The organism is Serratia sp. PL17, assembly GCF_017832355.1.
In the GTDB taxonomy this organism is placed as follows: Bacteria; Pseudomonadota; Gammaproteobacteria; order Enterobacterales; family Enterobacteriaceae; genus Serratia.
Genome location: NZ_JAFIBY010000003.1, coordinates 1 through 115,343, shown reverse-complemented (window position 1 = coordinate 115,343; position 115,343 = coordinate 1). Strand labels below are relative to the sequence as shown.

Genomic DNA, 115,343 nt, shown 5'->3' with positions numbered 1-115,343 from the left:
TGGCGGTACCGCAGGATGAACGTTGGCAGAAGCAACCCTTCTATGGTGTACATCAGGCCGGTATTCTCACCCCGCAGCAGGCGGCAATGATGCTGGTGGCGTTCGACGTACTGGCAAGCAACAAGCAGGATTTGGAGCGGCTATTTCGGCTGCTGACCACCCGCATTGCCTTTTTGACCACGGGCGGTAAGGCCCCGGAGGTTGATCCCAAGCTGCCACCGCTCGATTCGGGCATTATGGGGCCGGAGATTTATCCCGATAACCTGACCATCACCGTGTCGGTTGGGACCTCGTTGTTCGACGAGCGTTTCGGTCTGCAGGCGCACAAACCGCTGCGATTGCAGAAAATGACGCGTTTCCCCAACGATTCATTAGATGCCAGCCTGTGCCACGGCGATTTGTTGTTGCAGATTTGCGCGAATACCAATGAGACGGTGATCCATGCATTGCGTGACATTATCAAGCATTCGCCGGATCTGCTCAGCGTGCGCTGGAAACGCGAAGGATTTATATCCGCTCATGCTGCCCGCAGCAAAGGCAAAGAAACGCCGATCAACCTGTTGGGCTTTAAGGACGGTACCGCCAACCCGAAAACCGACGACAAACCGCTGATGGACCAGGTGGTGTGGGTGGCTGACAACGCCGGGGAACCTGCGTGGGCGGTAGGGGGCAGCTATCAGGCTGCGCGTATTATCCGCTTCCACGTCGAGTTCTGGGACCGCACACCCTTGCAGGAACAGCAAACCATCTTTGGGCGCGAGAAGCACAGTGGTGCGCCGCTTGGCATGAAGCATGAACATGACGAGCCGAACTACGCCCAAGATCCCGAGGGCAAAATGATCCCGATGGATGCGCACATCCGTCTGGCGAACCCGCGTACGCCACAAACGCAGAGCAATTTGCTGTTGCGCCGTGGTTACAGCTATTCGATCGGCGTATCCAATTCCGGCCAGTTGGAAATGGGGCTGCTGTTTGTGTGCTACCAGGCCGATCTGGAAAAAGGCTTCCTGACGGTGCAAAAACGCCTGAACGGCGAGGCACTGGAAGAGTATGTCAAACCTATCGGTGGCGGCTATTTCTTTGCGCTGCCGGGGGTAAAAGACGCCAATGATTACCTGGGTAGCGGGCTGCTAAAGGCATAAATTACATCTCATTGGGCGGGGACTTCCCCGCCTCCTTATTTCAGCTCTTCACGATGAACCTCGGTTAATTAAAATCAACAGTGGCCTTGCGCTATTGATGGACCGGGCTTTAATTAGGCTAACTATTTTCATTTTTTGTTAAAAGCATTAACATGTTGGCCATAACGTTCCAAATGGTTCATATCATTCTGTCCCTTTAACGGCATTCTCCTGATGAAAAGCACTCATAAAAACCGGTTGGCAGTTTCAGCGCTGGTTATTCCGGCTCTACTGCCTGTTTCTGCCAGCTTTGCGCAGGACAAGGATAGCGAACAGACCATGGTGGTCACTGCCAAGCGCAGCGGTCTTTCTGAACTCTCAACCCCGGCGGCCGTTAGCGTGGTCACTGGCGATCAAATCCGTGAAGCACGGCCGCAGATCAACCTGTCGGAAAGCCTGGGTAGCGTGCCTGGTCTGCAAATCCAAAATCGCCAGAACTATGCGCAAGATTTGCAGTTATCGGTGCGCGGTTTTGGCGCACGCTCAATGTATGGCGTGCGCGGGGTGCGTATTTATGTTGACGGCATTCCTGCCACCATGCCTGATGGGCAAGGGCAAACGTCGAACATAGATCTGAATTCGGTCGAAAAGGTGGAAGTGTTGCGCGGGCCATTTTCCGCACTTTACGGCAACGCGTCTGGCGGTATGGTGAACGTGGAAACCGAAACCGGCCAACAGCCCACCCGCCTTGAGACCAGTTCATACTTTGGCAGTTACGGCACCTGGCGCTATGGCGTCAAGGCGACCGGGGCAACCGGTGACGGAACCCACGCGGGTGATGTTAACTACACCATTTCAGGCACGCGTTTCACCACTCAGGGGTTCCGCGATCACAGCGGTGCGCAGAAAAATCTCGGTAATGCCAAGCTGGGCGTGCGTATCGATGATGTCAGCACGCTTACGCTGCTGTTCAACAGTGTCGATATCAATGCCAATGATCCCGGTGGCCTGACGTCAGCCGAATGGCATGATAATCCCCGGCAGGCGCCACGCGCCGATCAGTACAATACGCGTAAAAGCACGTCGCAAACCCAGGCCGGTTTGCATTACGAGCGCCAAATGGGCGTCAATGATGACTTGAGCATCATGATGTACGCCGGCGAGCGTGAAACCACGCAATATCAATCGATACCGGTTGCGGTGCAACAACGCAGCGCGCAGCATCCTGGCGGGGTGATTGACCTGACGCGTCACTATCAGGGGATTGATACTCGCTGGACGCACCGTGGCGAACTGGGCGTGCCTTATACCCTGACCGGTGGGCTGGATTATGAAACCATGACCGAACAGCGCAAAGGGTATGAAAACTTTACTCGGGTTAATGGCGTTACGGAACTGGGCACTGAGGGTGCGTTGCGTCGGAACGAGCGCAACCTGATGTGGAATGTGGACCCATACCTGCAAACGTCGTGGCAGTTGTCCCAACAACTGACGCTGGATGTGGGGATGCGTTACAGCACCGTCAATTTCGACTCCAACGATCACTACATCACCGGCAGTAACGGCGATGACAGTGGCAGCGCAAGCTATCACCAGTGGCTGCCGGCCGGCTCCCTCAACTATGCCGTGATGAGCGGTTGGAACCTGTATCTGTCAGCCGGTCGCGGCTTTGAAACACCGACCATTAATGAGCTGTCGTACCGCTCCGGCGATCAGGCTGGGCTTAACTTTGGTTTACAGCCTGCGACCAGTGACACGGTGGAGTTGGGCAGTAAAACCCGTATTGGCAATGGCTTGTTGACCGCAGCCGTTTTCCAGACCGACACACGCAATGAAATTGTGGTAGATGAAAGCAGCAACGGGCGCACCAGTTACAAAAATGCCGGGCAAACCCGCAGACGCGGGCTGGAGCTGGCACTGGATCAGCAGTTCGCTTACGACTGGCGGGTGCAGTTGGCCTGGACGTTGCTGGATGCACGCTACCGCGATGATGTCTGCGGGGACAGCCAGTGCTCGGCGGCGAACAACGTGCCCAGTGGCAACCGTATGCCGGGCATCGCACGCAACATGGGCTATGCTTCGCTGGCCTGGTCCCCACCGGAAGGCTGGTATGCCGGTGCGGAGATTCGCTATATGAGTGACATCGAGGTGAACGATGCCAACACTGAACAGGCTCCGGCCTATACAACCGTGGGCTTGAATACCGGCTACCGTTATCCGATGGGAAACTGGATGCTGAATGTTTTCGGTCGGGTGGACAATCTGTTCGATCGACAATACGTAGGTTCGGTGATCGTCAATGAAGGCAATGGACGTTACTACGAACCGGCTCCGGGGAGAAACTGGGGCGGCGGAGTGAGCGTTTCTTATACCTTTGAGTAGGCGTGACGAGACGGTACTGACGTAATCAAAGAACACCAGGGCGGGAGCTTTCCCGCCTTTTTTATTTATAAATGGGGTAAGAACGGCAGTTTTTTGTTTGTTTAAAATTTAATCAGGAAACCGAAATGTCATTTGCCGATTTTAATCATAAAATATTGATATTTAATCATTAAAAAATTTTATTGAATGACGTATTCGGCGTGATATAGTGTTCTTGCAGCGGCTGAAAACAAAAAATATTAATCTTTTTTACATTTTAGCAACGCGCGAGAGATGAATGTCATTATACTGTAATCATCTGGCGGTAGTTTTCACACGGTGCACAGCTCGAAGCTGTAAATATCACTGCGGGGATCGCTAATGGTAAAGTCCTTGGTTGGGCTAGAAAGAGAAAATAACAAACCTTTCCTGATGACTCGTTGTAACGAGGGCTCTCTCTCCGACACTCTTTTCCTGACCAAAACGCATTCCCGTCAACACAAACTCTTGTCACTTTCTACTCTACGTTTAATGTCACAACCGCGTTGTCCCGTGAAAAATCGACATGCCGAAATGCCTGCCGGGTATTCACGTTTTCTATTGGCTATCGCTGGCTCAAAAGGGAGCCAAAATCGCATCTGTATGTGAAACATAATCGCACGGCCAGGCCGTTGCGGTAGGTGAAACAAACTGTAAGGTGCCACTATGAGACAAAAAGCAGTGATCAAAGCACGTCGTGAAGCGAAACGCGTTATTCGTCGTGACGCTCGTAGTCATCGCCAGCTTGAAGAAGAGTCCGTAACCTCGCTGGTACAAATGGGTGGTGTTGAGTCTATCGGCATGGCGCGAGACAAGCGCGACAGCTCTCCCATCTTGGCACGAACCGAAGCTCAGGGTCATTACTTAATAGCCATAGATAAGAAGCAGTTGATTTTTGCCACCGGTGAAGCCGGCTGCGGCAAAACATTTATCAGCGCCGCGAAAGCGGCAGAAGCCCTTATACATAAAGAAGTGGATCGGATAATTGTTACTCGTCCGGTTCTGCAGGCGGATGAAGACCTCGGTTTCTTACCCGGGGATATTTCTGAGAAGTTCGCCCCTTATTTCCGCCCGGTGTATGACATTCTGGTGCGCCGCTTAGGATCGTCCTTTATGCAATACTGCCTGCGTCCGGAAATCGGCAAGGTAGAGATCGCGCCTTTCGCCTACATGCGCGGGCGCACCTTCGAAAATGCGGTGGTTATCCTGGATGAAGCCCAGAACGTCACTGCCAGCCAGATGAAGATGTTCCTGACCCGCTTGGGCGAAAATGTAACGGTAATCGTAAATGGTGACATAACCCAATGCGACTTGCCGCGCGGCGTGAAGTCCGGCCTCAGCGACGCGATGGAGCGCTTCGAAGAGGATGACATGATCGGTATCATCCGCTTTGATAAACAAGACTGCGTCCGCTCCGCCCTGTGCCAGCGCACGCTCAACGCCTACAGTTAACACCTGCCTGCTCACCAAAGGCCGCCTCGGCGGCCTTTTTCTTGCCTTCAATATCAGTGCTGTCTATATAAAACATGTGACGCTTGAGTTCGATAGACCAATATAGCCACTTGAAAAGCGTCTAGATGTGGACATGATATGGACTTCAAACTTACGTCGTATTTGGTACAGATGCATTTACAAAATCTGACTTTGCACAGTGGCGCACTGTGCAAAGTCATTGACTTGAATCCTTTGATTTTAAAAACGCCTCTGGCGCACCTCGGAGTCCTGTCAATAACTGTGGGGAGGTTCAGCGAGAACCTGATCCAGATATGCAGGTAGCAACGCCTGAGTATGTCACGGCGGTGATGAATTTGATTGAGGGCGGGGATGTTAGCTGGGATGACGCTGACGTTGCCAAGACGCTAAGAGACGCGATAAGGGGGCAGTCACCGAAGGCGAATCACCAAGAAATTGCCCGGAATCGGAAAAAATCCCGAAATGATGTGCCATCGGCGCGCCTGACCCCGGCGGAACGGGCAAGGATTCCGCAAATACGGCTTGAGCTGATACAACAGGGCATTACAGCCGAGAGTTGGGAGTTGAAAGCCCTAACGCGAGGGGCAGCCGTTAGTTTTGACAGTAAGCAATTCTTATATCCGGTATTGACCGAGTGGGTTGGGTTTAAACGGAAGCTTAAAAATGGGTATAAATAAGGCTATCTTTTTGATAGCCTTATAGTGATTATTTTGATTTGATTAGACTATCAAAAAGTAATTCGGAAAGTCCCTTCTCGGAACGTGCATCTATTTGCACCATTCCATTACGAAATAACTTAAGCTTTCCAATGTGTTCTTGTGAGTGAATAGAACATGTCAAGCGGTCTAATCGTAAGGTTTTACTTGATAACTCATCTATGAAATACTTTTTTAAATCGTTTGTACTGGTAATTTGCATTTTTGCCAATGCAAATTCAGCAACTTGTATTTGAGAAACGTCAAGTTGAATAATCTTTAAAGTGAGACTCTCAGCAAGTTTTGTATACCAAACGAAAGGATCCACTTCTATTTGCTCTAGGCTAAAACCTAACCCTAAGTTTTTAACGAGAGCTTGAGCAAATGGTTTTAGAGTGCGGGGGGGGTTATCGATTAAAGCAACTGGGGAAAAACGTTTATCAACAGTAAAGGAGGTTGTTCTATACTCAACTCTTTCTATAGTTGTAATATCTCCATAGAGAGTGCTGACTTTATCCTCGCTGATAACTTTCTCAACAAAACGACCATGAAAATGGGAGTCTCTAGATTTATCGAAAATAAAACCCTTTCCCTTTTCCTCTGTAAAGGGGTCAGACATAAGTTTTTCAATCGTTTCATTTAATGAGAAACGACTGTTAAGTATAATCCATTTAACCTTTCTCATGCTCATTCACCTTTTTACCAGTTACGATATTATAGGCGTTCTCTGCGGATGATTCAATTAATTCACTTATGTCTTTCTTCTCAATGTCAGTTGCAGCACGCATTGTAATATTGAAACCATTTGTGCGCTGATTATTTATCCCTTTAATTTGGTATGAGAAATCTGAGCAGTTATCGGCGTTTTTAAAAAATGCTTCTACAAGAATTCTATTGCCTATGGTGCTTTTCGGCTTTGCCGACCATGCAATGCGCCCAATGTAATAACCTTTGCTGTGTAGTTGGGCGAAGATAGCGGAACTATTAACAGCCTCACCCTTTAATACGGCCTTTTTAACAAAGCCTGTCTCAATTTCCTCTTCTTCGTCATCCTCCCCATCCCCTTTTGAACTATGTCTGTTTAATTCTACATTGGTTACATCATCGATTTCATAGCCATCGAGGCCATTCATTAGATCTTGAAAGAATTGACTCCTCAGCACAGGAGTGGGGATGGCTTCTAAAGATATTTCAAACTTTTCAACTTCTTCTGATTTTATCTTTGATAATTCATTCTGAAATAGTGTTACAACATCTTTAGCCTTTTGGTTCTGCGGCATTCTGATATCGATATTACCATCAGTTACCTTCATATCTATTTTAACATTTCGATTGTCTATTTGTCGCAATGCAGTTCTTGATAAGTCGATATCTTGATAGTTGACATCGATCGATAAAGATCCATCTTTTTTTGCTGTTATAGAAATAGTTTCGCCATTACCTGTGGCCAGCTTTTTTTTAACTTCTTCTGCTGCGGCTTTCAGTTCATTCTGAGATGACGATGTGTTAAGTTTTAGATTTGTTGTACTTTCCCTCTTGTCATAGGTTTGTACAAACTCTTTTAATGTTTCCAAATCATTAAAACCGTGAGGAAGCTTACAGACCTCATCAATCAACCTTTCTCTTGAAAAGTCTGGTGAAACAATAATCCCTTTTCTTAGAAGGGTTTCTCGCAATATTGCAGTTGTGATTCGTTTATGATGTAGAGCATCATAAATGTTTTTATCTGTTGCAAAATAGATATTCATATTCTTCATTAACGCTGCTCCATCCCAATTGCCTCAAGGCTGTATTGAATTACAACTGTTGTAACTTTATCCAAGGTTACTTTTGAGAATAATCGCTCATTTTCACCAAGTAACCAATGAGAGCTATATCTTGACTTGGCTTTTTCAAAGTGATGGATAGCATCTTGATGTGGATTAATATGACAATGTCTTACACTGATTTTCTTGGCGTCAGTTAGAATTTGATAGTTAGATAACATGTCAAAAAAGTATACAAACTCATCCACGCTATTTCCGGGCTGATTATAGTAGATGACATATCCACTATCTTTTTCATCACCCATCCAACTAAATGAGTCATGCTTCAATATCACATAAGGAGATGAAAGTAACTCTATTGTTGCGGCCGTTTTTTCAGTGACTTGATGTTTAATCCTTGTTAAGGATAAGTCAGGGTAATAATAATGAAACTTATCTGGTTGAGGTAGTTCGCCAGAGCCAATTAACACTTTTATATCAGATGATATATTTATGATGTCTGATATTTTGTATGGGTCTAAAATATGCAATTTAACATTTGGAGGGCACTTTATTGCCTCAGGTGTTATTTTTTTCATTACATTATTGTAGAAATCTTTATCATAAAGGTTGTCATGATTGTAGAGGAATAACAAACCTCGAACATTATAACCTAATGATTCATCATTTATATATCGCATGCGCCACTGAGGGCTGATGTTAGCGCATTCTGTTGCAAGGGCTAAAGAAGAGATCGCGCCCTCTACAATCCCTTTACCAATGCTACCCTGAGCATAGCTTTTGAGATCGGTATTGAGATAAACAATCTCTTCTTCATACGGGTCAGTATAATAAAACACAACATCACTTGGATGAGTTTTCTTATCATGCGCTTGTAATTCGCAATCCCAGTTCATATCTTGGCTTACAGCCCGTTGCCACTTGAACACTTTAAAAATGTCTTGTGTTATTTTATTTGCAACATGCTGTATTGCAGAGGTCTCTCCACCCATTTCCAACGTTCCTGTTTTAGTGTGTAAGTAGTCTTTAACAAAAAGTGCAATTTCCGTGAATCATAAGAATTACAACACATTTCCATAGAATGTCTAGGGTGAGTGAATGTATATGTTAAAGAAGGTGACTGCAGTACGGTTAGCTTTTCGTTCAGACAATAGGTGATACCTCGTGTGTAACCATATCAATCCGAACCATCCAAAGTGGTCTGGTGGAGTGGTTCAGCGAGAGTTAGTCACGGATAGTGCGGGTACGACATCTGAGTACTTCGCCGAGGTTCTGTGCTTAATCGAGACCGGAAATGTTATCTGGAATGACGCCGACGTTGCCAAGACGATGAGGGACGCATTAAGGCTGCAATCACGTAAGGGTAACCACCAAGAAATAGCCCGGAATCGTAAAAAATCCCGAAATGATGCACCGTCGGCACGCTTGAGCCCGGGGAACGGGCAAGGATTCCGCAAATACGGTTAGAGCTGGCACATCATGGTATCACTCTGGAGCTGTGGGAGCTGCGAGCGCTGGTACGTGGCGCGCCGGTGAATTATGACGGGCAAATATTCTCATATTTTCCGCAGGATGATTGACTGGGTTTCTGCCAATAATTGTCATCAGCCAATGAATATTTTGTTATTATGCTCATGGCGATTACACACATTAAATGCATGATAATTAGTTTATTAGAGGGATTATTTTGGAGGGATTAATTGTCTTTGTATCAATTGCCTCTGCACTGGCGTTTTTCATAGGTTTGATAAAGCCTCAATGGGTGCGCATGCCAAGCAGGATGGGGTCTAGTGTTATTTATGGCATCATTTTTATTTGCGCATCAATGTTGGGGGCGGTTTTATATCCGACAGAACAAAAAAACTCAGTAGTTGAGAGTGAGCCCAAAGTTGAAGCTCCGAAAGCCCCGGCGGTGTTTGAACACGCGGATTTAAAACTTGTTGAGTACCGCCGGAAACCGCAGGCAGACCGTCACCAAATCGTCAGCGATTACGTTAAGTTTAAGGGGATACCGGCGAGCGATGGCGATGGATTCTACGCCTGCTTAAGTGAGTACAGCATTACTAAGTCAGAGGAATTGCCGCTCGGCGAAGTTCTTGGATGGTGTGATGCCGGTTATCAAAAAGACCCTAAATCGATGGCTGAATACACCAACCTTGACGCGTTCCAGAAGAATTTCAGCTGTTGGGATGGCTCGTATCGCCCGCTTGAAAAGCTGATTAAGAAAAGTATGAATGATGATTCATCGTATAAGCATGTCGAAACAGTGTCGCATCTTGTCCTTGGGAAAGACCCTCACGCAGTGGTTAAAACCACATTCAAAGGGACAAATGCCTATGGCGGCGTTGTTACTCAGGCTGTGAGCGCGCGTGTGGATATTAAGACCGGTGATGTCGAAAAAATAATTGAAGAGTAGTACGTTATAAACTTCTGCGTCCTTTGGTGGCCCAGACCTTGCGGACGATGTTATTTATTTTATTTATAAGGAAAAAAGATGCCCATTGTAAATGTTGATGAAAATTTGACCGATGAAATTATCGAGGAAGACAAGCTGTTAGCAGAACAAGTAAAAATTGCTGACGGAGATATCGTTTTTAACGTTGCAGGTGAATATAAAGTTCCAATGCATTCATGTCGAACTCACGCGGAGGTGCTCGATTGGGTGGAGCATCTGGCGGATAAAACATGGATGAACAACAAAGTTATGCTGCGTTTTATTATGTTTGCGCGCGGTGTAATTGACGGGAAGGTTAAGTAATTTTATCTGCATGCAGGTGCATCATTGCGCATTTCATTTTCGCATAAAGATATTGAAAGCCGTGCCAGTACTGGTGCGGCTTTCATCGTTTCAGACAACTGCATTAAAACCGACTCATGAAGCGGGCAGGCGTGGCGGGGATAGCATTGCGCGCAGGCACGTATTTAATTATCAGAATTGACGGCGTCAGCGCGCCGTGATGGTGTTGGGGTTCTTTGGTTTGTTTCGCGGGTGGGTGTGCGTTTGCTCGTCGTGGTGGGCGTCAGAGGGCGTTTGCGGATGGGTGTCAAAAAGCCGCCAATCAGGCGGCCGGTTTATCATTAGTCGTCGTTTTCGAGGGTGTATTTTTTAAAGCGGATGACCTCCTCGCCGAGCCAGTCATTCACCTCAGTGATGCGCTGCTGTAGCGGTGTCAACTCGTTGCGGACAAACACCCTCGCAGCCTTCTCCACGTCACCCACTGACCCGACGTTCTCCGGCTTGCCGCCCATCAGTTGATAGGGGATGCGGTGGGCATCCAGCAGGTCGGCGGCGCTGACCTTTTTGATGTTAAAGAAATCGTCCTTCGTTGCTACCTCACTGAGCGGCACTATCTTGATGCCGTCCGGCTTTCCGTTCGGCGCGTAGAAGAACAGGTTTTTAAAATTCCCCATGCCTTTAGAGTCGCTCATCGCATCGCGCAGCGCCTCCACATCGGTATTATTCTGCGCGGCGTCGGTCACGTACATGATGTAGCCCGCGTGCGCGCCGTTTTGGTAATACTTGCGGCGGAATAGTGTGGCGGACTCGTTCAGCCATGCCGAATTGAGTGCCGACAGGTATTCCGGCATTCCGTACAGCTCTTGATTGATATCCGGCTCCAGCAGGTGGAACACGCTGTCGGGTGCGGACGGGTGCGGCTCAACGAACGATTGCACAAACCAATAAACACCGGGTTCAACGCCGCGCCGGGTATATTTGGCCGGGGAGGTCTCCAGCTTCAACAGCTTGCCGCTGACGCTCTGGCGCTTTTCTAAGAAGGCGTTGCCGAACACCAGATAATCCAGCACAAACCGGCTGAAATCCTGCTGTGATATCGCCACCGCTGACCAGTTGGCGAACCGCCGAAATAACACCATTACGAGGCTGCTTAATGAAAATGAAACTCTGCGCCGCTGTTATCAGTCTGCTTTGCCTGATGATGTTATCGGGCTGCACACCCGTCCCGACTTTGCCACCCCCGACGATTATTTACGCTGGTTGTCCGAAGGTTAGCAGTTGCCCGCTACCCGGCAGTAGCCCGAAAACCAACGGTGATTTAAGTACCGATATTTTCAATCTTGAGCGTGCGCTGGCGAGCTGTGCGCTACAGGTGGAGACCGTGAAAAAATGTCAGGAGGAACAAGATGTTAAAACCGAAAAGTTTGCGCAAAGCGCTTTATGACGCGGTGCCGAAACTCAAGGCTAACCCGGATATGCTGCGCATTTTTATTGACAGCGGTGTCATCGGCGCAACGCTGGCCGCCTCCCTGTCCTTTGAAAATCGCTACACGCTCAACGTGGTGGTCACCGACTACCCGGATGATATTGATTTGCTGCTGGTGCCGATTGGAGCATGGTTGCGGGAAAGTCAGCCCGATATCATGACCACGGACGAGGGCAGAAAAAAGGGCTTTACCTACATCGCCGATATCAACAAAGACGACAGCTATGACCTCAGTATCAGCCTGCAACTGACCGAGCGCACCATAGTGAAAGAAGGTGACCGCGAGCTGCACGTCACGCACGCGCCGGAGCCGCCCTTGCCGATTCCGATGGAAAGTCCGACGCATCTTTATGCCAATGGTGAGCTTGTGAGTGAATGGGATGAATGAGTTAAAGCCCTTTGATGACAAGTTGGCGGGGCTGATTGCAGGCTTGTCCGCGTCCAGCCGCCGCCAGATGGCCGCCGAGATAGCGAAGCGGCTGCGCGCCAGTCAGCAGGGGCGGATTAAGCGCCAGCAGGCACCGGACGGCGCGCCGTATATTGACCGTAAACGCCAGCCGATCCGCAGCAAAAAAGGGCGGGTTAAGCGCGAGATGTTCGCTAAGCTGCGCACCCATCGCTACATGAAAGCCAAAGGCACGGCTGATGAGGCGCTGGTCGAATTTACCGGGCGCGTGCAACGTATCGCCCGCGTGCATCAGGAGGGTTTACGTGACCGCCCGAACCGCCATAGCCGGGACGTGCAATATGACGCGCGGCCGTTATTGGGCTTCAGTGAAGCTGATAGACAAGTTGTAGAAGATTTTATCGTTTTTTACATTGGTAAGAAGATAATCTAGGTGTAATGTTTGGTCACTATCTAAAAAGTGTTGATTGAAATGAAAAAAAAACCGAATAAAACATATGGATTTCTACGCTCTGTAGCCAATAGAGCACTGGAGAGAGTGAAGCCGTTTAGTCTAATAAATATCTTATTTTACGTGGTGATCCTAGCTCTTGTTGGGATGAGTGTTGTTTTCTTTATTGTTTTTTTAAATAGTACTGAGGGTGAGGGATATACTCGATTTCTTATATTACTTACGGTTAGCGTGACTTTATTAACGCTTATTTATAATATTAGACGTCACATTTCAGAGGATTATTATAAGGAGGCAAAGGAACATTTAAAAAAAGCATTCGAAACATTGGAGCCAAAGGGAGAAGAAAAAATACCAAAAAATGATAGGTTTCTGTGGCTGACATGTGCGAGGTTTTTAAAAACATCAGAGCGCTTTAGTAAGAGAATAATAATGTCATCGCATAAAGACATGTATATTGAAGATCGACAGTATTGGCGAGTGAAGTTCATGGAAATAATAAGGGATTTCCCTAGTGAATATTATGCTGAAGATCCTGAGCATTTAATAATGCATAGTTCAGGTGTTCGTAGCCCCATAGCTGAATCCTCCCTATATGTTATTTATGGGTTTGTACGATGGGATGATAAGTATATTGATCCTTTAAATAATTACCGGTTTACTGATAAAGAAATTATGGATATGAGTATCCATGGGCCTAGTAGGGGGCTAGGTGATCTTTTATCAGAGCATAGGAAGTTGAAAAAACAAGGCTGATAAAATTCAGCAACCTCAGTTGTTTGGTTGCTGAGCTTACGCTATCTGATTGCCGCTGGATCCCTTCAGCGGCATCCTTTCCCTCATGAATACACTCGAATCAATTTCAGAACTCTCGCGCGCTGTGCGCAATCTCATCCGTATTGGCGTCATCGTAGACGTTGACACTGCCTGGGCGCGTTGTCGCGTTCAACTGGGCGGTAATACGTCGGACTGGTTGCAGTGGCTGACCTGTCGTGCCGGTGGCGCGCGCACATGGTGGGCGCCCACTGTCGGTGAGCAGGTGTTCAACAAGGGCAATTTTACCGTTGACGAGATAGAGCATCGGGGCGCGCCAGATACACTGACCATTCGCGCCCGTTCCGCTGATTTTCGTGGCTCGCTCAATGCCCGCCGGGAGGAGTCTTATCACGACATGTCACTCGGTGCGGTGATTGGCAAAATTGCCGAGCGTAATAAGCTGTCGGCCAGCGTAGCGAAAGGGCTGGCCGAGATTAAAGTCCCGCATATTGACCAGTCGCAGGAGTCTGACGCCAAATTCCTGACACGTCTCGCCATCCGCAATGGTGCGGAGGTGTCGATTAAAGCCGGGAGGTTGTTATTTATCAGGGCCGGGAATGGTGTGACCGCCAGCGGAAAGCCTATCCCGCAGATGACCATTGAGCGGCGTGACGGTGACCGGCATCAGTTTGCTATTGCAGACCGGGCGGCCTATACCGGCGTTACAGCTAAATGGCTGCACACCAAAGACCCGAAGCCGCAGAAACAGCAGGTGAAGCTCAAGCGCAAACCGAAGCCGCAGCACCTACGAGCGTTGCAACACCCGAAGGCTAAACCGGTTGCCTCCAAGAAAGCTGCAGCCAAGCCGAAAGAAGAGCGAGAGGGGGAGTACATGACCGGCGAGGCCGATAATGTGTTTGCCATCACCACGGTTTACGCCAGCAAGGCGCAAGCGATGCGTGCCGCACTGGCGAAATGGGATAAGTTGCAACGCGGTGTTGCCGAGTTTTCTATCAGCCTTGCTATGGGGCGTGCGAATTTATACCCGGAAACGCCGGTTGCGGTGAAAGGGTTTAAGCGCGTCATAGACGAGCAGGCGTGGACAATCACGAAGGTGACCCATTCGCTCAGTGATGGCGGCTACACGACGGCGCTAGAGCTTGAGGTTAAGCTTTTGGATGTGGAGTACGAAGAGGAAAATAAACAGGATTGAATGATTAATAATTAATTGATATTAAAGTAAAAAGACTAAAATTACCTTATCAATGTTGACGTGTCGAGGTGATAAATTATGTTTCATTGCAATATCAGCGGAACTGCTGCTCATGCCCATTCAAGCCGTTATCTCAGCGAGAATACAAAGGAGCGTTACCACCAGTGTCAGAATATCAATTGCAGTCATACATTTGTCACCATGGAAACCGTAGAACGCACAATTATGAAACCCGGCCATGTGGTGCCGGTGTTACCTCACCCGACCCATTACGGCCAGCAAAGCATGTTGATGTAGTTAAAACGCAGAAGTCCCTGATTTACGGGGCTTCTGCGAAGTGTAGTTATGCGTAGGAGAGTCCGAATAAATAAGTTCATTTAAAATTATTGTGTTTTTATTAATACCATCTCGCAACCATTGTCCACTCAATAAATAATAAACTCTTGGTTTTTTTGTTAGAAGTTAAAATCAAAGGAAAATATACTAATTTACGTAAATATTTAATTGACATGATGCGTAAAAATGCACATGCTATTATAGTCATCATGATATTATTAATATGATCACGGTAAAGATACTATTATATTTATTTTTCTAAATGATTACTTTAAATAAAAATGACTTTTAGATACTGTTGTATGGAGTATGTAAAGTTGACTTAATTAATATGTTGAATTTGTGATTTATCTTTTAAAAAAGAGTTTTTATGAAATCAATTTATCAAAGGAGCCTCGAGTGTCATGAAGGACATTAAAAATCCAATTTTATATTCTGCAATGACAACCCTTGCATTCAATATAAATAAAAAATATTACTCTGATCAGCACTATATGTGGTGTACACCTTATTTTGGTTCTGACTTTGAGTCACCACATTTTACTGTCCCACCAAGCTCCTCCCCGCTAGAAATTTACAATTTACTTAAAAAGGAGGTAGATGGCTCAGATCTACATAATACAAAGATAAATTACAATCGGTTAGGGATTAGGAAGGGGGCTTCAGCGATGCTTGAACTTGGAAAAATTACCAAGGAAGCATATGAGGAAATAGTAACCATCACTAAGCTAGCTAAAGATCAACAGTTTAGACCTTTATTGTGCGTTATTTCTCGCTTGGAGGCAGTACCTTTTTACCAAAAGGTAAACGTTAAGGACATGGCTAATCCATTATCACACGAATATATACTTTCCGGATTGCCACAGTCAGCATTTGATATAATAAGGATTGGATGAAATGAAAAACTTTAATGATATAATTAAAGGGGTTAATACCTCCGATGCTAGATCTGCATTGTATTATCTTGGTCGGTATTTAAAACAAGCAGAATATTATATTCAGTATGGAAAAGATTTCTTTGAAGATGACTATCAAAGCAAACCGACTGAAGAAGCTAAAGGTTTAACTTTAAAACTGATTGATTTCATTGAGTCTTATCAAGAAAAGAAAGCAAGTGATTTTACAGATGAGGAGTATATGTTTTGGGTTGAAAAACTGAATGAAGTTGAATCCAAGCTAGATCCTGAGCCAACAGAAGAACAGAGAAAATTGGCTGAATCTATAATTAATGAAATTTTTCAACCACCATTAACAGGTGAGAAATAATTGTCAGTGTGTCATGTCAACTTGAGAGAGTAGCGAAGCTATTTTGTGTGTAGCGGTAAGATATGACGGAAAAAGTGATTGCAAGTAGTATTTGGATTTAGAAGGGCAGGTACCTTTCTTAAGGCGTCATCTCAGTGAGAACAATAAGCAGAGCCATTATCAGTGTTAGAACAAGTATTGCAGTCATTCATTGGTCACTCTATATGCTACCGAGAGTGAAGTTGAGTCTCACCGTTAGACTGACAATGCATCCAAATCACTACGGCCAGCAATGTTTGTTTATGTAACAGAAGCATAGAAGCCCCGGAAATCCGAGGCTTTTTTTCGAAGTGTGGTCAATGTGTGGACACGCTTAGAAATAAATCCTTTTATTTCAAATGACTAATGTATCTTTGCTAGGCCGCCTCGGCGGCCTTTTTCTTGCCTTGAATATCAATGTTCCCTATATAAAACAGGTGGCACTTGAATTCAGTAGACCAATACAATCACTTGAAAAGCACCCAGATGTGGACATGAGATGGACGTCAAACTTACGTCGTATTTGGTACAGATGCATTTACAAAATCTGACTTTGCACAGTGGCGCACTGTGCAAAGTCATTGACTTGAATCCTTTGATTTTAAAAACGCCTCTGGCGCACCTCGGAGTCCTGTCAATAACTGTGGGGAGGTTCAGCGAGAACCTGATCCAGATATGCAGGTAGCAACGCCTAAGTATGTCACGGCGGTGATGAATTTGATTGAGGGCGGGGGGGTTAGCTGGAATGACGCCGACGTAGCCAAGACGATAGCGGGCAGGCGTGGCGGGGATAGCATTGCGCGCAGGCACGTATTTAATTATCAGAATTGACGGCGTCAGCGCGTCGTGATGGCGTCGGGGTTCTTTGTTTTGATTCGCGAGTGAGGGCGTGCGTGCTCGTCGTGGTGGGCGTCTGGGGCGCTTACAGGCGGGCACGAAAAAGCCGCCAATCAGGCGGCCGGTCTATCATTCGTTTTCGTTGTCGCGGGTGTATTTTTTAAAGCGGATGACCTCCTCGCCGATCCAGTCATTCACCTCGGTGATGCGCTGCTGTAACGGCGTCAGCTCATTGCGGACAAATACCCTCGCGGCCTTCTCCACGTCACCCACTGACCCGACGTTCTCCGGTTTACCGCCCATCAGTTGATAGGGGATGCGGTGGGCATCCAGCAGGTCGGCTGCGCTAACCTTTTTGATGTTAAAGAAATCATCTTTCGTCGCCACCTCGCTGAGCGACACAATCTTGATGCCGTCGGGCTTTCCGTTCGGCGCGTAGAAGAACAGGTTTTTAAAATTCCCCATGCCTTTCGAGTCGCTCATCGCATCGCGAAGCGCTTCAACATCGGTATTGTTCTGCGCGGCGTCGGTCACGTACATGATGTAGCCTGCGTGCGCGCCGTTCTGGTAATACTTACGCCGGAACAGCGTGGCGGACTCGTGCAGCCAGGCTGAATTGAGCGCCGACAGATATTCCGGCATTCCATACAGCTCTTGATTAATGTCCGGCTCCAGCAGATGGAACACGCTGTCGGGTGCGGATGGGAAGCTCAACGAAAGATAGCTCAAAGTGATAGGCATCGGGTTCCGCGCCGCTCTGGCTTTTCGCCAGCCTGGAAAAGTGATCAGGTGACTCAGTCCATTGGCCGTTGCCGGAGGATCCAGTGTAATTCAGCATGCCGCGGTGACCTTGTACGGCCTACTGCTCTCTAAACAAGAACAACCAAATTCTCCTTTTACTTGTTATTGCAATGTTCGCTCAACGGTTGATATCCAGTATAGGTATAGCGAACAACCCATCAGCGCCCAGGATTTTGCAGATAGCGGTATACGATATCGGTGATATCGGGATAGGCAGCAATAGCCCGCTCGTTTAGCTTTTGTGTAAATTATTGTGGTTTTTTGTATAGATTTTCGTTTAATTAGCGTTAATGATTAGTGGTGTTCCGGAAGGGCGACGCGGTTCATCCGCCAAAAGGAAATAACTGGGGTGTACGCTGGATTGGCGTACAGGGTGTTGGGATCTTCAATGCGGTTCAATCATGAAATACATTATTTTACTTCTATTTATTTTATGCGTTGTGTATGTGCATTACCGTGGCCGGGTGCGTTATAACTTCTGGCGGCAGCTTTCGGATCATTCCACCTTTACCGCACCGATGAATGTTTTTATGTATCTGTTTTCACGGGTGCCGACCACGCCTTATTTGAAGCCGGAGCAATTCCCAGAGCTACAGGTGCTGCGGGATAATTGGCAAACCATTCGTGATGAAGGGCAGCAGTTAATGGCGATCCAGCAGATTAAAGCCTCGGATCAATTTAACGATGCCGGTTTCAATTCATTCTTCAAAACCGGCTGGAAGCGTTTTTATCTCAAGTGGTATGAAGACAGCCATCCATCGGCGATGAGCCTGTGCCCGCAAACGACCGCGCTGCTGCGCAGCCTACCTTCGGTCAAGGCAGCAATGTTTGCCGAACTGCCGGACGGTAGCCGTTTGCCGCGGCATCGCGATCCTTACGCCGGTTCGTTGCGTTATCACCTGGGGTTGATTACGCCGAATGATGACCGCTGCTTTATTGAAGTGGACGGTGAGCGCTACAGTTGGCGTGACGGCGAGGGCGTGATGTTTGATGAAACCTATCTGCATTTTGCCGAAAACCAGAGTGGGCAGAACCGGCTGATTCTGTTTTGCGATATCGAGCGGCCAATGCGTTTTCGCTGGGCGCAAGCTATCAACCATTGGTTGGGCCGCAACCTGATGAGTGCGGCTACCGCGCCAAATGAAGAGGGCGATCGCACCGGCGGCGTCAATAAGCTGTTCAAGTACATCTATGCGGTGCGCAAAGTGGGGAAACGGTTAAAAGCGTGGAACCGTACTGGCTATTACATCATTAAATGGATTTTGTTTGGCGGTATCGCGGCGGGCGTGTTTTTCGCAATCTAGTGTAAAGACGATGGGCGCAGCACGTGCGCCCATCGGTTATTCAGGCAAAGATAGTCATCATATAAGCGGCGAACAGCGCCAGGTGCGCAGTGCCGTTCAGTACGTTGGTTCTGCCGGTCGAGAACGACAGCTGGCACAATAGCAACACCGTCAGCATCACGACGATATGCGGGGTCTGCAGGCCGAAGATCAGCGTTTGTCCGGTCAGCGTGGCGATGATGGTCACCGCGGGCACCGTCAGGGAAATGGTGGCCAGCACGGAGCCGAAGAACAGGTTCATGGCGCGTTGCACCTGGTTGTTCAAGACCGCGCGCAGTGCGCCCAAACCTTCAGGTGACAGGATCAACAGTGCGACCAGGAAGCCGGTAAACTGCGCCGGTGCATTTACCTTGGTCAGCAAACCTTCCAGCGGATTGGCGTTGAACTTGGTCACCGCGATTACCGCAATCAAATGCACCACTAACCAACCGGCATGCCAGGCGCTACTGTGCGAGGAAGGCTTACCGTGGTGCGGATCGCCATCGTCATCTTCGTGCTCGTAGACAAACAGGCTCTGGTGAGTTTTGGTTTGGATAACCAGAAACACACCGTACATAGCCGCGGAAATGACCGCGACCAGCAGCGCCTGACCGGTACTGAAGTTGCCACCCGGCAGGGCACTTGGGAACACCAATACAATCACTGCCAGCGGGAAGATGGCCATCAAATACTGCTTAATGCCGCCCAGGTTAACGTATTGGGTTGCAAATTTGCGGCCGCCAAGCAGCAGGGCAAAACCCACCAGCCCGGCACTGACAATCATAATGATGGAATAGAGCGTATCGCGCATCAGCGCCGGCGCGGCATCGCCGGTCGCCATCAACGCGGAAATCAGGCTCACTTCCAGGATGACCACGGACAGGCTGAGGATCAGCGAGCCATAGGGTTCACCCAAACGGTGAGCCAGCACGTCGGCATGGCGGACGACGCTGAAGGCGCTGCTGAGAATACCGATCAGAGCAACAATGTTAATGCCGACGATCAGCGGGAAATTGCTGGTAGTGCCCCACAGATTCAGTACCACCAGTGCGGCAATCGGGAAAAGCAGTGAGTATTCAGTGTGGCGGGATTTGGATCGGCCAGGATCGTTTTGCGACTTCATTTCGATGGTACTCCTTCTCAAACAGCGTGGTCCCGTCATCGCTGACTGCCATTAAGGACAGCTCTGCGCATCCAGAATATTTACCCGTCGCCTTGCAAGTCGCAGCTTGAAATGCAGTGGGTATATTTACATTTAATAATAATAGGATACACCCAGTGGCTCGCGCCGGGGAATGATGTGATGTTGTTAACGTAAAAAAGCCTAGGCTTGCGTTGTCCCTCTTATCCTTCAAACCGCATTTTTTTAGCTGCGTTGCGATTCGGCTCATCCGTGGCCTCACCTTGCGGGTCAACGCGTGCAGCCGCGATGCAGCAGGATTATTTTGGGGATCTGTGACTAGATTAACAAAAAAACCGCATCGGATGCGGTTTTCTTTACTTACTTTTACGCAGTGAGCTGAGTTTTACTCATTAACGGCACATAAATTGCAGTCTCTGCATCTATTGTATGGTTAATAAAGGGAAAAAATATCGTCAGGCGTCAATATTATCCATAATTTCATGCCGTTTATTATGATAACCCTCTTCATTTAGACCCTCACGCCAGTAAGGTACGGCATAAAGCTGATTACGATCACATTGGCGCTCACGGCGCAGGTAGCGGCGCAGTTCGACCACCAGCCGGTCTTCACCCGCCAGCCAGTATTGGGTGTCGGCTTGTGGCAAGGGTAAGGCGCAAAACTGCGTAACCAATTCTGCGGTTTTCTCAGTGCCACCAATAATCCAACTCAGTTCAAATCCCGCAGGTTTTTTCAGGTCGATCACGTCGGCTGCGCTATCGACACGGATAAAGGCATGGCCTTCGCTGGCTGCCGGTAAATTTTCCAACAATGCTGCCAGCGCAGGTAATGAAGACGGATCGCCAGCCAGACAGTAGAAATCAGCCTCTGGCAACATCGGTTTAGGGCCGCCGGGATTGCTGATACCAATTTTATCGCCGGCTTTAGCCTCACGGGCAAAATTAACGGCCGGGCCGCTGTGATCGTGTATCGCAAACTCGATATCGATTTCTGCCTGTTCTGGGCGTACCGCACGGATGGAATAGGTGCGGACGATCGGGCGTACTGCATCTGCCGCCCAGCGTGGGCCATTTTCGGTTAGCGTTGGCAAGTCAGGCTGCGTCTGGCCTTCAAGCGGCAGAAAAACCTTAATGTGTGCGGCGGCAGCGTTAGCCGGGTAATAACCCAGGTCGGGCGCAGTAAAGGTGATACGGCGCAGGTGTGGGGTAATATCGCGAATGGCACTGACTGCAATCAGGTAGGGCGCGCGTGAGCGTGGGGCTTCGGTAGTCACGGGGTTCTCCTTATGTTCGTTTGGCGGTGAGTATATCATGCCATTTGATAATGAGAATTGTTTGCTGATTGGCGCAGCGCTAGCCACACAAATCGGTGATTGGGTCGCTCTCGGATCTCCGGGGGTAACGAATGCAAAAAAGCGAAATCTCGACATGCTTAGATTTAGTATTTTAACTTTCGATATTATTGCTCACGAGTACAAATACTTTTTCACCTTAAACATCGTTTGAAACTTGATTGCTCACCGAGAAAAGAATAAGGTCATTATTAACGTGCGAAAGGTAATTAATTAATAAAATTCCGCACTCAATAATTAAGATTGAACAGTGGCTAGGGAGTATGAGCAATCCTATTCCCGGGAGGTTGTTAAGGTGTTAACGCGAGATTTTCTGCAAAATGCGGATTGCAAAACAGCATTCGGCACCATTGAGGAGTCGCTGTTACTGACATCAGAGCAGCGTGCGGCCTCGCTGGATTGTACGTTATCCCGTCGGCCAGATAATAGCCCCGTGTGGGTCTTCGGCTACGGTTCATTGATGTGGAATCCGGTGTTTGAATCTGAAGAGGTGCGACCGGCTACGCTGCATGGCTGGCATCGCGCTTTCTGCCTGCGGCTAACCGCCGGGCGCGGTACGCTGCATCAACCTGGGCGTATGCTGGCATTGAAAGAGGGCGGCAATACCACAGGCTTGGCGTTCCGACTGCCCGAAAGCAAACTGCGCGAAGAGTTGGAGCTGCTGTGGAAACGCGAAATGGTGACCAACTGCTATTTGCCGACCTGGTGCGATCTTCGGTTGGCCGATGGTGAAGTCGTCACCGCGTTGGTGTTTGTCATGAACTCACAGCATCCACTGTTTGAAGAAGACACCAGCCATCAGGTGATCGCCCCGTTGATCGCCAGCGCCAGCGGGCCATTAGGCACCAATGCCCAGTACCTGTTCGCACTGGATAACGAGCTGAAAAACCACGGCATGAAGGACGACTGCATTGGTGACTTGGTTAGCTATGTACAACAGTGGCTGCAACAAAATACCTCAGGCCCTATCGGCGGCGAAGCGACGGCGTGATCAACACCCTGCATTTTCGAGAGGTTCAGCATGCTGAACCTCTTTTCGTTTATCCCCTTCATATTTGGCGGTTCATCCGTCGGTCTTACCTGAGTCGTACCACTGCGATGTCAGTTGAATGATTTAGGCCATATATATCTAATACCTATAGTTAATAACTTTATTCTGTATGAATACATAATCCACAATTTAACTGTGGATATATATCTGTTTAATTTTGAAAGGATTGTTTTATTTTAGCCGAAGAAACAATGAATTCACCGCGGTGAAAAATCCACTTAGCATGAAAATGCATAACTAAAGGTTATTTCTTATTTGTCCCCCCAGGTCAGATTCCGTATCACTGTGATTAACAATATTGCTCGACAGGGGGAGTGGATGAACTTTCAACAATTAAAAATCATTCGGGAATCGGCGCGCTGCAACTATAACCTGACCGAGGTGGCCAACACGTTATTTACCTCCCAATCTGGGGTGAGCCGTCATATTCGGGAGCTGGAAGAAGAACTGGGCATTGAGATATTTATTCGTCGCGGCAAGCGTTTATTAGGCATGACAGAGCCGGGTAAAGAGCTGCTGGTCGTGGCTGAACGCATCCTGAATGACGCCAATAATATCCGCCGCTTGGCGGACGTATTCAGCAGCAACGACACTGGGCAGCTACACATTGCGACCACCCATACCCAGGCGCGCTACAGCTTACCGGGGGTGATTAAAGAGTTCCGGGCGTTGTATCCGCGGGTGCGCGTGGTACTGAATCAGGGCAGTCCTGAGGAAATCGTCGGTATGTTGGCTTCCGGTGAAGCCGATATAGGTATTGCCAGCGAGCGGTTGATGAGTGATGAATCCCTGGCGGCGTTTCCCTATTACCGCTGGCATCACACCATTCTGGTGCCGGAAGGGCATGAACTGACTCGCCAACCGCAGGTGACGCTAGAAATGCTCAGCACCTTGCCGCTGATTACTTATCGACAGGGCATTACCGGCCGCTCACGGCTGGACAGCGCGTTTAAAGCCGCCGGGTTGACGCCGGATATCGCTCTAAGTGCACAGGATTCCGACGTGATCAAAACCTATGTCGAATTGGGGCTAGGGGTTGGCGTGTTGGCAGACATGTCGTACGAGAAGGAGCGCGACCACGGGCTGGTCAGCCTTAACGCGGAACACCTGTTTGAACCCAACACCGTTTGGTTAGGTTTGAAACGCAGTCAGTTACAACGTAACTATGCATGGCGGTTTATCCAGCTATGCAACCCGACGCTGTCGCTGACGGAAATCAAAGACAAGGTATTTTCGTCACAGCTGGATACGGTGATCGACTACCAAATCTGATCCTGAAGACGATGGAAACCGGGCCAGGCGCCGTGCCCGGCGAAAGATAACGTGGATACCGCTTTCAAACCAGGCGGCGTTGATTGCGTGCTGTTAGCAGCGCGTCGCCTGCTTAATAATCAAAATCTCAGCTATAGACATAAAAAGAATATCTATAGTTGTTTAAGTACCTTCGCCTGCCGATGGCTCTCACATACACTCGCGAAATTACTATAAATTCCATCCGGTTGGAGAGATTTTGATGAAAGCGTTCGTTCCCTCTTTGGTGTTTTTGGCTGTGGCAGCCAGTTTCAGTGCCCAGGCGGCAACCCCCGCCAATACCTTGGTGATTGCCCAATCAATCGATGACGTTGTTAGCTTTGACCCGGCTCAGGGGTTTGAATTAACCACGGTGCAGTCGTTCAACAGCCTGTACCAGCGCCTGATTCAGTCAGATCCTCAAAACCCGATCGCGCTTAAGCCGACGCTGGCCAGTGAATGGCAGGCGGGCAGCGATAACCGCAGCCTGACGTTTACACTGCGCCCGGATGCGAAATTCGCGAGCGGCAACCCGTTACGCCCGGAAGACGTAATCTTCTCGCTGTCGCGCGTGGTGAAGTTGAATTTAGAGCCGTCGTTTATCCTCACTCAACTGGGTTGGAATGCGAAAAACGTCGATCAATACCTGAGCAAAGTGGATGACCAACGGGTAAAAATCAGTTGGAGTGAAAACGTCAGCCCGGCGTTTGTGCTGAGCCTGCTTTCGGCTCCGGTATCCTCAATTGTTGATGCCAAAGAAGCCTTGGCGCATCAGCAGGGTGATGATCTGGGTCACCAGTGGCTAAATAACCATTCCGCGGGCAGTGGTCCGTATAAAATCCGTACCTATGTACCGCACGAAGTGGTGGTGCTTGATGCCAATCCCACCTCGCAGGAAGGCGCACCAAACCTGAAAACCATCCTGATCAAAAACGTACCTGATCCGGCTGCCCGCCGCTTGCTGATTGAGCAGGGGGATGCGGACATTGCGCGTAACCTGGGTGCAGATCAGATGGCGGCCCTGAAAGGTAAGCCGGGTGTCAAGCCGCTGGCTATCCCATATGCGTCGCTCTATTTCTTGCAGTTCAACGCCAAGGCGTCACCGGCATTGGGTAACCCGGCCTTCTGGGAAGCGGCGCGCTGGTTGTTCGACTATAAAGGCATTGCTGACGATCTGTTGAAAGGCCAGTTCCAGACGCATCAGGCATTCCTGCCAGACGGTTACCTGGGGGCGTTAAAAGATCAGCCTTACAGTTTTAACCCGAGCAAGGCCAAAGACATTCTGGCGAAGGCCGGTCTTAAAAATGTCAGCTTTAAGCTTGAAGTCAACAATCAGCCGCCGTATCTGGATATTGCGCAGGCATTGCAGGCCAGCTTTGCGCAAGGTGGGGTAAAGGTGGATCTGGTGCCGGGCCTCAGTGCGCAAGTCTCTACCAAGGTAAAATCCCTGAACTACGATGCGACGTTGACCTCCTGGGGGCCGGACTATTTTGATCCGAACACCAATGCCGCGGCTTTCGCCTATAACCCGGAAGACGGCAGCAAGACCTTGGCCTGGCGTGCCAACTGGCAAATTCCTGCGCTAAGTAAATTGACGCTGGCGGCAACGGCGGAAAATGACACCGCCAAACGGGTGGTAGATTATCAACAGTTGCAGCAGGCCGTTCAGCAAAGCTCGCCGTTCGTGATTGGCTTGCAGGCGCGGAGCCTGATTGCGGTGCGTGACAATCTCAAAGGCTACGAGCAGGGCATTAACCCTGACATGGTGTTCTACAGCAAGGTCAGCAAGTAATGATAAGCCGTATTTCCTCCGCCGGGTTCGCCCGGCGTAGTTGGCGCTGGGGGCGCAGGCTGTTCACCGGCTTGCTGTCTTTGGCGCTAACGCTGCTTGGTCTACTGTTATTCACCTTTATGCTTTCGCATTTGGCGCCGATTGACCCTACGTTGCAGATCGCCGGCGATCACGCCAGCGAAGCTACTTATGCTCAGGTACGTCACGATCTGGGGTTGGATCAACCTTTGCCGGTGCAATTCTGGCGTTATCTGGTTCATCTGGCCCACGGGGATATGGGCATCTCGCGCATTACTTCGCAGCCGGTCTTGAGTGATTTGCTGCGCACCTTCCCGGCGACGGTGGAACTGGCGACGTGCGCCATTCTCCTCGGTGCGATCGGTGGCATTACGCTGGCGTTTCTCGCGGTGATTAAACCGGGTGGGTGGCTAGATAACGTGGCCCGTCTGCTGTCGTTGATCGGGTATTCCGTGCCCATCTTCTGGCTTAGCCTGTTGGGGCTGTTGTTGTTTTACGCCACGCTGCATTGGTCTGCAGGGCCGGGCCGGCTGGACGACATCTATCTGTACAGCATGGAACCCCGCAGCGGGTTTATCCTGATCGACAGTTGGTTATCCGGCGATCGGGAGATGTTCTATAACGCCATCAGTCATTTGTGGTTGCCGGTGGTGGCACTGGCATTACTGTCGATGGCGGGCATCACCCGCTTGCTGCGTGCGGCCATGCTGGAAGAGTGCAATAAAGAGTACGTGACCCTGGCGCGCTCCAAAGGTGCCAGCCGCACGCGCATTTTGTTGCGCCATGTGTTTCCCAACGTGCTCGGTACACTGATTACGGTATTGTCGCTGTCCTATGCCAGCCTGCTGGAAGGTGCAGTGTTGACTGAAACAGTGTTTGCCTGGCCGGGCGTTGGGCGTTATCTGACTACGGCATTGTTTGCCGCGGATACGCCAGCCATTCTTGGCGCGACCTTGTTGATCGGTACCTGTTTTGTGGTGCTTAACGCGCTGGCTGACGCGCTGACCTATTTAGTGGACCCGCGAACCCGATGAGCCAATACCTTTCTGAACATGAACCCCAGAGCGAGCCGGCTGCCGTTTACCGCTCGCGTGGCAAGTTGACCACGCTGACGTTGGGCGCCACGCTGGTGGCGATTTTGATCCTCACCGCACTGCTGGCTCCCTGGTTGGCCCCCTTTGATCCCAATCTACAGCATATAGAGATGCGGCTATTGCCGCCGTCCTCCGGTCATTGGCTGGGGACTGACGGCTTTGGCCGCGATCTGTTGTCACGGGTCATTTATGGCGCGCGGCCAACATTAATTCTGGTGTCATTGATCCTGCTGCTGACCATTCCGATTGGTTTGTTGGTGGGCATTAGCGCCGGTTACCTCGGCGGCTGGGTGGAGCGCATTCTAATGCGTGTCACCGATATTTTTCTGTCATTGCCAAGCCTGGTGATCGCGTTGGCGTTTGTCGCGGTGCTAGGCCCCGGGTTGATGAATGGCGCTCTGGCACTGGCATTGACCAGTTGGCCGTCGTTTGCCCGGCAGGCACGGGCGGAAACGCTCGCGCTGCGCCGCAGTGATTATCTGGCGGCCGCGCGTATGCAGGGCATTGGCGGTTTGCGGCTGATGGCTGGCCATATATTGCCGCTGTGCCTGCCAAGTGCGGTGGTGCGTGCTGCATTGAGCCTGGGCGGGATTATCTTGTCTGCCGCTGGTTTAGGTTTTCTCGGTATGGGTGTGGCACCGCCCACTGCGGAATGGGGATCGATGGTCGCCGAAGGCAGTAAAGTGATTTTTGATCAGTGGTGGGTGGCCGCCGCACCGGGCGGAGCAATCCTGTTTGCCAGCCTGGCCTTTAACCTGTTGGGCGATGGCCTGCGCGATAAAATGGATCCTCGTCATGGGCATTGATAACAACTTATTGACCGTTGAACGGCTGACGGTGGCATTGCCAGGGGCACAGCCGTTGGTAAAAGGGATTTCTTTCAGCATGGGCCAGGAACGGATGGCGCTGGTGGGCGAATCCGGCTCGGGCAAATCGTTGACTGCACGCGCCTTGATGGGGCTGCTGCCGCCACCGTTACAGTTGCAGGCGCAGCGTTTGACGCTAGGGGGAGACGATCTGACGCGGCTGAATGAACGTCAGTGGAACCGCCTGCGTGGTAACAAAGTGGCAATGGTGATGCAGGATCCCAAACATGCGCTGAACCCGACCCAACAAATTGGCCGTCAGGTGGAAGAGCCACTGTTACTGCATACCCGCCTTGGGCGTGCCGAACGGCGGGAGAAGGTGCTGGATATGTTGGCTGCGGTGGGGTTGCCCGATCCGGTTGCGCTACGTCAACGCTACCCACACCAGTTGTCCGGGGGCATGGGGCAACGCGTGATGTTGGCGATTGCGCTGATTAACGATCCGCAATTACTGATTGCCGATGAGCCAACGTCAGCGCTGGATCACCAGATGCGCGATCAGGTACTGCAACTGATCGAAAATCTGGTTGAGCAACGTAATATGGGCCTGATTTTGATCAGTCATGATTTACAGCAGGTGGCGCATTACTGCGAACGGGTGCTGGTGATGTACAAGGGTGAACTGCTGGATCAGTTACCTGCCGATCGCCTGGCCACGGCCACTCATCCCTATACCCGCACGCTGTGGTCATGTCGACCAAGCCGGGAAACGCACGGCAAACAGCTGCCTGTGCTGGATCGTACACTGCTGGAGTCACTGAAATGAGCCTGATTACCCTGGACAATCTCAGTGTCAGCCACCGGCAGGGCTATGAATTGCGCACGGTGGTGCATGATGTCAGCCTGCATATTGAGCAGGGTGAGTGTTTCGGCCTCGTTGGCCCTTCCGGCTGCGGTAAGTCGTCGCTGCTGTGGGTGCTGGCCGGGTTAAATGAACACTGGAGCGGGGAGTTCCACCTGTTGGGCCGTGATCTACAGCCGGGGCGGCCTTTTACCGGCACGCTGCGGCGTGAGGTACAAATGGTCTTTCAGGATCCCTACGCGTCGCTGCACCCCAAACACCGCTTGCTGCGCACATTGGCGGAGCCGCTGAAATTGCTGAAAGAGAGTGATATCGAGCAGAAAATCAGCGCCGGTTTTCGTCAGGTAGGCTTAGATCCCCGTTTGTTGGATCGCTATCCCCATCAGCTTTCCGGCGGGCAGCGTCAACGGGTGGCGATAGTGCGCGCGCTGTTGCTAAAACCCAAGCTGTTGTTACTCGATGAGCCTACCTCTGCACTGGATATGTCAGTGCAGGCGGAGATCCTCAATTTGCTCAACGAACTGAAACAGGCGGGGGATTTAACGATGATCCTGGTCAGTCACGATGCCGATGTTATCGATCACATGTGCGATCGCTCGGTGGCGATGGCGCAGGGCCGGATCCTTGCTTGAGCCTATGCCCGCCAACGCGGCGGGCATATCCATCTTGGTAATAAATAAAGCAATTTATAGTCGTTCTTCTGCTAAGCCGCTGCCCCTACACTCGAAAAATAGCGCATCCGCGTGATTTTGGAGAGTGCATCTCATGAAACGGTTCATCCCGACCTTATTATTCAGTGCCCTGGTAACCAGTTATGGTGCGCAAGCGGTCACCCCAAAAGACACGCTGGTGGTGGTCAGTTCGCTGGAAGGCATCATCAGCCTGGATCCGGCAGAGAGCTTTGAAACCGTCAGTTCGGCCAACCTGGTCAATTTGTACCAGCGGTTACTTACGCCGGACCGAACCACACCGGAAAAACTGGCCCCGGAGCTGGCCAGTGGGTGGGTGGCGGGGGCGGACGGCCACAGCCTGATTTTTACCCTGAAGGCTAACCAACGCTTTGCTTCCGGTAACCCGGTGCGGCCCGAAGACGTGATTTTCTCGCTGGTGCGTGCGGTAAAGCTGAACAAGGCACCGTCGTTTATTCTCGGTGAGTTAGGCTGGACGCCGGATAATGTTGCGAGCCAATTGACGAAGCTGAGTGACAGCCAGTTGCGCGTGAGCTGGTCGGCCAACATCGGCAGCGGACTGGCGTTGCGGTTATTGACTGCACCGGTAGCGTCCATCGTCGATGAAAAGCTGTTGAATGAGCACAGCCAACAGGGAGACTTCGGCAACCTTTGGTTGCGCTCGAATTCCGCAGGGGCCGGCCCCTATCGTGTCAGCAACTATGTCCCGCATGAGGCACTGCTGTTCAGTCGCAACGACTACGCTCAACCGCAGGCAAAACTGAAAACGGTGCTGCTGAAGAATGTTAGCGATGCCGGGACTCGACGGTTATTGTTACTCAAGGGGGACGCAGACGTGGCCTATGACCTGGGGGCCGATCAGTTCAATTCGCTGCGTAAAGAACCGGGTATCCGCATAGAACAGCAGGACTCGGCCAAGGTCTATTACCTCGGTTTCAACACCGGCAGCAAACAGGTACCGGCGTTGAGTAACCCTGCCCTGTGGCAGGCGGCGCGCTGGCTGGTGGACTACCAGGCGATTGCTGACACCCTGTTGAAGGGGCAATACCGCGTCCATCAGGCATTTCTACCGCTGGGGCTGGACGGTGCCATCGACAATCAACCGTTCAAACTCGACGTGGACAAGGCCAAACGGATTTTGCATGACGCCGGGATCGCCGAAGGGACGCGCATTGATCTGATCGTCATCAACCAACCGCCGTATATCGATATAGCCCAAGCGTTGCAGGCCAGCTTTGCCAAGGCGGGTTTGCAATTGGCTATCCATCCGGTGGTGGAGAGTGACCTGTGGGGCAAAATGCGCAGCCGTGATTTCCAGGCCATTTTCACCTATTGGGGCGCCGATTATTTGGATCCAAACACCAACGCCAGCGCCTTCGCCTACAACGTGCCGGATGGGCCGAAAACCCTGGCCTGGCGTACCCAGTGGAATATCCCGGCGTTGAGTGCAGAAACTCGTGCGGCAGCGGCGGAAGGCGATGGCGCACAACGCGCTGCACGTTATGCCACACTTCAGCGCGAAGTGCAGGCCAGTTCCCCTTACGTCGTGGCGCTACAGGGGCAAACCCTGGTGGCTCTGCGCGATAACGTCAAAGACGCCAACGTGGATATCGCCAACAGCATGCTGTACCTGGATCGCGTGAGTAAGTAGTTCCCCACGGCACGGCTTTTGCAGGATGAGGTGTATTTACCGACTCGGGGATCCTGTCATGAGCCGTAATCACGCTTTCCCTTCTCGCGCCGGCGATTTTTTGCTGGCTTCAAAACGTTGTGAAATTACCCTGTTGCAGCAGCTGTTGCAGATGGGGAAGTTGGTTGGTCGGGTCAGCCAACTGATCCATGTGCTCCAGCGGGAACGCGGTACCGTCAATATTTACCTCTGTTCGCAAGGAGCGCTGTTCAGTGAGCGGCTAGCCGGACGCGCTCAGGACGTGGAGCAGGCCGAGCTTGAAGTGCAACGACAGTTGGCGCAGTTGGACGACAATAGCGCTCCGCTGGTCAGCGCCAGCCGTCTGTTCAGCCGTATTGCCTGCGCGTTGCATAATCTTACGGCTTTGCCTGAACTTCGCCGTCAAGTACAGCAGCGGCAGATGTTGCAACCTGTGGCAATGAACACGTTCAATGACATCATTCACAGTTTGTTGGCGCTGGTATTCGAAGCGGCGGACGCCTGCGTGGATCCCAGAACGGCACGCGCTTTGATCGCTATGTTCAGCTTTATGCAGGGCAAGGAGTTGGCGGGGCAAGAGCGGGCGATCGGCTCGGCCGGTTTCGCCGCTATGCGTTTTGATAATACGGCACACCAACAACTTTTGATGCTTATTGAGGGACAGGAGCGCTGTTTTCATACCTTCAGTGAGTTTGCCGATCAATCCTCGTTAGACCAATGGCAACGTATGCAACAGCAGGATGACCGCGAATTTGAGCGCCTGCGTCGTATCGCGTGCACCCAATTGCAACTGAGCGATCGCGCTGATAGCAGCCTGCGTTGGTTCGAGATTACCAGTGCGCGTATCGATCTGATGAAGCACATTGAGGACCGGTTGGAAGAGGCACTGATGGCCAGTTGTCGCCATAGTCTGGCGCAGGCCCAGCGCGCGCTAGCGACGGATTGCGTGGGTGATGTTCCGCCGCAGGCGAAAGAAAGCTACGCAGTGTTCGTGGCCGCGCCCTTGGGGGATGCGTCGCCGCTGGTGGGGGACGGCATCAATCCACGTCTGGGACGCTCGATGCTGGAGCTGATCCAACAGCAGTCACAACGGTTACAGGTCTTGTCGGAGGAACTGGCAACGGCGCGGGCAACACTGCATGAGCGCAAAGAAATTGAGCGTGCCAAAGGGCTGCTGATGCAGCATCGGGGGCTGACGGAGGCACAGGCCCACCGGTTACTGCTCAACATGGCGATGAACCAAAATCGGCGGCTGATTGATATCGCCAACGCCATGCTGGCGGTAGCGGATATTTTGCCACCGGCAGGAGATACTCCCTAAGGAGTATATGCACACAGTCAGTGCAGTTACTGCCTTGCGACTGTGCAGAAAAAACCACAATGCAAGGCGCGGTGGCGCGTTGCGCCGGAAAATCCACGGGTTACGGAGTTGGCACGCAAGCTGCATTAAATAAAACGTAACCCGGCCAATGGCGGTCGGGTTACCAATAATATTTTGGATAAAGGCGTCCTTTCAGCATGTTCACCCCAACGGTGGAATGTGCTGATGGGACGCCTTTTTTATTTTATCGCCTGATTGAAGGACTTGCTGATGACGCACACAAAACCCCCGGGGCTTAGCTTGACGCGCCGCCGTTTTCTGGCCGGTAGCGCGGCGCTGGGCGGCAGCATGATGTTGCCCGGTCTGATGAATGCTGCCTGGGCCGCAGGCTCTGACGCACCGGAGAAAAAAGAGATCCGCGTGGGCTTTATTCCTCTCACCGACTGCGCGTCTGTGGTGATGGCTGCGGTGAAACAGTTTGATCAGAAGTACGGCATCAAAATCATCCCAAGCAAGGAAGCCAGTTGGGCAGCGGTGCGCGATAAATTGCTGTCCGGCGAGCTGGATGCGGCGCACGTGTTGTACGGCATGGTTTATGGCCTGCAGCTGGGTGCCGCAGGGCCGCAGCATGATATGGCCGTGTTGATGACACTCAACAATAACGGTCAGGCGATTACGCTTTCCAATCAGTTGAAACAAGCCGGTGTCACCGATGCGGCGACGTTGAAAAAGGCTGTCGATGCCAGCGCCAAAGGGACTTATACCTTTGCCCAAACCTTCCCAACCGGTACCCACGCCATGTGGCTGTATTACTGGCTGGCGAACGCCGGTATCCATCCGTTTGATGACGTACGTAACGTCGTGGTGCCGCCGCCGCAGATGGTGATGAACATGAAGATCGGCAACATGAGCGGCTTCTGCGTAGGTGAGCCGTGGAACCAACGTGCGATTGCCGAGAACATCGGATTTACCGCGATCACCAGTCAGGATATTTGGCCCGATCATCCGGAAAAGGTGCTGGGTACGACAGGTAACTGGGTGGCGACTCACCCCAACAGTGCGCGTGCGCTGACCGCTGCGGTATTGGATGCCGCACGCTGGATCGACAGTTCAGATGCCACTCGCCAGGAAACGGCGAACACCGTGGCAGGGCGCGCCTATATCAATACCAAACCGGAAATCATTACCGGTCGCATGCTCGGTCAGTATCAAAACGGCCTGGGCAAGTCTTGGCAAGACGCCCACGCGATGCGCTTTTTCCACGATGGGGAGGTGAGCTATCCCTATTTGTCCGACGGTATGTGGTTCCTGACACAGCATCGGCGTTGGGGCCTGCTGAATACCGAACCTGATTATCTGGGCGTTGCCCAGAAAATAAACCGTATCGAGATCTACAAACAGGCAGCCAGCGCGGTGGGTGGGGTGAGTTTGCCCGCCAGCGATATGCGCACCAGCACGTTGTTTGACGGCAAACGATGGGACGGCAGCAATCCGGCGGAATACGCCAACGGTTTCACTTTAAAGCGCTGAGGTAACCAATGAAGAATCTGGCTGAACGGAGAGATATTCCTGTGTCATCAGGTGTGGAAGTCAGTGCGCAAATTGTGCCATTGAAGCGACCGAGCCCTCCGTCGTCGCCGCGTGCTCCTCGTTGGCGTTTATACCTTCAGCGGTGTTTTCGTCGCGGGATACCTGCGCTTTTGGGGGTGATATTGACCTTGGTGGTGTGGCAAATAGCGGCGCTTAACAGCAAGGGGTTTCCTACGCCTTGGGCCACCTGGCAGGCGGCTCTGGTGCTGTTTGCCGATCCATTTTATTCCGCCGGTCCGAACGACCAGGGTATTGGCTGGAACGTGTTGGCTTCGTTGCAGCGTGTGGCGACGGGCTTTGGGCTGGCGGCGCTGGTGGGGATCCCTGCCGGCTTTCTGCTGGGGCGCTTTGCGTTTCTGGCCAACATGCTTAACCCGATCATTTCGCTGTTGCGCCCGGTGAGCCCATTGGCCTGGCTGCCGATTGGTCTGCTGCTGTTCCAACGTGCGGAACCGGCGTCAACATGGACCATTTTCATCTGTTCGATCTGGCCGATGATCCTCAATACCGCGGAAGGCGTCACGCGTATTCCGCAGGATTATCTCAACGTGGCGCGGGTGCTCAAGCTGTCGGAGTGGACGGTGATGCGCAAAATCCTTTTCCCGGCGGTGCTGCCTTACGTATTGACCGGCGTGCGCCTGTCGATAGGTATTGCCTGGCTGGTGATCGTGGCGGCAGAAATGCTGACCGGCGGCGTCGGCATCGGTTTTTGGATCTGGAATGAGTGGAACAACCTCAACGTCGAAAACATCATTATCGCCATCATTGTGATCGGCGTGGTCGGGTTGCTGCTAGAGCAGGGGCTGATGTTGTTGGCAAAACGTTTTAGCTATCAGAGTCGTTAAGGAGCACGCCATGAAACCCATTATTCAGGTCCAAAACGTCAGCCAGCGCTTTGCTACGCCACAAGGGGAATTTATCGCACTGGATAGGGTGAGTTTTGATATTCAGGCCGGAGAGACAGTCAGCCTGATCGGCCATTCCGGCTGTGGTAAATCAACCCTGCTGAACTTGATTGCCGGGCTTACGTTGCCCAGTGACGGCGTGATGTTGTGCGATAACCAGCATATTACCGGGCCTGGCCCGGACCGGGGCGTCGTGTTTCAAAACCATTCGCTGCTGCCGTGGCTGACCACCTATGAGAACGTGGCGTTGGCGGTGCATCAGGTGTTTCGCCAAGAGATGAGTCGTAGCGAAATGCGTGACTGGATAGAACACAACCTGGCGTTGGTGCACATGAGTCACGCGCTACACAAACGGCCACACGAAATTTCTGGCGGTATGAAACAACGCGTCGGCATTGCTCGCGCGCTGGCGATGAAACCCAAGGTGCTTTTGATGGACGAACCCTTTGGTGCGCTGGATGCGCTGACCCGCGCACATTTGCAAGATGCGGTGATGGAAATCCAGCAGCGTTTGCATACCACCCTGGTGCTGATTACTCATGATGTGGACGAGGCGGTGCTGCTGTCGGATCGGGTATTGATGATGACCAATGGCCCCTCGGCCACCGTCGGCGAAATTCTGCACGTGGCACTGCCACGCCCACGCTCAAGGGTTGAGCTAGCGGACTCCCCGGACTATCACCATTACCGTCAGCAGGTGCTGAAGTTCCTTTATGAGAAGCACGCGAAAGCGGCATGAGAGCCAGAAGATGGACAAATCCAAACTGGTGGTGATTGGCAACGGCATGGCCGGTATGCGGTTGGTGGAAACCCTGTGCCAGCGAGTACCTGAGCGTTATGCCATCTCGGTAATTGGTGATGAGCCACGCGGCAATTACAACCGTATTTTGCTGTCACCCGTGCTGGCAGGAGACAAGACGTTTGCCGATACCCTGCTGCATGACGATGACTGGTATCGGCAACACCGTGTGCAACTGCTGTCTGGAGAGCCTGCGTTGAGGGTCGATCGGCAGCAAAAGTGCGTAATCACGGCCCGGCATCAACTGCCTTATGACCTGCTGGTGTTCGCTACCGGTTCGCGCCCGTTACGGCCCTCGGTAGAGGGGGGGACATTAAAGGGCATTTATGGCTTTCGCACGCTGGATGACGTTGAGGCAATGCTGAGTCACTGCGGCACAGGCAGACCAGCGTTGGTGGTAGGGGGCGGGGTTTTGGGTATTGAAGCGGCGGCGGCGCTGGCGCAGCGCGGCATGGGGGTCACCGTGGTGCACCGTGGCGAGCACTTGATGGAGCGGCAGTTAGACGCACACGCAGGACGGATGCTGCAACATACCTTGCGGCAACGGGGTATCGAATGCCGGTTGCGGTGTGAGGTTAACCAATTTCATGGCAGCGATCGGGTGAGCCGCGCCACGTTGAGCAATGGGGAACAACTGGACTGTGAACTGGTGGTCATTGCCATGGGTGTACGACCTGAGATCAGCCTTGCACAGGCTGCTGGACTGGCTTGCGATCGCGGCATTGCGATCAACGATCGGATGCAAACTGACGATCCCACCGTGTTCGCCATCGGTGAATGTGCCCAGTTTGGCAGCACAACCTTCGGCCTGGTGGCGCCTTGCTGGCAGCAGGCCGGGCTGTTGGCACAACAACTGAGTGGTGAATCTGTGGCGGGTTATCGACCGACCCCACTGCATACCCGTCTGAAGGTGAGCGGGATTGAAGTATTCAGCGCTGGGGAAATGACGGCAGACGCGCAGACTGAGACTTATCACGCTGAAGATCCACAGGTGCAGCATTACCGTCGGTTGCTGGTACGTGACGGCAGATTACAGGGCGTGGTGCTGTATGGCGACGCTCAGGACAGCGCCTTTTATCTGCAACAGCTTAGCCAACCGGTTCAACAACCGGATGCCCTGTTGTTTGGCCATAGTGAACCTGAGGCGCCAATGGCGTCTGAAGAGAGGATTTCTGATATGCACAAACCCGTTCTGTTGGTTGCCGGACACGGCATGGTTGGGCATCACTTCCTGGAACAACTGGTTATTCGCGAGTTGCACCAGCAGTACCACATTGTGGTGTTTGGCGAAGAACCGGTCGCGGCATATGACCGGGTACATTTGTCCGAGTTTTTTTCCGGCCGCAGTGCAGACTCGCTGTCAATGGTGGCGGCTGGCTTCTTCGAGCAGAACGGTATAGAGCTGCGCTTGGGACAGGCAGTTTGCGCTATCGATCGCCAACGTAAATGCGTGATTGATGCCGAAGGACGTGAAACGGCCTATGACCAACTGGTACTGGCAACCGGTTCTTACCCCTTTGTTCCGCCCATTCCAGGCAACGACCGTCCGGGTTGCCTGGTTTACCGCACACTTGAGGATCTGGACGCCATTGCGGACTGCGCCAGCACTGCCCGCGTGGGGGTGGTGGTCGGCGGCGGCCTGCTCGGGTTGGAGGCCGCCAACGCGCTGCGCCAGCTTGGCTTGAACACCCACGTGGTCGAGTTTGCCCCGCGCCTGATGGGGGTACAGCTCGATGACGGTGGTGCAGCCATGCTGCGCAAAAAAATTGAAGCGTTGGGCGTCAGCGTGCATACCGGTAAACAAACGCAGGCGATTATTGACGGTTCGTTACACCGTCACTGCATGGTTTTTGCTGATGATGAACGCTTAGAGGCTGATTTAATTCTTTTTTCCGCCGGAATTCGTCCCCGTGACCAACTTGCTCGTGCTGCGGCGCTGGAGGTGGGCGCACGCGGTGGCATCGTGATCGATAGCCAGTGTCGAACCAGTGATGAGGCGATCTACGCCATCGGCGAATGTGCGTTGTGGAACGGGCAAATTTTCGGACTGGTGGCACCGGGTTATCAGATGGCGCGTACGCTGGCGGATTGCTTGGCGGGGCACGATAGCGTGTTCTGCGGCGCGGACATGAGCACCAAACTGAAACTGTTGGGTGTCGAGGTTGCCTCGATCGGCGATGCCCACGGGCATACGCCGGGCAGCCAAAGTTACAATTGGGTCGATGGCCCGGCGCAGGTGTATAAAAAAATGGTCATCGATGCCGACGGTAAACGGTTACTGGGCGCGGTATTGGTAGGTGACAGCAGCGAATACAGCACACTACAGCAAATGATGCTCAATGATATGCCGTTGCCTGCCGCACCGGAAAGCCTGATTTTACCCACCTCGTCCGGGGTGATGCCGAAAGCACTGGGGGTATCGGCGCTGCCGGCAACGGCGCAGATTTGCTCCTGCCATAACGTCAGCAAGGCCAACATCAGCGACGCAGTGGCCCAAGGGTGTGGCGATTTGGCCGCGGTGAAAGCCTGCACCAAAGCGGGGACCGGCTGTGGCGGTTGCGCTGCACTGGTTAAACACGTGATGGAACATGAACTGCAGCAGCGTGGCGTGGTGGTAAAAAAAGACGTTTGCGAGCATTTCGCTTACTCACGCCAGGAGCTGTATCACCTGGTTCGCGTTGGCCATATCCGCACCTTTGATGAGCTCTTGGCCCGGCATGGTCATGGTCACGGCTGCGAAGTATGTAAACCACTGGTGGGATCTATTCTGGCGTCGTGTTGGAATGAGTATCTGCTCAAACCTCCGCATCTGCCCCTGCAAGATACCAACGACCGCTTCTTTGCCAATATCCAAAAAGACGGGACTTACTCGGTGGTGCCTCGGGTACCGGCCGGTGAAATAACCCCGGCAGGGCTGATCGCCATCGGTCAAATCGCTTTGCGCTATCAACTCTACACCAAGATTACCGGCGGCCAGCGGGTTGACATGTTTGGCGCACGATTGGAGCAATTACCGGAGATTTGGCAGCAATTGATCGACGCCGGGTTTGAGACCGGGCATGCCTACGGCAAGTCACTGCGCACGGTAAAATCTTGCGTTGGCTCCAGTTGGTGCCGCTATGGCGTGCAGGACTCTACCGCGCTGGCTATCGAACTGGAGCACCGTTACAAGGGGTTGCGATCGCCGCACAAAATCAAGATGGCGGTTTCCGGCTGCACCCGAGAGTGTGCGGAGGCGCAGAGCAAAGACGTTGGGGTCATAGCAACCGATAAAGGCTGGAACCTGTACCTGTGCGGCAACGGCGGCATGAAACCACGCCATGCAGATTTGTTTGCCAGCGATCTTGATACCGCCACGCTGATCCGTACGGTCGACCGTTTCCTGATGTTCTACATTCGTACTGCCGATCGCCTGCAGCGCACCAGCACCTGGATGGACAATCTGGAGGGGGGGCTGGACTACCTGCGTGAAGTGGTTTTGCAGGACAGCCTGGGGATCGGTAGCGAATTGGATGCCGAAATGGAAACTGTGGTCAGCCATTACCAATGTGAATGGCAAACCACGCTCGCCAGTCCGGATCGTCTGAAGCTGTTCCGTCCGTTTGTTAACAGCGAGCAGCCCGATGAGGCAATCGTCTGGCAGCCGGAGCGCGGGCAACGCCGTCCGGCTACGGGGGAGGAGCGTGGCCAGGTGATCGAGGTGCAACCGGCGCCGAACACAAAAGAACAATGGCTGGATATCTGCGCACTGGTGGATATTCCGGACAATACGGGAATTGCGGCCCGTCTGGGGCAGCGGCAAATCGCCCTGTTTAATTTACCGGGCAGCGGTGTTTATGCGTTGGCTAACCAAGAGCCTGACAGTGACGCCAATGTGCTGGCACGTGGGTTGCTCGGCGACGTGGGGGGCGAGCCCGTCGTGATTTCCCCGCTGTACAAACAACGTTTCCGCCTGAGCGACGGCATCTGCGTGGATAATGCCGAACGCAGGGTCACCGCCTGGCCAGTAAAGGTGGAGGCAGACCGAGTGTGGGTGTGTAGCACGCCATTGGGGGTACGGAGTGCGTTGCCCGAAACGCTGGACGTAACATCATGACCGCCGTGCATTGCACCACCTGTCCTTACTGCGGGGTTGGCTGTGGGGTGACTATAGCGCAGCAGAACAACGGTGCGTTGACGATTGGCGGTGATACTGCGCACCCGGCCAATCAGGGGAGGCTCTGTGTTAAAGGCAGTGCGCTGGGTGAAACGCTGGATCTGGCGGGCCGCCTGCTTCAACCGCAGGTCGATGGCCAATCTGCCACCTGGGAGCGGGCGCTTGGGCAAGTGGCACAGCGTTTTAACCATATTATTGAACAACATGGGCCGCAGGCCGTGGCGTTTTATGCCTCAGGCCAACTGCTGACCGAAGACTATTATGTGGCGAACAAACTGATGAAGGGATTCATTGGTGCGGCCAATATCGATACCAACTCCCGGTTGTGTATGGCATCTGCCGTGGTTGGCTACAAGCGAGCATTTGGTGGCGATGCCGTGCCCTGTTGTTATGAAGATATCGAACAGGCGGATTTGGTGATATTGACCGGCTCTAACACTGCGTGGGCGCACCCGGTGGTCTATCAGCGTCTGGTGAAAGCGCGGCAGCAACGCCCGCAGATGCGGGTGGTGGTGATTGACCCACGAGAGACGGCAACCTGTGATATTGCCGACGTACATTTGCCGCTGCAGCCCGGCACTGACGCCGCGTTATTTACGGGCGCACTGCGTTGGTTGGTTGAACAGGACGGCCTGGATAGCGCCTTTTTGCAACAGCATGCCAGTGGCACAGAGGCGACATTGGCAGCGGCAGCAGAGTGGACGCCGCAGCGCGTCGCAGAGTTTTGCGGATTGCCGCTGCGGACAGTACTGACGTTTTTCCAATTGCTGACCACGTCCTACAACTGGGTGACGCTTTATTCGATGGGCATTAACCAGTCTGCAAGTGGTGCGGATAAATGCAATGCGATTATCAACCTGCACCTGGCGGGGGGACGCATTGGTCGGGCGGGCAGCGGACCGTTTTCGATAACCGGTCAACCCAATGCCATGGGCGGACGCGAAGTGGGTGGGTTAGCCAATCAACTGGCAGCGCATATGGGGTTCAGCGCCGAAGAGACCGACCGGGTACAACGTTTTTGGCAATCACCCCGCATCGCCCGCCAGCCGGGGCTGAATGCGGTGGCGTTGTTTCAGGCGATAGCGGCCGGGCAGGTGAAAGCGGTGTGGATCATGGGCACCAACCCGGCGGTCTCTCTGCCCGATGCCGATGCCGTGCGGCAGGCGCTGAAGCAATGCCCGCTGGTGGTGGTATCCGACGTAATGGCAATGACCGATACCGCCGAGTTGGCGCATATTCGCTTGCCGACGCTGGCCTGGGGGGAAAAAGAGGGCAGCGTGACTAACTCTGAACGCTGCATTTCACGCCAGCGTGCTTTTCTGTCGCCACCGGGACAAGCCCGGGCTGACTGGTGGATCCTCAGCCAGGTTGCGCAACGTATGGGTTATGGTGAGGCATTTGGTTACCAGCATCCGTCAGAGATTTTCAGCGAACATGCAGCACTGTCCGCATTTGAAAATAACGGAACGCGCGCGTTTGACATCGGCCTGTTGGCGGGATGGGATAAGCAGCAATGGTTAGGCATGACGCCGGTGCAGTGGCCGGTGAATGAACAACATCCTGCCGGTTGCCTGCGCTTGTTTGGTGATAAGCGATTTTTCCATGCTGACGGCAAGGCGCGATTACTGCCGGTGACGCCGCGCCTGCCGCAAAATGCGGTATCGCAGCGCTATCCACTGGTACTGAATACGGGGCGTATCCGCGATCAATGGCACACCATGACACGCACCGGTAAAGCGGCGCGGCTGATGCGCCATTTGAGCGAACCTTTCTGTGAAATACATCCACAGGACGCCGCCGAGTTGGGGATTGCTGACAGCAGCGTGGTACGGCTCAGCTCTCCGCATGGCTGGATGCTGGCACGAGCGCAGTGCAGCCCAGGGCAACGTCGCGGCAGCGTGTTCGTTCCTATGCACTGGAACGGCCAATTTACCGGACAGGGGCGGGTTGACAGCCTGATCCCACCCGTGGTGGATGCCGATTCCGGGCAGCCAGAAAGCAAACATGCGCCGGTGCGAGTAAGCCCGTGGCCAGTGAGTTGGCAGGCGGAGATTTTTTTGCGTGCTGAGGTAGCCGCGCCCAAGGGCATTTACTGGAGCCGGGTCGCGCAGGACGGCTTGACGCACTACATCATGGCTGGGCAGCAACCGGTTGAAGATTGGCAAGCCTGGTTACAGCAGCATTTCACGTTGGCGGGCCTGACATTGCAAACGGCACAGCTGGCACAGCGGGGTCTGCATCTGATTGGCTGGCGGCAAGGCGAGGTGCAATTGGCGTTTTATGCCCGCCAGCATGCACCCGCGCTCGATCGACCGGCGATCCTTACTGCGTTTAAACAGGCACCCGCCAGCGGACCGCAACGGCTGGCGCTGCTGGCAGGGCGTGGAGCCGCCGATCAACCTGCGGCGGGTGCGACGGTTTGTAGCTGCTTTGGCGTAGGGGAAAATCGCATCATTGCGGCGATCCAGTCAGGGTGTCATAGCGCGAAGGCGTTGGGAGCCAGCCTGCAATGCGGCACCCATTGCGGTTCTTGTCTGCCAGAACTGAAAAAACTGATTCAACAGCATGCGTCCCAACGGGTAGCTTAGCGGAGGTGTCGATATGAACGTGATTGATAAACTGCTGTGTGCCGGGGACAGGCAACAGCCGGTACGTGGCGGTGAGGTATGGCTGGTGGGGGCCGGACCAGGGGATGCCGAGCTGCTGACCTTGAAAGCGCTGCGGGTGATCCGCCAGGCGGATGTGGTGGTGTTCGATCGCCTGGTTTCCCCGGCGGTAATGGCATTGCTGCCGCTGGAGACGTTGCGAATCGACGTGGGTAAATCCATGGGGTGCCACACCCTGTCGCAAGTGGAGATCGAACACCTGCTGGTGGAACTGGCGCAGGCGGGTAATCGGGTGGTGCGGTTGAAAGGAGGGGACCCCTTTATTTTTGGCCGTGGCGGGGAAGAAATGGTGCAATTACAGCGCCATGGCGTGCCGTGTCATGTGGTACCGGGTATTACCGCTGCCAGCGGATGTGCGGCGGCGAGCGGTATTCCGCTGACCCATCGCGACTACGCGCAATCGGTGCGTTTTGTCACTGGACATTGCCGCAGCGGTGAAGTGGATCTGGATTGGCAAAGCCTGGTTACCGCAGGCCAGACGCTGGTGTTTTATATGGGGCTGACCCTGAGTGAAACCATTGCGGCACAGCTGATACGCCATGGCATGGCGGGACAGACCCCCTTGGCTATCATTGAGCGCGGTACGCAACCGCAACAGCGAGTATTAATCGGTACTTTGTCCTCACTACCGGCGTTGATCGTCAATCAGCGGCCTATGTCACCCAGCCTGCTGGTGATTGGTGAGGTGGTCAGTCTGCACCGCCCTGTGACGGTCAACGCTGTGCGGCCCCAAAAGGCGCGGGCCTTTAGCCCTCTATTGGCCGAAGCGGCCGATAATGCCCGCACCGCCCTTGGCGTGGCCCTGTAATTTTTCCAGTAGCTGTTCACGGGTTAATCCTGGGCCAAGCGCATGCGGGGGAAGATCGGTGGCGATCAGCACAAACGTGTAGTGATGCAGCCCAGAGCCAGCGGGCGGGCATGGGCCATGATAAACCGCGGTACCCGGTGAGTTTTTGCCACCGACAAAGCCTTTTCCTTGGGTGAGATCGCCTTCAGCGAATCCGTTGGTGGTGGCAGGGATGCCATAGGCGACTAAATGGCTGACGCCCAGACCGGCTTTGCCTTCTGGATCGGACAGCAACAAGGCGAAGCTTTTGGTGCCTACGGGTGGGTTGGCCCAGCTTAGCGGTGGAGAAACGTTATCGCCGGTACAGCTGGCGTTGCCAGGGGTGGCGCCGGCATATTTCTGCGCCAGCATACCGTTATCCTGAAACGCCGGTGAGCTGAGGGTAAAGGTGCTGGCGGCTTGCGCCGCAAAGGGTAACGAACCCGTAAATATCACGCTGAGCGCGAGTGCGGATAAACCACGACCGATCATACAGCCTCCTGTGTTTGCTTAAATAAAGCATAGTGGCGCAGAGGCTTGCCCGCTATAACAGCCGGATCAACAGTCGGCTATAACAGTGGCCAAAGGGGGGAGCCTGTCTGCCATTGGGGTGAAATAAGCTGAAATTAAGGAATTTCCCTTGATGAAGGGCACGATGCCCATGTCGGCCATCGATAATAGAATCCACCAACCTGAAATGGCCAGATAAAGGCCAAATGGCAGCGGGGAATGCCCGTCGGTTTTGCGCAATAAATAGGCCAAAACCGTGGTGCACAGAGCGGCGGCGGCTGCGACGGTGACCAGCACCGGTAACGCAGCCCATCCCGTCCAGGCACCCAAGGCCGCCAGCAGTTTAAAATCGCCTTGGCCGATGCCGTCAGTTTTACGTTTGCATCTATAGGCCGCATTGAGCAGCCACAGCGACAGGTAACCGGCGATTGCGCCCGTAACCGCCTCACTCAGCGGGGTAAAGTAACCCTGCTGGTTAACCCACAATCCGGCCCACAGTAACGGTTGTGTCAAACGATCTGGCAGTAAGCGGTATTGCCAGTCGATGAACGCCAGTGCGAGCAAGAGGGCGGCCGCCGACAGTAAGAGGAACCCTTGTGGTAGCGGGATACTGAAAGGCAGTGCCGCCATGCCGGCACCCAGGGCGATCCACCAGACCCACCGTATTTTCGGTGGGGATGGCGGTGGCGTAAGCCCCTGTGACAGTAAATCAATCAGCCGTATTGCTGCTGCGGCCGGAAGGAGCATCGCCAGGATAAACAAGCTGCGATACCAGAGCTCGAACGGTGGCCCACTAAACATAAAATGTCCCTGCTGAACTGAACGTAGTGTTCAAAATAGCGGCAAAACCCGGTGGGAAGGGAGTGAATGATTTGCCGTTTTTCAGTCTTGCGAGGTGGGCCGCAACGTGTTGCACTTGGCAGCGCAAACGCGCTGAGGTTTTAAATTAATATTGGTAATCAGTGTTTTGATATGATTTTGTATTTTGGTGTGCGTTTTTTTTAGGCAAAATTGAGAGTGAAATAAAGTGAATTTTACCCTTTGGGTTGGGGGGATGAAAGCCGTAGCCCGAAGACGGCAACCTCTTCTTGCCGAGTGGTGCTTTGTGTGACGGTGTCACAATGCCAAATGAGGTTTATCCGATTGTTTCTCATCAGAAACCGATTAGACTTTGGGTTTTACGATGCACTTTGGTGTCCCGGCACCCGGCAGAGAAACGCCCTCTGTTCAGCCAGTGTGTGATCCTTGGGGTGTCTGTTGCCTGGAGTGGCGGCAGCAAAAAAAGGTTTATGCGCCAAACCTTCTGGATGAGGCGGCGGCGACTGCGTAATGACAGACGTTATACAAAAAGCACGTTGTACAATGAGAGAAGCCGTTCATGTCCTCTCCCGCCTTGCTGGTTGTTCACCGGCCGCGTGGTTGTTGGGGGCGTTTGCCTGTGCGTTACCCGCCTATGCCGAGTCCCCGCCTGCGCCAGACACCGTGACCCCACAACCCACCGCGGACGATAGTCTTCCTGAGCTGGGCAGCAACCTGTCGAATGATGCCGAACGCGAGAAAGAGTGGGCCACCATGGCCAAGCAGTTGGGGGAACGTAACCTTAATAACGTTTCGGGCCAGCAGGTGCGTGCCCGTGCCGAAAACTATGCCGTGGGCCAAGCCAGTGATGTATTGCAACAACAGGCTCAGGAATTGCTCTCTCCACTGGGGACCGCCAAACTGTCGTTGGCCATGTCCGAACGCGGGGATTTTGCCGGCAGCAGCGGGCAGTTGTTCAGCCCGCTTTATGATGTCAACGGCCTGCTGACCTACAGCCAGATAGGTTTGCTGCAGCAAACGGGCGGTTCGCTCGGCAATCTTGGCGTTGGGCAGCGCTGGGTCGCTGGCGATTGGTTACTCGGGTATAACACGGTGCTCGACAGCGATTTCGAACGTCATCACAACCGCGCCAGCTTGGGAGCGGAGGCCTGGGGCGATTTCCTGCGTTTCTCAGCAAACTATTACTACCCGTTATCAGCCCTGGCGCAACAGGCCGATAACGCGGAGTTTCTTAGCCGGCCGGCGAAGGGCTATGACATTACTACGCAAGGCTACCTGCCATTTTATCGCCAGATTGGTGGCTCGCTCAGCTATGAGCAGTATTGGGGAGAGAATGTCGATCTGTTTGGCAGCGGTAAAAAGCAAAATGACCCGCGGGCTATGCAGTTGGGGGTAAATTACACCCCGGTTCCCTTGGTCACGGTGAAAGCGTTGCATAAGATGGGTGAGGGTGGCGTGAGTCAGGATCAGGTCGAGTTGGCGCTAAGTTATCGGCTTGGCGTGCCTTTGGTGAAACAGATATCGCCAGAATATGTTGCGCAGGCCAAGTCGTTACGCGGCAGCCGTTATGACAACATCGAGCGCAAAAATGTGCCGGTGATGGCGTTCCGCCAGCGCAAAACGCTACAGGTGTTCCTGGCGACACCCCCCTGGCAACTGAATCCGGGGGAAACGCTGCCGTTGGTCTTGGAAATTAAAACCACCAACAAGATCACCCACGTCAGCTGGCAGGGAGACACCCAGGCCTTGAGCTTGACGCCGTCACAAAACAGTAACGATCCGCATGGATGGAGCCTGATTGTGCCGCAATGGGATGACGCACCGGGTGCCAGCAACAGTTACCGTTTATCGGTTACGCTGGAGGATGACAAGCACCAGTTGGTAACCTCAAACTGGATCCAACTGCAGGTGACAACGCCTTTGACGCTGTCTGCCGGTAACGAGGAAGGTCTGCCACCGGCAAAAATACTGCAAACGCCGGCTATCCCGGCAGAGACTGGGCCGTTATACGGCGATAACTAACCGTTCTTGCCCTGTAATACCCATACTGCGGCCTCAACGCGCGACTTCAGCTTCATTTTTTTTAAGAGGTGCTTAACGTGCACCTTGACGGTGCTCTCAGTGATGGTCAATTTGCGTGCGATCATTTTATTCGGCAGGCCTTGAGCGATCAGCTTAAGAATGTCGCGTTCGCGCGGCGTGAGTTGCTGGATATCGCGCTCGGCGCTGGGGCGGTTCTCACGCAGGCTGGCGGCCAGAATGGGCGTTAAGGCTTCGCTGAGTACCATTTGACCGGTCGCCGCCTGATGCAAAGCTTTCAGCAACTCTTCCGGTTCCATGTCTTTAAGCAGATAGCCATCGGCGCCGCGTTTTAGCGCGCTGACGACATCATCTTCATGATTCGAGACGCTAAACACGACAATGCGCCCGGAGAGTGCGGTCATTCGCAAACGATCCAGCGTTTCCAACCCGTTGATACCCGGCATGTTGAGGTCAAGCAGGATCAGATCAGGATCGTGCTCTTCGGCCAGTGTGACGCCTTGTTCACCATTACCGGCCTCGGCGATCACCTGCAGGCGCGGATCCATGCCGATGAGCTGTTTTACGCCGTTACGCAGCATTGGGTGGTCGTCAATCAGTAAAATGGTGGCGGCAGTTTCAGTTGTCATGTTTTCTCCCATGAGAGCCGATTGGGATCGGCTCTTAGTCGATGGCGTGGTTGTCCGGTTTGAATACCACCCGGACTTCAGTGCCGCCGCCGTTGCAGGGCAGTATTTCGCAGCGGCCGTGCAGGCTTTTGGCGCGATCGCGCATAATTATCAGGCCGTAATGATCAGGGCGGGCGGTATTTTCCGGCAGCCCACGACCGTTATCACTGACACTCAGGGTCACTTCCCCTCGTTGATTGATGACCTGAATGTTCACCCGGCTAGCCTGGGCATGTTTGTGGATGTTACTTAAGGCTTCGCGGGCAATCTGCAACAGGTGGATGGCCTGATACGCAGGCACTGTACGTGGCGTTAATTGATAATCGAGGTTGATGGTGATGCCGAGCCGTTGGCTAAATTCCTGAACCGTCGACTGCAATGCCGCCAGCAGCCCCGGCTCGGTTAACCGTAGACGGAAAGTGGTCAGCAATTCGCGCAGTTGCCGATAGGCAATGTTCAGTTCTTCGCGCATTTGCTGAACCAGCGCCAAATTCGCCGGTGAGAGCTCGGCCCCTTGCATTTGCAGGCAACTGGTTTGCATCTTCAAACATGACAGCGACTGGGCAATGGAATCATGCAGTTCGCGCGCTATCGCTGCGCGTTCCTCCATCAGCATGAGCTGTTGTTGATGGTCAACCTGGCGCTCAATAGCCAGCACGCTGGTCAACTGCTCAACCAGGGTGTTGATCAACTGCTGGTGGTCGTCGTTCAGCGGCTGCTGTGACGTATGTTGCGCGATAATGACGCCGTAATCTCCCAGCTTGTCGCTCAGGCTCCAGCTCAGTAAAGGGAGGTCGGCGTGCTGTGGGCTGTCATCGCTGAGACAAGCGCTACATACCGGGTTGTTGCAGTATTCCGGTCGAAGCGGCTGGTTGCCGCTCAATTGGACAAACTGTTCTTGGCTGTTGTTTTCGTACAATCGCACCTGAATGGCACGTAATGGCGTCAGGGCTTGCAGCTTATTGAGGATGGGCGTCAGTCGGCTGCACAGCGGTTCATTGGCGTGTAATTGGCGGCTGGCACAATACAAAAAACTCAACACCTGATTTTTTTGCTGCAGGTCGGCGGTTTTTTCCGCAACGCGTTGTTCTAGCCCGTTATACATTGTGGCCAATTCGTCGGACATGGTGTTCAACGCGCCGCCCAGCGAGGCCATTTCATCCTGATGGCCGCGTTGAGCAAAGCGTCGACTAAAATCGCCACGGCCTGCTGACAGCGCCATCTCCACCAGTTGGCGCCATGGGTGCAGCAGGCGACGGCGCAGATAGCAAATGGTGCCGACCAAAAGCAGCAATGTCAGTACGATAAACACCGCCTGCACCAGGGTGACTGTCAACAGCCGGCGTTCGGTGTGATGGTCGATATCGGAAACCAGCGTATCCAGCAGTGACACGAAATGCGCAACCTGGGCGGCAGCCTCTGCAGGCCGCTGGGCATTGCGCAGCTGTGGCAACAGCGTTAATTGCCAGTAATTGTGCAGTGCCTGAAATTGTTCGGTCAGTTGCTCTTGTTGTACCGAACGCTGCAAATCAGGGCTGTTTGCGTCCTGATCCAGTTCGCGAATCAGCGCTTCGCTGTGGGCATTCAAAGGCACTTGTGCCAACAGACGGTAACTTTGCATACGTAAGGAACCGGCTTTATTGATGGCGTGCGCATTGCCTTGAATGCTTTGCGACATCCAGGCAGAAATGCTCATGCCAGCAACGCCCAATATGCCCAGAAGCAGCATTAATATAGCTACCTGGTTAACGATGGAAAGCGGAGCTAACAGGCGTTTCATAGGTTTTGGATCCCCGGCGGTAACGCAATGCAACAACTGGAAACCTGAGTGCAGGAGCAGGTGATGCCAGTGAATAGAGTAACGATTCAGCATTATTTTTCATTATCCCCGCGCATAACCCCATACCTCTAACGAAGTAACCCCTAGTTTCCTGGCTGGGCTGCGGATGCATCAGGATGACATCGGGTATTTTTTAATCTTTTGATTTGTATTGTTTTTGCGGGAAAGCGCCCCTTACTCATAAAGGGCTGGTGGGGATTTTCCGCGCGTTTGCTACCTGCATCCGGGTTGATTTACATCAACTTTGCCGGGGGGATCGCCGCCTAGGGTGGGCGGAATTATCACCCTGTGTCTGAGGTTTTTATGTCGCAATCTGCAACGTCATTATCAAAAAAAACAGGCGCGGTTATTCAGGACTGGCAGCCTGAGGATGCCGCATTCTGGCAACAGCGCGGTCAACGCGTTGCCAACCGCAACCTGTGGATTTCCATTCCCTGCCTACTGTTGGCTTTCTGCGTTTGGATGTTGTTCAGCGCGGTGGCGGTGAATCTGAACAAAGTCGGTTTCAATTTCACTACCGATCAGCTGTTTTTACTCACCGCGTTACCTTCTGTGTCGGGTGCTATTCTGCGTGTGCCTTATTCGTTTGTTATCCCGCTGTTCGGTGGGCGCCGTTGGACGGCGATCAGCACCTGTTTTCTGTTGATACCCTGCCTGTGGCTGGGGTTTGCCGTGCAAGACGCCACCACCCCTTATGGCGTGTTTGTCATCATCGCGTTGTTGTGCGGTTTTGCTGGCGCCAACTTTGCTTCCAGCATGGCCAACATCAGCTTCTTTTTCCCTAAAGCACGGCAAGGGGGCGCCCTGGGGCTCAATGGCGGTTTGGGCAATTTAGGCGTTAGCGTGATGCAGCTGGTCGCCCCACTGGTGATCTCCGTGGCCATATTCGGCGTATTTGGCGGTACTGGCCAAACACAACCGGACGGCAGTCAGCTGTGGTTGGAAAATGCGGCCTGGATTTGGGTACCGTTCTTGTTGATAGGTACATTGTTCGCATGGTTTGGCATGAACGATCTGGCGGCCTCCAAAGCGTCGCTGCGTCAGCAGTTACCGGTGCTTAAACGCGGTCATCTGTGGGTGTTGAGCCTGTTGTATCTGGCAACCTTCGGGTCCTTTATCGGTTTTTCCGCCGGCTTCGCCATGCTGTCTAAAACACAATTCCCGGACGTTGTGATTCTGCATTATGCTTTCTTCGGTCCCTTCCTTGGTGCTTTAGCTCGTCCTGTGGGCGGGGCGCTGTCCGATCGCTTTGGCGGCATTCGCGTCACGCTGATTAACTTCATATTGATGGCGGTGTTTGCCGCATTGCTGTTCCTGACCTTACCGGGTGCCGGTGATAGCGGTTCATTTATGGCGTTTTACGGCGTATTCATGTTGTTGTTCCTGACAGCCGGTTTGGGCAGCGGCTCGACTTTCCAGATGATTGCCGTGATCTTTCGGAAAATCACCGTCGAACGGGTTAAAGCTAGCGGCGGCAGCGACGAGAGTGCACAGCGTGAGGCGGTCACCGATTCTGCGGCGGCGCTGGGGTTTATCTCGGCAATAGGCGCTGCTGGCGGCTTCTTTATTCCGCAGGCATTCGGTACTTCGCTCGCGCTGACGGGCTCACCAGCAGGGGCGATGAAAGTCTTCCTGGTATTCTATGTGCTCTGTGTTGTGATCACTTGGGTGGTCTACGGTCGTAAAAAGTAATCACACGTTCGGATAATGTTGGCCACGTAGGTTTTTTTAGCGAGTTCAACGCTCTTTTCGGTCGATAAGCGCGCGAAGCACCATGAGGCTCATGCGCCTCGACCGAGCAAGGGGCCGTAAGCGTGGCCCCTTGCAACCCGCGCTCTTGCCCACTCAGACGGTTGGCTGCGCCAACGGCTCTCACTTCATCACACCGTATCACGGCCGGCTACGACAGGCGTCCCTGCCTGTCTCGCCTGAAACCGCCGTCCATGGCGGTTTCGCCTATGCGTTGTTCTTGCGTTCGACGTCTTCAGGGCGCCCAACCCCGTGCTCATCTCATCTTGTTCACTGTCTTTCATCGCGCAACGTCACACTGAGTGGCTGGGTTGCCCGATGGCTGCCGATTCGGGTGTTGACCTTGATGCGCATCACCGGCTGCCGAGCAAGACGGCGTTGTCAGGGGCAACCGGCCAGGGAAGGCCGATTGAGGCGAGACTAACAGGGACATTTGTCGTAGCCGACCCGCCCGACAACGCAGGTGCAGGAGGACAAATCTGCCGGGAGCAGATTTGAACGCTGCTTGCAGCGGCCCCGAAGGGGCGAGGCCCTGGACGGGCAGAGTAATTACCGCGCTTACGGCCCCTTGCTCGGTCGAGGCGCATGAGCCTCATGGTGCTTCGCGCGTTTATCGACCGAAAAAAACGCTGAGCTTGCTAAAAACACCTTAACCGACCCCGCATTCCGTGCTCGGGTATAATCTGTTCCTCTTCAAGAGGGGAGGGGCTGTTTCTTTCTCTCTTCCATGTGATATTTTTACGCACCGAGTGAAATTTCCTGCCTTTAGGTAATATTCTTATTATCCTGCACTGATTTTTCCTTTGTTTATAGATGCATCTCTCAGGTTCTGTTTTTTTTTGGTCAATGATGAGCTGAAATGTCATTGAAGGATATTGTTCATTTTCCTGTCTGAATCCTTACAAAGAAAATGTGCGTGTAATGAGGTTTGTCAGGATAATGAAACCTGCATTTTTTCATTATTCGAGACGTGTGTCACCAAGTTGGCAATATGCCTTTGTATTTGGTGCTATATTTAGTTCAATACAATGTGAAGGATTAAATCAGATAACTCTCATTCTGTTTTCGTAGGCTTTTTGTAGGCTATCTGACAATCAGATTAAGCGGAAAAGCAGGTGATACTTTCTGACGTTATTATGAAATTTCACAATTTCATGTAATTAACAAGCAAACAACATAATTTGCTTTCTTGTTAAAAAACATGGCATTGTGTTTGTTTTGTTGCAGATTAACATGATAAGAAACCATGTTACCAACAGGGAAATAGAGACATTCAGAGAATCTAATCCTCCGTTTGAGAGAGGAAGTAAAAAATGAAATCAGCAAATTTTTATAAAAATAAACATCTGATGAATGCAACCTGTTGAGTTTACATTTAATTTCTTGAACATTTTTTCATATTTCTATACAAAGTGTGCAGGACAGGCACGCTAAGGAAATTAAAAGTGAATCTTGATAAAAGAATAAAGATTAGGAATCTAGATGTTCTGACACCGTCCAGGGAAAAATTCCGCCTGCGTTGGAAGGAGTATCAAATCCTTTCACTTCTTGTCGCCAGATCCCCAGAATTGGTTACACGTACGGAAATTATAGAAAATATATGGAAAGGAACTTACTGTTCGGATTCAACGATAAATCAAACAATTAAATCAATCCGTCAAAAGATTGGAGATACTGAGCACACCCTTATCAGAACTATTCCACGCCTGGGATATAAGGTGGAAAACAAGGCTGCTTTTCACTTTATTTCTGAAGAGGATGAATATGTCGAAGACGAAATATGGAATATCAGTGATGAAACTGAAGATAATATTCAAGCGGATATTTCTGAAAGTACAAATAAAGATGATGGGGTTACCGCTGATGAAATAGATCAACATAAGGAAGATAGGGTAACGTCTTCCCCCGTTGAGGTTCCCGAATCGCTTAAAAATGCCGCAACAATAAGAAAAAAGCCGGTCACACCCGTAGGTTTTTTCTCCGTTCCTGCCGTCAGAGTTGTGAAATACCTGTCGGTATTCGTATCCTTGCTAATTATTTCACATTTTTCATATGTTTTGGGAAATCAAACTCGGCCACCCATTATCAATGACATTCAAAACAATACGCGTGTTGTTTTGACCCTGACGTTGAACAACGCTCGGACCAATAGTCCGCAAACGTTGCTTTGCTTGTATGAAGGCGAGAGCCTGGAGCTGGCAACCATAGAATGCGTCGATCCCAAAGAAGGGCGATTGAAACAACCGGTGAAATATGAAACGTCCAGCGTTCAAGGGAGCGGTAAGATTAATCTTATATTGCCGAACAAAACCATGCAATATCAGGTTGCTTACGATGTTAAAAATTAGCGCGTAAGACGATTTCATCTTTCCCCATAATTTTACATTTTTCCAAGACTATTATTTCATTATTTGTTATTTGAAAGTGAAGAATGATTTGTCCAGTCTGGTTTCCATGATTTAGCGCGAATAAGCGTCCTGCCAAAATGCTGTGGCAGGAATAATGGAAAACCGAGCTGAGTGACAAATTATGGATAAGCGTAAAGTAGCTATCATCGGGGGTTCTGGCTTTATCGGAACGCGTCTGGTTAAACGCCTGAGTGCGCGTAACGACCTGGTGTTGACCATCGTGGATAAGAAGCAGAGCGAGCAATTTCCTGAGCTCTATCAGTTTGGCGATGTAACTCAACCCGAAACATTGCGGCAGCCCCTGGCTGGTTGTGACGCCGTGATTAATCTTGCGGCTGAACATCAGGACAATGTCGACCCTATCTCACTGTATTATCAGGTTAACGTTGATGGTGCGCGTAATGTCTGCCTGACGGCCTCCGCGTTAAATATCACGCAAATTATTTTTACTTCATCCGTGGCGGTCTACGGTTTTGTGACCAAAGAAACCGATGAAGAAGGGCTTTTTGAACCCTTTAACCATTACGGTAAGTCCAAGCTGGAGGCTGAATATGTCTACGAGGCCTGGCGCAAAGCCGACGCCAGCAACAAGTTAACCATTATCCGACCCACGGTGGTGTTTGGCGAAAACAACCGTGGCAACGTGTATAACTTGTTCCGGCAGATCGCCAGCGGCCGATTTGTGATGATTGGCAGTGGTAATAATATGAAGTCTATGGCCTATGTTGAAAATATTGCGGCCAGGCTGGAGCATGCGTTGGATCAGCAGGCGACATATCAGGTCAGTAATTATGTTGATAAACCGGACTTCACCATGAATCAGTTGGTCGACGTTATTTCGTCTTCATTAGGGCGAAATAATAAGACTATTCGCATTCCCTATTTATTTGGAATCTGCGGTGCAACGGCATTAGATATGGTGAGTAAAATAAGTCACCGTAAATTCCCTATTAGCCGCGTTCGTGTACAGAAATTCTGCGCCAGAACGCAATTTAAGAGCAGTGTACAAAGTGATTTCGTGGCGCCAGTCGATCTTGATTCGGCAATCGAAAAAACAATTAAGCACGAATTTTCCTAGAGATAACTTTCTCACGGGCAAAGGTTATTTATTTTTCGTCGCTGGCAGTCGGGGTGAATAACGTCGCCCCGACTATTGCGGCAACAGAGTGTAGTGGGACCGCATGCAATATGGGCGCGTCATGCGGCGCCTCTACAGATTAATTTTTAATAGCGCATTGGGAGCTGTAACTCAAGGGCGGTAGCGTGCTTATTCGCTGGAGGAACAATGTTATATCAACTGAGCGTGATATTTATTTTGGCACTGGTGCTGGTGATTATTGCCCGCCGCGCTGCGCTGGTCGTGGGATTAGTGGATAAGCCCAATGCGCGCAAACGCCATCAGGGGCATATTCCGCTGGTCGGTGGAATCGCCATTTATCTCAGCATTACATTTGTGACGTTCTGGCAGCCAGACTGGTTGCCACACAGCACGACCTATTTGTTGTGCGTCACCGCGTTGGTGATGCTGGGCGTGCTTGATGACCGTTTCGATCTGCCGGTGGCGCCGCGCGTCATTGTGCAGGGAGGGATCGCGCTGGCGATGATGCTGGTGGCAGGGATGCAACTTACTTCTTTCGGCTACCTGTGGGGCCATCAAGAACTGCTGTTGGGCTATGCCGCGTTACTGGTCACGCCACTGGCGGTATGGGGGGCGATCAACGCCTATAACATGGTCGATGGGATTGACGGCCAACTGGGGGCACTGTCTTGCGTCACCTTTTTGGCGTTGGCCATTTTATTCGGACTGGCAGGACATGACGAACAGGCTTTGTGGTGCCTGAGCCTGATTGCGGCGTTGGCTGCCTATCTGTTGTTCAACCTCAGCGTCTTTGGTGCGCGCAATAAAATTTTTATGGGTGACGCCGGCAGCATGGTCATTGGTTTTAGCGTGTTGTGGTTATTGGTTATCGCCACACAAGGACCGGATGCCGTCATCCGGCCGGTGACCGCGCTGTGGCTGATCGCCATTCCGCTGATGGACATGGTCACTGTGATGGTGCGCCGTCTGCTGCGCCGCCAAAGCCCGTTCAAGGCGGGTCGTGATCATCTGCACCATATTTTGATGCGCCGCGGTCTCAACGCGCGGCAGGCTCTGGGGATGAGCTGCATGTTGGCGGTCACGTTGGCCTGTGTCGGCATCTGCAGTGAAGTCCTGAAACTGCCGGATTACCAAATGCTATTGGCATTTGTATTTTGTTTCTTCGGTTATTTTGCCCTGTTGCACGAACCGCGCCAGGCAAGGATTTTTACGGATAACCCTACCGCCGATCGTTAATCCTCCCACGGGCCGCAACGGTGGCCCGTTTTTCACGGTACTGTTATGAACCTTCACTTGCCTCATTTGATGCCACTGGTGCTGTCCAGCGCCTTGCTTAGCGGCTGCACAGCGTTTCCGGGTTCACACCTCCCGACTCAGGGAAAAGAAAAAGTCATCCAACAGGACGAAAACTTCGATCTGGACAAGCAGGTCCAGGTGTACCGCGTCACGCCGATGTTGTTGGAAAAAATGCGCCGGATAGAGCCGGTGGCGCGGCCCAACCTGGCACTGGACCAGCGCCTGCAAAGTTACCAGTACCGTATCGGTGTCGGCGACGTGCTGAATGTCACCGTCTGGGATCACCCGGAGTTGACCACGCCAGCAGGGCAATACCGCAGTGCCAGTGACACCGGTAACTGGGTACACGCCGACGGCGCTATTTTCTATCCCTACATTGGTCGAGTACAGGTCGTCGGTAAAACGGTCACTGAAGTGCGCAACCAAATCGCCGGTCGATTAGCGACCTACGTAGAAAGCCCGCAGGTAGATGTCAGCATTGCCGCATTTCGTTCGCAGAAGGTGTACGTGACTGGCGAAGTGAAAACCTCTGGGCAGCAGGCTGTGACCAACGTGCCACTGACGATTCTTGATGCGATTAACGCGGCCGGAGGGCTGACCGATAACGCTGACTGGCGCAACGTGGTGCTGACGCACGACGGCAAGGAACAGCCGATTTCCCTGCAGGCGTTGATGCAACGTGGCGATATCAGCCAGAACCGTTTGCTGGCACCGGGTGACATTCTTTATGTGCCGCGCAACGACGAACTCAAAGTGTTTGTGATGGGTGAGGTTGGCAAGCAGTCGACGCTGAAAATGGACCGGAGTGGTATGACGCTGACCGAGGCGCTGGGCAGTTCTGAAGGCATCAGTCAAACGGTGGCCGACGCCACGGGCGTGTTTGTGATCCGACCGAACGGCGGTAAACAACCGAAGCGTCTGGCGTCGCTGTATCAGTTCGACTTGTCCGACGCCGCTGCGCTGGCGATGGGCACCGAATTCCAGTTGGAACCTTATGACGTGGTGTATGTCACGGCGGCACCGATAGCGCGTTGGAATCGCTTGATCAGCCAATTGGTACCGACTATTTCCAGCTTCAACGACCTCAGCGAGGCCACGTTGCGGATCCGTAACTGGTAAAGCCGCCACGGTGACTTAAGGAATACTGATGATGAAGAACAATGCATTGCCAATTGTAATGGCTGAGCAGGACGACAAATTGGAGTGGGAGCGGTTGATTGGCCCTTTGTGGGACAACCGTTGGCGTATTCTGCTGGTGACGGGGGTGGCCGGCATACTGGGCTGTGCCTATGCATTGATGGCGACGCCTATTTATCAGGCGACCGCGTTGGTGCAGGTAGAAAAGCAGCTTTCGGGCGATTCGTTACTGCGTGAAACGCTGGACAGTTCAATCGGCTCAATTGGGCAGAACTCGGCGACGCAGGATGAGGTTTCCCTGGCGAAATCGCGCTACGTGATTGGCAAAACCGTGGACGATCTTGGCCTGACGGTGCGTATCAGTCCTGATTATTTTCCGCTGTTCGGCAAGGGCATCGCCCGCCTTAGCGGAGAAACGCCACCGGCATTGCGTATCGCAGGAATGAAGACGCCAGCGGTGATGCAAGGGCAGGAATTAACGCTGACGGTGGAGGACAAACAACGTTATAGCCTGAGCTATGACGGGAAAACGCTGTTCAGCGGTGTCGTAGGGCAAGCATTGCAGCAGGGGGATTGGGCAATCAACGTGACGGCGCTGGATGCCTTGCCGGGCACGACCTTCACGGTGGTTAATGTGCCACGACAAAGAGCGGTGGACGATCTGCGCAACATGCTTGATGTTGCCCCTGGCGGTAAAGAAAGCGGCATCATGACGTTCAGCCTGGCGGGCGAAGATCCACAGCGTGCAGAGGCGGTGTTGAAGAGTATCACCGACAACTATCTGCAACAGAACGTGGATCGCAAGACGGAAGAGGCGCAGCGTATGCTGGCTTTCCTGCATGAGCAACTGCCACGCACGCAGACCTCGCTCAACAACGCCGAGAATCAGCTTAACCAGTTCCGTCAGCAGAACGATTCGGTGGATCTGTCACTGGAGGCCAAATCCGTGCTGGATACCCAGGTTCAGCTTGAGGGGCAGTTAAATGAGCTGACGTTCAAAGAAGCAGAGATTTCCAAACTTTATACCCGTGTGCATCCCGCCTACCGCGCACTGTTAGAAAAGCGCGCCACGCTGGAAGCAGAAAAGGCTCGCCTCGGTAAACAGGTGCAAACGCTGCCGAAAACCCAGCAGGAAATTCTGCGGTTGACCCGAGACGTACAGGTGGATCAGCAAGTGTACATGCAGTTGATGAACAAGCAGCAGGAATTGAGCATCAGCAAGGCAGGGACTGTGGGCAATATTCGCATTATCGATGAGGCGGAAACCGGCCTGCGTCCGGTGCAGCCACAAAAAGTGATGATCGTATTCTTCGCGCTGTTGTTGGGGGGCGTGCTGTCGGCGTCGGTGGTGGTGTTACGCGCGGCGCTGCATCGTGGCATCAGCGATACCGATACGCTGGAAAAACGGGGTATCAGTGTGTATGCCACCGTGCCGTTGTCGCCATGGCAACAAAAGCGTAACCGAGCTCAACAGCAACTGCTGACCAAAAATGGTGGCGACAAGTTGCCAATCCTGGCGCAGGAAGCGCCGGACGACTTGTCCGTCGAAGCGATTCGCAGTCTGCGCACCAGCCTGCACTTCGCCATGATGGAAGCCAAAAACAATATTCTGATGGTTTCGGGCGCCAGTCCTGCCAGCGGTAAGAGTTTCACCAGCACTAACCTGGCGGTGGTGATCGCGCAGGCGGGCCAGCGGGTGTTGCTCATTGACGCCGATATGCGCAAAGGTTTTCTGCATCGTTGGCTGAACAACAGCGCCAAGGGTGGGCTGTCTGACATGCTGTCAGGACTGATTGCGCCTGACCTGGCCGTCAAGAAAACGGACATTGCGAATCTGGATTTCGTGCCTCGGGGCCAGGTTCCACCCAATCCGTCTGAATTGCTGATGCATCAACGTTTCGCTGACTTCCTGCACTGGGCGGGCCAGCACTACGATCTGGTGTTGATCGACACCCCTCCCGTACTGGCGGTGACGGATGCTGCGATTGTCGGGCATCACGCCGGCACCTCACTGATGGTGGTGCGTTTTGAGGTCAATACCGTCCGACAGATCGAAACCAGCATCCGACGTTTCGAGCAAAACGGTGTGGTCATTAAAGGGGTGATCCTGAACGGGATGGTGAAGAAAACGGCTAACGACGCCGGTTACTATACCTTTGCCTACCCTAGTCATCAGGAAAAGGTTCAGTAACCGCATGAAAGCGATGCTGATGAATTCCCTGTGGTTAATGTTGGAACGGGTATCGCTAAGCCTGTCGGGCATTTTCGTTTCGGTCTATGTGGCGCGTTATCTGGGGCCGGCCCAATACGGATTGATCAATTACTTGCTGTCCGTGATCGCCATTGCCGTGCCGCTGGTGCAATTGGGGGCCGATGCGGTGTTGTTCAACCGTGTTGCACGGCAGCGGCACAGCGGTATTCGTCTGATGCTGGCCTCCATGCGATTGCGGCGTCGGCTTTTTGCGCTGATCGCCGTGCCCTTGATGGCTTGGGCACTGCTGACGCAGGATCGGACCAGCCAAATGATGATGGCGTTGATGCTCGCCAGTGCGTATTTCTCCATTCAGGATGTTTACAAGATTTATTACGACGCGCTGCTGAAATCCAAGTTGAACACGTTGATCAATAACCTGGCGCTGTTGTTGTCGATCATCTTGCGGCTGGCGTTAGTGCACGCCCAGCTGTCGTTGGCGTGGTTTGCCATTCCCTATGTGCTGAGCAGCCTGATTCCCTACGCAGTACGGTGGGTCCTGTTTCGTCGTGAACAGGGCGGCATGATGCCCATCAGCCGGCGCCACCAACGGCGTTATGGTCGTTATTTGTTGAAGGTGGGGTTGCCGCTGGCCGTTTCCGGTTTGTCGATTGTCATTTACACGCGTATCGATCAGATCATGATCGGCAACTATGTGGGTGAGCACAGCGTCGGGCTTTATAGCGCAGCCATCACCTTGAGTCAGGGATGGATCTTCGTACCGATAGCTTTGATCACCTCGATGATGCCAGGAGTGGCAAATGCGCGCACATTGGCCGAGCAGGAAGGGCGCATTCGGTTGTTGTATCTGGTGGTGTTATTGCTTTCGATGCCGGTGATAGTGTTTTTATCACTGTTTCCAGGTCCGATCGTGGCCTTGATGTTTGGCAGCAGTTACCGCGAAACCGCCACTATTCTGGCACTGTGTTCGGTGACGTCGTTATTTTCGGTGATGGGCACGGTGTCCTACCGGGCCATTGTGTTGTTTGGTGGTTACCGCTTTATCGCCATAAAAATGCCGTTGGCCGCATTGGCCAATGTTCTGATGAATCTGGTGTTGATACCGCGTTATGGCATTTGGGGGGCGGCGGTTTCAACCTTGGTCACCGAGTTTGTTTCATTTTTTGTACTTAATGGCTTTTTCAGAAGAGGACAAATTACCCGGCTGCAGGTCACCTGCTACCGTTGTTTACCTCAATTAATAGGGAAGGTGCGAGAACTTTATGCTAAATAATCTGGTGAAGGGTTTTTACCGCAATATACCCGACGCATTATATCATCAGTTAAAATATGCTTTGTTTTTTCGTAAAGTGCCACATTTGGCGAAGCCAGTGGGATATAGCGAAAAACTGATGCGCAGGAAGGTATATCCTTTGGCGATGTATACTCAGCTATCCGATAAATATCTGGTGAGAGAGTATATTGAAAAGTTGTGGGGGGCAGAATACCTCATCGAACTTTATGCACAGGGGCGCGAATTAACGGAGTCGATGTATCAGGAGTTGCCGACGTCGTTTGTCATCAAGGCAAACCACGGCAGTGGCTATAACAAGCTGGTGTTCGATAAAAGCCAGACCAGCTTTAATGAATTGAGGGTGTTAACCAACAGTTGGTTACGTCAGAATTTTTATCAGGTCTACCGTGAGCGTCATTATAAGGACATTACGCCCTGCGTCATGGTTGAGAAAATGCTGCTTGAAGACGGCAAGACACCCAATGACATTAAGATTCATTGTTTTAATCGTGGTGGGGAGGTTCGGTTCTTTATCCAGATTGATTATCTGCGTTTTACCGATCACCGTCGGGATTTTTTTGACGCCAACTGGAACCGTACCGAGATCCGGTTGGGCGTTCCCAATAGTGACGTACCTATGGACAAGCCCTGTAAGCTGGAGAAAATGCTGGCATTGGCAACCCAGGTCGCAGAGCAGTTCTCTTATGTTCGGGTCGATTTTTATCAAGTGGAGGAGCGTATTTATTTTGGTGAACTGACGTTTACCCCAGGAGCCGGCTTGCAAAGGTTGACGCCGGAAACCATTGAACAGGAGTGGGGAGGTTATTTCCAGGATTAGCTGAATAACCGGTAGGCTGCGTGCATTTTACCCGCGTCAGTATGGGGGATAATAACCGGACAAGGATATGCTGGGATAACAAACTATTCCGTTGGCATCATTATTTTTTTTGCCAAATGATAATATATTGTTGAGGTAATAAATGGACTTATCAATTGTCATGCCCGTTTTTAATAACTCAGCCAGTCTGGCCACAACATTAGCCCGCATGACCCATGCTTGCTCCGGGTTCGATTATGAAATTATCGTGGTTGATAATGCTTCAGATAAACAAGAGTTGGACAAAATGCGCAGCCTGTTGGTTGCTAATCACCGGGCGCGTTTGCATGAAAGTAAAACACGGAGTAATACGGCGGTATCCTGCAATACCGGTTTTCGCTTGGCGAGTTCAGACGTGGTTTTCTTTCTGGAACCGGAAGACTCATTCAGTACAAATTATATTATCCGCCGTCTGAAACGCCATCAGGATACACGGATTGATATTGTCTTTGGTAACTACACCACGGTGAGTGACAGAAATACCCGCAGTTATATGTTTGATTACAAGGAAGGCGCAACGGGCGCGGATTTTTTATTCCTGGATATGGGTGACATTCGGACTTCCACCATCAGCCTGCGTAAAAAAGCTGACCGGCGATTTTTATTTCCGGAGTTTCTCTACAAATACCAGGATTGGGGATTTTTGGTTAATGCCACCAACCTGGGGGCGAAAGTGGCATTTGATGAAGGGCGCGGGGTATTTATCCGTTGCGGTGATGCCGACACCGATCGCTGCCGGATGAGCATCGACGCCAGTGAACAATTTATTGACGCATACCTCAACGCCAGCGGGCGTTATATCAGCGGTTTTGCCTGCAAACATCTGCTGGCTTCGTTGTACAGCGAGAATTTGCAGGCTTTCAACTATTACTCATCACGCACAGAACACCATGCCCTTAGCAGTAAGTTTAAGGCAATTAAATTGTATGGGGACTGCCTGGCCAGATTGGGGCTGTTTCCGTTGGGGGGGCGTCTGTTGCGTACCGCCCGCGAGGGATTTCGGAGATGACATGCAGCAACGAAAAGTAGCGATTGTGATTGAGAACATCGCCGAGAAAGGCGGTACCGAACGGGTAGCCAGCAATCTGGCCAATGCATTATCCACGCGTTTGGGCCACCAGGTGGATCTGGTGTCGATCAGCGGCGATCGGGCGTTTTATCCGTTAGAGACCGACGTGACGTTACGTTTTATGCCCGGCAGAACGTTGCTCTGGCCTTGGCGACTGGCGTGGACACTGCGGCGGGGTCGTTACGACGTTATCGTCACTGTGTCGATGGGGAAACTTTCGTCAATCATGGTGCCGTATCTGCGTTTGCTGTGCCCACACAGTCGTCTGCTACTGAGTGAGCATGTCAGTTTTCACCAGTACGCGTGGCCGATGAAGTGGTTGAAGGTACTGGTTTATCGGCTGGGTGACCGCACGGTGCTGTTGACGAAGAAGGATCAGTCGATCATCAGTCGTTGGGTGCCTGAGCGGAAATGTCGGGTTATCGAGAACGTTTCACCGTTCCCGGTGCAACCGCCGCAACCGGCCCTGCAACAACCGGTGGCGTTGGCGGTGGGGCGATTGTGTTATCAGAAGGGGTTTGACCGGTTAATCGCGGCTTGGCAGGGCGTGGCGCAGCAGGCTGCGGGCTGGCGGTTGCATATCGTCGGTGATGGTCCAGATCGTGCGGCGTTACAGCAGCAAATTGAGGCTGCCGGCCTTACTGAACAGATCACGCTGCTGCCGGCGACGGCTGACATCGCCAGCCACTATCGCCAAGCGTCGATGCTGTTGATGACATCGCGTTATGAAGGATTACCGATGGTGCTGATTGAAGCGATGAGTTTTGGTCTACCGCTGGTGGCGTTTGACTGTCAGACGGGGCCTGCCGAACTGATCGACGACGGTGATAACGGCTACCTGGTGGCTGAAGGCGATATCGACGCGTTCAGCCAGCGTACGCTGGCGTTGATTGATGACGGTGAACTGCGTCAGCGTTTCTCCCTGCATTCGCTGACGCGGGCGCAGCAGTTTATCCCCGAGCGTATTTATCCCCAATGGCAACAGCTTATCGCTGGAGGTTAAGATGGAAAAAGTGTCAGTTATCATGCCGGCCTACAATGCCGCTGGTTTTATCAAACAATCCATTCTGGGTGTGTTGAATCAGACGTACCAGGATTATCACCTGTATGTGATCGACGATGCTTCAACGGACAATACCGCCGATGTGGTGAAGCCCTTTATTCACGATCGTCTGACTTACATTCGCAATAACACCAACCAAGGCGTAGCCGAAACCCGCAATATCGCGATTGAAGCCGCGCGCGGCGACTATATTGCGTTTTGTGATAGCGACGATGTCTGGCACCCCAACAAGCTGGCGCGCCAGGTCGGTATCTTGAAAACCGATCGTTATGACGTCGTATGCTCCCATTATTACACCTTTATAGATGACCCTGCCCAGGTAAAAAACTACCGCGGTGCCGGAGAGATTATCGCCTACAACGACATGCTGAAAAGTAACTGGATCGGCAATCTGACCGGTATGTACAACCAACGTCAGGTCGGCAAGGTGTATCAGAGCAAGGTCGGTCATGAGGACTACGTGATGTGGCTGTCGGTGCTGGAGAAAGCCCGTAACCATCTGGCGTATTGCATTCCAGAGCCACTGGCCTTCTACCGCCTTTCTGCCCAGTCGTTGTCCGGTAATAAGATCCAGGCTGCGGATTGGCAATGGCAGATTTACCGCCGTCATCTGGGGTTGTCCTACCAGAAGTCCTGTTATCTGTTCTTCTCTTATTTGTACAGCGCGGTGATGAAAAGACAATGAACCTCAGCACGCTAACGTCGGCCTGCCTGTTGGCGGGCGCCGGGTGGACGGGGCTGGTTAATGCCGCCCCTTGTGGCGACAATCTGTTGACGAACCCCGGCTTTGAACAAGGGGGAGCAGGTTGGTCATTGGCTTCAGCCGAGGTGGTGCCCGGTGGGCACGGCGGTCAGCACAGCCTGTTCTATCAAAACCACAATCCCGCCAATTACCACAATATGGTGCAGACACTGCCGGTTAAACCGGGCCAGCAGGTGGCCTTCGGTGTTTGGGTGCGTGGTGAGAACCTGAAGGGTAAGGGAGAAAATCAGGGCGCGAGCCTGTTTATCGAAAGCTATGACGACCAGGACCGCTTTTTAGCCGGTAGCTATCCGCAGGGGGTATTGGGTACCAGCGGTTGGCAGCCGGTCACGGGCGACTTCCGGGTGCCGCCGCGGGCAGTGAAGGTCGTGCTCGGGGTGTATCTACGCCAAGGCACGACCGGTAATGCCTGGTTCGATGATGTTTACGCCTGCCGGCAACCTGTCGCACCGGCGCTATATCAAATGCGCAGCAGCAAGGGCTCGGCATCCAGCCTGATTGAAGTGGTGGATCCGCAGCAGGTTCAGGTCGACAGTACGCTGGTTAACGACAAAAACACCCCGGTGAAACGTGACAGTCGCCGCTATAGCATCAGTGCGAAACAGCCGGTGGAATTTCCGCTGCCTGCGGGGCTGGCCGCCGGGGAGTATCGCTTACAACAACAGGTGACGGATGTGGCTTCGCAGCGCAGCCAGCGTAGCGAAATGCCCATCAGCGTGGGCCGTGCTCAACCCAAAGTGGCGTTGGATGCGCAAGGTTACACCCTCAAACAGGGTAAGCGCTTCTTCCCACTTGGCATCTATATGTATGGTGAGATGGCAACGGACGAACATCTGGCGCGCATCCGCGATGCCGGTTTCAACACGCTGCTTAATTACAATTACGGTACCGGTCGCGATCCATACAATTATTTTCGCAAAACGCAGCAGTACGGTTTGCAGGTGATTTTCTCGCTCAAGGATATGTACGCCGGTACCCGTTTTGCGCCAGACACCCACTTGAGCTACCCGCAACTGACGGCAAGCTACGTGGAAAAATTCAAGAACGAACCCAACCTGCTGGCCTGGTACATCAACGATGAGTTGGGGCCAGAATATGTGCCGCAGATTGAGCAGAAACACCTGCAGGTGAAACAATTGGATCCCGATCACCTGACGTTCCAGGTGCTGGACAAAACCGGCACGCTCAACGCCTACTTCAACAGTTCGGACGTGTTGGCCAGCGATCCTTACCCGGTTGGCAGAGATGCCGATCTGACGCGCACACTTGAGTACACCCGAGTGACCAGCCAGGTTGCGCGCCAGGTGAAAGGAGCCTGGTTGGTGATGCAGATTATGGATCACGCTGCCTACGCGCCGAGCCGTAAACCACGTCAACCTACGGAGGCGGAGATCCGCAACCAGGCTTGGTTAGGCTTGATTGGCGGTGCCAAGGGCATCCTGTTCTATTCCTATACCGACCTCTTCTACAAGCGCCAACGCGGTGGTTTTAGCCAGCAGGAGTTCGATGCCATCTGGCAAGGCGTCGCCAGCGTCAGCAAGCAGATTGTCAGTTTTGACCCCTATCTGCTCTCGGGTGAAAGCACGCTGCTGCAAGGCAACAATACTGCCATTCCTGCCCGCTTGTTTATCAATGGTGGGCGCGGCCTGGTGCTGATAGCCAACCCGTATTATCGGCCAATGTCAGCACGTTTTGATTTGCCTACAGGCTGGCAGGCCGAAGGGCGTGGGCAGATCGACGCAGAATTGCCGTCAATGGGTAGCCGAGCGGTATGGGTGCAACGTCAAACAGAAAATAAAGGATAACCTGTCATGAATACCACCCTGAGCCTGATTATTCCGGTCTATAAGGTTGAGGCTTATATTGAGGCATGCCTGTGCTCGGTGTTCCAACAGCTGCCTGACTGGGCAGAGGTGATCATCGTGGATGATGGCAGCCCGGATGGGTCCATGAGCATTGCCGAAGAGGTGCTGTGCCGCTACCCGCAACATAAACGACGGGTAAGCATTCTGCGCCAGGACAACCAAGGGCTGAGCGCAGCGCGTAACAACGGTATCGCCTTGGCCGAGGGGCGTTATGTCGGCTTTCTGGATTCCGATGATGTTCTGCTGGAAGGGTACTTCAGCATTCTGGGGCGTTTGCTGGCAGATAATCCGCTGTCGGACATTGTGGCGTTCAATGCCCAGCGTTTCTCGGCGATCCGTCGTAATGGAAAGATCCAACCCGATTGCACGATGGCGATTGTGCCCGGCAATGCCGCACCACAGCACAGCGAAAGCCACATGGCACTGCTGGCGGACAGCTTCAACCGCAGCATGTGGTTCGCCTGGGCGCGTATTTACCGGAAAACCCTCTTTGACGAAGCGCGTTTTCCGGTTGGCCGCAACTTCGAGGACATTCAGTTAATTCCGCAGCTGTATCTGAAAGCGGAGCGCATTGTGGTCTGTGACACCCCATTGATCGGGTATCGCGCCAACCCGAAGGGCATTACGCGAGCGCCCAAAAGGCGCGATCTGGACGATCTGGATTATGCGATCGACGGTGCGGACAGCGGGCGCCGGCAAGGGGCCGGTCATGGGCTGTATTCGATTCTTTTCGTCACGACGTTGAAGGCACGCTTGCTGGTCGGGTTGGACTTTTTTGGACTGCGTGATGCGTTGCGAGAAACGCGCGAACTGAAACGCCGCTACTCCGGTCTGCGAGCTGAAGAGCGCAAAATGCTCAGCCGCAAGAATCGGCTGTTCTACCGCAGCCCACTGGCGTACTACCTGATGGCGCGTTTGTATAACCTGCGCGGATAGCGGCGCAGTTTTCGTCCATTTCTCCATTGTGTCGGGCGCTGCCCACTGCGCCCATGTCAACTGGGGCGAATTTGCTCGCCCCCAACAGGCAGAACCAAACTATGAGTATCACCGTCAGCGTCATAATACCCACCTATGGCCGCAGTGAGCTGCTGGCTCGCGCTATTGACAGTGTATTGGCGCAAACGCACCGCCCATTGGAAATTATCGTGGTGGATGATAATCCACAGGGCGATGCCCATCGTCTTGCGACCCAGGAACGTCTGGCCGAGTATATCGAGCGGGGGCAGATTATTTATTATCCACGTCGACACAACGGCGGGGGGGCTCAGGCGCGTAATAGCGGGATCCTGCGTTCACGTGGGGAATACATTACGTTTTTGGATGATGACGACTACTACCATCCACAAAAAATCGCGCGTCAGTTGGCGTTTATGCAGCAGGGTCATTACGATGTTAGCCTGTGCGATATGGATATTTTGCAAGCGGGGCAGATCAGCGCTGAGCATTACTATCGGGCGCGTTGCGAGGGCCTGGAAGACTTTATGTTGGCTGGTGTGGCTTACACGCCGATGATCATGATGCGGCGCAGTACGGCGATTGCGGTACGTGGCTTCTTCAACACCCCGCGCTACCAGGACCATATCTTCCTTTACCGGCTACTGGCTGCCGGGGCTCGCATTGGCACTTTGCATGAACGGTTGGCGGTGCACAACGACCATGATGGTGAGCGGATCACCTCCAGCCCGAAAGGCATTATCGGTTATCGCAATAAAATGCAGTTCGAACAGCGGCTGATGCCGCAAATATCGCCTCGAGCGCGCAAGATCATGCGCCTGCGCCATACCTGCATTAACTCGCGCATCATTACAGACTGCAAGAGCCGTCTGGTGGGTGTTTTGTATGGGTTAAAGGGCATCATCTACATCAACAGTGGCCTGATGGCCGGTGTGTATATGAAGAATATCATCCGTAACGTGTTTTTCCGTGGCCTGCCGTTCTGATGCGTTAGCCGAAAAGATAAAGAACAACGCCCCTCCAGAGGAAGATTATGCGCTTTGAACGTTCGACGTTGATTGGCAGCGTGCTGTTGCTGACGGTTCCGCTTTTTGCGTTGCTGCACAGTATTGCCACGCTGCGGGTGGGAAAGAAAAATTCGGCGGCTTATCTGCTGATAGCACTGTGCTTTTTCTTCATTTTCATCAAGATCCCGCCCTTGGCGGATCTCTACCGTCATTTTGCCAATTACGATGCCATCAACTCGGCCACCCGCTTGGGAGATGTCATTCAGGGCAAGGTGGACGTGGTGTTGTACGCCAACTTCTATATTTTTAAAACGCTGGGTATTCCCTTTTTTGTTATCCCTGGGCTCTACGTGGGGCTGTCGGTCTACTGTTATCTCAGTGCGTTGAATATTGTTATGCGGCACACCGGTAAGGTGTTTTCGGCGCGGCAGTTTGTGTTGTTGCATCTGGCGGTATTGTTCCTGATTAACCCCTTTATCATTGCCATGGGGTTGCGCTTTGGTTTCTCGATGGCGGTGATGACCCTGGCAATGGTGTTGTTTTGCCATAAGCTCAACCGCCCACTCGCCGCAAGCCTGATGCTGTTTGCCATGCTGACTCACTTTTCCAGCATGCTGCTGGTTGGGGTGTTTCTGTGCAGTAAAGTGATGCGTCTGAACCGCTTACTGACGGTGGTATTGAGTGCCATTGCGTTGCTGACCGCGAAGTTCGCACTGCCGTTTATCGTTTCCCATATTACGATTTCCGGCATCAACAGTTATTCCGATGTGTATACCTCAGGGATGTATGCCAGCGATTACCTGACGTCCGGTAACGCTAACGGGATGATTAATTTCTTGATTGTGTTATTCCCCGCGCTGTTTCTCGGCGTATTCATGTTGTCCCACCCGATGCACAACCAGGTTGGCGACATCAAAAACTATGCGGCCTGGCTGGTGGTGTTTGTTTTCCTGTGTTCCAGTTCGCTACAGGCAGCCAGCCGCTATGCCAGCGTGGCATCGGTATTTTTGCTGTTTTACTACATTGCTCATCAGGGTTCGTTTATCCGCGGCAGGTTTAACTACTTCTTCCTGTGTTTCATGTTGATGGCGACAGGTTATAACCTCATTGAGAACATTTATGTCCCACGCCGACCGATCATGTTGGGGCAAATGTGGCAGCAGTTCTACAAAACACCGCTGTTGAATCTGTTTTATGGCGAACAGGATTATGAGCAGTATCTGCGCGTGATTAACCGCGACAGCGGTGAGTGGATAGGGCATGAGATGGATCTGGGGTAACGCGCCTTACCCACCACCAACAACAGCATCAGAGTGAAGGAGGCGGGCGCCGACCCGCATCCTACCCCCAAATACCCCAACGCACCCCGCAGCACATCCCGCCCCATGTTTACGTCATGATTTCTTTTTTATTTTCAGTAAATTGAGTTCACGTTAAGCCCTGATACTTTAGGGGTAGGCACGACGCTGCCGCCGTTATTCTCCCTCCGTTCTCTTGATCGCAATCAATTTGCCGCCTGAGTCGCCTGAGTAGGCTGGCGGCAGATTGAGCAACGTCGTTCCTTATAACGATAAGATTATAAAAGCCTTCAGGAGAACTCCGGATGAGCAAGTTTCTAGACCGATTCCGCTATTTTAAGCAGTTGGCGGAACCCTTTTCTGGCGACCATGGCCAGACGCTGAACACCAACCGTGACTGGGAAGACGGCTACCGTAGCCGCTGGCAGCACGATAAAATTGTGCGTTCCACCCATGGGGTGAACTGTACCGGCTCCTGTAGCTGGAAGATTTATGTGAAAAACGGTCTGGTGACCTGGGAAACCCAGCAAACCGATTACCCGCGCACCCGTCCCGACTTGCCAAACCATGAACCACGCGGTTGCCCACGCGGCGCAAGCTACTCCTGGTATCTGTACAGCGCAAACCGACTGAAATACCCACTGATGCGTAAACGCCTGATTAAACTTTGGCGTGAAGCGAAGGCGTTGCACAGCGATCCGGTCGATGCCTGGGGTTCAATCGTCAGTGATGCAGAAAAGTCTAAAAGCTACAAAGTCGCACGCGGACGTGGGGGTTTTGTGCGTTCCAGCTGGCAAGAAGTGAATGAGCTGATCGCCGCGTCCAATGTCTACACCGCCAAAACTTTCGGCCCGGACCGCATTATCGGCTTCTCACCGATCCCGGCAATGTCGATGGTGTCCTACGCCGCCGGCGCCCGTTATCTGTCGCTGATTGGCGGCACCTGCCTGAGCTTCTACGACTGGTACTGCGACTTGCCGCCGGCTTCGCCAATGACCTGGGGCGAGCAGACGGACGTGCCTGAATCGGCTGACTGGTATAACTCTTCCTACATTATCGCCTGGGGCTCCAACGTGCCGCAGACGCGTACCCCGGATGCACACTTCTTCACTGAAGTGCGCTACAAAGGCACCAAAACAGTGGCAGTGACGCCGGACTACGCCGAAGTCGCCAAGCTGTGCGATCAGTGGCTCAATCCGAAGCAGGGCACCGACAGCGCCATGGCGTTAGCGATGGGCCACGTGATGCTCAAAGAGTTCCACCTGGATCGTGAGGTGGGTTATTTCCGTGACTATGTGCGCCGCTACACCGACATGCCGATGCTGGTGATGCTGGAACCGCGCGAAGAGGGGCATTATGCCGCGGGCCGTTTGCTGCGGGCAGCCGACTTGGTTGACGGTTTGGGCCAGGAAAACAATCCAGAGTGGAAAACGGTCGCCGTTGATCAACGCAGCGGTGAATTGGTTGCCCCTCAGGGGTCGATCGGTTTTCGCTGGGGTGAGCAGGGCAAATGGAACCTGGAACAGCGTGCCGGTGAAGACGGGCAGGAAGTCGAGTTACAGCTCAGCCTGCTGGGCGCACATGACGATGTGGCAGAGGTCGGCTTCCCGTACTTTGGCGGCATTAAAAGCGGCGGTGCCGAGAGCGAGCACTTCAACAGCGTGGCGCTGGACGAGATCCTGTTGCACAAGCTGCCGGTAAAACGCCTGCGTTTGGCGGACGGCAGTGACGTGCTGGTGACCAGTGTTTACGATTTAACCTTAGCCAACTACGGCCTGGAACGTGGTCTGGGTGATGCCAACTGTGCGGCCAGCTATGACGACATCAAGGCTTATACCCCCGCTTGGGCCGAACAAATCACCGGTGTTTCACGCCAGCATATTATCCGTATTGCCCGCGAGTTTGCCGATAACGCCGAGAAAACCCACGGCCGGTCGATGATTATCGTGGGGGCGGGCGTCAACCATTGGTACCACATGGACATGACCTACCGCGGCCTGATCAATATGTTGATCTTCTGCGGCTGCGTGGGTCAGAGCGGTGGGGGGTGGGCGCACTATGTCGGCCAGGAAAAACTCCGTCCACAGACCGGTTGGTTGCCGCTGGCGTTTGGCCTCGATTGGCAACGGCCACCGCGCCATATGAACAGTACGTCATTCTTCTATAACCACTCCAGCCAGTGGCGCTATGAAACTGTCGGTACCGAAGAGCTGTTGTCGCCGTTGGCGGACAAGTCTCGCTTTGGTGGCAGCCTGATCGATCTCAACGTGCGTGCCGAACGCATGGGCTGGTTGCCATCGGCACCTCAGTTGGGCACCAATCCGCTGCATTTGGCGGCGCAGGCGAAAGCCGCAGGCCAGTCGCCACTGGACTTCACCGTCGAGGGGTTGAAAAAAGGCACCTTGAACTTTGCCGCTGAACAACCGGACAACCCGCAGAACTTCCCGCGTAACCTGTTCGTTTGGCGTTCTAACCTGTTGGGTTCCTCCGGCAAGGGCCACGAGTACATGCTCAAATACCTGCTGGGCACCGAAAATGGGATTCAGGGCAAGGATCTGGGCCACCAGGGTGGGGCAAAACCCGAGGAAGTGGAATGGTTGGATAACGGCGGCGAAGGCAAACTGGATCTGGTGGTCACGCTCGATTTCCGCATGTCCAGCACCTGTCTTTACTCCGATATCGTGCTGCCGACGGCCACCTGGTACGAAAAAGACGACATGAATACCTCGGATATGCATCCGTTTATTCACCCGCTGTCGGCGGCGGTCGATCCTGCCTGGGATTCGAAGAGCGATTGGGAGATCTACAAAGGTATTGCCAAGGCCTTTTCCGAGGTGTGTGTCGGGCATTTGGGCCAAGAAACCGACGTGGTGACCTTGCCAATCCAGCATGACTCCGCTGCCGAGCTGGCACAACCTTATAGCGTCAAAGACTGGAAGAAAGGCGAGTGCGATCTGATCCCCGGTAAAACGGCGCCGCACATCATGGTGGTAGCACGTGATTACCCGGCGACCTATGAGCGTTTCACTTCGCTGGGGCCGCTGCTGGATAAGCTGGGCAATGGCGGGAAAGGGATTAGCTGGAACACCCAGACTGAAGTCGACTTCCTGAAACAACTTAATTACGTGAAGGCCGATGGCGCGGCCGCCGGTCGGCCGAGGATTGACACCGCCATTGATGCTGCCGAAGTGATCCTGGCACTGGCCCCGGAAACCAACGGGCACGTTGCGGTCAAGGCATGGGACGCGCTCGGTAAAATGACCGGTCGTGACCATCGCCATCTGGCGCTGAACAAGGAAGACGAAAAAATCCGCTTCCGCGATATTCAGGCCCAGCCTCGCAAAATTATTTCAAGCCCGACCTGGTCAGGTTTGGAAGACGAACATGTGTCGTATAACGCCTGCTATACCAACGTGCATGAGCTGATCCCATGGCGCACCCTTAGCGGCCGTCAGCAGTTGTATCAGGATCATGAGTGGATGCGTGCCTTTGGCGAGAGCCTGCTGGTGTATCGCCCACCGATTGACACCCGTGCCGCGCAGCCGTTGCTGAACCAGAAGCCGAACGGTAACAAAGAGAAGGCGCTGAACTTCCTGACGCCACACCAGAAATGGGGCATTCACTCCACGTACAGCGACAACCTGCTGATGCTGACCCTGTCGCGCGGCGGGCCGATCGTCTGGATGAGCGAGGAGGACGCCAAAGACCTGGGCATTGAGGATAACGATTGGATCGAAGCTTTTAACGCCAACGGCGCGCTGACGGCGCGGGCGGTGGTCAGCCAACGCATTCCGTCCGGTATGACCATGATGTATCACGCGCAGGAACGCATCGTGAATATTCCTGGCTCGGAAATCACCAGCCAGCGCGGCGGTATTCACAATTCGGTGACGCGTGTCTGCCCGAAACCGACCCATATGATTGGCGGCTACGCGCAGCTGGCTTACGGCTTCAACTATTACGGTACCGTCGGCTCTAACCGCGACGAATTCGTGGTGGTGCGCAAGATGAACCGTATCGACTGGTTAGACGGTGAAGGTAACGACGATTCGCAGGGCAGCCAGCAGGAGAAAGTAAAATGAAAATTCGTTCGCAAGTTGGCATGGTGCTGAACCTGGACAAGTGTATCGGTTGCCACACCTGTTCTGTGACCTGCAAGAACGTCTGGACCAGCCGCGAGGGCATGGAATACGCCTGGTTCAACAACGTAGAAAGCAAGCCTGGCGTCGGTTATCCGCACGCCTGGGAAGATCAGGAAAAGTGGAAGGGCGGTTGGATCCGTAAAATCAACGGCAAGCTGGAACCACGTATGGGCAGCCGCGTCGGCCTGTTGTCGAAGATTTTCGCTAACCCGGACGTCCCGGCGCTGGACGATTACTACGAACCCTTCGATTACGATTACCAAAACTTGCATACCGCGCCGCAGGGCAAGCATCAGCCGATCGCCCGTCCGCGATCGCTGATCACCGGCCAGCGCATGAAGAAGATTGAAAATGGCCCAAACTGGGAAGAGATCCTCGGTGGCGAATTCTCCAAGCGTTCGAAGGACAAAAACTTCGACAATATGCAAAAGGAGATGTACGGCCAGTTCGAAAACACCTTCATGATGTATCTGCCGCGCCTGTGCGAGCACTGCCTTAACCCGGCCTGCGTCGCGACCTGCCCAAGTGGCGCTATCTACAAGCGTGGCGAAGACGGCATTGTGCTGATCGATCAGGATAAATGCCGTGGTTGGCGCATGTGCCTGACGGGGTGCCCGTACAAGAAAATCTATTTCAACTGGAAAAGCGGCAAGTCCGAGAAGTGCATCTTCTGCTACCCGCGCATTGAATCCGGCCAGCCAACAGTGTGTTCGGAAACCTGTGTCGGTCGTATCCGTTATCTGGGCGTGCTGTTGTATGACGCCGACCGCATCGAGCAGGCGGCAGCGGCCGAAAACGACAAAGATTTGTACCAAAGTCAGTTGGATATCTTCCTCGATCCCCATGATCCGGCGGTGATTGCCCAGGCGTTGGCCGACGGTATTCCGCAAGGGGTGATCGAATCTGCCCAACAGTCACCGGTCTACAAGATGGCGATGGACTGGAAGCTGGCGCTGCCGTTGCACCCGGAATACCGCACGCTGCCGATGGTGTGGTACGTGCCGCCGTTGTCACCGATTCAATCCGCCGCCGATGCCGGTGAACTGGCGCACAGCGGCGTGCTGCCGGACGTGGAAAGCCTGCGTATCCCGGTGCAATATTTGGCCAATCTGCTGACTGCCGGGGATACCGCTCCAGTGCTGTTGGCGCTCAAGCGCATGCTTGCAATGCGCCACTACAAACGAGCCGAAACCGTTGACGGCGTGCTGGACACCAGCGCACTGGAACAGGTGGGGCTGACCCAGGCACAGGCGCAGGAAATGTATCGTTATCTGGCGATTGCCAACTACGAAGACCGCTTTGTGATCCCGTCCAGCCACCGCGAATTGGCACGTGAAGCTTTCCCTGAAAGCAAAGGCTGCGGCTTTAGCTTTGGCGACGGTTGCCACGGCAGCGACGGTAAATTCAACCTGTTCAACAGTCGTCGCATTGACGCTATTGATGTAAGCCAAAAAACGCCCCGTCAGGAGGATGCCTCATGATCAGCCTGAAAGTGATTGCTCGCCTGCTGGACTACCCGGAACAGGCGCTGTTTGACCACCAACAGGCGCTGGTGGAAGCATTGGAACCGGCCAGCGAACTGGATTTGCACCATAGTGCACAGCTGATCCTGTTTATTCGCCGTTTTTGTGCCCGCCCGCTGTTGGACGTACAGGCCGACTATTGCGAGCTGTTCGACCGGGGGCGTGCCACCTCGCTGCTGTTGTTTGAGCATGTCCATGGCGAATCGCGCGACCGCGGGCAAGCCATGGTCGATTTGATGGCGCAATACCGCGACGCCGGGCTGGCGATCGACAGCCGTGAACTGCCGGATTTTCTGCCGCTGTATCTGGAGTATCTCGCTAGCCGCAGCAAGGAACAGGCCGCAGGGGGGCTGCAGGATATCGCGCCAATCCTGGCGCTGCTGGGTGCACGGTTACAACAGCGAGAAAGCCCGTATGCGCTGCTGTTTGACCTGCTGCTGGCGTTATCTGGCAGTGAGGTGCAGGCGCAAACGCTGGAATCCCAGGTCGCAAAAGAAGCCCGTGATGACACGCCGCAGGCGCTAGATGCGGTATGGGAAGAGGAACAGGTGCGATTTATTTCTCAGGGCAATTTAGGCGAGCAGGGCTGCGCTTCGGCGCAGCAGGTGGCGCACCAACGGCGTTTTGCCGGTGCGGTTGCGCCGCAATACCTGGACCTGACGGATGCGCTAACCGGAACCAAAGGACGCTAATCATGCAATTTTTAAATCAGTTCTTATTCGATATTTACCCCTATCTGGCAGGGGCGATTTTCCTGATTGGCAGCTGGCTACGTTACGATTACGGCCAATACACCTGGCGCGCAGGATCCAGCCAGATGCTGGATAAAAAGGGCATGCGCCTGGCCTCCAATCTGTTCCACATCGGTATTTTGGGTATCTTTGCCGGGCATTTCCTTGGCATGCTGACGCCGCACTGGATGTATGAATCCTTCCTGCCGATTGATGTTAAGCAGAAACTGGCCATGATCGCCGGTGGTGCCTGCGGGGTGATGACATTGATCGGCGGCGCTCTGTTGCTGAAACGCCGCCTGACTAACCCACGGGTGCGGGCGACCAGCAGCTTTGGAGACATTATGATCCTGACGCTGTTGGTGGTGCAGGTGTGCCTCGGTCTGCTGACTATTCCGTTCTCCGCCCAACATATGGACGGCAGCGAGATGATGAAACTGGTGGGCTGGGCGCAGGCTGTGGTGACGTTCCACACCGGTGCGTCACAGCATCTGGTGGGTGTTGCCCCTATCTTTAAACTGCATATGGTACTGGGGATGACGCTGTTCGTGCTGTTCCCATTCTGCCGCTTGGTGCATATCTGGAGTGTGCCGGTAGAGTATCTGACTCGCCGTTATCAGTTGGTGCGCAACCGTCGATAGCTGCAGTTTGCCTTCTATTTCACTCAGGTCTGACGGTATCGATAACGGTTTATTTCTCGCAAACTGCTGAATATGCGAGATGTTACGCAGTTCGCTAATTGAACAACGCTTGCTGGTGAAGTAAGCTTTCCCTGCTAACAGACAGCCACAGGAGGTGGGGGATGCGCAGTTTGCCAATTCGATTATCAAATGAAATCGACGATAATCTGAACGATATAGCTAAGCGGCATGGGATGGCGAAAACGGATGTGATCCGCCTGGCTTTTGCGCTAATTAGCATTGCTGACAGGCAGTGGGCGAAGCAAGATGGGTCCTCGCTTGGTATTGTGCGCGAGAACGGTGAGGTGCTGGAGGCGGTGGGTCAGGTCGTGGGGGTTTTCCCATGAAGACCGAAAACCAGAATGCAAAAGTGGATGCAGAAACACTGTATTTGGACCCGACATTAGTGTTCGATGAAATGGAGCGTCTGCGGCTGGCGCGTCAGGTGTTGTGCGGTATCTTCGTTATCAGCGTGGGCGTTTTTGTCGCCCACGCCTACTGGGATCAAAATGAGTCTATCAGGCAGGTGTTCGAGCTGTTGAAGATTGGCGCACTGCCTCTGGTCACACTGGTGATCTCCTTTTACTTCCCTCACAGTCCCACCAGATAATGTTTGCCAATTTATGCATTTTTGCTTCCTTGCCGTAAACTTACTATCTCAGTATGGTGACACTTACTGTCGATGGATGTCGGCTATTCGTAAGCTATAAAAACAATCAATAGCCCCTGTATGCGGGCATTTTGGGATTTAAAACCGGGGATGACTCGTCGCTGCCAGTAGCGTAGCGCCGGGAGATCGCTTTATGGATATTCAGGTTAATCAATAACAATAATGACAATACACGCTTTTTCGTCACCTGCGTTGCTGCCTCTGAAGGTCATCGCTACCGGGGCGGCATTACCGCCTAATCGCGTCGAATCCTCCACACTGGACAGGTTGTTGCGTAAGCCTGCCGGTTACGTCGAAAAACGCTCCGGCATCGTTCATCGTTATCACGCGGCTGATGATGCGAGTCAGGCTGAGCTGGCGGTGGCTGCGTTACAGGATGCCTTGGCCCGTTGCAATATCGACGCGCAATCCATCGACTTATTGATTTCCGCGTCTGCGATCTCGGTGCAGGCGCTGCCTTGTACTGCGGCGCACATTCTCAAAATCGCCGGTTTGGCACCCGGTACGGCAGGCTTTGACATTAACAGCAGCTGCGTCAGTTTTATCTCTGCGATGCAAGTGGCTGCCGGTTTGCTCAATACCGGTACCTATAAACGTATTGCGATTATCTCGGCAGATTTGGCCTCGCGCGGTATCGACTGGGATCATGAAGAGTCCTCGCTGATTTTTGGCGATGGCGCGGCTTGTGCCATTGTTGAGCGGGGTGAGGGAACCAGTGGCATTCTGGCAAGCCTGGTGGAAACTTACCCCGAAGGCAGTGAACTGTGTGAGATCCGCGCCGGGGGCACCCGCCGTAATCCACGGGCGGGTATGACCGGCAGCGACTTCCTGTTTCATATGCAAGGTAAACAGCTGTTCCGTCAGGCCTCGGCGTTGATCGAAGACTACCTTGCTCGTCTGCTGGCCGCCAGCGGCCTGACGTTGGCGCAGATCGCCACGGTTGTGCCGCATCAGGCCAGTCATCTGTCACTTGAACATATGCGTAAGCGGCTGCATGTGTCCAGCGAGGTGCTGGTGGACATTTACCGCTATCACGGCAATCAGGTGGCCGCGTCTATTCCCACGGCTCTGCATGCCGCGGTGACCAACGGACGCTTTAACCCTGGGAAGCCGGTGATGCTCATTGGCACCGCCGCCGGGTTATCCCTGGCTGGCATGGTACTGCTGCCGTGAAGGTGTTGGTCACGGGAGCCACCAGTGGGCTGGGCCGCAATGCCGCACAGGGGTTGCTGGACGCAGGCTATCAGGTGCGTGCTACCGGGCGCGATAAGCAAGCCGGCGACGAGCTCAGGCAGTTGGGGGCCGAGTTTAGTCCGTTGGATTTAACGCAGGCCACGGCGGAACAGTGCCGGCAACTGATGGTGGGTTGCGATTGGGTATGGCACTGTGCGGCAAAGTCCTCCCCTTGGGGCAGCAAGGCCGAGTTTTATCAGGCCAATGTGGTTGCTACAGAAAAGCTGGCTGAGGCGGCAGGGGCGTGCGGCGTGCAGCGCTTTATTCATATTTCTACGCCGGCAATTTATTTCGATTTCAAACCTCATCAAGATGTTGAGGAAGGATACCGTGCGCGACGCTTCGCCAATCATTACGCGGCCAGTAAATATGCCGCGGAACAGCGGTTACTGGGGGCCGTGCCGCGCTACCCGCAAACGACCTACGTTATTCTGCGCCCGAGAGGTTTATTCGGCCCACACGACCGAGTGATTGTGCCACGTCTGCTGCAACAGCTGGATCGCGACCGCGGTGTACTGCGCTTGCCCGGCGGAGGGAAAGCACGGCTGGATCTGACCTTTGTACTCAACGTGGTGCATGCGATGGATCTGGCGAGCCGCCAGCCCCGTTTGCCATCCGGTGCGGTTTACAACATCACAAACCACCAACCGCAGCGGCTGGCGGATATGCTGGATGCGTTGTTGCGTCAGCAGATGGGGGTAGATTATCGGCTACAGTCTGTGCCGTATCCCTTGCTGAGTGTGCTGGCTGGGGGGCTGGAGCTGCTGGCCCGCTTTACCGGCAAAGAGCCCTTGCTCACGCGTTATAGCGTGGCAGCGGTGTATTTCGATATGACGCTTAGCCCGACCCGCGCCATCGAAGAACTGGGCTATTTACCCCGTTATTCGATGCAGGAAGGGATCCGCCTGACCGCTGAGTGGCTTAAACAGCAGGGAGGCGTGACCTATGGCTAAGGTGACGGTGTTTGAAGTGGGGTACTGTACCCACATCGGTTGTATGGCGCTGCGTGGCGCCGGGTTCCGGGTGTGCAAATTCCCGGCGCGCGCTTACCTGCTGGAAGTGGGAGAACGCCGTTGGCTGTGGGACACCGGCTATGCACATTATTTCCAGCAGCAGACAGCGTCCGGCATTTTCCGTATCTACCGGCAGATGACGCCGGTGTATTTCGACGCCAACGCATCCTTGGCGCAACAATTGCGCGCCGCTGGCTATGATGCCAATGATATTCAGGCGTTAATCGTTTCACATTTTCATGCCGATCACGTCGCCGGGCTGCGTGATTTTGCACACCTCGACTTTATCTGTTCCGGTGACGGTTGGCGGAAAACCCGTGAGCTGCGCGGCTTTGCCGCATTAAAACGCGCCTTTATCCCTGGCCTGATCCCAGAAAGCTTTGAGACAAACCTGGCGTTTATCGAAAGTTTTCCTCAGGTCAGTCTGCCAGCGCTGCTGGCCCCCTTCGATCGCGGCTATGCGTTACCGGGCAGCGAAGGGCACATCGTGCTGGTAGATCTGCCGGGACACGCTGCCGGCCATATCGGTGCGTTTATCCTCACCGATAACGGCTGGACTCTGCTCGCCAGCGACGCCGCCTGGTCTCCGTTAAGCTATCAGCAGTTGCGCGGGCCTTCACGGTTGGCCAACCTGGTGATGGAGGATGCCAACGCCTATTACCGCACGCTGGAGCGGCTGAACCAGCTGTGGGCGAGTGGCAATGCCGAGATCCTGCTGTGCCATGAGGGCGACTTATGATCCCGTTAATGACACTGTGGCACTACTTTCGGGCGCGCCGTTTAGCCTTTTCCGATCGCCAGTCTTTGGTGGCATACCAGAACAGGCAGTTAAAACGATTCGCTCGGCGCGTCTTGAGCAAAAGCCCGTACTTTAGGCGCTTCAACCGGCAAGCGATAGCCACCTGGCCGCAGATGGACAAGGCGTTGATGATGGCGCAGTTCGATCAAATGAACACGGCCGGGTTGCAACGCGATGCGCTGTTGGCCTGCGCGCAGCGCAGCGAAGCCGAGCGGGATTTTACGCCGAAAATCGGGAGATACAGCGTCGGTCTGTCGTCGGGAACATCAGGGCAGCGTGGCATTTTTGTCGTCAGCCCGCGTGAACAGCAGGTTTGGGCCGGAGGCATGCTGGCGAAAATGCTGCCGGACGGTCTGTTTGCCGGTGAGCGCGTTGCGCTGTTTCTGCGGGCGGACAACAACCTGTATCACAGCGTGAACAATCGTTGGCTGAGCCTGGCGTTTTACGATCTCTTTGCGCCTTTTACTCCACAGCTGTCTCGGCTGGAGCAGCAAGCGCCGACCATCATTGTCGCACCGGCGCAGGTACTGCGCGCATTGGCGCTGGCGGTGTTAGCCAAACAGATTCGTCTTGAGGTCAAGAAGGTGATTTCGGTGGCGGAGGTGTTGGAAGAACAAGACCGACGTCTGCTTGCGCAGGTCTTTCCCGTGGTGGGGGAGGTGTATCAGGCCACTGAGGGCTTCCTGGCCGCCACGTGTTCGCACGGCACTCTGCATCTGAATGAAGAATTCTTGCATATTGAACCGCAGTGGATCGATGCGCAGCGTTTTACACCGTTGATCACGGACTTTACCCGTAGCACCCAGCCCATTGTTCGCTACCGGCTGGATGACGTGTTGGTCAAACAGACAGAGCCTTGTCCTTGTGGGCAGCCTTCAATGGCGATTGCGCGTATCGAAGGGCGGCGTGACGATCAACTGGTGTTGCCCAATCAGTTTAAACAGCCGCAGGTGGTGTTTGCCGACGTGTGCAGCCGCGTGATTGCCAATGCGTTGCCGCTGACCAGCGATTATCGGCTGATCCAAGAGGGTGAGAAGCAATTGCACCTGATCGCCGACTGTAGCGAGGCCGAGTTGGCACACTGTCAGACGCAGCTGGCCGCATTGTTTGAACAGCAGGGCATTGCCATCGCCAATCTGGAGTGGCAACGGACGGTACAGGCGGTGATGCCGCAGTTTGATCGTAAGAGAAGGCGGATTATCCGCCGGGCGGGTGCATGATGAAGACGGTAGTGTACCGGCTGTGGCAAATGTTGCTGGGCTGGGGATGTGTGGGCGTCGTTTATACTTTAACCGATCGTCTACAAGGAACCGGCACCGTTCTCCCGCCATCGGCAATTGACCGCTGGATCCCGTTTAGCCCGTCAGCCATTTGGTTGTACCTGTCCTTCTTTATCATTGTCCCGCTCGGCTATCTGTTGGCGCCGATTCAGCGGGTCAAATGGCTGAGAGCGGCGATGCAATTGGCCGCCGTGGGCGCAGGAGCGGTATACCTGTTGTGGCCAACCACGTTGGTGTATCCGCAAGACAAGGGCGACGGAATAAGTTCGCAACTGCTGGCGGCCTTGACCCAGGTCGATTCACTGCAAAATTGCCTGCCCTCGCTTCACATGACGCTAACGGTGCTGGCCGTGTGGGCATTGAGCGATAGGCAGCGTAAAGTGAGAACGGCGTTGCTCATGTTATGGGCACTGGCGATCGCGTTTTCCATTCTGCAATTGCGTCGCCATTTGCTGGTTGATCTGGTCAGTGGGGCTCTGTTGGCGTTTATTGCCGGTTGGGTGGTGCAGCGCCTACATAGCGTGCGGCGAAATGCCGTCAAAGGAGAAATAGGATGAGCGAACTGGCGTTGTCAATCGTGTTCATGCTGTTTGTCGTCATTGGCGAGGCGCTGGTGTTGCAGTACGCCCAGCGGCGGCAGGTGAACTGGCACGATCTGGTGTTCAATTTGAACTCCGGTCATATCATGCTGTGGCTGTTTCGCGGGCTGGAGATCACCTGCTATGGCTACGTGGCGGCGCATTTTAGCCTGGGCCTGTTGGATAGCTGGCCACCGGTGCTGATGTGGCTGTTTGCCCTGCTGGCGTGGGACTTCGGCTTTTACTGGTTGCACCGCTTGCACCATTATTTACGGGTACTGTGGGCAGTGCATGTGGTGCATCACCAGGGGGAGCATTTCAATCTCTCGCTGGGGGTGCGAAATTCCTGGTATTCGTCACTTACGTCAATCCCGTTCTTTTTATTATTGGCGCTGCTGGGGGTGCCGTTGTCAGTGTTTGTCACGGTGTCTATCCTGCACTACAGCATTCAGCTGTTTAACCATAATGCGCTAACCCCCAAGCTTGGCTTGTTGGAAAAAATCCTGGTCACGCCGGCGCATCATCGGGTGCATCACGTTAAAGACATGGCCTATTCGAACAAAAATTTTGGCGGCAGCTTTATCTTCTGGGACAAACTGTTCGGTACTTTTTGCCCTAACCTGCCTGAAACGCCCTTTGTGTACGGCGTCAGCGGCGATAAGCCGTCTGCGAATCCGTTCTGGGCGAGCAATCTTCCTTTCTTGCGTTACTTACGCCTGTCCTGGCGGCCTAAAGTGGCAACGGGGCATTTCCGTTGCTCGGCGCTGAGCGTGTTCAGCGGCGCGATGCTGCTGTTTACGCTGGTCATTGGTTATGTTTACCAGTACGGCTACGGCTACAGTGACGTGAGCTGGCCGCAAATGGCGTTGTTGGTCCTGCTGGCGTTTGGGTCAATGGCGTTGGGTGGCATGACAGAAGGACATCGCTGGGCGATAGCTGCCTGGTTGCTGATTACGCTGAGTATTCCGCTGTTGTTCATCGGTTATCTCGGGTGGTCGCAGCGCTATTGGCAAATTGCGATGGCCGTTATCGCACTGCACGGTGTTTGCGTGGCATTAGGATGGGGCCGGGCGAAAAAGCCGGTCCCGGCTGGGGTGTCGCATGGCTGATACGCTTCCACCGCTGCGTTTTCCCGCTGATGGCGAACAGGCGTTTCATCGTGCGCTCAAACAGACCGCGCACGCCTATTTGGCGGGCGACCACCGTTATGCCGACGGCTGGCGGCTGGCCAAAGCGGCACTGCTGCTGGTGCTGTGCTGCGCTTTTTATGTGCTGAGTCTGATGCAGCAACAGCCGTGGGCGTTTTTCGGCTGTTATTTCCTGTTTGTGATGATGGGGATGTTGCTCAACGTGAATGTGAATCACGATGCTTCGCATAATGCCTTTTTGCGCAGCCCTTGGGCCAACCGGCTGGTAGGGCGGTTAGTCACGTTGCCGCTGGGGGTGGATCCGGATTATTGGCGCGTGCGGCACGTGGAGTATCACCACGTTTATGCCAATGTTGAACATTACGATTTGGATACCGAGGAAAATGGCTTCTTTCGCCAAACGCCGTTTCAACGCTGGCGTAAACACATGCGCTATCAGCATCTGTATTGGCCGGTGATTGCCGCACTCTCGCTGCCCTATATCGCCTGGATTTTTGACTGGTCGGATCGCATGGGGAAAACCCCCTTGCATGAGAAGAATATTTTACCGGGGCGCGGCGGTTGGGCCGTGTTTATCCTGTGCAAGATTGGCCACCTGCTGCTGGTGCTGGCCGTACCGCTGGTGTTGTGTCAACAAAACGGCATCAGTTGGCAATGGGTTCTGCTGGCTTATGCACTCAGTCAGATGTGTGCCTCACTGTTGGTGGTGTTTTTGTTGTTGGGCACCCATTGGGCGCAGGCTGAGTTTTACGCGGTGCCGGAAGGCGAAAGCATGCCGCACGGCTGGTACCGACACAATTTTGCTACCGCGTGCGATTGGGAAACCTCGCCGCGTGCGTTACGGCATCTGACCGGCGGGTTGAATTATCATCTGACCCATCATCTGTTCCCCGGTTGGAATCACCGGCATTATCCGGCGCTGGCGGCCATAGTGGCGCAGCTGGCGGCACAGCATGGTATGGACTATCGCTGCATTGGTTACACTGAGCTGCTGGCGCAGCAACAGAAATTCTTACGCCGGATGGGGCAGCCATGACCGCGTTGCGCCCGCTGGCTTTTCAGCGTGATGACTCTGGCCTGCATCGTGCATTGATGCAGGCTGCACAGCATTACCTGGCCGAAAACCGCGACCACCGTTTTGCGGATAGGGGCATGTTGGCCAAGGTGTTGCTACTGCTGGCGCTGTGTGCGTTTTGTTATGGCCTGAGCCTGCAACAACACAACCTTTGGGCGTTTTTTGCCTGTTACTTCGGTTTTATTTTTATTGGAATGTTCCTCACGGTAAACGTGGTTCATGATGCGTCGCATAACGCATTTTTCAGGCAGCCGTGGGCCAATCGCTGGCTGAATTGCCTGGTGAGCATTCCACTGGGATTAGATCCTGATTGCTGGCGGGTGCGGCACGTTATTTTTCATCATGCACACAACAACATAGAGCATTACGATCCCGATATCGACGCCAACGGCGTGCTGCGTCAGACGCCATTTCAGCATTGGCGGCCTTTTATGCGTGCTCAACGTTTTTACTGGCCGCTGGTGGCTGCAATGACCTTCCCGTATTACATCTGGTTGTTCGATTGGCTGGATCGGGCGGGAAGAACCCGGGTCGCGGCACGAATGGCGCAACGGGGGATCCGTGGCTGGAGTGTGTTTTTGATGGGCAAAACCGCGCATGTGCTGCTGGCGTTGGCGATACCCTGTTACCTGTTGTCGCCAGCGATAGGCGTGGGGCAACTAGTGCTGGTGTATTTGCTGAGCCAGATGCTTTCGTCATTGCTGTTTGTGATGCTGATTATCGGTACCCATTGGGCCAAGGCGAAGTTTTATCAGGCGCCGGCGCAGGGGCCGCTACCGCACGGCTGGTATCATCATGTGTTCGCCACGACGTTTGACTGGTTTCCCCGGCCGCGTTGGTTGGGCTATTGGTTGGGCGGTGCCAATTTGCATCTGACACACCACCTGTTTCCGCATTGGAGTCACCGGCATTACCCGGCCTTGAGCCGCATTATTGCTGAGGTGGCGCCGCGTTTTGGGATCGACTATCGGGTGTTGGCGTTGGGGGAGCTGCTGCATTTGCAACAGCGTTTTCTGAGCGCGATGGGGCGAAAACCGGGGGAGTGATTAGCGTGGGCATTTTACCGCCCACGCTTGCCAGACAGCGCCTGGGTTAATGCGTTCTCATGCCCGCAGCATTCATCAACAGCCGGAACATCGACGCGACTGCAAACAGCCCCAGCACGCTGGCACTCCAGATCACGACCAGCCAGCCGATGCGTTTCCACCAAGGGGCGGGTGAGGTTTTATCCTGCATAGTTTCTTCCCTCATCAGTGATAGCCATGTTCATGGCTGACCTTGCCGCGGAACACGTAGTAGCTCCAGAAGGTATAAACCAAAATAATCGGAATGATAAAGAGCGCCCCCACCAACATAAAACCGAGGCTTTGCGGTGGCGCAGCGGCTTGCCACAGGGTGATGGACGGCGGAATCAACAGTGGCCAAATGCTGATGCCCAATCCGCTCAGCCCCAGAAATACCAGCAGCAGGGTGAGCAAGAACGGCGAGTAATGCGCGGCATTTTTCACCCCATGCCGGATGCCCCAGGCGCTAAGCAGCACCAATATAGGCACTGGCAGCAGCACAAACAGGTTAGGTAACGTGAACCAGCGTGTGGCGATTTCCGGGTGAGCAATGGGCGTCCAGATACTGACGACGGCCAATACCAGCAGCAGGATCACCAGCAGCGGCGTTGCCAACCAATACATACGCGCCTGTAGGGCGCCGGCCGTTTTCATCACCAGCCAGGTGCAGCCGAGTAACGCATAAGTCACCACCAGCCCCAGCCCGCAAAACAGCGCGAACGGCGTCAGCCAGTCGAGTGCGCCACCGGCATAGGTACGGCCGTTGACCGGGAAGCCGTTAATAATGGCCCCGACCACCACCCCCTGGCTGAAGGTGGCAAAGATCGACCCCCAAATAAATGCCTTGTCCCAAATGTGGCGCTTTTCTGGCCGGGCTTTAAAGCGAAACTCAAAGGCCACACCGCGAAAGATTAACCCGAACAGCATCAGGGTGAGCGGAATAGCCAGTGCGTCGAGGATCACGGCGTAGGCCAGCGGGAAGGCACCAAACAGTGCCGCACCGCCCAGGACCAGCCAGGTTTCGTTGCCGTCCCATACCGGGGCGACGGTGTTCATCATCACATCGCGGTCACCGCTGTCCTTAACCCACGGGAACAGGATGCCGATGCCCAAATCAAAACCGTCCATTACCACGTACATCATGGTGCTGAACACAATGATCACAAACCAAATCAACGGAAGATCAATACCCATGTTCAGCTCCTGTCGTCCAAGGTGTCTTTTACTGCGGAGAGCGGTCGTGCCGGTCGGCCGTCGGTATCGTCTTCATGGCTTTCATGCTGCTGCGGCCCTTTGCGGATCAACCGCATCATGTAGGAATAGCCCACGCCGAATACCGAACAGTAAACGATGATAAACGCCAATAAGCTGATGCTCATGTGCATGTCGCCGTGCGCAGAAACGGCATCCTTGGTACGCAGCAGGCCATAAACGACCCATGGCTGGCGGCCAATCTCGGTCGTGAACCAACCCGCCAGCAGCGCCAGCAAGCCGGAAGGCCCCATCCAGAGAATGAAATAGAGGAACGGGCGCGATTGATATAACCCGTCACGCCAGCGTAGCCAAAGGCTCCAGACCCCGGCGAGGATCATCAACATACCCAGGGCCACCATAATGCGGAATGACCAGAACACCACCGTGGAGTTAGGGCGGTCCTCCGGTGGGAAGGATTTCAGCGCCGGGACCTGTTCGGTCAGGCTGTGGGTCAGGATCAGGCTACCGAGGTAGGGGACTTCCAGCTTGAAGCGGGTTTCTTCACGCTGCATATCCGGCCAACCGAACAAGATCAGCGGCGTGGCTTCCCCCGGCGGGTTTTCCCAGTGACCTTCGATGGCGGCAATTTTTGCCGGCTGGTATTTTAGCGTATTCAGGCCGTGGGCATCGCCGATCATCGCCTGTATTGGGGCGACAATCAGTGCCATCCACATGGCCATCGACAGCATTTTACGCATGGCTGGCGTGTCGCGACCGCGCAATAAATGCCAGGCGGCGGAGGCGCTAACGAAGAACGCCGAAGACAGGAAGGCGGCGGTTGACATATGCAACAGCCGATACGGGAATGACGGGTTGAAAATCACTTTCAGCCAGTCGACCGGCACCACCTGGCCGTTGATGATCTCGTGTCCCTGAGGCGTCTGCATCCAGCTATTGGACGCCAGGATCCAGAACGTGGAAATCAGCGTACCCAGCGCCACCATGCAGGTGGCGAAAAAGTGCAGGCCAGGGCCGACACGGTTCCAGCCAAACAGCATGACGCCCAGAAAACCCGCTTCCAGGAAGAAGGCGGTCAGCACTTCATAGGTCAGCAGTGGCCCTGTGATACTGCCGGCGAACTCGGAGAAGAAACTCCAGTTGGTGCCAAATTGGTAGGCCATAACCAGGCCGGAAACCACGCCCATGCCGAAGTTAACGGCAAAAATTTTCGACCAGAAATGATACAAGTCGCGGTAGGTTTCATTGCGCGTTTTCAGCCACAAACCTTCCAGCACCGCCAGATAACTGGCCAGGCCGATGGTGATTGCAGGGAAAATAATATGGAAAGAAACGGTGAAGGCGAACTGTATTCTGGCAAGTTCTAGTGCATCAAGACCCAGCATGGCGCCTCCTTGGGTTGAACATAAAATAACCTCTTCAGTATAGCGGTAATTTTTCTGTGGAAAGCTTGGCGCTAAGTTAATCACGGAGTACAGTAACTATAATAGTGACAGTTATTTTACTTTTTCATATAACAGTTAGGGCCTATGACCAGATACGAGCAGCTTGCACAACAGATTCGTGAACAGATCCAGAACCGGGTATGGCGGGCGGGGGATAAACTGCCCTCACTGCGTGAAAGCGGTAAACGTGCGGGATTGAGTCTGATGACGGTAGTGCAGTCCTACCAACTGTTGGAGAGTCAGGGGTGGATCGTTGCACGGCCGCAGTCCGGTTATTACGTGGCGGCGCGTCCGCAACCCTTACCACAGCCGGTGCACGGTGAAAAACTGTTGCTGAGTGAACAGGTGGATATCAACACCTTTATTTTTGATGTGCTACAGGCGTGCAAAGACCCGGCTATTATTCCTTTCGGTTCGGCGTTCCCCGACGCCACCTTGTTTGCTCAACCTAAACTGGCGCGGGCGTTGAGCAGCGTTGCGCGCAAGCTTACGCCGCACAGTTCACTGGCTAACCTGCCGCCCGGCAATGATGCATTACGGCGGCATATCGCCCAGCGTTATGCGCTGAGTGGTATGCAGGTAGCGCCGGACGAAATAGTCATTACTGCCGGGGCGATGGAGTCATTGAGCCTGAGTCTTCAGGCGGTGACGCAGCCGGGGGATTACGTGGCGATTGAATCTCCGGCCTTTTATGGCGCATTGCAGGCGTTGGAACGCCTGCGGTTGAAGGCGGTGGCGATCGCCACGCATCCGCAGGACGGAATCGATTTGGACGCGCTGGAACAGGCGTTAGAGCAGTACCCGATCAAAGCCTGTTGGTTAATGACCCACTTCCAGAACCCGTTGGGCGCCAGCATGCCGGAGGAAAATAAACAGCGGTTGGTAAGCGTACTGCGCGAGCGCCAGATTTCGTTGATCGAGGATGATGTCTACGGCGAGCTGTATTTTAGCGCCGAGCGTCCGCAACCGGCCAAAGCGCTGGACAGTGGCGGGCAGATCCTGCATTGCTCGTCGTTCTCCAAATGCCTGGCACCGGGCTTTCGTGTCGGTTGGGTAGCGGCGGGGCGCTATGCCCAGCAAATCCAACGGTTGCAGTTGATGAGCACCGTATCGACCAGCGTTCCTACGCAGTTGGCGCTCGCCGATTATTTGCTACACGGCGGTTACGATACACACCTGCGGCGCTTGCGCCGGTTGCTGGCGCAGCGCCAAAGTATGATGCGTCAAGCTATCGCCCATCATTTCCCGTCCACGGTGAAAGTCAGCCAACCCGACGGGGGGTATTTCCTGTGGCTGGAGCTGGATCCGGCGTTGTCGTCGATGGAGCTATACCAGCGTGCGCTGGCTCTGGGGGTGAGTATTGCACCGGGCAGGATGTTCACTACCGGCAATCATTTCAACCATTGCTTCCGCTTGAACGCTTCTTTTGACTGGAGCGACAAGCACGAGGCAGCGATCAAAACCTTAGCCAAACTTATCCGGCAGCTTGAACCGGCAGACTGAGCCACGCTGAGCAATCGGGTTTCGCAATAGAAAAATTCATAATGCTTTTTCCGGCAATGGAATGCCGGTTTCGTTGTTAGACAGCCCTCCGGCCGCCCATTACTCTGCGATAAATTTTGTCACATTTTATCAACGGGTAGACAAGGGGCTGGGGTGAGCAGAATAAAAAATAAGATAAACAGGCTGTTGCAAAAACGTTTGGTGCCGTTGGCGCTGGCCACCGCGATAGGTCTTTCATGCAGTGCACAGGCAGAAACGTTAACCGAGGGGATCACTCCGGCGAGCGATGCCAGTTTGGTGCCGGCCGCTGCCAAGCTGAGAAAAGACACCGTGGTGGCGGGTATTCTCGAGCCACAGGGCAACTTTAACCCTTATCTGTTTACCAACGGCTGGGATGAGAACGTCACCGACGTGATTTTCACCCGGTTAATTGGCCTGGACAGGGAAGGGAAACCGGTGGCGCGGTTGGCTGAGTCCTGGCAAGTCAGCCCGGATAACCGAGTGTATACCATCAAGCTGCGCCCTAATCTGGTCAACAGTGACGGCTCACCTATCAAAGCCGAAGACATCGCCTTTACGTTGACGCTGCTGCATGACCCGGCCTATGACGGTGGAACCGACATTACCCCGGCGCATATTCAGGGTGGCGCCGAATACAAGAACGGCACAGCACCCAGCATTAGCGGATTGAACGTGATCGACGATCGGACGATTCAGATCACCACCACCCAGCCGGGCGCTACCACGCTGCAGCTGATTGGCGGGCCGGTATTGTCGAAGACGTATTACGGCAAAGACTATCAGCGCGGTAAGTTGGAAAGCGTTCGCGCACTGAATGGCAAGCCGTTAGGCAACGGCCCTTATATTTACGACAAATACATTCCAGGGCAGGAGATTCGCTTCCACGCTAACCCTCATTTCTACCTGGGTCAGCCGGCGGTGGCGCGCTTTATTTACCGCGTAACCAACCCGACGACCAACTTCCAGCTGTTCCAAACCGGTGAAACCGACTATGACGCCTTCACCTCCAAGCCAGATGATATTGAGCAGTTAAAACTCTTGGGCTTCGCCAACATCAACTTGTACAGCTCAAGCGATTACAGCCGGGTGGATTTTAACCTTAAGCGCCCGGCGTTACAGGACGCGCGCGTACGTCAGGCGCTGATCTACGGCCTGGATCGTCAGAAACTGATTACGGTGGTGTACCAGGGTTACGGCACTGTGGCTAACCAGCCTATTTCTCCCGTTTCCTGGGCCTATGATCCGCAGGGTATCAATCCTTATGCTTACGACGTCAACAAAGCGAAACGCTTGCTGGATCAGGCTGGCTGGGTGCCGGGTGCAGACGGTATTCGTCAGAAAGACGGCAAAAAGCTGGAACTGACGCTGTTGGTGACCAAGAAGCTGATTAACGATGCATTGGTGCCCATAGCCAAAGACAACTACCGGCAGATTGGGGTGCTATTAAAGCCGCAGGTGCTGGACTTCAATGCGCTGTTGGCCCAACGCAAGGCGGGTAATTATGACCTGGCATCGCTCAGCACCAGCGGGCTGAATGACCCGCATGACGGGGTACGCGATTTCATCAGCCAGATGAGTGAAACCGGCTATAGCAATCCGCAGGTGGATCAGCTGATTAGCCACGCTAACGCCACGTTGGATATTGAACAGCGCAAGCCTTTGTACCATAAGCTGTATCAGGTATTGGCGGAGGATCCACCGGTGATCCTGCTGGGGAACCGTAAAGTGCTCAGCGCCAGCAGTGCGCGCGTCACCGGTTTTAAGCCGGACGTTTACAACGGCCTGACGGGCAGCTTGCCGGACGTCAAACTGGCTCAGTAACGGCAATGCGCCGCCGCGCGATGCCGTGCGGCGGCGATGGAAAACACCATGAGAAATTTTATCCTGCGCCGTTTGCTGCAAACCATTCCGATGATGTTACTGGCCTCGTTGTTGATTTTCTTCATCTTCGCGCTGACGCCTGGTGACTTTATTGACGGCAACATCAACCTTACTGCGGAACGGGCTGCCGAGCTGCGGGCGTTGTATGGGTTGGATCAGCCGCTGTTCACCCGCTATCTGCATTGGCTTGGTCGCCTGCTGCAAGGCGATCTCGGCTTTTCGTTACAGTACCAAATCCCGGTCAGCACCTTGCTGAATCAGTATATCTGGAACTCATTCCTGCTGGCGTCAGTGGCACTGGTGCTCTACTGGGGCATTGCGTTGGCGGTCGGCGTGGCGTCGGCGATGAAACCCTATTCGCTGTTTGATCATCTGGTCACTGTGGCGGTGTTCGGCGCAATGTCATTCCCGACTTTTTTCCTTTGTTTGCTGTTAATCAAATGGTTTGCCGTCGATCTGCACTGGTTACCGGCGGGCGGCATGCTGCGAACGGGCAGTGACGCGACCGGATTGGCCTGGGTGGGGGAAGTGGCGGCACATCTGTTGCTGCCGGTGCTGGCATTAGTGATGTTGCAGGCCGGGACCCTGACGCGCTATTTCCGCGCCAGCATGCTCGACGTGATCCGCATGGATTATATCCGTACCGCCCGGGCCAAAGGTCTGAAGGAAAAAACGGTGATCGTCAAACATGCGCTGCGCAATGCGCTTTTACCCATCATTACGCTACTGGGGTTTGAATTGCCCGCGCTGTTTTCCGGTGCGTTGATCACTGAAAAAATCTTCAACTGGCCCGGTGCGGGGCACATTCACATTGACTCACTGGCTGCGCGTGATTACCCGGTGTTGATGGGCTTTACGCTTTTTCTGGCGGTGCTGACCATTTTGGGCAATCTGCTGGCGGACATTCTGTACGCCTATGCCGATCCGCGAATTCGTTTGAGGTGAGTATGTTGGCAACGCTGTTTTTTGGGCGCCGTCGTCGTTGGCGGCAGGCGCAACTACCCGCCCTGGCGCACGTGTCGCCGCCACCGGCTGCACAGGCCTGGCAACGGCTGCGTCGCCACCGATTGGCGATGGCCTCGCTGTTGCTGCTGCTGGTTTTGACCCTGCTCTGCGTTTTTGGGCCGATGTTTTCGCCGTGGCAGGACGATGCCGGCGATGCGCTAAACATTAACCACGCGCCTAATGCCGAACACTGGCTAGGCACAGATTTTCTCGGTCGCGATATCTATACCCGCCTGTTGTTGGCAGGACGCATCTCGCTGACCATAGGCCTGGTCTCCATGCTGCTGTCAGTCACGCTCGGCTACCTGCTGGGCGCGCTGTCTGGCTATCTGGGGGGACTGGTGGATAAGCTGATCATGCGTTTTGCCGATCTGTTGATGACCATTCCCAGCCTGCCATTGCTGATTATCATGGGGGCGATGTTGTCCGAACTGGATGTTTCGCCGGACTACCGCATTTATATGGTGATGATCATGCTCAGCCTGCTGGGGTGGCCGTCTCTGGCGCGGTTGGTGCGCGGGCAGATCCTGTCATTGCGAGAGCGTGATTTTATGTTGGCGACAGAAGTCTTGGGCCTGTCCACGCGCCGACGTTTGTTTGGTCACCTGTTGCCGAATACCATTCCGATTTTGGTTGTAGTGGCGACCATGGGTGTCGCCAACGCCATTCTCAGCGAGTCAGCGCTCAGTTACCTAGGGCTGGGCGTGGTGCCGCCGACGCCGTCGTGGGGCAACATGATGGATGCGGCCAACAGCCTGATCGATTTTCAGCGTCGTCCCTGGCTGTGGATGCCGCCGGGGTTGGCCATTTTTATCACCGTAGTGGCGATTAATATTCTGGGTGACGGCCTGCGGGACGCACTCGATCCGAAAATGAACGGGGTGAAACGATGAGTCGGCCACTGGTGGCATTCAATCAACTGTCGGTGGCTTTCAATGGCGAACAAGGGCGGGTGCGTGCGGTACAGCAAGTCAGCTTTGAACTCCATGCCGGACAGACGCTGGGCATCGTCGGCGAGTCAGGTTGCGGCAAAAGCGTCACCGCGATGGCGCTGATGGGGCTGTTACCGCAGCCGCTGGCACAGATCGACGGCGGTGAAATTCATTTTGATGGGCAGGACTTGCTCAAACTGCGTCCGCAACAAATGCGTGATTTGCGCGGCAACCGGCTGGCCATGATATTTCAGGAACCGATGAGCGCGCTGAACCCGGTATTGACGATCGGCGAACAATTGGTGGAGCCGCTAATCCGCCATCGAGGGACAGCACCAAAGACCGCCTGGCGTGAGGCGACGGCGCTGATTACCGAGGTCGGGTTGGCGCGAGCAGAACAGTTGATGACCTGTTATCCGCACCAGCTTTCTGGCGGTATGTTGCAACGCGTTATGATCGCCATGGCCATCAGCTGTCGGCCGGCCTTGCTGATTGCCGATGAGCCCACCACGGCGTTGGACGTCACCGTGCAGGCGCAGATCTTGGCGCTGCTGCGTGAGCAGAGCCGTAAAAATAACATGGCCATGATGCTGATCACCCACGACCTTGGCGTGATTGCCCAGATGGCCGATCGGCTGGTCGTGATGTATGCCGGACGCATTGTCGAGCAGGGGGACACGCGGGAGGTGTTAGCCAACCCACAACATCCCTATACCCAGGGATTGATGGCTTCACGGCCGGTCGCCGGACAGCGGCGGCGCAGATTGTACTCGATCCCCGGTCAGGTACCCGATCTCGCCAATCTGCCCGATCACTGTGCCTTTGCCGATCGATGCGCTCAGGCCAGTGCACGTTGCCGTGACGGCATTCCGCCTTTGTACGGGACTTTGCAGCGCCAGTCTGCCTGTTTTATCAATGCGGGAGGGCGTTTTCATGCCGTCTGATCTCTTGGTGGAAGTGAAAGGCTTGAAGAAGCATTTTCCGCTGCGTGAAGGGGTGTTTGGCCAGACAACCGGCCAACTGCGGGCGGTGGATGATGTCAGCTTTGGTATTCGCAAAGGCACTGTTTTCGGCCTGGTCGGTGAGTCGGGCAGTGGGAAAACCACCGTAGGCCGTACGTTGTTGGGGCTACACGACAAAACGGCCGGTGAAGTGTTATTCAACGGGCAGGCGCTGGATAAGCTCAGCCCCCGCCGATTGCGTGCCCTGCGCCCGAAGATGCAGTTGGTGTTTCAAGACCCTTACAGTTCGCTAAACCCGAGGATGCGTATTGGCGATGCCATCGGTGAAGCCCTGTTGGAGCATGGGCTGGCGCATAAAAGTGAATTGCGTGACCGGGTGATTGACACTATGAAGATCTGCGGTTTATCGGCGCAACAGTATGGGCGTTTTCCGCATGAATTTTCCGGTGGTCAGCGCCAACGTATCGGTATTGCTCGCGCGTTGATCCTGAGGCCGGAATTTATCGTCGCGGACGAGCCGATTTCGGCACTCGACGTTTCTATCCAGGCACAGATCATCAACCTGTTTTCCGATCTTCAGGAGCAGCAAGGGGTAACCTTCCTGTTTATCTCTCACGATCTTGGCGTCGTGGAGCATCTGTGTCAGGACGTGGCGGTGATGTATCTCGGCCAGATTGTGGAGAGCGCCGATCGCGATAGCCTATTCCGGCAGCCACGGCATCCTTATACCCAGGCGTTGCTGGCGGCGGTACCCCGTCTGGATCCTTCACGGCTGCCGCAGGCGATGGCCCAGGGGGAGTTGCCTGACCCTGCGCAACCGCCGCACGGCTGCCGTTTTCATACCCGTTGCCCGCGGGCGACCGCACAATGCAGGGAATTGGCCCCGGCGTTACGTACGGTGGCGATGGGGCACCGGGTAGCTTGCCATTATGCCGAATAACCTAGGCCAGATAATGCTTCAACGCTCGCCCGGCCTGATGGATGGCGGAATGCACTGCCGGCACATGGGCGATGGGATTCAGCAGGCCGTAATCGTGGATCAACCCATTGTAACGGGTGGAGGTGACCTCTACCCCGGCAGCGTTCAGTAGCCGGGCATAGGCTTCACCTTCATCACGCAGTACGTCCAGTTCAGCGGTCTGGACCAGCGCCGGCGGCAGGCCTTTTAGCTGTGCCAGCGTGGCGTTGAGCGGTGAAGCATAAATATCCTTACGCTGTGCTTTATCGGTGGTGTAGTTGTCCCAGAACCATTTCATCATGTTGCGCGTCAGGAAGTGGCCTTCGGCAAATTGATGATAGGACTCGGTGTCAAAGTTGGCGTGCGTCACGGGCCACAGCAAGATCTGACAGCGCAGCGCCGGGGTGCCTTTTTCTTTGGCCATCAGGCTGACCACCGCCGCCATATTGCCACCGACGCTGTTGCCGACCACGGCCAGGCGGGAGCCATCGACGTTGATTTTTTCGCCGTATTCGGCCACCCATTCAGTGGCGGCGTAGGCCTGATTGATGGCCGTCGGGTAATGGGCTTCCGGCGAGGGGGTATAGTTGACGAACACCGCTGCGGCACCCGCGCTGTAGACTAAATCGCGTACCAGCCGTTCATGGGTAGGGAAGTCACCCAGCACCCAGCCACCGCCGTGGAAGAACATAAATACCGGCAGCGCTTCTTTAACCTTGGCTGGACGCACGATGTGCAACAGGATGTCCTGCCCCTCGACATGGATCGTCTTCTCGTTGATCTCGACCTCGTGAAGTGGCACGTCGACGCTGCGTTGTGCGCCCTCCAATACCTTACGCGCCTCTTTCGGTTTCATCTCTTCCATCGGCTTGCCACCACCTGCATTCAACGCGTCCAGAAAGGCACGGATATCCTGCTGTGCTGCCGGTTGGCTTGGATCTACAGTTTTTTTAGGCATTTTGGCTCCTCAAGCGTTTTGCGGTCGAGATCACAGTGTAGTCGAACGACAGGTGTTTGCTGTCCGCACAGCACGCAGTGAAAAGACGTGTTGCACCACGCTTTTCGCCGCCTGAGTTTGACTTTTCAACGGGGCAACGATACTTTTTAGTCATCAATGGAACACGTGTTCCATTGGCGGCAATCACCGGAGGCCCCGGTGCATCTCTTTTGGCGCTCAACGCCGTGCAGGAAACATAACCCTATGATTGTGATTGCAAATTCTGAAGGGCATCCGGGCATCGCTCTGTCTGCCGAACGGCTGCAGCAGGGACACAACGGCCTGCGCGCCATTGTTGATGGCATCAAGTTGGTGGAACTGGACCCGAGTGTGCGAACGGTGGGTTACGGTGGCTGGCCGAACGTATTGGGTGAGATGGAACTGGATGCCTCGGTAATGGATGGCGACAGTTTGCGCACCGGTGCCGTGGGGGCGTTACAAGGCTACCTGCATCCGGTGGAGGTTGCGTACCGGGTGATGGAAGATCTTAACCACGAAATTCTGGTGGGTGCCGGAGCCGCCCGGTTTGCCGCCGAAATTGGCGCGCTGGCGGGTGATAACCTGATCGCCGATTCCAAACGCGTATGGTGGGACAAGCTGGAACAGGCGATGAGCGCAGAACAGCGACGTGATTGGCCGAATATTCCGCTAGCCGGGCTGTCTAACAATGCCACCGATCCCGAACGTGTACGTGACACCACGGTGTTTTTAGCGCTTGATGGCGGGGGAACACTGAGCGCAGCCACGTCTACCTCGGGTTGGGCGTGGAAATATCCGGGGCGATTGGGGGATAGCCCAATTATCGGCAGCGGTTCGTATGCCGACAGCCGTTACGGCGCTTGTGCTTGCACGCATACCGGGGAAATGACCATCCGTTGCGGCACCAGCCGTGCCGTCGTGTTGTACATGAAGATGGGGATGACGCTGGATCAGGCGGTGTATGAAGCGATCGAAGATTTGAACTACCTGAAGGACGGTTATACCGAAGGGGTGACGATCCATGCCGTCGATAAACACGGCAATCACAAGGTGGTGAGCCTGAACTGCCCAGGCCCCATCCAATACTGGCTGTGGCAAACCGGTATGGCGGCACCAGAATTGCGCGATGCCGAGATTATAACCACCCGTTGACACAGTGCTCTGGGGGTTAAGAGGTGGGGCGCTGCATGTTGCGCCCAAGAGCAGAATCCATGGGGTAACGCGGGGCGGCCCTGTTCGATCCCTGCGGGTATAGCCTTTTCACGGGGATGACGACAGCCTGGACCGCCGAAAGCGGCTCGTTCAGCAAGAGGCACGCACCACCAGTTCGGTGGGAATGGTCACTTGCTGCGGTGCGGCCTGCGGGCTGCTGCTGCGTAACTCCACCAGCCTGACAATGGCGGCGATCATCGCGCTGATATCCCGGCGCACCGAGGTCAGTTGGTAGCTTGGCCAGGCGGCCATCGGGATATCGTCAAAGCCGTAGACCGCGACGTCCTGTGGGATGCGCAGCGGCGTATGCAAACGAATATAATCCATCACACCCATCGCCATCGAATCGGCTGTGCAAAAGATGGCCTGTGGGGCCGGTTGCGCTGCCAGCAGCTGTGGTGCCAGTTTGAAACCGCTTTGATAGCTGTAGTCGCCGCTGAGTTGCGCCACGATCTGCAGTTGCTGTATGGCCGCATGGGCTAAAAAGGTCTGCTGGCGCACTTGTTCGCCTTTGGCGCTGCTGCGCCCACCAAGGAGCGCCACATGTTGTTGGCCTTTTTGCGCCATTAGCGCTGCCAGTTGTTGCAGGCTGGGTGCTTCATCGGCGTTGAGCGCATCGCACAGGGCGTCGCCGGCTAACCCATTGAGCATAATCGGTGTGGCGATGCGGAACAGATCTTTCGCTGTGCGAGCGCTAATGTTGTCGGCGAACACCACGGCGGAATCAACATGATAAGAAATGGTTTGTTTGAGGTAGTTGGCCGGATCTTCAATGCCTTCCAATCGGATCATCACCGCCTGCCGGTTGCTGTTTTGCAACTGCTCCACCAAACGATCGAAAAATTCCAAATCAGACAGATCATGAAAGTGGTTAACCACGACCGCGACAAACCCGGTTTTACCGGTATGCAGGCTTTGGGCAATCGCATCGGGTGCATAGCCCAACTGGCTGGCCACACGCATCACCAACTCACGGTTTTTTTGCGATACCCGGCCTTGATTGGAAAAGGCGCGGGAAACCACGGTGCGTGAAACGCCGGCTACGCGGGCGACATCGTGAGACGTGACTTTTTTAATCTGCATGGCGCAAGTACTCAACGGAAAACGGGGCGCTGCGGTAAGAGGGGCAGCGGCGGTATGGTCTCACAGAATGCCGGCCGGCAACACTGTTTCCCCGTGTGGCGCCAGACGCTCGCCGCTGTTTGGGTCAAAAAAGTGCAGGGCAGTGGTATCCAGCGTCACCGCCAGCGGCAAACCCTGTGGGTAGTGCTGCTGAGTGTGTTGCTTCACGATGTATTGTGCGCCATTGTCACCCTGAACAAACAGATTGCTTTCTGCACCCAGATTTTCACTGTACACCAGCGTACCGCGCAGGTGCGGTTCCACCTGCGGTGCGCTGATGCTGCTCGCTTCCGGTCGGCAACCCAGCGTCAGCCACTCGCCCGCTTTTGTCGCCAGCGCCGGAAATTCGGCGGTGTTCACGGGCAGCAGCAAGCCAGAATCGCCTTGTAGCACAATCTGCGTCCCCTGAACCTGTACCTGCACATCGAACAAGTTCATCTGCGGTGAGCCAATAAACTCGGCGACAAAGCGGTTAACTGGCCGGTGATAGAGGTCCAGCGGTGTGCCAATCTGCTGTACTTTACCCTGATTCATGATCACCACTTTATCGGCCATGGTCATGGCTTCAACCTGGTCATGAGTGACATAAATTATGGTGGCACCGATGGCCTTGTGCAGTGCCGACAGCTCTTGGCGCATGCGATTACGCAGTTTGGCGTCGAGATTGGACAACGGCTCATCAAACAGGAATACCTTGGGGCGCCGGACGATGGCACGCCCCAGCGCCACACGCTGGCGTTGACCGCCGGAAAGCTGGCCCGGTTTGACCTTTAGAAACTCGGTCAGATGCAGCATGTCGGCAACGGCCGCAATTTGGCTAGCGATCTCTGCTTTAGCCATTCCTTTAATTTTCAACGACAACGCCATGTTTTCGTACACCGTCATGTGCGGGTACAGCGCATAGCTCTGGAATACCATGGCGATGTCGCGGTATTTGGGCAGCACGTCATTCATGCGTTCGCCGTCGATCAGCAATTCACCGGAAGACAGGGTTTCCAACCCGGCAATCATCCGCAGCGTGGTAGATTTGCCGCAGCCTGACGGACCGAGCAGCACCACAAACTCGCCTTTCTCCACCTGCAGATTGACGTTGCTGGCGGCCTGATAGCCGTTGTCATAGCGTTTGTTGATATCAACCAGTTCTACGTAAGCCATCAGTGCTCCGTTTGGGCAAGCAGGGAACTGAGCCGTGCCAGCAATAGCACGCCGAATGAGGATGCGCCGTTGGCGTACAGCTTGCGGTGCGGCATATCCGTCGACATGGCGGCGATGTCCAGGTGCGCCCAGCGCTGACCCGGCTGTACGAATTCGCTGATAAAGGTTGCGGCCACGCACGGGCTGCCGTGCGGATCCTCGCCACCGTGGCGATAATCGGCAAATTCAGATTTCAGCACACCGCGATACCAGCCGCCGTGCGGCATGGGCCATACCGGTTCTGCGCTAGCGTTGCCTGCTTGGGTAACCTGAGCCAGAAACGCATCGTCGTTGCCCATCATGGCGGCATATTCCTTGCCTAGCGCTACGCCTGCACCACCGGTCAGGGTCGCAATATCCAACAGATAGTCCGGTTGGAAGCGTTGCTGGGCATAACTGATGACGTCCGCCAACACCATGCGTCCTTCGGCATCAGTCGAAATGATTTCCACCGATTTGCCGTTGTGCATGGTTACAACGTCGCCAGGGCGCTGGGCGCGTGAAGAGGGCATGTTTTCCACCAGCCCGCACAGGCCAATGACACGGATCGGCAATTGCAGCGCGTCGATGATACGCATTGCGCCCACGACCGCGGCTGCACCGCCCATATCAAACTTCATGGTGCTCATGCGCGCCGCGCCTTTGATACTGATGCCCCCGCTGTCGAAGGTCACGCCTTTGCCGACCAGCGCCAGGGTGTGGCGAGCATTGGCTGGATGGTGATCGAGTATCAGCAACTGCGATGCCCGGGCACTGCCCTGGCCAACGCCCAGCAGACCGCCAAAGCCTAGCGCGGCCATTTGTTCATCCCCTAACACCTCCTGATGCAGATGGCTAAACGGCAATTGCGCGACGGCCTCCACGAAGCTTTCAGGGTAGAGAATATTGGCGGGTTTGTTCATCAGCTCGCGGCCGGCGATCACGCCCTCGGCATGCAGGTTTGCCCAATCGCACAAGGCTAGCGTTGCGGCATCTTGGCTGCCCAGCCGCAGCGTCGGATCGGCCAGCGTTACGCTGGCATGATGCTGATAGCGGTAAGCGCCGAGACGCAAACCAAACAGCAGCCAGCGCCAGGTTTCATCGTCTGCTGTCAGTTCCGGGACCAACGTCAGTCGCAACTGCTGCAGCCCAAAGTCTTTTTGCCCGGCGGCGATAACGGCCCCGGCATCTTGCAGCGCGGCAGGGGTCAGACGGGGGCCGACGTTGAGGCCAAATCGCCCTTCACCCAGTGGATAAAGTACACCGACGCTTGCCCGTTGCAGCCCGGCATCTTGCAGTGTGGCGGGCAGTTGCTCCTCTGTGGCAGCAAACAGGATGACGTGCTGGTGCGCAGCCGCGCCCTTTACGCTGTAAATATCGATTGATTGCATAAGTTACCCTTTGACCGCCCCACGCGTGAGGCTCTCCATCATTTGTTTGGACGAGAAGATAAAGGCAATCAGCAGTGGCACGATGGCCAGGAAGCTGCCGGTCATTACCAGGTTCCACGGCGTGGCGGTGGCTCCGCTCAGGCTGCGCAGTACCAATTGAAGAATTTGTTTATCCGGTGACTGTAACGCCACCAACGGCAGCATGAAGTTGTTCCAGGTGTCGACCACCACAACGATCGCCACGGTCAGCAATGCTGGGCGCATCAAAGGCAGGCCGATTCGCAAGAAAATCTGTAATTCATTCAGGCCGTCCATGCGTGCACTGTCGAGGATTTCGCTGGGTAATGAGGCGCTCACGTATTGGCGAACCAGGAAGATACCGAAGATGTTTACCCCGGCAGGCAGCCAAACGGCGGCGAACTGGTCGAGCAGGCCCACGCTTTTGATGACGAAGAAGTAAGGCACCAGATTGACCACGCTGGGGACCATCATGGTCAGCATCAGCGTAGTGAACAGCACCTTCTTCCCCTTGAACTGGTAAACGCTGAAAGCGTAGCCCGCAGCAGCGGAAACCAACACGCTGGTCAAGGTGGCCATGGCGGTGACATACAGGGTGTTAAGCAGCGAACGGGTAAACGGAACCTGTTGTTCCAACCCGCGGAAGTTTTCCACCAGATGCGTGCCAAAGCGGAGAGACATGCCCATGATGCTGCGGGTGTCCTGCGTCGCCAGCAAGGCAGACCAATAGAACGGAAACAGCGACAACGACGCGAACAGGGATACCAACAGATAAATCACCAGTTTTCCGGTGTCGAAACGGCGGCCTTCAGCGATCATTTTTCACACCTCCCCGGTTGCCGAAGCCCCAAAACACCAAGGCACTGACTACGGCTATCAACAGGAACAAGATCCAGGAAATCGCCGAAGCCGTTCCCATATCCAGGTAGGACCAGCCGGTTTTGTAGACGTACATCGACACCGTGAGGCCGCTGTTGTCAACGCCGCCCGTACCCTGGGTCAAGATCATCGGTTCGTTGAACAACTGCATGTTGCCAATCAGCGTCATCAGCGTGGCGAAGAAGATAAAAGGTGCCAACAGCGGCAGCGCGATATAGCGGAATTTCTGCCAACGGCTCGCACCGTCCAGCTCAATGGCCTCGTACAGGTCCGGTGAGATAGACGCCAGGCCGGTCATGTAAATCACCGTATTGATGCCGGTAAATTTCCAGGTCACCTGATTGGCGATGGTGAAACGGATCCAGTCGCTGTCAAAGAAGTTGATGGGCAATGCGGCGGCTAACGTGCCGAGGTGCAGTTTGGTTGCTAACCCGCCGAGCAGTTCGTTAACCATGCCGACGGGGGAAAACAGGTTAAACACAATCAGGCTAACGGCCACGGAAGAGGTAATGTAGGGCAGGAAGATGGCTGCCTTCAGAAAACGTCTGCCGCGCACGATGATATGCAGCAAGGAGTAAGCCAGCGTAATCGCAAACAGATGCTGGCACAGGCCCGACACCAGCGTGATTTTGATGGTGTTGACCAGCGACACCCAGAAGGCATCGTCGGTGAAGGCGTAGTAAAAGTTATCCAGCCCGACAAACTTCATCGAACTGAGGCCCTTTACCGGGTTCCACGACTGAAATGACAGAAACGCCGAAAAGAAGATCGGGAACGCGTTAAACACCGCGAACAGCAGCATAAACGGCAGCAACAGCAGGTAGGCGGTGCGGTGATCGTGCAGCAGCCCTTTGAAAAATCGCTTACGCATAGACTCCCCGAACCGGTGGAAAATATAAAATCGGCGTCAAAAAAACGCTGGAGTTATATCCTAAATAATTCGAGTTGCAGGAAGGCGGCAAGAGCATGGGTCCCCAGGAGCTTACATAAGTAAGTGACTGGGGGGAGTGCTTGAAGCCAACACACCTGCAGCTTGAAATATGACGGATATAGATGATTACAACGCGCGCATCCGCCGCTCGAGCAGCTTGTTGGCATCGCGCAGGGTGCTGTCGATATCCTGATGCTGCACCAGAATTTTCTTCGCCGCTTCATTGAGAATTTCGTTGGCGATGTTATCTTCCGGCGCTGAGGCAACTGGCTTCAGGTCCGGCACCAGACTGGCGTAGTAGCGCATCGAATGTTGGCCGCCGAGAATGCGACTCGGCGTGTCAAAGTAGGGCGCGTTATACACGTCGAGACGGGCAGGTAAGGTACCGGCGGTTTTGGCCGCGTCGATCACCACGTCACGTTGCATAAAGTATTGAATGAACTGCCAGGCCGCTTCGGCGTTTTTGCTTTGTTTCGGGATCACCAGCGTGGTGCCGCCAGCATTGACCTTGATGTTGCCCGGTACGTCGGTCACGCGCCACAACCCGGCTTTGGCACCGTCCGGATCCAATTCTTGCTCAATACGGCCTTCGTCCCAGGGGCCGTCGATATCTGCGAACAGTTTCCCCTGACGGTACAGCTTGATGTATTCCTGCGAATTGGTTGAGCCGTCGAGCGAGGCGGCTAATCCTTTGTCATACAGCGTTTTGATGACCGTCATCAACTGTTTGATTTGAGGGGAGTCGAGGTTGGGTTTACCGTCTTTGGTGTACACGGGTTTGCCCGGTTCACTGTTCATGCCCACCACGAGTGGGTTGATCAGGCTGGTGGCGGCAGGCAACAGGTAAGCGCCTTGCTCTTTTTTCAATTTCTCACCAAAGGCGATAAAACTGTCCCAACTTTTGGTGATGTCCTCAATCTTCGTCCCCGCCTTTTGCACCATGTCGTTCCGGTAGATCATGATTACCGGGCCGGTATCGTAAGGCACACCATAGATGTTGCCGTCGTTGCCTTTTGCCAGACTGATCATTGAAGGATCAAACTGCCAGCCCTGGCTGTCGATGCTGAACGGTGGGGCGCTCAGGTTGTTCAGACCACCGGAGTTGGCGAAGCTGCCCAGCTTAATGGTGCTGACGCTGAAGATATCGGCGGCACCTTGGCCGACGGCCAACGCGGTCGTCAGCTTTTGGTGGCAGTCAGAGAAGCCGCATTTAATCGACTGCACCTGAATGTCTGGGTGCGCCGCTTCAAAATCTTTAATCACCTTATTGATGTAATCATTCGGCAAATAGTTGGCGAAGGTAATGCGGGTAGTGGCGCTGGCAGAAAGGGGCAGGCCCAGCAGCACGGCCAGTGCGACCCCGGTGATCCTATGGTTAGTACGCAAGCAGAAATGAGCCATGATAACCCCGATGCTGTGCAGTCGATGTGTACCCGTCCTACTTCAAGCCGCCGCTGTGTCGCTGCGTGACTCAGCCCATCCATGGAGCTCACCCCCGTGGCTGGCTTAGGCCAGCGCCTGGGGACGCATGTTTTGCCGCTTTCCTGCGGCTCGAATTATTTAGGGTGGGTGCGTTTTTTTTCATCATGGAACACGTGTTCCATTGAAATTAACCTATTATCGCGTCTTCAGACTGTCAACAATTTGTTCAGTAAGTTAACAAATATGAGATCTGGCGCGGGGGTTGCGTGTGCGCATGCACAATGATGCGCCGCGATGTGCCGCGCAGAGCCTTGGCTGGCGTGGGTTTGCTCTCATAAGGTGCAGTGCCTGCACTGAGGTGGGGCAAAAGTGTGATGGGGCTCATGTCAGGCCAAATTATTTTTGCGAGCGCGATCAGAAATATTGAAGTTTTTTGTAATTGAATAGGATTTCGCAGCCAACGATGATTTTTCGCCTTATTTTTCCAATTATTCATTACCAATGCATATTTATTGAATAAGTATGCATTGTAAGCCGTTGTTTTAGCGTAAAAAAACCAAAAAATTGCCGGAAATCCCAGTTTGGCACGATAGCTGCTCTACACTCTTTATCAAACGGCATGTATTTTAACTGCTCGTTAACATTTATTCCCCGTTCCAGGACCTGATTCCCGGTATAAATAGCGAAAAACGCGTTTGATGTAACAGATTTGTTTCTGAATAGACGGTGAGAGGCAGAGTTATCACCGGTCGAAAAGGAGATGCAACGGCGCTGTTTTTCTTGTTTTGTTGTGGAACATCCGGGCAGGAACGGCCCTTACAGTCAAAATTCAGTCTTTGCTGAAGTTATGAGGTCATTATGGAACAGCCAATCGCAGTTACCCGCCAGTCTTTCGATGACTGGATGGTCCCGGTTTACGCCCCCGCTGATTTTATTTTGGTTCGGGGAGAAGGATCGCAGGTCTGGGATCAACAGGGTAAGTCTTACATCGATTTTGCCGGTGGTATCGCGGTAAACGCGTTGGGCCATGCTCACCCCGTGGTGACGGCAGCGCTGGTGGAGCAGGCGGGCAAACTGTGGCATCTGGGCAACGGCTACACCAACGAACCGGTACTGCGTTTGGCAAAGCAGCTGATTGACGCCACCTTTGCCGATAAGGTGTTTTTCTGCAACTCCGGTGCGGAAGCCAACGAAGCGGCACTCAAGTTGGCGCGTAAACGCGCTCTGGATAAAGGCAACGGCAGCAAAAACCAGATTGTCGCGTTTAACAACGCCTTCCACGGCCGCACGCTGTTTACTGTTTCAGCGGGTGGACAACCGAAGTATTCAAAAGATTTCGCCCCGTTACCGGGTGGGATCACCCATACACCGTTTAACGATTTGGCCGCGGCGGCTGAAGCGATCAATGACAATACCTGTGCGGTGATTGTTGAGCCGATCCAGGGTGAGGGCGGTGTATTACCTGCCGATCCTGCTTTCCTGCAGGGCCTGCGTGAGCTGTGCGATCGCCATGATGCGGTGCTGATTTTCGATGAAGTGCAAACCGGCATGGGCCGTACTGGCGATCTGTATGCCTACATGCAATACGGCGTGGTACCGGACGTGTTAACCACCGCGAAAGCACTGGGCTGTGGTTTCCCTATTGGTGCCATGCTGACGACGGATGATCTGGCCAAAACGCTGGGTGTCGGCACCCACGGCACCACCTACGGCGGTAACCCGCTGGCGACGGCCGTGGCCGGTGCGGTGTTCTCTATCATCAATACGCCAGAAGTATTGGATGGGGTGAAACAGCGCCACCAGTGGTTCCTCGACGGGTTGAACAAAATTAATCAGCAATATCCGATTTTCTCTGAAATCCGCGGTGGTGGCCTGTTGATTGGTTGCCAGTTGACGAAAGATTATGCCGGCAAGGCGAAACAGATCACGCAATTGGCCAACGAAGAAGGTGTGATTGCCCTGATTGCCGGCCCGGATGTGGTGCGCTTTACCCCTTCACTGATCATCCCGGAACAGGATGTGAAAGAGGGGCTGGCGCGATTCGCGCGAGCCGTGGCGCGGATTTGCAGCTAATACACAGGCTGCGCCCTTACCGGCGCAGCCTGATCAAGACGAGGTTCGCATTATGATGATTATTCGCCCTATAGAGCGTCGCGATTTGGCTGATTTATTGACGCTGGCCGGTAAGTCCGGCATCGGTCTCACTTCCCTGCCACAAGATGAAGATACCTTGTCGGCACGCATTGAGCGGGCGTTAAAAACCTGGCAAGGCGAACTTCCGCGTGGTGACCAGTGTTATCTGTTTGTCCTGGAGGACAGCGAGCGCCAGCAGGCCGTAGGGGTCTGCGCCATTGAGGTGGCCGTTGGGCTCTCAGAGCCGTGGTACAGCTTCCGCGTCGGGACCCAGGTGCATGCGTCCAAACAGTTGAATGTGTATAAATCGGTGCCGACGCTGTTCCTCAGCAACGATCACACCGGTCATTCCGAATTATGTACGTTATTCCTTGACCCGGACTACCGCCACGGCGAAAACGGCAAACTGCTGTCGAAGGTGCGTTTCCTGTTTATCGCCGCCTTCCGTGAGCGTTTCTCCGAACGGCTGATTGCCGAAATGCGTGGTTTTTCCGATGAGAATGGCCGCTCACCTTTCTGGGAGAGCGTCGGGAACCACTTCTTTTCTATCGAGTTCGCCAAGGCGGACTACCTTAGCGGCACCGGGCAAAAGGCATTTATTGCCGAGCTGATGCCAAAGCACCCGCTGTATGTCGACTTCCTGGCTGAAGACGCGCAAAAAGTGATTGGTGAAGTGCACCCGCAGACAGTACCGGCACGCCGGGTACTGGAGTCGGAAGGCCTGCGTTATCAAGGTTATGTCGATATCTTCGACGGTGGCCCAACGTTGGAAGCGGAAATCGACCATATTCGTGCGGTCAAACAAAGCCGCCTGGTGAAAGTGGTGCTTGATGAGACCCCGATGCGCGCTGATGCGCCGCTCTATCTGGTGGCCAACGATCATTATCAGAATTACCGCGCACTGTTGGTCAATGCCGATCTGTATGACGATCGTCTGCATCTCAATGCCGCCACCGCTGCAGCGCTGGGTGTTGAACAAGGCAGCCCGGTGCGGGTTATCCCCCTTATTGCACAGGAGAAAGCGTAATGTCACATCCTGCACTCTTTATTAATGGCTCATGGCAACAAGGCCATGGCGCTGAGTTCAGTAAAACTGATCCGGTCGATAATCAGCCGCTGTGGCAGGCCAACGCCGCCGATGGCAGCGATGTCGCTGCGGCCTGTGAAGCCGCTCGTGCGGCGTTCCCAACCTGGGCTCGCACGCCTTTTGAGCAACGCGAGCAGATTGTGAAACGTTTTGCTGCGTTGCTGGAAGAACACCAACCGCATTTGGCGGCGGTGATCAGCCGTGAAACCAGCAAACCGCGCTGGGAAACGCTGACCGAAGTACAGGCAATGATCGGTAAAGTGGGGATTTCACTGCAGGCATATCAGACCCGTACCGGCGTTAGCCAGACGGCGATGGCGGACGGTGTTTCCGTATTGCGCCACCGCCCGCACGGGGTGCTGGCGGTGTTTGGGCCTTATAACTTCCCGGGCCATTTACCCAATGGTCACATTGTCCCGGCGTTGCTGGCGGGCAACACCGTGGTGTTTAAGCCGAGTGAATTGACGCCGCAGACCGCCGAAGAAACCTTGAAGCTGTGGCAGCAGGCCGGTTTGCCCAATGGGGTGATCAACCTGGTGCAAGGCGGGCGTGAAACCGGCGAGGCATTGGCCGCCCGTGCGGATATTGATGGTCTGTTGTTTACCGGCAGCGCCGGCACCGGTTATCACCTGCATCGTCAACTGGCGGGGCAGCCTGAAAAAATTCTGGCCTTGGAAATGGGGGGTAACAATGCGTTGATTGTTGATCAGATTGAAGACCGCGATGCGGTGGTTAATCTGGCCATTCAATCGGCATTTATTTCCGCGGGTCAGCGCTGCACCTGTTCGCGCCGTATTTTGGTGAAACGTGGCAGTGAGGGCGATGCCTTTATCGAGCGTTTGGTGCAGGTGGCGAGCGCGCTGCGCATAGGCCGTTGGGATGCTGAACCCCAGCCGTTTATGGGCGGGGTAATCTCGTCGGCAGCAGCAGAAAAAATGCTGGCGGCGCAGCATCACTTGCTGGCGTTGGGCGGAAAAGCCTTATTGACCATGCAGCGGCTGGAAAGCGGCAGTGCGTTGCTGAGCCCAGGCATTATCGATGTGACTGGCGTGCGGGACGTGCCGGATGAAGAATACTTCGGCCCGCTGACCACCCTCATTCGCTATAACGACTTTGATGAAGCGGTGCGTATCGCCAACCAGACGCGCTACGGCCTGTCGGTCGGTCTGGTGTCGCCGCAGCGTGAGCGTTTTGATCACCTGTTGCTGGAAGCACGCGCGGGTATCGTCAACTGGAACAAGCCATTGACCGGTGCGTCAAGTGCAGCACCGTTCGGCGGTGTCGGGGCCTCCGGCAACCACCGTCCAAGTGCCTACTACGCAGCGGATTATTGTGCCTGGCCAATGGCGTCGCTGGAAAGCGAAAGCCTGACGTTGCCGGCGAGCCTGTCGCCAGGACTCTCATTTAACTAAGCACTCAGCGTTTTGTTGCGCAGGGCCGAGCCTGCTCGGCCCCAGGAGAACAGCATGTCAGGATATGAAGTCAATTTCGATGGTCTGGTGGGCCTGACGCATCACTATGCCGGATTGTCATTTGGTAATGAGGCATCGACACAGCATCAAAACAGCGTGTCGAACCCAAAGCTGGCGGCCAAGCAGGGGCTGTTGAAGATGAAAGCACTGGCAGATCTTGGCTTTCAGCAGGGCGTTTTGCCGCCACAGGAAAGACCTCACGTGCCAATGCTGCGCAAGTTAGGCTTCAGCGGTAGCGATGAGGCGGTGTTGGCACAGGCTATGCGACAGTCTCCACGTCTGTTGTCCGCATTAAGTTCGGCATCTTGCATGTGGACCGCCAATGCGGCCACGGTATCACCGTCGGCTGACAGTGCCGATGGCAAGGTGCATTTCACTGCCGCCAACTTGAACAATAAATTCCACCGCGCGATTGAGGCTGAGACGACCTCTGGCGTGCTACGGGCGATTTTTAACGATCCACGCCATTTTGCGCACCACGAGGCTTTGCCGCAGGTGGCGCTGTTTGGTGACGAAGGTGCAGCCAACCATAACCGATTGGGCGGCGACTACGGTAAACGTAGTGTGCAAATGTTTGTCTACGGTCGCCAGGAGTTTGGCGGTGAAACGGCCCCGACGCGTTATCCGGCACGCCAAACGCGTGAAGCCGGCGAGGCAATTGCGCGTCTCCATCAGTTGGATGAGCAGCATACGGTATTCGTACAACAGAACCCGGCCGTGATCGATCAGGGTGTGTTCCATAACGATGTCATTGCCGTCAGTAACCAGAATGTGTTGTTCCACCATCAACAGGCATTTTATCAACAGCAGCAAGCGCTGGATGACGTGCGGCGTAAGATGGCGACGTTGGACAGCGAGTTGGTGGCAATTGAAGTACCGACAGCACGCGTGTCTGTGGCCGATGCGGTCGCGACTTATCTGTTTAACAGCCAGATCCTGACTAAGCCCAATGGCAAAATGATGATCGTGGTGCCGGAAGAATCGCGTCAACATCGTGGTGTTTGGGGCTATTTGACGGAGATGGTTGCCGCCGGTGGGCCGATCGATGAAATCAAGGTGTTTGATCTGCGTGAAAGCATGCGTAACGGTGGTGGACCCGCCTGCTTACGGCTGCGTGTGGCGCTGAATGAGCAAGAGTTACGGGCGGTAAATCCGCGGGCAATGATGAACGATACGCTGTTCGTTACCTTGAATGAGTGGGTTGATCGCTACTACCGCGATCGCCTGACGCAAAATGACTTGGCCGATCCGCAACTGCTGCGTGAAGGGCGTGATGCACTGGATGCCCTGACGTCGATTCTCGGGTTGGGCTCGGTTTATCCATTCCAACAATAGGCGAAGCCACCATGTTTGATCTGTTGGCCCTGACGCTGGCGGGGCAGGTTCCCGCCGAGCAGCAGGGTGAGAACGAAAATTTGCACTGGCGTTGGCTGGGAGAAGGCCTGCTGGAAATCACGCCGCGGCAGGATTATCAGCACGCGGTGGTCGTTTCCGCGGGTATCCACGGCAATGAAACGGCGCCGATTGAATTGCTGAATCAGTTGGTCAAGGATGTGCTTTCCGGAGCCCGCCCGTTAGCCGTTCGCCTGCTGGTCGTGCTGGGTAATCCTGCGGCGATGCGGGCTGGCCAGCGCTACTTGCACAGTGACATGAACCGGATGTTCGGTGGCCGTTATCGCGATTTTGACCACAGTGGCGAAACCGCGCGGGCACAACAACTCGAGCAGGTTATCGCGACATTTTTCGATGCTGAGAAAGCGGCACGATTCCATTATGACCTGCATACGGCGATCCGCGACTCGCGGTTGCCACGATTCGGCATTCTACCTTTCCAGACAAGGCCTTACAGTGCGGACATGTTGGCATTGTTGGATGCTGCCGACCTGGATGCGTTAGTGATCCACAGTGCGCCCGGTGGCACCTTCAGCCATTTCACCAGTGAGCACGTGGGGGCAGCCAGTTGTACGCTGGAACTGGGTAAGGCACGGCCGTTTGGCAGTAACGACCTGCAGCAATTTGCCGCTATCAACCGCGCTTTGCAGGCTGCGGTGAGCAATGAGCCTTTACCGCAACGGCCTGGCGACGCACTGCGGATATTCCGTGTGGAACGATCGCTTATCAAGCGCAGTGAGGAATTTAGGCTGTATCTCAGTGACGACACCGCCAACTTTACCGAACTGAAGCAGGGGACCCTGTTGTGTGAGCAATCCGGTGAAGAGTATCGGGTTCAGCATGCCCGCGAGTGGATCTTGTTCCCTAACCCTAAGGTCGCATTGGGGTTGCGTGCCGGCATGGTGTTGATTGAAGCACCGCGTAGCACGCTGTATTGAAGCGTTAGTACCGAATACCTTTTTATACTTATGAAATTTAAGGTTGTAGCGATGTTAGCTGCAACCTTAAATAACAACACTATATCATGCTGCAAATTCCTCTTATTTATCCCTCTTTATATCCCCTGATTCGTCATTGCCATTTTTTTCTTTAATCATCCCCTGCTGTCATTTTTGATGCGTTGAATCTAATTAATTATCCTAAGCGGTAAAAGATTCGATTAAAACGTGATTGAACGCCTTAAATTCACGTGGTGACTTTACTCAGATAAAAATGTGAAATAAGTAACGTTATTAATAACCATGCTAACTTTCATGATATTTGCCGATCGAATGGAAAGCATACAAAAAGAAACCAATTTGCACCTAAATGGTGCATTGCACCAATATGGTTATAAGATATGTAGCAAATATCATTATTAATCAATGATTTGTTTTTTGTTTTAATGTAATATTTAGTTACAAATAAACATGCTTTATCCACGGTGTTTTATGAACTTTTTTATTTTAAGTTTGCATTCATGATGCTAATGTCACATGGCTCCTTAATTAGGGGCGCTCATAAAACACTAAATGATAAAGATCACAGCCCAAACCATAAATTGGGCGTGATGGGCAGGATTTTAAAAATTATAATATCTAGGAAAATAAATGATGAAACGCAGTGTATTAGCCTTAGCTATTGCCCTTGGGGCAATCACCTCATTTGCCAACGCGGCTGAAATTTATAATAAAGATGGCAATAAACTCGATCTGTACGGTCGCGTTGCTGCCAAACATGTTTTCAGCAAAGATAAAGGTGAAGATGGTGATATGACTTACGTTCGTCTGGGTTTTAAAGGCGAAACGCAAATCAATGACCAACTGACCGGTTACGGTCAATGGGAATACCAAGTCGCAGCCAACCACGATGAAGCGCAAGGCAGCAAAGGCACCAAAACCCGTCTGGGCTTTGCGGGCTTGAAATTTGCCGACTACGGTTCATTCGATTACGGCCGTAACTACGGTGTCGTATACGACGCAGAAGCTTACACCGACATGCTGCCGGAATTCGGCGGCGACTCCTACAGCTACACCGACAACTACATGACCGCGCGTTCTAACGGCCTGGCAACCTACCGTAACCGTGATTTCTTCGGTTTGGTAGAAGGCCTGAACCTGGCGTTGCAGTACCAGGGTAAAAACGACAGTGACAGCCGTTCAGTGACGAAGCAAAACGGTGATGGTTACGGTATGTCCCTGGATTATCAGGACATCGGCGGCTCGGGTATCGGCGTGGCTGCGGCATTCTCTGACTCTAACCGTACTAGCGATCAGAAAAAATTGGCTTACGGTAAAGGCGACAGCGCAACGGCCTGGACCACGGCGATTAAATATGATGCCAACCAGGTTTATCTGGCAGCGATGTATGCCGATACGCGCAACATGACGCCAATCAGCGGTAACGGTATTTCTGGTTTTGCCAACAAAACACAGAACTTTGAAGTTGTGGCCCAGTACCAATTTGAAAACGGTCTGCGTCCTTCTCTGGCCTACGTGCAGTCTAAGGGCAAGGATATCGAAGGGATTGGTGACGTCGATCTGGTGAAATACGTGGAAGTGGGTGCGACTTACTACTTCAACAAAAACATGTACACCTACGTTGACTACAAAATCAACCAGTTGAACGACGATAACAAGCTGAAACTGAGCACCGACGATATTGTCGCAGTTAACCTGACCTATCGTTTCTAAGGTCAACGCTATTACCTTCTTCTCCTGTGTCGGGAAAAATTGGTAACCAGGCAGAGCGCAAGCTCTGCCTTATTTATTGGGGCTTTATCGTCCTTTCGGGGCCTGGCCCATGACTTCGATGGCGGAGCGCAAGGTAGCAAAGCGCTGCTGATTGGTTTCATGCTCAATTTCATTCACCAAATGCGCCAAAATATTATTGCCGGATACTTTTTTATTGAGGTTGATCAGTTGAATGACGGCGCCACCAACCGCCAGGCTGACGTCGCGCAATAGGGCTTCATAATGTTCGTTTGAAAGGGTAGATACGGGCATGGTGCCGTCTCCATATCGTTCGGGTGAAGCAATTTATCAAAATCGTGGCATAAAGCATCGTTGGTATGCCGGCTTTCCAGTGAATTCAGAAATTCCTCAGAAGAAACTAGCAGAAAAGTCGACGGGTATTTTACATTGGCGCATATTCGTTGGCGGGGAGCCAGAAGCCGTCGATGAAGTCCTCAAACGGGAAACAGCCGGCGTGACGTAGATTTTGTTCTTTCATACTGATCAGGCACTGGCGTTCATCGCGCAGGACGTCCACCACGATATCAGCGCAGCCACCATCCAGATAACAGACAAACATCACCAGAGCGTACATTGCGTCTCATGTCCTTCGTCAAGCTTTCCATTCCCTTATTGTAGGTAAGATTGGCGATTGTTTCATGCCTGGCTCGGCCCGACGAGGCGGATTGGCAGCGAAAGGTGGCACTTTCGGATTACTCTAACCGCTTAATACCTCAGGGCCAATTGAATATCCCTCTTGCAGTGCTAAGCTTAACAAGCCTTAAGTCAACGCAACATTGTAACCATCGAAAGGAGTGAATATGGGTTTGTTTAACTTCGTCAAAGAAGCGGGCGAAAAACTGTGGGACACAGTGACCGGCAATGCAACTGCCGAAGACCAAAGCGCCAAACTGAAGGACCATCTCAATAAAACGGGTTTGCCTGGCACCGATAAGGTCGATGTACAGGTGGTGGACGGTAAAGCTGTGGTGACGGGCGATGCAGCCAGCCAAGAGCTGAAAGAGAAAATTCTGGTGGCACTCGGCAACGTGGCCGGCATCAGTGGTGTAGAAGACAAGGTGACCGTAGAGCAATCTGCCGCAGAGAGCCGTTTCTACACGGTGAAGAAGGGCGATACCCTGAGCGCTGTTTCGAAAGAAGTGTATGGTAACGCGAACCTCTACAACAAAATCTTCGAAGCGAATAAGCCAATGTTGTCTAGCCCAGATAAGATCTATCCGGGTCAAGTACTGCGTATTCCGCAATAATTCAGACGCGTTTGCTTTAGCCCGATCGTTGGTCGGGCTTTTTAATCTCAATAGGCATAAGTTGGTCTAATTATTTCTGGCTTTCAATAAAACTTATGAATGTCCCACGCCGTTCATCCTTATCATCTGGGGGGAGTGTTGACCCTGATGAGGAAAATTGATAGCGTCTCAGCCCAACTGAGGTCTGAGCGGTATCGAGCGCGGAATCTGACAAACCCGCTATGGCGGGCTTTTTATTTATCAGCCACCCCTCACAATAACGTTAACGCGTGATGAGTTAAGATAGATTCTGTGAAACAACAGCGTACTACCTCACAAGATAAAAAATACCGTGAAACTTTGGGAGATGCGCAATTTGCTATCATTGTGCTGGCAATAGCGTCTTGCTCCCTGATCATTTTTACGCTGTCAGTCACGTTGTGGCTGACATGACGTCGTTCATTACAGGGGATAAAATGGAGCACAATCTCCACGATGAAACCAAGCTGCTGGCCATTATTGGCCTTTTGGTTTCCGTGCTGTTGGTCGTATCAATACTTTTCGGTGTCACTTATTTTTCTGATCTAAAGCATGCGCGCGATGAAGTCGATATAAAAGGCTGCTATATAAGGGCGCCTTAGCGTTCTGCCTCCCAGGTTGCGTTCTGGTCGCTTGCTCATGCTAAGCTGGCGTCCAGCAACTTACTCAATCTGTGTGCCGTTCTGGAGGTGTTTTACGATGAGCAATTCCCGCCCAACTTATTCTTCATCTTCCCGTGATTGTCCCGTCGTCGACGGTGTGCGCCAGATCCAACGCATTGCCGTGCGCAATGCTGAAGTCGGCGGTATTGCGATTAATCGTGCATTACCCACTCGTGAACGTCGTACCGTTGGCGCATGGTGTTTTCTTGACCACGCCGGCCCGTCGGTATTTAGCGGTTCGTCACAGGGTATGGACGTCGGGCCACATCCCCATATTGGGCTGCAAACCTTTACCTGGATGATTGAAGGCGAAGTGTTGCACCGTGACAGCCTGGGCAGTGAGCAGGTCATACGCCCTGGTCAGGTAAACCTGATGACCGCAGGCCGCGGTATTGCACATACGGAACAATCTACAGGGGAGGACCGACGTTTACATGCCGCACAACTGTGGATTGCGTTGCCCGCCGAGGTCAAGTATTCAATATGTTGATTATGGTGTAAGATCTCTGCTTTTGATGCGGGGATATGATGGCTAAAGTTGATGTAAGGTGTCCGTTTTGTGA

At 53.8% G+C, this 115,343-nt stretch carries 97 protein-coding genes and 2 pseudogenes (1 of these 99 running past the window's edge); 76 read left to right on the top strand and 23 right to left on the bottom strand.

What is annotated here, in order from left to right:
- The 4 genes from efeB to JOE25_RS12060 form a co-directional block, all read left to right on the top strand.
- A protein-coding gene (efeB, locus tag JOE25_RS12075; protein ID WP_209635497.1) for an iron uptake transporter deferrochelatase/peroxidase subunit crosses the window boundary here: on the top strand, positions 1-1,142 show its 3' portion. Its footprint begins 157 nt before the window's first position; the window shows 1,142 of its 1,299 coding nt (coding positions 158-1,299); the start codon falls outside the window, past its left edge; the stop codon is at positions 1,140-1,142.
- Positions 1,143-1,355: 213 nt separating this feature from the next.
- On the top strand, positions 1,356-3,503 hold the full coding sequence (gene pqqU, locus JOE25_RS12070; protein ID WP_209635495.1) for a TonB-dependent receptor PqqU: 2,148 nt from the start codon (positions 1,356-1,358) through the stop codon (positions 3,501-3,503).
- Positions 3,504-4,187: 684 nt separating this feature from the next.
- Positions 4,188-4,973, top strand: a complete 786-nt coding sequence (gene phoH, locus JOE25_RS12065) for a phosphate starvation-inducible protein PhoH (protein ID WP_209635493.1) — start codon at positions 4,188-4,190, stop codon at positions 4,971-4,973.
- 314 nt (positions 4,974-5,287) lie between these two features.
- Positions 5,288-5,671 (top strand): hypothetical protein, encoded by a 384-nt coding sequence (locus JOE25_RS12060; RefSeq protein ID WP_209635492.1) that lies wholly within the window; start codon positions 5,288-5,290, stop codon positions 5,669-5,671.
- Between the two features lie 28 nt (positions 5,672-5,699).
- Here JOE25_RS12060 and JOE25_RS12055 read toward each other — a convergent pair whose 3' ends face one another.
- The 3 genes from JOE25_RS12055 to JOE25_RS12045 are packed head-to-tail and all read right to left on the bottom strand — an operon-like array spanning position 5,700 to position 8,447.
- The gene (locus tag JOE25_RS12055; RefSeq protein ID WP_209635490.1) at positions 5,700-6,374 is read right to left on the bottom strand and encodes a hypothetical protein; all 675 of its coding nucleotides are present in this window, start codon (positions 6,372-6,374) and stop codon (positions 5,700-5,702) included.
- Positions 6,361-7,446, bottom strand: coding sequence for a hypothetical protein (locus tag JOE25_RS12050; RefSeq protein ID WP_209635488.1), 1,086 nt, complete (start codon positions 7,444-7,446; stop codon positions 6,361-6,363). Before JOE25_RS12050 ends, JOE25_RS12055 begins: the two co-directional genes overlap by 14 nt.
- Complete coding sequence (locus tag JOE25_RS12045; protein WP_209635486.1) at positions 7,446-8,447, bottom strand: hypothetical protein; 1,002 nt, start codon at positions 8,445-8,447, stop codon at positions 7,446-7,448. Before JOE25_RS12045 ends, JOE25_RS12050 begins: the two co-directional genes overlap by 1 nt.
- A 695-nt stretch (positions 8,448-9,142) precedes the next feature.
- On the opposite strand from JOE25_RS12045, the gene JOE25_RS12040 reads away from it, so the two are divergent.
- Both JOE25_RS12040 and JOE25_RS12035 read left to right on the top strand, forming a co-directional pair.
- A complete protein-coding gene (locus JOE25_RS12040; protein WP_209635484.1) occupies positions 9,143-9,871 on the top strand; it encodes a hypothetical protein in 729 nt (242 codons plus the stop codon).
- A 78-nt stretch (positions 9,872-9,949) separates the two neighbouring features.
- The gene (locus JOE25_RS12035; protein ID WP_209635482.1) at positions 9,950-10,213 is read left to right on the top strand and encodes a hypothetical protein; all 264 of its coding nucleotides are present in this window, start codon (positions 9,950-9,952) and stop codon (positions 10,211-10,213) included.
- A 320-nt stretch (positions 10,214-10,533) separates the two neighbouring features.
- On the opposite strand, the gene JOE25_RS12030 is transcribed toward JOE25_RS12035, so the two are convergent.
- The gene (locus JOE25_RS12030; protein ID WP_245209861.1) at positions 10,534-11,331 is read right to left on the bottom strand and encodes a phage portal protein; all 798 of its coding nucleotides are present in this window, start codon (positions 11,329-11,331) and stop codon (positions 10,534-10,536) included.
- A 14-nt stretch (positions 11,332-11,345) separates the two neighbouring features.
- Between JOE25_RS12030 and lysC the strand changes: the two genes are divergently transcribed.
- The 8 genes from lysC to JOE25_RS11990 all read left to right on the top strand — a co-directional run bounded on the left by lysC (position 11,346) and on the right by JOE25_RS11990 (position 16,106).
- Positions 11,346-11,636, top strand: coding sequence for an Rz1-like lysis system protein LysC (gene lysC / locus JOE25_RS12025; protein WP_245209860.1), 291 nt, complete (start codon positions 11,346-11,348; stop codon positions 11,634-11,636).
- Entirely contained in the window at positions 11,599-12,066 is a 468-nt protein-coding gene (locus JOE25_RS12020) for a phage tail protein (protein ID WP_209635480.1), read from the top strand. Before lysC ends, JOE25_RS12020 begins: the two co-directional genes overlap by 38 nt.
- Positions 12,059-12,517: a phage virion morphogenesis protein gene (locus JOE25_RS12015; protein WP_209635478.1), complete on the top strand. Its 459-nt coding sequence runs from the start codon at positions 12,059-12,061 to the stop codon at positions 12,515-12,517. Before JOE25_RS12020 ends, JOE25_RS12015 begins: the two co-directional genes overlap by 8 nt.
- A 39-nt stretch (positions 12,518-12,556) precedes the next feature.
- The gene (locus JOE25_RS12010) at positions 12,557-13,291 is read left to right on the top strand and encodes a hypothetical protein (protein WP_209635476.1); all 735 of its coding nucleotides are present in this window, start codon (positions 12,557-12,559) and stop codon (positions 13,289-13,291) included.
- Between the two features lie 85 nt (positions 13,292-13,376).
- Complete coding sequence (locus tag JOE25_RS12005; RefSeq protein ID WP_245209859.1) at positions 13,377-14,504, top strand: phage baseplate assembly protein V; 1,128 nt, start codon at positions 13,377-13,379, stop codon at positions 14,502-14,504.
- Between the two features lie 78 nt (positions 14,505-14,582).
- Positions 14,583-14,801, top strand: a complete 219-nt coding sequence (locus JOE25_RS12000; RefSeq protein WP_209635474.1) for an ogr/Delta-like zinc finger family protein — start codon at positions 14,583-14,585, stop codon at positions 14,799-14,801.
- Between the two features lie 443 nt (positions 14,802-15,244).
- The gene (locus tag JOE25_RS11995) at positions 15,245-15,736 is read left to right on the top strand and encodes a hypothetical protein (protein ID WP_209635472.1); all 492 of its coding nucleotides are present in this window, start codon (positions 15,245-15,247) and stop codon (positions 15,734-15,736) included.
- Between the two features lies 1 nt (position 15,737).
- A complete protein-coding gene (locus tag JOE25_RS11990; RefSeq protein WP_209635470.1) occupies positions 15,738-16,106 on the top strand; it encodes a hypothetical protein in 369 nt (122 codons plus the stop codon).
- 984 nt (positions 16,107-17,090) lie between these two features.
- Here JOE25_RS11990 and JOE25_RS11985 read toward each other — a convergent pair.
- Positions 17,091-17,660: pseudogene (locus JOE25_RS11985) on the bottom strand (phage portal protein); the annotation flags it as partial.
- A gap of 503 nt (positions 17,661-18,163) precedes the next feature.
- Between JOE25_RS11985 and lpxO the strand changes: the two are divergent.
- The gene (lpxO, locus tag JOE25_RS11980; RefSeq protein ID WP_209635468.1) at positions 18,164-19,066 is read left to right on the top strand and encodes a lipid A hydroxylase LpxO; all 903 of its coding nucleotides are present in this window, start codon (positions 18,164-18,166) and stop codon (positions 19,064-19,066) included.
- Between the two features lie 40 nt (positions 19,067-19,106).
- Here lpxO and chaA read toward each other — a convergent pair whose 3' ends face one another.
- Together chaA and JOE25_RS11970 are read right to left on the bottom strand one after the other, a co-directional pair.
- Positions 19,107-20,207, bottom strand: coding sequence for a sodium-potassium/proton antiporter ChaA (gene chaA / locus JOE25_RS11975; RefSeq protein WP_209635458.1), 1,101 nt, complete (start codon positions 20,205-20,207; stop codon positions 19,107-19,109).
- Between the two features lie 473 nt (positions 20,208-20,680).
- Positions 20,681-21,499 (bottom strand): siderophore-interacting protein, encoded by an 819-nt coding sequence (locus JOE25_RS11970; protein ID WP_209635456.1) that lies wholly within the window; start codon positions 21,497-21,499, stop codon positions 20,681-20,683.
- A 373-nt stretch (positions 21,500-21,872) separates the two neighbouring features.
- Here JOE25_RS11970 and JOE25_RS11965 point away from each other — a divergent pair, with 373 nt between their 5' ends.
- The 15 genes from JOE25_RS11965 (at position 21,873) to cobA (ending at position 43,093) form a co-directional block, all read left to right on the top strand.
- Positions 21,873-22,568: a gamma-glutamylcyclotransferase gene (locus JOE25_RS11965; protein WP_209635453.1), complete on the top strand. Its 696-nt coding sequence runs from the start codon at positions 21,873-21,875 to the stop codon at positions 22,566-22,568.
- 378 nt (positions 22,569-22,946) lie between these two features.
- The gene (gene cbl, locus JOE25_RS11960) at positions 22,947-23,900 is read left to right on the top strand and encodes an HTH-type transcriptional regulator Cbl (RefSeq protein ID WP_209635451.1); all 954 of its coding nucleotides are present in this window, start codon (positions 22,947-22,949) and stop codon (positions 23,898-23,900) included.
- A gap of 241 nt (positions 23,901-24,141) precedes the next feature.
- Positions 24,142-25,710 carry an ABC transporter substrate-binding protein gene (locus JOE25_RS11955; protein ID WP_209635440.1) on the top strand — a complete coding sequence of 523 codons (1,569 nt, stop codon included), beginning with the start codon at positions 24,142-24,144 and terminating at the stop codon, positions 25,708-25,710.
- Positions 25,710-26,762 (top strand): ABC transporter permease, encoded by a 1,053-nt coding sequence (locus JOE25_RS11950; RefSeq protein ID WP_209635438.1) that lies wholly within the window; start codon positions 25,710-25,712, stop codon positions 26,760-26,762. Before JOE25_RS11955 ends, JOE25_RS11950 begins: the two co-directional genes overlap by 1 nt.
- Positions 26,759-27,628 carry an ABC transporter permease gene (locus tag JOE25_RS11945; RefSeq protein ID WP_209635436.1) on the top strand — a complete coding sequence of 290 codons (870 nt, stop codon included), beginning with the start codon at positions 26,759-26,761 and terminating at the stop codon, positions 27,626-27,628. Before JOE25_RS11950 ends, JOE25_RS11945 begins: the two co-directional genes overlap by 4 nt.
- Positions 27,618-28,454 (top strand): ABC transporter ATP-binding protein, encoded by an 837-nt coding sequence (locus JOE25_RS11940; protein WP_209635435.1) that lies wholly within the window; start codon positions 27,618-27,620, stop codon positions 28,452-28,454. The genes JOE25_RS11945 and JOE25_RS11940 overlap by 11 nt, the downstream gene beginning before the upstream one ends.
- Positions 28,451-29,122: an ABC transporter ATP-binding protein gene (locus JOE25_RS11935; protein ID WP_209635433.1), complete on the top strand. Its 672-nt coding sequence runs from the start codon at positions 28,451-28,453 to the stop codon at positions 29,120-29,122. The genes JOE25_RS11940 and JOE25_RS11935 overlap by 4 nt, the downstream gene beginning before the upstream one ends.
- A gap of 133 nt (positions 29,123-29,255) precedes the next feature.
- The gene (locus JOE25_RS11930) at positions 29,256-30,830 is read left to right on the top strand and encodes an ABC transporter substrate-binding protein (protein ID WP_209635430.1); all 1,575 of its coding nucleotides are present in this window, start codon (positions 29,256-29,258) and stop codon (positions 30,828-30,830) included.
- A 58-nt stretch (positions 30,831-30,888) separates the two neighbouring features.
- Positions 30,889-32,169, top strand: coding sequence for a nitrate regulatory protein (locus JOE25_RS11925; protein ID WP_209635428.1), 1,281 nt, complete (start codon positions 30,889-30,891; stop codon positions 32,167-32,169).
- Between the two features lie 270 nt (positions 32,170-32,439).
- Positions 32,440-33,699: a CmpA/NrtA family ABC transporter substrate-binding protein gene (locus tag JOE25_RS11920; protein ID WP_209635426.1), complete on the top strand. Its 1,260-nt coding sequence runs from the start codon at positions 32,440-32,442 to the stop codon at positions 33,697-33,699.
- Positions 33,700-33,707: 8 nt separating this feature from the next.
- Positions 33,708-34,604: a nitrate ABC transporter permease gene (ntrB, locus tag JOE25_RS11915; RefSeq protein ID WP_209635424.1), complete on the top strand. Its 897-nt coding sequence runs from the start codon at positions 33,708-33,710 to the stop codon at positions 34,602-34,604.
- Positions 34,605-34,614: 10 nt separating this feature from the next.
- The gene (locus tag JOE25_RS11910) at positions 34,615-35,403 is read left to right on the top strand and encodes an ABC transporter ATP-binding protein (protein ID WP_209635422.1); all 789 of its coding nucleotides are present in this window, start codon (positions 34,615-34,617) and stop codon (positions 35,401-35,403) included.
- Positions 35,404-35,413: 10 nt separating this feature from the next.
- On the top strand, positions 35,414-39,559 hold the full coding sequence (nirB, locus tag JOE25_RS11905) for a nitrite reductase large subunit NirB (protein WP_209635420.1): 4,146 nt from the start codon (positions 35,414-35,416) through the stop codon (positions 39,557-39,559).
- Complete coding sequence (locus JOE25_RS11900) at positions 39,556-42,207, top strand: nitrate reductase (protein ID WP_209635417.1); 2,652 nt, start codon at positions 39,556-39,558, stop codon at positions 42,205-42,207. Before nirB ends, JOE25_RS11900 begins: the two co-directional genes overlap by 4 nt.
- A gap of 13 nt (positions 42,208-42,220) precedes the next feature.
- The gene (gene cobA, locus JOE25_RS11895) at positions 42,221-43,093 is read left to right on the top strand and encodes a uroporphyrinogen-III C-methyltransferase (RefSeq protein WP_209635415.1); all 873 of its coding nucleotides are present in this window, start codon (positions 42,221-42,223) and stop codon (positions 43,091-43,093) included.
- Here the strand turns inward: cobA and JOE25_RS11890 are convergent.
- The gene (locus tag JOE25_RS11890) at positions 43,040-43,603 is read right to left on the bottom strand and encodes a YbhB/YbcL family Raf kinase inhibitor-like protein (protein ID WP_209635413.1); all 564 of its coding nucleotides are present in this window, start codon (positions 43,601-43,603) and stop codon (positions 43,040-43,042) included. The two genes, cobA and JOE25_RS11890, sit on opposite strands and share 54 nt — an antisense overlap.
- Before the next feature lie 66 nt (positions 43,604-43,669).
- On the bottom strand, positions 43,670-44,422 hold the full coding sequence (locus JOE25_RS11885) for an A24 family peptidase (protein ID WP_209635411.1): 753 nt from the start codon (positions 44,420-44,422) through the stop codon (positions 43,670-43,672).
- A 528-nt stretch (positions 44,423-44,950) separates the two neighbouring features.
- Here JOE25_RS11885 and JOE25_RS11880 point away from each other — a divergent pair.
- Positions 44,951-46,462: a YchO/YchP family invasin gene (locus JOE25_RS11880; RefSeq protein WP_209635408.1), complete on the top strand. Its 1,512-nt coding sequence runs from the start codon at positions 44,951-44,953 to the stop codon at positions 46,460-46,462.
- On the opposite strand, the gene narL is transcribed toward JOE25_RS11880, so the two are convergent.
- Together narL and narX are read right to left on the bottom strand one after the other, a co-directional pair.
- Entirely contained in the window at positions 46,459-47,109 is a 651-nt protein-coding gene (gene narL, locus JOE25_RS11875) for a two-component system response regulator NarL (protein WP_209635406.1), read from the bottom strand. The two genes, JOE25_RS11880 and narL, sit on opposite strands and share 4 nt — an antisense overlap.
- A gap of 34 nt (positions 47,110-47,143) precedes the next feature.
- Positions 47,144-48,928: a nitrate/nitrite two-component system sensor histidine kinase NarX gene (gene narX / locus JOE25_RS11870; protein WP_209635404.1), complete on the bottom strand. Its 1,785-nt coding sequence runs from the start codon at positions 48,926-48,928 to the stop codon at positions 47,144-47,146.
- 363 nt (positions 48,929-49,291) lie between these two features.
- Here narX and JOE25_RS11865 point away from each other — a divergent pair, with 363 nt between their 5' ends.
- The 29 genes from JOE25_RS11865 (at position 49,292) to JOE25_RS11725 (ending at position 84,976) form a co-directional block, all read left to right on the top strand.
- Positions 49,292-50,680, top strand: a complete 1,389-nt coding sequence (locus tag JOE25_RS11865) for a NarK family nitrate/nitrite MFS transporter (protein WP_209635403.1) — start codon at positions 49,292-49,294, stop codon at positions 50,678-50,680.
- Between the two features lie 1,502 nt (positions 50,681-52,182).
- A complete protein-coding gene (locus JOE25_RS11860) occupies positions 52,183-53,085 on the top strand; it encodes a helix-turn-helix domain-containing protein (RefSeq protein ID WP_209635401.1) in 903 nt (300 codons plus the stop codon).
- A 181-nt stretch (positions 53,086-53,266) separates the two neighbouring features.
- The gene (locus JOE25_RS11855) at positions 53,267-54,223 is read left to right on the top strand and encodes an NAD-dependent epimerase/dehydratase family protein (RefSeq protein WP_209635398.1); all 957 of its coding nucleotides are present in this window, start codon (positions 53,267-53,269) and stop codon (positions 54,221-54,223) included.
- A gap of 207 nt (positions 54,224-54,430) precedes the next feature.
- The gene (wecA, locus tag JOE25_RS11850) at positions 54,431-55,480 is read left to right on the top strand and encodes a UDP-N-acetylglucosamine--undecaprenyl-phosphate N-acetylglucosaminephosphotransferase (RefSeq protein WP_209635397.1); all 1,050 of its coding nucleotides are present in this window, start codon (positions 54,431-54,433) and stop codon (positions 55,478-55,480) included.
- 45 nt (positions 55,481-55,525) lie between these two features.
- On the top strand, positions 55,526-56,659 hold the full coding sequence (locus JOE25_RS11845) for a polysaccharide export protein (RefSeq protein WP_209635395.1): 1,134 nt from the start codon (positions 55,526-55,528) through the stop codon (positions 56,657-56,659).
- A 28-nt stretch (positions 56,660-56,687) separates the two neighbouring features.
- Positions 56,688-58,868 (top strand): polysaccharide biosynthesis tyrosine autokinase, encoded by a 2,181-nt coding sequence (locus tag JOE25_RS11840; protein ID WP_209635393.1) that lies wholly within the window; start codon positions 56,688-56,690, stop codon positions 58,866-58,868.
- A 4-nt stretch (positions 58,869-58,872) separates the two neighbouring features.
- Positions 58,873-60,162 (top strand): flippase, encoded by a 1,290-nt coding sequence (locus tag JOE25_RS11835; protein WP_209635391.1) that lies wholly within the window; start codon positions 58,873-58,875, stop codon positions 60,160-60,162.
- Positions 60,152-61,000: an ATP-grasp fold amidoligase family protein gene (locus tag JOE25_RS11830; protein WP_209635388.1), complete on the top strand. Its 849-nt coding sequence runs from the start codon at positions 60,152-60,154 to the stop codon at positions 60,998-61,000. Before JOE25_RS11835 ends, JOE25_RS11830 begins: the two co-directional genes overlap by 11 nt.
- Before the next feature lie 142 nt (positions 61,001-61,142).
- Positions 61,143-62,048 carry a glycosyltransferase gene (locus JOE25_RS11825; RefSeq protein WP_209635387.1) on the top strand — a complete coding sequence of 302 codons (906 nt, stop codon included), beginning with the start codon at positions 61,143-61,145 and terminating at the stop codon, positions 62,046-62,048.
- 1 nt (position 62,049) lies between these two features.
- Positions 62,050-63,111, top strand: coding sequence for a glycosyltransferase family 4 protein (locus tag JOE25_RS11820; protein WP_209635385.1), 1,062 nt, complete (start codon positions 62,050-62,052; stop codon positions 63,109-63,111).
- Position 63,112: 1 nt separating this feature from the next.
- The gene (locus JOE25_RS11815; RefSeq protein WP_209635382.1) at positions 63,113-63,856 is read left to right on the top strand and encodes a glycosyltransferase family 2 protein; all 744 of its coding nucleotides are present in this window, start codon (positions 63,113-63,115) and stop codon (positions 63,854-63,856) included.
- Positions 63,853-65,739 (top strand): carbohydrate binding domain-containing protein, encoded by a 1,887-nt coding sequence (locus tag JOE25_RS11810; RefSeq protein WP_209635380.1) that lies wholly within the window; start codon positions 63,853-63,855, stop codon positions 65,737-65,739. The genes JOE25_RS11815 and JOE25_RS11810 overlap by 4 nt, the downstream gene beginning before the upstream one ends.
- Positions 65,740-65,745: 6 nt before the next feature.
- The gene (locus tag JOE25_RS11805) at positions 65,746-66,735 is read left to right on the top strand and encodes a glycosyltransferase (RefSeq protein ID WP_209635377.1); all 990 of its coding nucleotides are present in this window, start codon (positions 65,746-65,748) and stop codon (positions 66,733-66,735) included.
- A gap of 101 nt (positions 66,736-66,836) precedes the next feature.
- Positions 66,837-67,739 carry a glycosyltransferase family 2 protein gene (locus tag JOE25_RS11800; RefSeq protein WP_209635375.1) on the top strand — a complete coding sequence of 301 codons (903 nt, stop codon included), beginning with the start codon at positions 66,837-66,839 and terminating at the stop codon, positions 67,737-67,739.
- A gap of 47 nt (positions 67,740-67,786) precedes the next feature.
- Positions 67,787-69,040: a hypothetical protein gene (locus tag JOE25_RS11795; protein WP_209635373.1), complete on the top strand. Its 1,254-nt coding sequence runs from the start codon at positions 67,787-67,789 to the stop codon at positions 69,038-69,040.
- A gap of 323 nt (positions 69,041-69,363) precedes the next feature.
- Positions 69,364-73,140 carry a nitrate reductase subunit alpha gene (locus JOE25_RS11790; protein ID WP_209635371.1) on the top strand — a complete coding sequence of 1,259 codons (3,777 nt, stop codon included), beginning with the start codon at positions 69,364-69,366 and terminating at the stop codon, positions 73,138-73,140.
- Positions 73,137-74,681, top strand: a complete 1,545-nt coding sequence (gene narH, locus JOE25_RS11785; RefSeq protein WP_209635369.1) for a nitrate reductase subunit beta — start codon at positions 73,137-73,139, stop codon at positions 74,679-74,681. Before JOE25_RS11790 ends, narH begins: the two co-directional genes overlap by 4 nt.
- Positions 74,678-75,415, top strand: coding sequence for a nitrate reductase molybdenum cofactor assembly chaperone (gene narJ, locus JOE25_RS11780; protein WP_209635367.1), 738 nt, complete (start codon positions 74,678-74,680; stop codon positions 75,413-75,415). Before narH ends, narJ begins: the two co-directional genes overlap by 4 nt.
- A gap of 2 nt (positions 75,416-75,417) precedes the next feature.
- Entirely contained in the window at positions 75,418-76,095 is a 678-nt protein-coding gene (gene narI, locus JOE25_RS11775) for a respiratory nitrate reductase subunit gamma (RefSeq protein WP_209635366.1), read from the top strand.
- A 161-nt stretch (positions 76,096-76,256) separates the two neighbouring features.
- On the top strand, positions 76,257-76,481 hold the full coding sequence (locus JOE25_RS11770; RefSeq protein ID WP_209635364.1) for a hypothetical protein: 225 nt from the start codon (positions 76,257-76,259) through the stop codon (positions 76,479-76,481).
- Positions 76,478-76,744: a hypothetical protein gene (locus JOE25_RS11765; RefSeq protein ID WP_209635362.1), complete on the top strand. Its 267-nt coding sequence runs from the start codon at positions 76,478-76,480 to the stop codon at positions 76,742-76,744. The genes JOE25_RS11770 and JOE25_RS11765 overlap by 4 nt, the downstream gene beginning before the upstream one ends.
- A 222-nt stretch (positions 76,745-76,966) precedes the next feature.
- Positions 76,967-77,977 carry a 3-oxoacyl-[acyl-carrier-protein] synthase III C-terminal domain-containing protein gene (locus JOE25_RS11760; RefSeq protein ID WP_209635360.1) on the top strand — a complete coding sequence of 337 codons (1,011 nt, stop codon included), beginning with the start codon at positions 76,967-76,969 and terminating at the stop codon, positions 77,975-77,977.
- On the top strand, positions 77,974-78,990 hold the full coding sequence (locus tag JOE25_RS11755) for an NAD(P)-dependent oxidoreductase (protein WP_209635358.1): 1,017 nt from the start codon (positions 77,974-77,976) through the stop codon (positions 78,988-78,990). Before JOE25_RS11760 ends, JOE25_RS11755 begins: the two co-directional genes overlap by 4 nt.
- A complete protein-coding gene (locus JOE25_RS11750) occupies positions 78,983-79,789 on the top strand; it encodes an MBL fold metallo-hydrolase (protein WP_209635355.1) in 807 nt (268 codons plus the stop codon). Before JOE25_RS11755 ends, JOE25_RS11750 begins: the two co-directional genes overlap by 8 nt.
- A complete protein-coding gene (locus tag JOE25_RS11745; protein WP_209635353.1) occupies positions 79,786-81,069 on the top strand; it encodes a F390 synthetase-related protein in 1,284 nt (427 codons plus the stop codon). Before JOE25_RS11750 ends, JOE25_RS11745 begins: the two co-directional genes overlap by 4 nt.
- Complete coding sequence (locus JOE25_RS11740) at positions 81,069-81,686, top strand: phosphatase PAP2 family protein (RefSeq protein ID WP_209636119.1); 618 nt, start codon at positions 81,069-81,071, stop codon at positions 81,684-81,686. The genes JOE25_RS11745 and JOE25_RS11740 overlap by 1 nt, the downstream gene beginning before the upstream one ends.
- On the top strand, positions 81,683-82,816 hold the full coding sequence (locus JOE25_RS11735; protein WP_209635351.1) for a sterol desaturase family protein: 1,134 nt from the start codon (positions 81,683-81,685) through the stop codon (positions 82,814-82,816). Before JOE25_RS11740 ends, JOE25_RS11735 begins: the two co-directional genes overlap by 4 nt.
- A complete protein-coding gene (locus JOE25_RS11730; RefSeq protein WP_209635349.1) occupies positions 82,809-83,891 on the top strand; it encodes an acyl-CoA desaturase in 1,083 nt (360 codons plus the stop codon). The genes JOE25_RS11735 and JOE25_RS11730 overlap by 8 nt, the downstream gene beginning before the upstream one ends.
- The gene (locus JOE25_RS11725) at positions 83,888-84,976 is read left to right on the top strand and encodes an acyl-CoA desaturase (protein ID WP_209635347.1); all 1,089 of its coding nucleotides are present in this window, start codon (positions 83,888-83,890) and stop codon (positions 84,974-84,976) included. The genes JOE25_RS11730 and JOE25_RS11725 overlap by 4 nt, the downstream gene beginning before the upstream one ends.
- Positions 84,977-85,022: 46 nt before the next feature.
- Here JOE25_RS11725 and JOE25_RS11720 read toward each other — a convergent pair whose 3' ends face one another.
- The 3 genes from JOE25_RS11720 to JOE25_RS11710 are packed head-to-tail and all read right to left on the bottom strand — an operon-like array spanning position 85,023 to position 87,591.
- The gene (locus tag JOE25_RS11720) at positions 85,023-85,166 is read right to left on the bottom strand and encodes a DUF2474 domain-containing protein (protein ID WP_209635345.1); all 144 of its coding nucleotides are present in this window, start codon (positions 85,164-85,166) and stop codon (positions 85,023-85,025) included.
- A gap of 14 nt (positions 85,167-85,180) precedes the next feature.
- Entirely contained in the window at positions 85,181-86,188 is a 1,008-nt protein-coding gene (gene cydB, locus JOE25_RS11715) for a cytochrome d ubiquinol oxidase subunit II (RefSeq protein WP_209635343.1), read from the bottom strand.
- Between the two features lie 2 nt (positions 86,189-86,190).
- Positions 86,191-87,591, bottom strand: coding sequence for a cytochrome ubiquinol oxidase subunit I (locus tag JOE25_RS11710; RefSeq protein WP_209635341.1), 1,401 nt, complete (start codon positions 87,589-87,591; stop codon positions 86,191-86,193).
- 144 nt (positions 87,592-87,735) lie between these two features.
- On the opposite strand from JOE25_RS11710, the gene JOE25_RS11705 reads away from it, so the two are divergent.
- From JOE25_RS11705 to JOE25_RS11680, 6 genes are all read left to right on the top strand, one after another.
- Positions 87,736-89,154 (top strand): PLP-dependent aminotransferase family protein, encoded by a 1,419-nt coding sequence (locus tag JOE25_RS11705; RefSeq protein ID WP_209635339.1) that lies wholly within the window; start codon positions 87,736-87,738, stop codon positions 89,152-89,154.
- 153 nt (positions 89,155-89,307) lie between these two features.
- Positions 89,308-90,996 carry an ABC transporter substrate-binding protein gene (locus JOE25_RS11700; RefSeq protein WP_209635337.1) on the top strand — a complete coding sequence of 563 codons (1,689 nt, stop codon included), beginning with the start codon at positions 89,308-89,310 and terminating at the stop codon, positions 90,994-90,996.
- A 48-nt stretch (positions 90,997-91,044) separates the two neighbouring features.
- Positions 91,045-92,001, top strand: coding sequence for an ABC transporter permease (locus JOE25_RS11695; protein WP_209635335.1), 957 nt, complete (start codon positions 91,045-91,047; stop codon positions 91,999-92,001).
- 2 nt (positions 92,002-92,003) lie between these two features.
- On the top strand, positions 92,004-92,954 hold the full coding sequence (opp4C, locus tag JOE25_RS11690; protein ID WP_209635333.1) for an oligopeptide ABC transporter permease: 951 nt from the start codon (positions 92,004-92,006) through the stop codon (positions 92,952-92,954).
- Complete coding sequence (locus tag JOE25_RS11685) at positions 92,951-93,937, top strand: ABC transporter ATP-binding protein (RefSeq protein WP_209635331.1); 987 nt, start codon at positions 92,951-92,953, stop codon at positions 93,935-93,937. Before opp4C ends, JOE25_RS11685 begins: the two co-directional genes overlap by 4 nt.
- Positions 93,927-94,895, top strand: coding sequence for an oligopeptide/dipeptide ABC transporter ATP-binding protein (locus tag JOE25_RS11680; RefSeq protein ID WP_209635329.1), 969 nt, complete (start codon positions 93,927-93,929; stop codon positions 94,893-94,895). Before JOE25_RS11685 ends, JOE25_RS11680 begins: the two co-directional genes overlap by 11 nt.
- 1 nt (position 94,896) lies before the next feature.
- Here JOE25_RS11680 and JOE25_RS11675 read toward each other — a convergent pair whose 3' ends face one another.
- The gene (locus JOE25_RS11675) at positions 94,897-95,871 is read right to left on the bottom strand and encodes an alpha/beta hydrolase (RefSeq protein WP_209635327.1); all 975 of its coding nucleotides are present in this window, start codon (positions 95,869-95,871) and stop codon (positions 94,897-94,899) included.
- Between the two features lie 243 nt (positions 95,872-96,114).
- Here JOE25_RS11675 and JOE25_RS11670 point away from each other — a divergent pair, with 243 nt between their 5' ends.
- Positions 96,115-97,041, top strand: a complete 927-nt coding sequence (locus JOE25_RS11670; RefSeq protein ID WP_209635325.1) for a N(4)-(beta-N-acetylglucosaminyl)-L-asparaginase — start codon at positions 96,115-96,117, stop codon at positions 97,039-97,041.
- A gap of 150 nt (positions 97,042-97,191) precedes the next feature.
- Here the strand turns inward: JOE25_RS11670 and JOE25_RS11665 are convergent, their stop codons facing one another.
- The 6 genes from JOE25_RS11665 to JOE25_RS11640 form a co-directional block, all read right to left on the bottom strand.
- A complete protein-coding gene (locus tag JOE25_RS11665; protein ID WP_209635323.1) occupies positions 97,192-98,184 on the bottom strand; it encodes a LacI family DNA-binding transcriptional regulator in 993 nt (330 codons plus the stop codon).
- Between the two features lie 60 nt (positions 98,185-98,244).
- Positions 98,245-99,378 carry a sn-glycerol-3-phosphate ABC transporter ATP-binding protein UgpC gene (gene ugpC, locus JOE25_RS11660; protein WP_209635321.1) on the bottom strand — a complete coding sequence of 378 codons (1,134 nt, stop codon included), beginning with the start codon at positions 99,376-99,378 and terminating at the stop codon, positions 98,245-98,247.
- Complete coding sequence (locus JOE25_RS11655; RefSeq protein WP_209635319.1) at positions 99,378-100,787, bottom strand: leucyl aminopeptidase family protein; 1,410 nt, start codon at positions 100,785-100,787, stop codon at positions 99,378-99,380. Before JOE25_RS11655 ends, ugpC begins: the two co-directional genes overlap by 1 nt.
- A gap of 3 nt (positions 100,788-100,790) precedes the next feature.
- Positions 100,791-101,624, bottom strand: coding sequence for a carbohydrate ABC transporter permease (locus JOE25_RS11650; protein ID WP_209635317.1), 834 nt, complete (start codon positions 101,622-101,624; stop codon positions 100,791-100,793).
- On the bottom strand, positions 101,614-102,555 hold the full coding sequence (locus JOE25_RS11645; protein ID WP_209635315.1) for a sugar ABC transporter permease: 942 nt from the start codon (positions 102,553-102,555) through the stop codon (positions 101,614-101,616). Before JOE25_RS11645 ends, JOE25_RS11650 begins: the two co-directional genes overlap by 11 nt.
- Positions 102,556-102,741: 186 nt before the next feature.
- Positions 102,742-104,016 (bottom strand): extracellular solute-binding protein, encoded by a 1,275-nt coding sequence (locus JOE25_RS11640; RefSeq protein WP_209635313.1) that lies wholly within the window; start codon positions 104,014-104,016, stop codon positions 102,742-102,744.
- 879 nt (positions 104,017-104,895) lie between these two features.
- Between JOE25_RS11640 and JOE25_RS11635 the strand changes: the two genes are divergently transcribed.
- From JOE25_RS11635 to ompC, 6 genes are all read left to right on the top strand, one after another.
- The gene (locus tag JOE25_RS11635; protein ID WP_209635311.1) at positions 104,896-106,110 is read left to right on the top strand and encodes an aspartate aminotransferase family protein; all 1,215 of its coding nucleotides are present in this window, start codon (positions 104,896-104,898) and stop codon (positions 106,108-106,110) included.
- Between the two features lie 52 nt (positions 106,111-106,162).
- Complete coding sequence (gene astA / locus JOE25_RS11630; protein WP_209635309.1) at positions 106,163-107,197, top strand: arginine N-succinyltransferase; 1,035 nt, start codon at positions 106,163-106,165, stop codon at positions 107,195-107,197.
- Positions 107,197-108,669, top strand: coding sequence for a succinylglutamate-semialdehyde dehydrogenase (gene astD / locus JOE25_RS11625; RefSeq protein ID WP_209635307.1), 1,473 nt, complete (start codon positions 107,197-107,199; stop codon positions 108,667-108,669). The genes astA and astD overlap by 1 nt, the downstream gene beginning before the upstream one ends.
- 54 nt (positions 108,670-108,723) lie before the next feature.
- Positions 108,724-110,064, top strand: coding sequence for an N-succinylarginine dihydrolase (astB, locus tag JOE25_RS11620; protein ID WP_209635306.1), 1,341 nt, complete (start codon positions 108,724-108,726; stop codon positions 110,062-110,064).
- Between the two features lie 11 nt (positions 110,065-110,075).
- On the top strand, positions 110,076-111,059 hold the full coding sequence (astE, locus tag JOE25_RS11615) for a succinylglutamate desuccinylase (RefSeq protein ID WP_209635305.1): 984 nt from the start codon (positions 110,076-110,078) through the stop codon (positions 111,057-111,059).
- Between the two features lie 651 nt (positions 111,060-111,710).
- Entirely contained in the window at positions 111,711-112,793 is a 1,083-nt protein-coding gene (gene ompC / locus JOE25_RS11610; RefSeq protein ID WP_280921273.1) for a porin OmpC, read from the top strand.
- An 84-nt stretch (positions 112,794-112,877) separates the two neighbouring features.
- Here ompC and JOE25_RS11605 read toward each other — a convergent pair whose 3' ends face one another.
- Both JOE25_RS11605 and JOE25_RS11600 read right to left on the bottom strand, forming a co-directional pair.
- Positions 112,878-113,105, bottom strand: coding sequence for a biofilm development regulator YmgB/AriR family protein (locus tag JOE25_RS11605; protein ID WP_209635304.1), 228 nt, complete (start codon positions 113,103-113,105; stop codon positions 112,878-112,880).
- A gap of 130 nt (positions 113,106-113,235) precedes the next feature.
- Entirely contained in the window at positions 113,236-113,427 is a 192-nt protein-coding gene (locus JOE25_RS11600; RefSeq protein ID WP_012145560.1) for a YebW family protein, read from the bottom strand.
- A gap of 226 nt (positions 113,428-113,653) precedes the next feature.
- On the opposite strand from JOE25_RS11600, the gene lysM reads away from it, so the two are divergent.
- From lysM to JOE25_RS11585, 3 genes and pseudogenes are all read left to right on the top strand, one after another.
- The gene (gene lysM, locus JOE25_RS11595; RefSeq protein WP_037419951.1) at positions 113,654-114,100 is read left to right on the top strand and encodes a peptidoglycan-binding protein LysM; all 447 of its coding nucleotides are present in this window, start codon (positions 113,654-113,656) and stop codon (positions 114,098-114,100) included.
- A 455-nt stretch (positions 114,101-114,555) separates the two neighbouring features.
- Complete coding sequence (locus JOE25_RS11590; protein WP_209635303.1) at positions 114,556-114,720, top strand: hypothetical protein; 165 nt, start codon at positions 114,556-114,558, stop codon at positions 114,718-114,720.
- 97 nt (positions 114,721-114,817) lie between these two features.
- Positions 114,818-115,249: pseudogene (locus JOE25_RS11585) on the top strand (pirin family protein); the annotation flags it as partial.
- Positions 115,250-115,343: the final 94 nt, after the last annotated feature.

Coding starts and splice junctions, on each gene's coding strand:
- pqqU (WP_209635495.1), top strand. CDS start 1,356: ATGAAAAGCACTCATAAAAACCGGTTGGCAGTTTCAGCGCTGGTTATT.
- phoH (WP_209635493.1), top strand. CDS start 4,188: ATGAGACAAAAAGCAGTGATCAAAGCACGTCGTGAAGCGAAACGCGTT.
- JOE25_RS12060 (WP_209635492.1), top strand. CDS start 5,288: ATGCAGGTAGCAACGCCTGAGTATGTCACGGCGGTGATGAATTTGATT.
- JOE25_RS12055 (WP_209635490.1), bottom strand. CDS start 6,374: ATGAGAAAGGTTAAATGGATTATACTTAACAGTCGTTTCTCATTAAAT.
- JOE25_RS12050 (WP_209635488.1), bottom strand. CDS start 7,446: ATGAAGAATATGAATATCTATTTTGCAACAGATAAAAACATTTATGAT.
- JOE25_RS12045 (WP_209635486.1), bottom strand. CDS start 8,447: ATGGGTGGAGAGACCTCTGCAATACAGCATGTTGCAAATAAAATAACA.
- JOE25_RS12035 (WP_209635482.1), top strand. CDS start 9,950: ATGCCCATTGTAAATGTTGATGAAAATTTGACCGATGAAATTATCGAG.
- JOE25_RS12030 (WP_245209861.1), bottom strand. CDS start 11,331: ATGGTGTTATTTCGGCGGTTCGCCAACTGGTCAGCGGTGGCGATATCA.
- lysC (WP_245209860.1), top strand. CDS start 11,346: ATGAAAATGAAACTCTGCGCCGCTGTTATCAGTCTGCTTTGCCTGATG.
- JOE25_RS12020 (WP_209635480.1), top strand. CDS start 11,599: ATGTTAAAACCGAAAAGTTTGCGCAAAGCGCTTTATGACGCGGTGCCG.
- JOE25_RS12015 (WP_209635478.1), top strand. CDS start 12,059: ATGAATGAGTTAAAGCCCTTTGATGACAAGTTGGCGGGGCTGATTGCA.
- JOE25_RS12010 (WP_209635476.1), top strand. CDS start 12,557: ATGAAAAAAAAACCGAATAAAACATATGGATTTCTACGCTCTGTAGCC.
- JOE25_RS12005 (WP_245209859.1), top strand. CDS start 13,377: ATGAATACACTCGAATCAATTTCAGAACTCTCGCGCGCTGTGCGCAAT.
- JOE25_RS12000 (WP_209635474.1), top strand. CDS start 14,583: ATGTTTCATTGCAATATCAGCGGAACTGCTGCTCATGCCCATTCAAGC.
- JOE25_RS11995 (WP_209635472.1), top strand. CDS start 15,245: ATGAAGGACATTAAAAATCCAATTTTATATTCTGCAATGACAACCCTT.
- JOE25_RS11990 (WP_209635470.1), top strand. CDS start 15,738: ATGAAAAACTTTAATGATATAATTAAAGGGGTTAATACCTCCGATGCT.
- lpxO (WP_209635468.1), top strand. CDS start 18,164: ATGAAATACATTATTTTACTTCTATTTATTTTATGCGTTGTGTATGTG.
- chaA (WP_209635458.1), bottom strand. CDS start 20,207: ATGAAGTCGCAAAACGATCCTGGCCGATCCAAATCCCGCCACACTGAA.
- cbl (WP_209635451.1), top strand. CDS start 22,947: ATGAACTTTCAACAATTAAAAATCATTCGGGAATCGGCGCGCTGCAAC.
- JOE25_RS11955 (WP_209635440.1), top strand. CDS start 24,142: ATGAAAGCGTTCGTTCCCTCTTTGGTGTTTTTGGCTGTGGCAGCCAGT.
- JOE25_RS11950 (WP_209635438.1), top strand. CDS start 25,710: ATGATAAGCCGTATTTCCTCCGCCGGGTTCGCCCGGCGTAGTTGGCGC.
- JOE25_RS11945 (WP_209635436.1), top strand. CDS start 26,759: ATGAGCCAATACCTTTCTGAACATGAACCCCAGAGCGAGCCGGCTGCC.
- JOE25_RS11940 (WP_209635435.1), top strand. CDS start 27,618: ATGGGCATTGATAACAACTTATTGACCGTTGAACGGCTGACGGTGGCA.
- JOE25_RS11935 (WP_209635433.1), top strand. CDS start 28,451: ATGAGCCTGATTACCCTGGACAATCTCAGTGTCAGCCACCGGCAGGGC.
- JOE25_RS11930 (WP_209635430.1), top strand. CDS start 29,256: ATGAAACGGTTCATCCCGACCTTATTATTCAGTGCCCTGGTAACCAGT.
- JOE25_RS11925 (WP_209635428.1), top strand. CDS start 30,889: ATGAGCCGTAATCACGCTTTCCCTTCTCGCGCCGGCGATTTTTTGCTG.
- JOE25_RS11920 (WP_209635426.1), top strand. CDS start 32,440: ATGACGCACACAAAACCCCCGGGGCTTAGCTTGACGCGCCGCCGTTTT.
- ntrB (WP_209635424.1), top strand. CDS start 33,708: ATGAAGAATCTGGCTGAACGGAGAGATATTCCTGTGTCATCAGGTGTG.
- JOE25_RS11910 (WP_209635422.1), top strand. CDS start 34,615: ATGAAACCCATTATTCAGGTCCAAAACGTCAGCCAGCGCTTTGCTACG.
- nirB (WP_209635420.1), top strand. CDS start 35,414: ATGGACAAATCCAAACTGGTGGTGATTGGCAACGGCATGGCCGGTATG.
- JOE25_RS11900 (WP_209635417.1), top strand. CDS start 39,556: ATGACCGCCGTGCATTGCACCACCTGTCCTTACTGCGGGGTTGGCTGT.
- cobA (WP_209635415.1), top strand. CDS start 42,221: ATGAACGTGATTGATAAACTGCTGTGTGCCGGGGACAGGCAACAGCCG.
- JOE25_RS11890 (WP_209635413.1), bottom strand. CDS start 43,603: ATGATCGGTCGTGGTTTATCCGCACTCGCGCTCAGCGTGATATTTACG.
- JOE25_RS11885 (WP_209635411.1), bottom strand. CDS start 44,422: ATGTTTAGTGGGCCACCGTTCGAGCTCTGGTATCGCAGCTTGTTTATC.
- JOE25_RS11880 (WP_209635408.1), top strand. CDS start 44,951: ATGACAGACGTTATACAAAAAGCACGTTGTACAATGAGAGAAGCCGTT.
- narL (WP_209635406.1), bottom strand. CDS start 47,109: ATGACAACTGAAACTGCCGCCACCATTTTACTGATTGACGACCACCCA.
- narX (WP_209635404.1), bottom strand. CDS start 48,928: ATGAAACGCCTGTTAGCTCCGCTTTCCATCGTTAACCAGGTAGCTATA.
- JOE25_RS11865 (WP_209635403.1), top strand. CDS start 49,292: ATGTCGCAATCTGCAACGTCATTATCAAAAAAAACAGGCGCGGTTATT.
- JOE25_RS11855 (WP_209635398.1), top strand. CDS start 53,267: ATGGATAAGCGTAAAGTAGCTATCATCGGGGGTTCTGGCTTTATCGGA.
- wecA (WP_209635397.1), top strand. CDS start 54,431: ATGTTATATCAACTGAGCGTGATATTTATTTTGGCACTGGTGCTGGTG.
- JOE25_RS11845 (WP_209635395.1), top strand. CDS start 55,526: ATGAACCTTCACTTGCCTCATTTGATGCCACTGGTGCTGTCCAGCGCC.
- JOE25_RS11840 (WP_209635393.1), top strand. CDS start 56,688: ATGATGAAGAACAATGCATTGCCAATTGTAATGGCTGAGCAGGACGAC.
- JOE25_RS11835 (WP_209635391.1), top strand. CDS start 58,873: ATGAAAGCGATGCTGATGAATTCCCTGTGGTTAATGTTGGAACGGGTA.
- JOE25_RS11830 (WP_209635388.1), top strand. CDS start 60,152: ATGCTAAATAATCTGGTGAAGGGTTTTTACCGCAATATACCCGACGCA.
- JOE25_RS11825 (WP_209635387.1), top strand. CDS start 61,143: ATGGACTTATCAATTGTCATGCCCGTTTTTAATAACTCAGCCAGTCTG.
- JOE25_RS11820 (WP_209635385.1), top strand. CDS start 62,050: ATGCAGCAACGAAAAGTAGCGATTGTGATTGAGAACATCGCCGAGAAA.
- JOE25_RS11815 (WP_209635382.1), top strand. CDS start 63,113: ATGGAAAAAGTGTCAGTTATCATGCCGGCCTACAATGCCGCTGGTTTT.
- JOE25_RS11810 (WP_209635380.1), top strand. CDS start 63,853: ATGAACCTCAGCACGCTAACGTCGGCCTGCCTGTTGGCGGGCGCCGGG.
- JOE25_RS11805 (WP_209635377.1), top strand. CDS start 65,746: ATGAATACCACCCTGAGCCTGATTATTCCGGTCTATAAGGTTGAGGCT.
- JOE25_RS11800 (WP_209635375.1), top strand. CDS start 66,837: ATGAGTATCACCGTCAGCGTCATAATACCCACCTATGGCCGCAGTGAG.
- JOE25_RS11795 (WP_209635373.1), top strand. CDS start 67,787: ATGCGCTTTGAACGTTCGACGTTGATTGGCAGCGTGCTGTTGCTGACG.
- JOE25_RS11790 (WP_209635371.1), top strand. CDS start 69,364: ATGAGCAAGTTTCTAGACCGATTCCGCTATTTTAAGCAGTTGGCGGAA.
- narH (WP_209635369.1), top strand. CDS start 73,137: ATGAAAATTCGTTCGCAAGTTGGCATGGTGCTGAACCTGGACAAGTGT.
- narJ (WP_209635367.1), top strand. CDS start 74,678: ATGATCAGCCTGAAAGTGATTGCTCGCCTGCTGGACTACCCGGAACAG.
- narI (WP_209635366.1), top strand. CDS start 75,418: ATGCAATTTTTAAATCAGTTCTTATTCGATATTTACCCCTATCTGGCA.
- JOE25_RS11770 (WP_209635364.1), top strand. CDS start 76,257: ATGCGCAGTTTGCCAATTCGATTATCAAATGAAATCGACGATAATCTG.
- JOE25_RS11765 (WP_209635362.1), top strand. CDS start 76,478: ATGAAGACCGAAAACCAGAATGCAAAAGTGGATGCAGAAACACTGTAT.
- JOE25_RS11760 (WP_209635360.1), top strand. CDS start 76,967: ATGACAATACACGCTTTTTCGTCACCTGCGTTGCTGCCTCTGAAGGTC.
- JOE25_RS11750 (WP_209635355.1), top strand. CDS start 78,983: ATGGCTAAGGTGACGGTGTTTGAAGTGGGGTACTGTACCCACATCGGT.
- JOE25_RS11745 (WP_209635353.1), top strand. CDS start 79,786: ATGATCCCGTTAATGACACTGTGGCACTACTTTCGGGCGCGCCGTTTA.
- JOE25_RS11740 (WP_209636119.1), top strand. CDS start 81,069: ATGAAGACGGTAGTGTACCGGCTGTGGCAAATGTTGCTGGGCTGGGGA.
- JOE25_RS11735 (WP_209635351.1), top strand. CDS start 81,683: ATGAGCGAACTGGCGTTGTCAATCGTGTTCATGCTGTTTGTCGTCATT.
- JOE25_RS11730 (WP_209635349.1), top strand. CDS start 82,809: ATGGCTGATACGCTTCCACCGCTGCGTTTTCCCGCTGATGGCGAACAG.
- JOE25_RS11725 (WP_209635347.1), top strand. CDS start 83,888: ATGACCGCGTTGCGCCCGCTGGCTTTTCAGCGTGATGACTCTGGCCTG.
- JOE25_RS11720 (WP_209635345.1), bottom strand. CDS start 85,166: ATGCAGGATAAAACCTCACCCGCCCCTTGGTGGAAACGCATCGGCTGG.
- cydB (WP_209635343.1), bottom strand. CDS start 86,188: ATGGGTATTGATCTTCCGTTGATTTGGTTTGTGATCATTGTGTTCAGC.
- JOE25_RS11710 (WP_209635341.1), bottom strand. CDS start 87,591: ATGCTGGGTCTTGATGCACTAGAACTTGCCAGAATACAGTTCGCCTTC.
- JOE25_RS11705 (WP_209635339.1), top strand. CDS start 87,736: ATGACCAGATACGAGCAGCTTGCACAACAGATTCGTGAACAGATCCAG.
- JOE25_RS11695 (WP_209635335.1), top strand. CDS start 91,045: ATGAGAAATTTTATCCTGCGCCGTTTGCTGCAAACCATTCCGATGATG.
- opp4C (WP_209635333.1), top strand. CDS start 92,004: ATGTTGGCAACGCTGTTTTTTGGGCGCCGTCGTCGTTGGCGGCAGGCG.
- JOE25_RS11685 (WP_209635331.1), top strand. CDS start 92,951: ATGAGTCGGCCACTGGTGGCATTCAATCAACTGTCGGTGGCTTTCAAT.
- JOE25_RS11680 (WP_209635329.1), top strand. CDS start 93,927: ATGCCGTCTGATCTCTTGGTGGAAGTGAAAGGCTTGAAGAAGCATTTT.
- JOE25_RS11675 (WP_209635327.1), bottom strand. CDS start 95,871: ATGCCTAAAAAAACTGTAGATCCAAGCCAACCGGCAGCACAGCAGGAT.
- JOE25_RS11670 (WP_209635325.1), top strand. CDS start 96,115: ATGATTGTGATTGCAAATTCTGAAGGGCATCCGGGCATCGCTCTGTCT.
- JOE25_RS11665 (WP_209635323.1), bottom strand. CDS start 98,184: ATGCAGATTAAAAAAGTCACGTCTCACGATGTCGCCCGCGTAGCCGGC.
- ugpC (WP_209635321.1), bottom strand. CDS start 99,378: ATGGCTTACGTAGAACTGGTTGATATCAACAAACGCTATGACAACGGC.
- JOE25_RS11655 (WP_209635319.1), bottom strand. CDS start 100,787: ATGCAATCAATCGATATTTACAGCGTAAAGGGCGCGGCTGCGCACCAG.
- JOE25_RS11650 (WP_209635317.1), bottom strand. CDS start 101,624: ATGATCGCTGAAGGCCGCCGTTTCGACACCGGAAAACTGGTGATTTAT.
- JOE25_RS11645 (WP_209635315.1), bottom strand. CDS start 102,555: ATGCGTAAGCGATTTTTCAAAGGGCTGCTGCACGATCACCGCACCGCC.
- JOE25_RS11640 (WP_209635313.1), bottom strand. CDS start 104,016: ATGGCTCATTTCTGCTTGCGTACTAACCATAGGATCACCGGGGTCGCA.
- JOE25_RS11635 (WP_209635311.1), top strand. CDS start 104,896: ATGGAACAGCCAATCGCAGTTACCCGCCAGTCTTTCGATGACTGGATG.
- astA (WP_209635309.1), top strand. CDS start 106,163: ATGATGATTATTCGCCCTATAGAGCGTCGCGATTTGGCTGATTTATTG.
- astD (WP_209635307.1), top strand. CDS start 107,197: ATGTCACATCCTGCACTCTTTATTAATGGCTCATGGCAACAAGGCCAT.
- astB (WP_209635306.1), top strand. CDS start 108,724: ATGTCAGGATATGAAGTCAATTTCGATGGTCTGGTGGGCCTGACGCAT.
- astE (WP_209635305.1), top strand. CDS start 110,076: ATGTTTGATCTGTTGGCCCTGACGCTGGCGGGGCAGGTTCCCGCCGAG.
- ompC (WP_280921273.1), top strand. CDS start 111,711: ATGATGAAACGCAGTGTATTAGCCTTAGCTATTGCCCTTGGGGCAATC.
- JOE25_RS11605 (WP_209635304.1), bottom strand. CDS start 113,105: ATGCCCGTATCTACCCTTTCAAACGAACATTATGAAGCCCTATTGCGC.
- JOE25_RS11600 (WP_012145560.1), bottom strand. CDS start 113,427: ATGTACGCTCTGGTGATGTTTGTCTGTTATCTGGATGGTGGCTGCGCT.
- lysM (WP_037419951.1), top strand. CDS start 113,654: ATGGGTTTGTTTAACTTCGTCAAAGAAGCGGGCGAAAAACTGTGGGAC.
- JOE25_RS11590 (WP_209635303.1), top strand. CDS start 114,556: ATGGAGCACAATCTCCACGATGAAACCAAGCTGCTGGCCATTATTGGC.